General features: G+C 70.6%; 101 protein-coding genes and 1 pseudogene (2 of these 102 running past the window's edge). 67 read left to right on the top strand and 35 right to left on the bottom strand.

Annotation, left to right across the window (positions count from 1 at the left end; translation table 11 throughout):
• Both ABZZ74_RS03105 and ABZZ74_RS03100 read left to right on the top strand, forming a co-directional pair.
• Positions 1–376 carry the 3' portion of an NAD(P)/FAD-dependent oxidoreductase gene (locus ABZZ74_RS03105; RefSeq protein WP_356761706.1) on the top strand. 641 nt of this gene lie to the left of the window's left edge, so the window shows 376 of its 1,017 coding nt (coding positions 642–1,017); its start codon lies beyond the left edge, outside the window; the stop codon is at positions 374–376.
• Positions 377–470: 94 nt separating this feature from the next.
• Positions 471–2,102: an MFS transporter gene (locus ABZZ74_RS03100; RefSeq protein WP_356761402.1), complete on the top strand. Its 1,632-nt coding sequence runs from the start codon at positions 471–473 to the stop codon at positions 2,100–2,102.
• Positions 2,103–2,657: 555 nt separating this feature from the next.
• Here ABZZ74_RS03100 and ABZZ74_RS03095 read toward each other — a convergent pair.
• Both ABZZ74_RS03095 and ABZZ74_RS03090 read right to left on the bottom strand, forming a co-directional pair.
• Complete coding sequence (locus ABZZ74_RS03095; protein WP_356761401.1) at positions 2,658–3,311, bottom strand: MBL fold metallo-hydrolase; 654 nt, start codon at positions 3,309–3,311, stop codon at positions 2,658–2,660.
• Between the two features lie 90 nt (positions 3,312–3,401).
• Complete coding sequence (locus tag ABZZ74_RS03090) at positions 3,402–4,088, bottom strand: maleylpyruvate isomerase family mycothiol-dependent enzyme (protein ID WP_356761399.1); 687 nt, start codon at positions 4,086–4,088, stop codon at positions 3,402–3,404.
• 223 nt (positions 4,089–4,311) lie between these two features.
• Here ABZZ74_RS03090 and uvrA point away from each other — a divergent pair, with 223 nt between their 5' ends.
• The gene (gene uvrA / locus ABZZ74_RS03085; RefSeq protein ID WP_356761398.1) at positions 4,312–7,341 is read left to right on the top strand and encodes an excinuclease ABC subunit UvrA; all 3,030 of its coding nucleotides are present in this window, start codon (positions 4,312–4,314) and stop codon (positions 7,339–7,341) included.
• A 178-nt stretch (positions 7,342–7,519) separates the two neighbouring features.
• Here uvrA and ABZZ74_RS03080 read toward each other — a convergent pair whose 3' ends face one another.
• Both ABZZ74_RS03080 and ABZZ74_RS03075 read right to left on the bottom strand, forming a co-directional pair.
• Positions 7,520–8,431, bottom strand: a complete 912-nt coding sequence (locus ABZZ74_RS03080; protein ID WP_356761396.1) for a carbohydrate kinase — start codon at positions 8,429–8,431, stop codon at positions 7,520–7,522.
• A gap of 48 nt (positions 8,432–8,479) precedes the next feature.
• Complete coding sequence (locus tag ABZZ74_RS03075) at positions 8,480–9,538, bottom strand: LacI family DNA-binding transcriptional regulator (protein WP_356761395.1); 1,059 nt, start codon at positions 9,536–9,538, stop codon at positions 8,480–8,482.
• A 199-nt stretch (positions 9,539–9,737) separates the two neighbouring features.
• Here ABZZ74_RS03075 and ABZZ74_RS03070 point away from each other — a divergent pair, with 199 nt between their 5' ends.
• The gene (locus tag ABZZ74_RS03070) at positions 9,738–10,163 is read left to right on the top strand and encodes a Rieske 2Fe-2S domain-containing protein (RefSeq protein ID WP_356761393.1); all 426 of its coding nucleotides are present in this window, start codon (positions 9,738–9,740) and stop codon (positions 10,161–10,163) included.
• A 138-nt stretch (positions 10,164–10,301) separates the two neighbouring features.
• Here the strand turns inward: ABZZ74_RS03070 and ABZZ74_RS03065 are convergent, their stop codons facing one another.
• Together ABZZ74_RS03065 and ABZZ74_RS03060 are read right to left on the bottom strand one after the other, a co-directional pair.
• A complete protein-coding gene (locus ABZZ74_RS03065) occupies positions 10,302–11,255 on the bottom strand; it encodes a hypothetical protein (RefSeq protein ID WP_356761392.1) in 954 nt (317 codons plus the stop codon).
• A 211-nt stretch (positions 11,256–11,466) separates the two neighbouring features.
• On the bottom strand, positions 11,467–11,841 hold the full coding sequence (locus ABZZ74_RS03060) for a response regulator (protein WP_356761391.1): 375 nt from the start codon (positions 11,839–11,841) through the stop codon (positions 11,467–11,469).
• A 205-nt stretch (positions 11,842–12,046) separates the two neighbouring features.
• Between ABZZ74_RS03060 and ABZZ74_RS03055 the strand changes: the two genes are divergently transcribed.
• The 15 genes from ABZZ74_RS03055 to pgi all read left to right on the top strand — a co-directional run bounded on the left by ABZZ74_RS03055 (position 12,047) and on the right by pgi (position 33,081).
• On the top strand, positions 12,047–13,405 hold the full coding sequence (locus ABZZ74_RS03055) for an extracellular solute-binding protein (protein ID WP_356761390.1): 1,359 nt from the start codon (positions 12,047–12,049) through the stop codon (positions 13,403–13,405).
• Between the two features lie 209 nt (positions 13,406–13,614).
• Positions 13,615–16,338, top strand: coding sequence for a nitrate- and nitrite sensing domain-containing protein (locus ABZZ74_RS03050; protein ID WP_356761388.1), 2,724 nt, complete (start codon positions 13,615–13,617; stop codon positions 16,336–16,338).
• Between the two features lie 477 nt (positions 16,339–16,815).
• Entirely contained in the window at positions 16,816–17,490 is a 675-nt protein-coding gene (locus ABZZ74_RS03045; protein WP_356761386.1) for a response regulator transcription factor, read from the top strand.
• A gap of 53 nt (positions 17,491–17,543) precedes the next feature.
• Positions 17,544–19,604 (top strand): excinuclease ABC subunit UvrC, encoded by a 2,061-nt coding sequence (uvrC, locus tag ABZZ74_RS03040; RefSeq protein ID WP_356761384.1) that lies wholly within the window; start codon positions 17,544–17,546, stop codon positions 19,602–19,604.
• Entirely contained in the window at positions 19,601–20,578 is a 978-nt protein-coding gene (gene rapZ, locus ABZZ74_RS03035) for an RNase adapter RapZ (protein WP_356761382.1), read from the top strand. Before uvrC ends, rapZ begins: the two co-directional genes overlap by 4 nt.
• A complete protein-coding gene (yvcK, locus tag ABZZ74_RS03030) occupies positions 20,575–21,642 on the top strand; it encodes a uridine diphosphate-N-acetylglucosamine-binding protein YvcK (RefSeq protein ID WP_356761380.1) in 1,068 nt (355 codons plus the stop codon). Before rapZ ends, yvcK begins: the two co-directional genes overlap by 4 nt.
• Complete coding sequence (gene whiA, locus ABZZ74_RS03025; RefSeq protein WP_208778962.1) at positions 21,633–22,622, top strand: DNA-binding protein WhiA; 990 nt, start codon at positions 21,633–21,635, stop codon at positions 22,620–22,622. Before yvcK ends, whiA begins: the two co-directional genes overlap by 10 nt.
• A gap of 146 nt (positions 22,623–22,768) precedes the next feature.
• Positions 22,769–25,723, top strand: a complete 2,955-nt coding sequence (locus ABZZ74_RS03020) for a M14 family zinc carboxypeptidase (RefSeq protein ID WP_356761377.1) — start codon at positions 22,769–22,771, stop codon at positions 25,721–25,723.
• Between the two features lie 227 nt (positions 25,724–25,950).
• The gene (gap, locus tag ABZZ74_RS03015) at positions 25,951–26,958 is read left to right on the top strand and encodes a type I glyceraldehyde-3-phosphate dehydrogenase (protein ID WP_133042677.1); all 1,008 of its coding nucleotides are present in this window, start codon (positions 25,951–25,953) and stop codon (positions 26,956–26,958) included.
• Positions 26,959–27,083: 125 nt separating this feature from the next.
• A complete protein-coding gene (locus tag ABZZ74_RS03010; protein ID WP_356761375.1) occupies positions 27,084–28,295 on the top strand; it encodes a phosphoglycerate kinase in 1,212 nt (403 codons plus the stop codon).
• A gap of 7 nt (positions 28,296–28,302) precedes the next feature.
• A complete protein-coding gene (gene tpiA / locus ABZZ74_RS03005; RefSeq protein ID WP_208778959.1) occupies positions 28,303–29,079 on the top strand; it encodes a triose-phosphate isomerase in 777 nt (258 codons plus the stop codon).
• A 94-nt stretch (positions 29,080–29,173) separates the two neighbouring features.
• A complete protein-coding gene (gene secG, locus ABZZ74_RS03000; RefSeq protein WP_133042674.1) occupies positions 29,174–29,407 on the top strand; it encodes a preprotein translocase subunit SecG in 234 nt (77 codons plus the stop codon).
• A gap of 227 nt (positions 29,408–29,634) precedes the next feature.
• The gene (locus ABZZ74_RS02995; protein ID WP_003976875.1) at positions 29,635–29,970 is read left to right on the top strand and encodes an RNA polymerase-binding protein RbpA; all 336 of its coding nucleotides are present in this window, start codon (positions 29,635–29,637) and stop codon (positions 29,968–29,970) included.
• A gap of 134 nt (positions 29,971–30,104) precedes the next feature.
• Entirely contained in the window at positions 30,105–31,373 is a 1,269-nt protein-coding gene (locus tag ABZZ74_RS02990) for an MFS transporter (protein WP_356761372.1), read from the top strand.
• Positions 31,374–31,425: 52 nt separating this feature from the next.
• Entirely contained in the window at positions 31,426–33,081 is a 1,656-nt protein-coding gene (gene pgi, locus ABZZ74_RS02985) for a glucose-6-phosphate isomerase (protein WP_356761370.1), read from the top strand.
• Between the two features lie 321 nt (positions 33,082–33,402).
• On the opposite strand, the gene ABZZ74_RS02980 is transcribed toward pgi, so the two are convergent.
• Genes ABZZ74_RS02980 through ABZZ74_RS02965 form a run of 4 tightly spaced genes read right to left on the bottom strand, consistent with a single transcriptional unit; the run spans position 33,403 to position 37,400 of the window.
• Positions 33,403–35,685 carry an FtsX-like permease family protein gene (locus ABZZ74_RS02980; RefSeq protein WP_356761368.1) on the bottom strand — a complete coding sequence of 761 codons (2,283 nt, stop codon included), beginning with the start codon at positions 35,683–35,685 and terminating at the stop codon, positions 33,403–33,405.
• A 5-nt stretch (positions 35,686–35,690) separates the two neighbouring features.
• The gene (locus tag ABZZ74_RS02975) at positions 35,691–36,137 is read right to left on the bottom strand and encodes a hypothetical protein (protein ID WP_356761366.1); all 447 of its coding nucleotides are present in this window, start codon (positions 36,135–36,137) and stop codon (positions 35,691–35,693) included.
• Position 36,138: 1 nt separating this feature from the next.
• A complete protein-coding gene (locus ABZZ74_RS02970; protein WP_356761364.1) occupies positions 36,139–36,888 on the bottom strand; it encodes an ABC transporter ATP-binding protein in 750 nt (249 codons plus the stop codon).
• Positions 36,885–37,400, bottom strand: coding sequence for a PadR family transcriptional regulator (locus tag ABZZ74_RS02965; RefSeq protein ID WP_133042668.1), 516 nt, complete (start codon positions 37,398–37,400; stop codon positions 36,885–36,887). The genes ABZZ74_RS02970 and ABZZ74_RS02965 overlap by 4 nt, the downstream gene beginning before the upstream one ends.
• A gap of 122 nt (positions 37,401–37,522) precedes the next feature.
• On the opposite strand from ABZZ74_RS02965, the gene ABZZ74_RS02960 reads away from it, so the two are divergent.
• The 5 genes from ABZZ74_RS02960 to ABZZ74_RS02940 all read left to right on the top strand — a co-directional run bounded on the left by ABZZ74_RS02960 (position 37,523) and on the right by ABZZ74_RS02940 (position 44,152).
• Positions 37,523–38,791, top strand: a complete 1,269-nt coding sequence (locus ABZZ74_RS02960) for an ABC transporter substrate-binding protein (protein WP_356761362.1) — start codon at positions 37,523–37,525, stop codon at positions 38,789–38,791.
• A 142-nt stretch (positions 38,792–38,933) separates the two neighbouring features.
• Positions 38,934–40,544 (top strand): alpha-amylase family glycosyl hydrolase, encoded by a 1,611-nt coding sequence (locus ABZZ74_RS02955; protein ID WP_356761360.1) that lies wholly within the window; start codon positions 38,934–38,936, stop codon positions 40,542–40,544.
• A gap of 78 nt (positions 40,545–40,622) precedes the next feature.
• Complete coding sequence (locus ABZZ74_RS02950) at positions 40,623–41,951, top strand: ABC transporter substrate-binding protein (RefSeq protein WP_356761705.1); 1,329 nt, start codon at positions 40,623–40,625, stop codon at positions 41,949–41,951.
• Positions 41,952–41,957: 6 nt separating this feature from the next.
• A complete protein-coding gene (locus ABZZ74_RS02945) occupies positions 41,958–43,316 on the top strand; it encodes an ABC transporter permease subunit (protein ID WP_356761358.1) in 1,359 nt (452 codons plus the stop codon).
• Entirely contained in the window at positions 43,313–44,152 is an 840-nt protein-coding gene (locus ABZZ74_RS02940) for a carbohydrate ABC transporter permease (protein ID WP_356761356.1), read from the top strand. The genes ABZZ74_RS02945 and ABZZ74_RS02940 overlap by 4 nt, the downstream gene beginning before the upstream one ends.
• 38 nt (positions 44,153–44,190) lie before the next feature.
• Here the strand turns inward: ABZZ74_RS02940 and pgl are convergent, their stop codons facing one another.
• The 5 genes from pgl to tkt are packed head-to-tail and all read right to left on the bottom strand — an operon-like array spanning position 44,191 to position 50,852.
• Positions 44,191–44,973, bottom strand: a complete 783-nt coding sequence (gene pgl, locus ABZZ74_RS02935; RefSeq protein WP_208778951.1) for a 6-phosphogluconolactonase — start codon at positions 44,971–44,973, stop codon at positions 44,191–44,193.
• The gene (gene opcA / locus ABZZ74_RS02930; protein ID WP_356761355.1) at positions 44,970–46,088 is read right to left on the bottom strand and encodes a glucose-6-phosphate dehydrogenase assembly protein OpcA; all 1,119 of its coding nucleotides are present in this window, start codon (positions 46,086–46,088) and stop codon (positions 44,970–44,972) included. Before opcA ends, pgl begins: the two co-directional genes overlap by 4 nt.
• Positions 46,085–47,608 carry a glucose-6-phosphate dehydrogenase gene (gene zwf / locus ABZZ74_RS02925; protein ID WP_356761354.1) on the bottom strand — a complete coding sequence of 508 codons (1,524 nt, stop codon included), beginning with the start codon at positions 47,606–47,608 and terminating at the stop codon, positions 46,085–46,087. The genes opcA and zwf overlap by 4 nt, the downstream gene beginning before the upstream one ends.
• 4 nt (positions 47,609–47,612) lie before the next feature.
• The gene (gene tal, locus ABZZ74_RS02920) at positions 47,613–48,731 is read right to left on the bottom strand and encodes a transaldolase (protein ID WP_356761352.1); all 1,119 of its coding nucleotides are present in this window, start codon (positions 48,729–48,731) and stop codon (positions 47,613–47,615) included.
• Positions 48,732–48,764: 33 nt separating this feature from the next.
• Positions 48,765–50,852: a transketolase gene (gene tkt, locus ABZZ74_RS02915; protein ID WP_356761350.1), complete on the bottom strand. Its 2,088-nt coding sequence runs from the start codon at positions 50,850–50,852 to the stop codon at positions 48,765–48,767.
• A gap of 348 nt (positions 50,853–51,200) precedes the next feature.
• Between tkt and ABZZ74_RS02910 the strand changes: the two genes are divergently transcribed.
• The 3 genes from ABZZ74_RS02910 (at position 51,201) to ABZZ74_RS02900 (ending at position 53,855) form a co-directional block, all read left to right on the top strand.
• Entirely contained in the window at positions 51,201–52,154 is a 954-nt protein-coding gene (locus tag ABZZ74_RS02910; protein ID WP_356761349.1) for a heme o synthase, read from the top strand.
• Positions 52,155–52,349: 195 nt separating this feature from the next.
• Positions 52,350–52,670 carry a hypothetical protein gene (locus tag ABZZ74_RS02905; RefSeq protein ID WP_356761347.1) on the top strand — a complete coding sequence of 107 codons (321 nt, stop codon included), beginning with the start codon at positions 52,350–52,352 and terminating at the stop codon, positions 52,668–52,670.
• A gap of 78 nt (positions 52,671–52,748) precedes the next feature.
• Complete coding sequence (locus ABZZ74_RS02900; protein WP_356761345.1) at positions 52,749–53,855, top strand: amidohydrolase family protein; 1,107 nt, start codon at positions 52,749–52,751, stop codon at positions 53,853–53,855.
• A 298-nt stretch (positions 53,856–54,153) separates the two neighbouring features.
• Here ABZZ74_RS02900 and ABZZ74_RS02895 read toward each other — a convergent pair whose 3' ends face one another.
• Positions 54,154–55,719: a hypothetical protein gene (locus ABZZ74_RS02895; protein ID WP_356761343.1), complete on the bottom strand. Its 1,566-nt coding sequence runs from the start codon at positions 55,717–55,719 to the stop codon at positions 54,154–54,156.
• A gap of 177 nt (positions 55,720–55,896) precedes the next feature.
• Here ABZZ74_RS02895 and ABZZ74_RS02890 point away from each other — a divergent pair, with 177 nt between their 5' ends.
• Together ABZZ74_RS02890 and ABZZ74_RS02885 are read left to right on the top strand one after the other, a co-directional pair.
• Entirely contained in the window at positions 55,897–56,460 is a 564-nt protein-coding gene (locus ABZZ74_RS02890) for a hypothetical protein (RefSeq protein ID WP_356761341.1), read from the top strand.
• Positions 56,461–56,529: 69 nt separating this feature from the next.
• On the top strand, positions 56,530–57,105 hold the full coding sequence (locus tag ABZZ74_RS02885; RefSeq protein ID WP_356761340.1) for a hypothetical protein: 576 nt from the start codon (positions 56,530–56,532) through the stop codon (positions 57,103–57,105).
• Here the strand turns inward: ABZZ74_RS02885 and ABZZ74_RS02880 are convergent.
• Genes ABZZ74_RS02880 through ABZZ74_RS02865 form a run of 4 tightly spaced genes read right to left on the bottom strand, consistent with a single transcriptional unit; the run spans position 57,082 to position 60,694 of the window.
• Positions 57,082–58,095, bottom strand: coding sequence for a COX15/CtaA family protein (locus ABZZ74_RS02880; RefSeq protein WP_356761338.1), 1,014 nt, complete (start codon positions 58,093–58,095; stop codon positions 57,082–57,084). The genes ABZZ74_RS02885 and ABZZ74_RS02880 overlap by 24 nt on opposite strands.
• 46 nt (positions 58,096–58,141) lie before the next feature.
• Complete coding sequence (locus tag ABZZ74_RS02875) at positions 58,142–58,858, bottom strand: ABC transporter permease (RefSeq protein WP_356761703.1); 717 nt, start codon at positions 58,856–58,858, stop codon at positions 58,142–58,144.
• Positions 58,859–58,911: 53 nt separating this feature from the next.
• The gene (locus tag ABZZ74_RS02870) at positions 58,912–59,835 is read right to left on the bottom strand and encodes an ABC transporter ATP-binding protein (RefSeq protein WP_356761336.1); all 924 of its coding nucleotides are present in this window, start codon (positions 59,833–59,835) and stop codon (positions 58,912–58,914) included.
• Between the two features lie 10 nt (positions 59,836–59,845).
• Complete coding sequence (locus ABZZ74_RS02865) at positions 59,846–60,694, bottom strand: AAC(3) family N-acetyltransferase (protein ID WP_356761335.1); 849 nt, start codon at positions 60,692–60,694, stop codon at positions 59,846–59,848.
• A gap of 161 nt (positions 60,695–60,855) precedes the next feature.
• On the opposite strand from ABZZ74_RS02865, the gene ABZZ74_RS02860 reads away from it, so the two are divergent.
• The 8 genes from ABZZ74_RS02860 to ABZZ74_RS02825 are packed head-to-tail and all read left to right on the top strand — an operon-like array spanning position 60,856 to position 67,385.
• Positions 60,856–61,566 carry a metalloregulator ArsR/SmtB family transcription factor gene (locus ABZZ74_RS02860; RefSeq protein ID WP_356761333.1) on the top strand — a complete coding sequence of 237 codons (711 nt, stop codon included), beginning with the start codon at positions 60,856–60,858 and terminating at the stop codon, positions 61,564–61,566.
• The gene (gene sufB / locus ABZZ74_RS02855) at positions 61,563–62,987 is read left to right on the top strand and encodes a Fe-S cluster assembly protein SufB (protein ID WP_356761331.1); all 1,425 of its coding nucleotides are present in this window, start codon (positions 61,563–61,565) and stop codon (positions 62,985–62,987) included. The genes ABZZ74_RS02860 and sufB overlap by 4 nt, the downstream gene beginning before the upstream one ends.
• 58 nt (positions 62,988–63,045) lie before the next feature.
• Positions 63,046–64,227 carry a Fe-S cluster assembly protein SufD gene (gene sufD, locus ABZZ74_RS02850; RefSeq protein ID WP_356761329.1) on the top strand — a complete coding sequence of 394 codons (1,182 nt, stop codon included), beginning with the start codon at positions 63,046–63,048 and terminating at the stop codon, positions 64,225–64,227.
• Positions 64,227–64,547 carry a non-heme iron oxygenase ferredoxin subunit gene (locus ABZZ74_RS02845; RefSeq protein WP_356761327.1) on the top strand — a complete coding sequence of 107 codons (321 nt, stop codon included), beginning with the start codon at positions 64,227–64,229 and terminating at the stop codon, positions 64,545–64,547. Before sufD ends, ABZZ74_RS02845 begins: the two co-directional genes overlap by 1 nt.
• A 7-nt stretch (positions 64,548–64,554) precedes the next feature.
• A complete protein-coding gene (gene sufC / locus ABZZ74_RS02840; RefSeq protein ID WP_356761325.1) occupies positions 64,555–65,319 on the top strand; it encodes a Fe-S cluster assembly ATPase SufC in 765 nt (254 codons plus the stop codon).
• Positions 65,316–66,572, top strand: a complete 1,257-nt coding sequence (locus ABZZ74_RS02835; protein ID WP_356761324.1) for a cysteine desulfurase — start codon at positions 65,316–65,318, stop codon at positions 66,570–66,572. The genes sufC and ABZZ74_RS02835 overlap by 4 nt, the downstream gene beginning before the upstream one ends.
• Before the next feature lie 16 nt (positions 66,573–66,588).
• Positions 66,589–67,056 carry a Fe-S cluster assembly sulfur transfer protein SufU gene (gene sufU / locus ABZZ74_RS02830; RefSeq protein WP_356761322.1) on the top strand — a complete coding sequence of 156 codons (468 nt, stop codon included), beginning with the start codon at positions 66,589–66,591 and terminating at the stop codon, positions 67,054–67,056.
• Positions 67,053–67,385 (top strand): metal-sulfur cluster assembly factor, encoded by a 333-nt coding sequence (locus ABZZ74_RS02825; RefSeq protein WP_356761320.1) that lies wholly within the window; start codon positions 67,053–67,055, stop codon positions 67,383–67,385. The genes sufU and ABZZ74_RS02825 overlap by 4 nt, the downstream gene beginning before the upstream one ends.
• Before the next feature lie 64 nt (positions 67,386–67,449).
• On the opposite strand, the gene ABZZ74_RS02820 is transcribed toward ABZZ74_RS02825, so the two are convergent.
• Complete coding sequence (locus ABZZ74_RS02820) at positions 67,450–68,286, bottom strand: AbfB domain-containing protein (protein ID WP_356761319.1); 837 nt, start codon at positions 68,284–68,286, stop codon at positions 67,450–67,452.
• A 258-nt stretch (positions 68,287–68,544) separates the two neighbouring features.
• On the opposite strand from ABZZ74_RS02820, the gene ABZZ74_RS02815 reads away from it, so the two are divergent.
• The 3 genes from ABZZ74_RS02815 (at position 68,545) to dapD (ending at position 70,596) form a co-directional block, all read left to right on the top strand.
• Positions 68,545–68,865 carry a multidrug efflux SMR transporter gene (locus tag ABZZ74_RS02815; protein ID WP_133048151.1) on the top strand — a complete coding sequence of 107 codons (321 nt, stop codon included), beginning with the start codon at positions 68,545–68,547 and terminating at the stop codon, positions 68,863–68,865.
• Positions 68,865–69,413, top strand: coding sequence for a TetR family transcriptional regulator (locus tag ABZZ74_RS02810; protein WP_356761318.1), 549 nt, complete (start codon positions 68,865–68,867; stop codon positions 69,411–69,413). The genes ABZZ74_RS02815 and ABZZ74_RS02810 overlap by 1 nt, the downstream gene beginning before the upstream one ends.
• Positions 69,414–69,606: 193 nt before the next feature.
• Positions 69,607–70,596: a 2,3,4,5-tetrahydropyridine-2,6-dicarboxylate N-succinyltransferase gene (dapD, locus tag ABZZ74_RS02805; protein ID WP_356761317.1), complete on the top strand. Its 990-nt coding sequence runs from the start codon at positions 69,607–69,609 to the stop codon at positions 70,594–70,596.
• A 52-nt stretch (positions 70,597–70,648) separates the two neighbouring features.
• On the opposite strand, the gene ABZZ74_RS02800 is transcribed toward dapD, so the two are convergent.
• On the bottom strand, positions 70,649–71,152 hold the full coding sequence (locus ABZZ74_RS02800) for a hypothetical protein (protein WP_356761316.1): 504 nt from the start codon (positions 71,150–71,152) through the stop codon (positions 70,649–70,651).
• A gap of 68 nt (positions 71,153–71,220) precedes the next feature.
• Positions 71,221–72,111 (bottom strand): 4-hydroxy-tetrahydrodipicolinate synthase, encoded by an 891-nt coding sequence (dapA, locus tag ABZZ74_RS02795; RefSeq protein ID WP_356761315.1) that lies wholly within the window; start codon positions 72,109–72,111, stop codon positions 71,221–71,223.
• A 170-nt stretch (positions 72,112–72,281) separates the two neighbouring features.
• Here dapA and ABZZ74_RS02790 point away from each other — a divergent pair, with 170 nt between their 5' ends.
• From ABZZ74_RS02790 to ABZZ74_RS02775, 4 genes are all read left to right on the top strand, one after another.
• Positions 72,282–72,422, top strand: coding sequence for a hypothetical protein (locus tag ABZZ74_RS02790; protein WP_356761314.1), 141 nt, complete (start codon positions 72,282–72,284; stop codon positions 72,420–72,422).
• The gene (locus ABZZ74_RS02785; protein WP_356761312.1) at positions 72,419–73,111 is read left to right on the top strand and encodes a hypothetical protein; all 693 of its coding nucleotides are present in this window, start codon (positions 72,419–72,421) and stop codon (positions 73,109–73,111) included. The genes ABZZ74_RS02790 and ABZZ74_RS02785 overlap by 4 nt, the downstream gene beginning before the upstream one ends.
• A gap of 70 nt (positions 73,112–73,181) precedes the next feature.
• Positions 73,182–73,601, top strand: a complete 420-nt coding sequence (locus ABZZ74_RS02780) for a phage holin family protein (protein ID WP_356761311.1) — start codon at positions 73,182–73,184, stop codon at positions 73,599–73,601.
• The gene (locus tag ABZZ74_RS02775; protein ID WP_356761309.1) at positions 73,598–74,113 is read left to right on the top strand and encodes a DUF3618 domain-containing protein; all 516 of its coding nucleotides are present in this window, start codon (positions 73,598–73,600) and stop codon (positions 74,111–74,113) included. The genes ABZZ74_RS02780 and ABZZ74_RS02775 overlap by 4 nt, the downstream gene beginning before the upstream one ends.
• Positions 74,114–74,230: 117 nt before the next feature.
• Here ABZZ74_RS02775 and ABZZ74_RS02770 read toward each other — a convergent pair whose 3' ends face one another.
• A complete protein-coding gene (locus tag ABZZ74_RS02770) occupies positions 74,231–75,229 on the bottom strand; it encodes a YihY/virulence factor BrkB family protein (RefSeq protein ID WP_356761308.1) in 999 nt (332 codons plus the stop codon).
• Positions 75,230–75,346: 117 nt separating this feature from the next.
• Here ABZZ74_RS02770 and ABZZ74_RS02765 point away from each other — a divergent pair, with 117 nt between their 5' ends.
• Both ABZZ74_RS02765 and ABZZ74_RS02760 read left to right on the top strand, forming a co-directional pair.
• Positions 75,347–75,943, top strand: a complete 597-nt coding sequence (locus tag ABZZ74_RS02765; RefSeq protein WP_356761306.1) for a helix-turn-helix domain-containing protein — start codon at positions 75,347–75,349, stop codon at positions 75,941–75,943.
• 13 nt (positions 75,944–75,956) lie between these two features.
• Positions 75,957–76,688, top strand: coding sequence for an SRPBCC domain-containing protein (locus ABZZ74_RS02760; protein ID WP_356761304.1), 732 nt, complete (start codon positions 75,957–75,959; stop codon positions 76,686–76,688).
• A 33-nt stretch (positions 76,689–76,721) separates the two neighbouring features.
• Here ABZZ74_RS02760 and ABZZ74_RS02755 read toward each other — a convergent pair whose 3' ends face one another.
• Complete coding sequence (locus ABZZ74_RS02755; protein ID WP_356761302.1) at positions 76,722–78,548, bottom strand: endonuclease/exonuclease/phosphatase family protein; 1,827 nt, start codon at positions 78,546–78,548, stop codon at positions 76,722–76,724.
• Between the two features lie 276 nt (positions 78,549–78,824).
• On the opposite strand from ABZZ74_RS02755, the gene ABZZ74_RS02750 reads away from it, so the two are divergent.
• From ABZZ74_RS02750 to ABZZ74_RS02730, 5 genes are all read left to right on the top strand, one after another.
• A complete protein-coding gene (locus tag ABZZ74_RS02750; RefSeq protein WP_356761300.1) occupies positions 78,825–80,252 on the top strand; it encodes a hypothetical protein in 1,428 nt (475 codons plus the stop codon).
• Positions 80,253–81,083: 831 nt separating this feature from the next.
• Entirely contained in the window at positions 81,084–82,532 is a 1,449-nt protein-coding gene (locus ABZZ74_RS02745) for an alkaline phosphatase PhoX (protein WP_356761299.1), read from the top strand.
• Between the two features lie 753 nt (positions 82,533–83,285).
• Positions 83,286–84,866 (top strand): TROVE domain-containing protein, encoded by a 1,581-nt coding sequence (locus ABZZ74_RS02740; protein WP_356761297.1) that lies wholly within the window; start codon positions 83,286–83,288, stop codon positions 84,864–84,866.
• A gap of 84 nt (positions 84,867–84,950) precedes the next feature.
• On the top strand, positions 84,951–85,658 hold the full coding sequence (locus ABZZ74_RS02735; protein WP_356761295.1) for a GntR family transcriptional regulator: 708 nt from the start codon (positions 84,951–84,953) through the stop codon (positions 85,656–85,658).
• Positions 85,659–85,676: 18 nt separating this feature from the next.
• On the top strand, positions 85,677–86,693 hold the full coding sequence (locus ABZZ74_RS02730) for a 1-aminocyclopropane-1-carboxylate deaminase (protein ID WP_356761293.1): 1,017 nt from the start codon (positions 85,677–85,679) through the stop codon (positions 86,691–86,693).
• Between the two features lie 120 nt (positions 86,694–86,813).
• Here the strand turns inward: ABZZ74_RS02730 and ABZZ74_RS02725 are convergent, their stop codons facing one another.
• Positions 86,814–88,244, bottom strand: a complete 1,431-nt coding sequence (locus ABZZ74_RS02725) for an MFS transporter (RefSeq protein WP_356761292.1) — start codon at positions 88,242–88,244, stop codon at positions 86,814–86,816.
• Between the two features lie 160 nt (positions 88,245–88,404).
• Between ABZZ74_RS02725 and ABZZ74_RS02720 the strand changes: the two genes are divergently transcribed.
• A complete protein-coding gene (locus ABZZ74_RS02720; RefSeq protein WP_356761290.1) occupies positions 88,405–88,989 on the top strand; it encodes a helix-turn-helix domain-containing protein in 585 nt (194 codons plus the stop codon).
• Between the two features lie 51 nt (positions 88,990–89,040).
• On the opposite strand, the pseudogene ABZZ74_RS02715 reads toward ABZZ74_RS02720, so the two are convergent.
• The 8 genes and pseudogenes from ABZZ74_RS02715 to ABZZ74_RS02680 form a co-directional block, all read right to left on the bottom strand.
• A pseudogene (locus tag ABZZ74_RS02715) lies at positions 89,041–90,251 on the bottom strand (TerD family protein).
• A gap of 73 nt (positions 90,252–90,324) precedes the next feature.
• Positions 90,325–90,558: a hypothetical protein gene (locus ABZZ74_RS02710; RefSeq protein WP_356761289.1), complete on the bottom strand. Its 234-nt coding sequence runs from the start codon at positions 90,556–90,558 to the stop codon at positions 90,325–90,327.
• 65 nt (positions 90,559–90,623) lie between these two features.
• Positions 90,624–91,622 (bottom strand): zinc-dependent alcohol dehydrogenase family protein, encoded by a 999-nt coding sequence (locus ABZZ74_RS02705; protein ID WP_356761287.1) that lies wholly within the window; start codon positions 91,620–91,622, stop codon positions 90,624–90,626.
• A complete protein-coding gene (locus ABZZ74_RS02700; protein WP_356761285.1) occupies positions 91,619–92,470 on the bottom strand; it encodes a carbohydrate ABC transporter permease in 852 nt (283 codons plus the stop codon). Before ABZZ74_RS02700 ends, ABZZ74_RS02705 begins: the two co-directional genes overlap by 4 nt.
• Positions 92,467–93,405, bottom strand: a complete 939-nt coding sequence (locus ABZZ74_RS02695) for a sugar ABC transporter permease (RefSeq protein WP_356761283.1) — start codon at positions 93,403–93,405, stop codon at positions 92,467–92,469. Before ABZZ74_RS02695 ends, ABZZ74_RS02700 begins: the two co-directional genes overlap by 4 nt.
• Complete coding sequence (locus ABZZ74_RS02690; protein ID WP_356761281.1) at positions 93,402–94,775, bottom strand: sugar ABC transporter substrate-binding protein; 1,374 nt, start codon at positions 94,773–94,775, stop codon at positions 93,402–93,404. The genes ABZZ74_RS02695 and ABZZ74_RS02690 overlap by 4 nt, the downstream gene beginning before the upstream one ends.
• Positions 94,776–94,867: 92 nt before the next feature.
• On the bottom strand, positions 94,868–95,635 hold the full coding sequence (locus ABZZ74_RS02685) for a DeoR/GlpR family DNA-binding transcription regulator (RefSeq protein WP_133048174.1): 768 nt from the start codon (positions 95,633–95,635) through the stop codon (positions 94,868–94,870).
• A 300-nt stretch (positions 95,636–95,935) separates the two neighbouring features.
• A complete protein-coding gene (locus ABZZ74_RS02680; RefSeq protein WP_356761278.1) occupies positions 95,936–96,745 on the bottom strand; it encodes an NAD(P)-dependent oxidoreductase in 810 nt (269 codons plus the stop codon).
• Between the two features lie 220 nt (positions 96,746–96,965).
• Between ABZZ74_RS02680 and ABZZ74_RS02675 the strand changes: the two genes are divergently transcribed.
• Both ABZZ74_RS02675 and ABZZ74_RS02670 read left to right on the top strand, forming a co-directional pair.
• Entirely contained in the window at positions 96,966–97,907 is a 942-nt protein-coding gene (locus tag ABZZ74_RS02675; protein WP_356761276.1) for a 5-dehydro-4-deoxyglucarate dehydratase, read from the top strand.
• The gene (locus tag ABZZ74_RS02670; protein WP_356761274.1) at positions 97,904–99,067 is read left to right on the top strand and encodes a hypothetical protein; all 1,164 of its coding nucleotides are present in this window, start codon (positions 97,904–97,906) and stop codon (positions 99,065–99,067) included. Before ABZZ74_RS02675 ends, ABZZ74_RS02670 begins: the two co-directional genes overlap by 4 nt.
• Before the next feature lie 469 nt (positions 99,068–99,536).
• Here the strand turns inward: ABZZ74_RS02670 and ABZZ74_RS02665 are convergent, their stop codons facing one another.
• Positions 99,537–100,772 carry an MFS transporter gene (locus tag ABZZ74_RS02665; protein ID WP_356761272.1) on the bottom strand — a complete coding sequence of 412 codons (1,236 nt, stop codon included), beginning with the start codon at positions 100,770–100,772 and terminating at the stop codon, positions 99,537–99,539.
• 134 nt (positions 100,773–100,906) lie between these two features.
• On the opposite strand from ABZZ74_RS02665, the gene ABZZ74_RS02660 reads away from it, so the two are divergent.
• The 13 genes from ABZZ74_RS02660 to ABZZ74_RS02600 form a co-directional block, all read left to right on the top strand.
• Entirely contained in the window at positions 100,907–101,314 is a 408-nt protein-coding gene (locus ABZZ74_RS02660; RefSeq protein WP_356761271.1) for a DUF6010 family protein, read from the top strand.
• 58 nt (positions 101,315–101,372) lie between these two features.
• A complete protein-coding gene (locus ABZZ74_RS02655; protein WP_356761269.1) occupies positions 101,373–101,960 on the top strand; it encodes a TIGR03086 family metal-binding protein in 588 nt (195 codons plus the stop codon).
• A 153-nt stretch (positions 101,961–102,113) separates the two neighbouring features.
• Positions 102,114–102,770 (top strand): GntR family transcriptional regulator, encoded by a 657-nt coding sequence (locus tag ABZZ74_RS02650; protein WP_356761267.1) that lies wholly within the window; start codon positions 102,114–102,116, stop codon positions 102,768–102,770.
• Positions 102,767–103,678, top strand: coding sequence for a dihydrodipicolinate synthase family protein (locus ABZZ74_RS02645; RefSeq protein WP_356761265.1), 912 nt, complete (start codon positions 102,767–102,769; stop codon positions 103,676–103,678). The genes ABZZ74_RS02650 and ABZZ74_RS02645 overlap by 4 nt, the downstream gene beginning before the upstream one ends.
• A complete protein-coding gene (gene araD / locus ABZZ74_RS02640) occupies positions 103,675–105,411 on the top strand; it encodes an L-arabinonate dehydratase (protein ID WP_356761263.1) in 1,737 nt (578 codons plus the stop codon). The genes ABZZ74_RS02645 and araD overlap by 4 nt, the downstream gene beginning before the upstream one ends.
• 199 nt (positions 105,412–105,610) lie before the next feature.
• On the top strand, positions 105,611–106,546 hold the full coding sequence (locus tag ABZZ74_RS02635) for a sugar ABC transporter permease (protein ID WP_356761262.1): 936 nt from the start codon (positions 105,611–105,613) through the stop codon (positions 106,544–106,546).
• Between the two features lie 8 nt (positions 106,547–106,554).
• On the top strand, positions 106,555–107,427 hold the full coding sequence (locus ABZZ74_RS02630) for a carbohydrate ABC transporter permease (protein ID WP_356761701.1): 873 nt from the start codon (positions 106,555–106,557) through the stop codon (positions 107,425–107,427).
• A gap of 43 nt (positions 107,428–107,470) precedes the next feature.
• Positions 107,471–108,628: a Gfo/Idh/MocA family oxidoreductase gene (locus ABZZ74_RS02625; RefSeq protein ID WP_356761260.1), complete on the top strand. Its 1,158-nt coding sequence runs from the start codon at positions 107,471–107,473 to the stop codon at positions 108,626–108,628.
• Positions 108,625–109,470, top strand: a complete 846-nt coding sequence (locus ABZZ74_RS02620) for a PmoA family protein (RefSeq protein ID WP_356761259.1) — start codon at positions 108,625–108,627, stop codon at positions 109,468–109,470. The genes ABZZ74_RS02625 and ABZZ74_RS02620 overlap by 4 nt, the downstream gene beginning before the upstream one ends.
• Positions 109,467–109,598 carry a hypothetical protein gene (locus ABZZ74_RS02615; RefSeq protein WP_356761722.1) on the top strand — a complete coding sequence of 44 codons (132 nt, stop codon included), beginning with the start codon at positions 109,467–109,469 and terminating at the stop codon, positions 109,596–109,598. The genes ABZZ74_RS02620 and ABZZ74_RS02615 overlap by 4 nt, the downstream gene beginning before the upstream one ends.
• 122 nt (positions 109,599–109,720) lie before the next feature.
• Complete coding sequence (locus tag ABZZ74_RS02610) at positions 109,721–111,064, top strand: sugar ABC transporter substrate-binding protein (RefSeq protein WP_356761258.1); 1,344 nt, start codon at positions 109,721–109,723, stop codon at positions 111,062–111,064.
• A 201-nt stretch (positions 111,065–111,265) separates the two neighbouring features.
• The gene (locus tag ABZZ74_RS02605) at positions 111,266–112,537 is read left to right on the top strand and encodes a pectate lyase (RefSeq protein WP_356761257.1); all 1,272 of its coding nucleotides are present in this window, start codon (positions 111,266–111,268) and stop codon (positions 112,535–112,537) included.
• A gap of 70 nt (positions 112,538–112,607) precedes the next feature.
• A protein-coding gene (locus ABZZ74_RS02600) for a pectinesterase family protein (RefSeq protein ID WP_356761256.1) crosses the window boundary here: on the top strand, positions 112,608–112,612 show its start. It continues 1,141 nt past the right edge of the window; only the first 5 of its 1,146 coding nucleotides appear in the window; its start codon is at positions 112,608–112,610; its stop codon lies off the right edge, out of view.

Raw genomic sequence — 112,612 nt, 5'->3', positions numbered from 1 at the left:
CCCGGTCACCGAGGTCGTCGACGACGAGGACGCCGCCCTCGCCGGGGTGCGCCTGGCCGACGGCCAGGTCGTGGCCCGCCGCGTCCTCGCGGTCGCCCCGCAGATGCAGGCCCGCACTCATGGCCTGGAAGGTCTGGGCCTGCCGGTGCAGGACCTGCCGACGGGCCGCACTTTCGCCTCCGGTATCGACGGCACCACCGAGGTACCGGGTGTGTGGGTGGCCGGCAACGTCACCGATCCGGTTGCCCAGGTCGGGGCCTCTGCAGCGGCCGGTGCGCTGGCCGGCATCGACATCAACAAGGTGCTGGCCATCGCGGACACCGACGCGGCCCTCCAGGGGATCGCCGAGGGTAGCCCACACGGGGCCACAGGATGATCTCGAAGCCCTGAGATCTCAGCCCGTCGCCCGCTCCCCTCACGGGCAATTAAGTGATTCCGCTCGTCCGCCCCGTCCCTCTCAGGAGCTACTGATGCCCTTCCTTGCAAATACCCCCGTGGAGAAGATGACCGGGCCGTACGCGCGGCGCTGGTGGGCGCTGCTCGTGCTGTGCCTGAGCCTGCTGATCACGGTGATGGCGAACACGTCGCTGATCGTCGCCGCCCCCGACATGACCACCGACCTGGGCCTGAGCAGCAGTGATCTGCAGTGGGTCGTCGACTCCTACACCGTTCCGTACGCGGCGCTGATGCTGGTACTGGGCGCGATCGGCGACAAGTACAGCCGGCGCGGCGCGCTGGTGCTGGGGCTGCTGATCTTCGCCGGCGGTTCGGTGATGGGGAGCATGGTCGACGAGACCTCACTCGTCATCGTGGCCCGCGCGATCATGGGTGTCGGTGCCGCGGTCGTGATGCCGGCCACGCTGTCCCTGGTGGTCGCGACCTTCCCTCGGAGTGAGCGGGCCAAGGCCATCACCGCCTGGGCCGCGACCTCCGGGGTGGCGGTAGCCGTCGGCCCACTGGTCTCCGGCTGGCTGCTCGAGGACCACGCCTGGGGCTCGACCTTCCTGATCAACGTGCCGATCGCCGTCCTCGCCGTCTTCGGCGCGCTCGCCCTGGTGCCGCCGTCCAAGGCGGAGGGCATGGGCCGGATCGACTACGTTGGTGGTCTGCTGTCGATCGTCACGGTCGGCTCCCTGATCTACGCCGCCATCGAGGGCCCGCACTTCGGCTGGGGCGCCGGCCCCGTCACCGCCGCCGTGGTCGCCGGCGTCGGTCTGGTCACCTTCGTGGCCTGGGAGCTGCGGCACCCGCACCCGATGCTCAACGTCCGAAAGTTCGCGCTGCGGCCCTTCACCGGCTCGATGCTCGCGGTGATGTTCTTCTTCTTCGGCATGTTCGCCGTGCTCTACTACTCGACGCAGTTCCTGCAGTTCGTCCTCGGCTACGGCGCCCTGGACACGGGCCTACGGCTGCTGCCGCTGGGCGGTGCGGTGTTCCTCGGGTCCGCGGTGACCGGGGTCCTCGCCCCGAAGCTGGGGGTGAAGGTGATGGTCGTGACCGGCATGGCCATCGGCACGGCGGGCATGTTCCTGCTCACCCAGATCGACAAGGGGTCGACGTACGGGGACTTCCTGGCGCCGCTGATGATGCTGGGCCTCGCGCTCGGACTGGCCATCTCCCCGGCGACCGACACGATCATGGGCTCCTTCCCCGAGTCCGAGCTGGGCGTCGGCGGCGGCGTCAACGACACCGCGCTCGAGCTGGGCGGGGCGCTGGGCATCGCGGTGCTGGGCTCGCTGCTGGGCACGGCCTACCGGGACGAGCTGACCGACCTGGTGGGCAACCGGCTCCCGGCGGAGGCGATGGAGACCGCCAAGGACTCGGTCGGCGCCGGCCTGGCCGTCGCGGAGCGGGTCGCGCAGGATCCCTCCGCCGGGCCCCAGCAGGCCCAGGCCGCTGTGGACGCCGTCCACCAGGCTTTCGCCCACGGAGTCGCCCAGACCAGCCTCATCGGCGGGATCATCATGGCCGCCGGAACACTGATCGTCCTCGCGGTCCTGCCGGGCCGGCGCGGGTTCGCGAAGCAGAGCGCCGAGCCGGGGGCCGGGACGACGGCGAGCGAGGCGGCCACTGTGCGGGAGCACACCGGGTCCACCCGCTAGATCGCCGACGGGGCGTCCACTGGATCGCCGGGACGCGTCCGCCGGGTCGGGGTATCGCCTCCGCCGGATCGCCCGACAGGCGCGTCGGGCAGGAGCCCGGCCGGCGCGAGACGCGCAGGGCGCGGGCGTCGTCCACGGTCCACAGCCACGCGGATCCTTTGCCGGAACACCTCACCGTCCTTGGCCTCCGGGCCGGCCCGGGGCTCTCCTCCGGAGCGGCCCGGAGGCCAAGGGCCGTGAGGTGACAGCGGCGGTCGCAGCCCGCTTGAGCGCGGCCTCCAGCTGCGTGTGGGTGTTTCGGGCCCGTAGTACGGCTGGGAGCCGAAGGGATGGATTGCAAGAGGTGGGAGGTTCCGCTGCCTGCCAGGTGAACCCGGCCCGGCAGACCGCAGCCCATGCAGCAGTCCCCCTGATCATGGCGGTCACCGCTGCCGGCGTCGGTGACGGTGCTGGAGGCCACAGTCCGTGGGGCATGACCCTCCCGAGCGCGGAACGGGCCTGGATGGGCGACCGCCCCCGCTTCGGTTTCGAAACAGGGGCGGTCGGCGTGGACGGTTACCAGCCTCGTGCGCGCCACTCCGCGAGGTGGGGCCGCTCCGTGCCGATGGTGGTGTCGTTGCCGTGGCCGGGATAAATCCAGGTCTCGTCCGGAAGGACGTCGAACAGCTTGGTCTCCAGGCCGTCCATCAGGGAGTTGAACTCTTCCGGACGTGTTGTCCGACCAGGACCCCCCGGGAAGAGGCAGTCGCCCGTGAAGACATGGGGATGCCCGTGCGGGTCGTCGTACACGAGAGCGATGGAGCCCGGGGTGTGCCCCACCAGGTGGCGCGCGGTGAGCGCCACCTGTCCCACCCGGATGGTGTCGCCGTCGTCGACGAGGACGTCGGTCGGGACGGGGATGCCGGTGGCGTCGTCCCGGCCCGCGTACGTCCGGGCGCCGGTGGCCGACACGACCCGGGCGAGGGCCTGCCAGTGGTCGCCGTGCTGGTGTGTGGTGACAACGGAGGCGATGCCGTCGTCACCGATCATGCCGAGCAGGGTGTCCGCGTCGTTGGCCGCGTCGATCAGCAACTGCTCGTCCGTGGCCCGGCAGCGCAGCAGATAGGCGTTGTTGTCCATCGGGCCGACCGCGATCTTGGTGATCATCAGGTCCTTGAGCTCGTGCACGTCCGCCGGGCCGCCGACCTTCACCTGTCCGCTGTACGTCATGGCGGTCAGCCTATAGCGGCGGAGCGCACCCGGGTCCCCGCCGAGGCTCCGTCGCTCACGGCACGGCCTCGGCGGGGACCTGCCGCCGCGCTACAGCGGGGGGAGCTTCGGCAGCTCGCCGCCCTCGGTGGTCAGCCCCGAGCCGTCGCGGCGCCCGGCGAGCCAGCCCAGCAGGTCCGGTGCCGGACCGGTGACCGTGACCTCCGGGCCATCGGCCTCCCGGCCAGTCCGCCACGCGCGTGTGCCGTCCGTCAGGTGGGTGGCCGCCACGTCAGGGTGGCCGGAGAAGCGCTCGGCGAGGAAGTCGATCTCCCGCTCCACGAACTCTCCGGGAAGGTCCTCCAGTTCGTACCCGATGCCGAGGTCGACGTGGTGCAGCTCCACCTCGGCCCAGCGCCGGAACGGCACCCGGGCCGCCGAGTCGGTGACCCCGTTGCGCAGCTCCACCGTGCGCGACCAGTCCGCGGGCACGGTCCCCGCGGCCTGGAAGAGGGCGGCGCTCTCCCGCAGGTCGGCGAGGTGCGCGTCGAGGGGTCGCGGGGCGTCCCGCTCGATGTCGGCGTCGCGGGCGTCCGCGGAGGGGTACATGGGCCGGCCCTCCAGGACGTTCACGAGGGCGTCCGCGTTGCGGGCGAGATGGGCGAGGACGTGGCCGCGGCTCCAGCCGGGAAGCCGTGACGGCTCGGCCGCCGACGCGTTGTCCATTCCGGCGGCTGCGGTGAGCAGCCGGTCCGTCGCGTCACGTACAGATGCCAGGTCATGACCGTGATCAATCATGGTGCTGACCCTAGCCCCGCCACACCTTTGGGTGAAGGTGGTGAAGCCGTGCCGTAAATCGAATGCGCGTGCTATATGGTCGGGAGTGGCGTCGGGCATGCTGGAGTGCCGGGGATTGTTATGCATCCGGGAATCCGACCGGCGTTGTCAGTGGCTCCCCCTAGTCTGAAGAAGCACGGGGGCCTCGCCCCTGTCACTTCTCTCAAGAAAGGTGCGGACCGGCGTGGCCGACCGTCTCATCGTCCGTGGCGCGCGCGAGCACAACCTGAAGAATGTCTCGCTCGACCTGCCGCGCGACTCGCTCATCGTCTTCACGGGCCTGTCGGGGTCGGGCAAGTCCTCGCTGGCCTTCGACACCATCTTCGCCGAGGGGCAGCGGCGCTATGTGGAGTCGCTCTCCTCGTACGCCCGCCAGTTCCTCGGGCAGATGGACAAGCCGGACGTCGACTTCATCGAGGGCCTGTCGCCGGCGGTCTCCATCGACCAGAAGTCGACCTCGCGCAACCCGCGCTCGACGGTCGGCACCATCACCGAGGTCTACGACTACCTGCGTCTGCTCTTCGCGCGCATCGGCAAGCCGCACTGTCCCGAGTGCGGCCGCCCGATCTCCCGCCAGTCGCCGCAGGCCATCGTGGACAGGGTCCTGGAGCTGCCGGAGGGCAGCCGTTTCCAGGTGCTCTCCCCGCTGGTGCGGGAGCGCAAGGGTGAGTTCGTCGACCTCTTCGCCGACCTGCAGACCAAGGGCTACTCCCGCGCGCGGGTCGACGGCGAGACCATCCAGCTCTCCAGCCCGCCCACGCTCAAGAAGCAGGAGAAGCACACCATCGAGGTGGTCGTCGACCGCCTCACGGTGAAGGACTCCGCCAAGCGCCGCCTCACCGACTCCGTGGAGACGGCCCTGGGCCTGTCCGGCGGCATGGTCGTGCTCGACTTCGTCGACCTCCCCGAGGACGACCCCGAGCGCGAGCGCATGTACTCGGAGCACCTGTACTGCCCGTACGACGACCTGTCCTTCGAGGAGCTGGAGCCCCGCTCCTTCTCCTTCAACTCGCCCTTCGGCGCCTGCCCCGAGTGCACCGGCATCGGCACGCGCATGGAGGTCGACCCCGAGCTGATCGTCCCGGACGAGGACAAGTCCCTCGACGAGGGCGCCATCCACCCCTGGTCGCACGGGCACACCAAGGACTACTTCGGCCGTCTGATCGGCGCCCTCGCGGACGCGCTCGGCTTCCGGACCGACATCCCCTTCGCGGGCCTGCCCCAGCGGGCCAAGAAGGCGCTGCTCTACGGCCACAAGACACAGATCGAGGTCCGCTACCGCAACAGGTACGGCCGCGAGCGCGTGTACACCACGCCCTTCGAGGGCGCCGTCCCCTTCGTGAAGCGCCGGCATAGCGAGGCCGAGAGCGACGCCAGCCGTGAGCGCTTCGAGGGCTACATGCGCGAGGTGCCCTGCCCCAGCTGTGAGGGCACGCGTCTGAAGCCGATCGTCCTCGCGGTCACCATCATGGAGAAGTCGATCGCCGAGGTCTCCGCGATGTCCATCAGCGACTGCGCGGACTTCCTGGGCGAGCTCAAGCTCAGCGCACGCGACAAGAAGATCGCCGAGCGGGTGCTGAAGGAGGTCAACGAGCGGCTGCGCTTCCTGGTCGACGTCGGCCTGGACTACCTCTCGCTGAACCGCGCGGCCGGCACCCTCTCCGGCGGCGAGGCCCAGCGCATCCGTCTGGCCACCCAGATCGGGTCCGGTCTGGTCGGTGTGCTGTACGTGCTGGACGAGCCGTCCATCGGCCTGCACCAGCGCGACAACCACCGGCTGATCGAGACCCTGGTCCGGCTGCGTGACATGGGCAACACGCTCATCGTCGTCGAGCACGACGAGGACACCATCAAGGTCGCCGACTGGGTCGTCGACATCGGCCCCGGCGCGGGCGAGCACGGCGGCAAGGTCGTGCACAGCGGCTCCCTGAAGGAGCTGCTCGCCAACGCCGAGTCGCAGACCGGCCAGTACCTGTCTGGCAAGAAGGCGATCCCGGTCCCGGACATCCGGCGCCCGCAGGACCCGTCCCGTCGGCTCACCGTGCACGGTGCCCGCGAGAACAACTTGCAGGACATCGACGTGTCGTTCCCGCTGGGCGTCTTCACGGCCGTCACCGGCGTGTCCGGCTCCGGCAAGTCGACGCTGGTCAACGACATCCTGTACACGCACCTGGCCCGCGAGCTCAACGGCGCGCGCAGCGTCCCGGGACGGCACACGCGCGTGGACGGCGACGACCTCGTCGACAAGGTCGTGCACGTCGACCAGTCGCCCATCGGCCGCACCCCGCGGTCCAACCCGGCGACGTACACCGGTGTCTTCGACCACATCCGCAAGCTGTTCGCCGAGACCACCGAGGCGAAGGTCCGCGGCTACCAGCCGGGCCGCTTCTCCTTCAACGTCAAGGGCGGCCGCTGCGAGAACTGTGCGGGCGACGGCACGATCAAGATCGAGATGAACTTCCTCCCGGACGTCTACGTCCCCTGCGAGGTCTGCCACGGCGCCCGGTACAACCGGGAGACGCTGGAGGTCCACTACAAGGGCAAGTCCATCTCCGAGGTCCTGAACATGCCGATCGAGGAGGCGATGAACTTCTTCGAGGCGGTTCCGGCGATCAACCGTCACCTCACGACGCTGAACGACGTCGGTCTCGGTTATGTCCGGCTCGGCCAGTCCGCGACCACGCTGTCCGGCGGTGAGGCGCAGCGCGTCAAGCTCGCCAGCGAGCTGCAGAAGCGCTCCACCGGCCGCACGGTCTACGTCCTCGACGAGCCGACCACCGGTCTGCACTTCGAGGACATCAGCAAGCTGCTGAAGGTCCTGGCCGGCCTGGTCGACAAGGGCAACACGGTCATCGTCATCGAGCACAACCTCGATGTGATCAAGACCGCCGACTGGGTCGTCGACATGGGCCCGGAGGGCGGCGCCGGCGGCGGACTCGTCGTCGCGGAGGGCACGCCCGAGGAGGTCGCCGGCGTTCCGGCCAGCCACACCGGCAAGTTCCTGCGCGAGATCCTCGGCGCCGACCGGATCAGCGACGCGGCCTCGGTACCGGCCCCGCGCAGGGCGGCGGCACGGAAGACGGTCGCGGCGAAATCACCGGCGAAGAAGACGGCGACAGCCAAGGCAGCCAACGACACGGCCGCGAGGAAGGCGGCCGGGGCGACGAAGAAGGCAGCCCCCGCGAAGAAGACGACCCGGGCGCGGAAGGCCTGAGCCCGGCCGCCCGACACGGCGGAGAAAATCCTGAAAAGTACGGCGCCCCGCGGGAACTCCCGGCGGGGCGCCGCTCGTTGCAAGAGCAGCCGCGGGATTTCCGCGGCCACGAGGAACCTTGACTCCTGAACAGCGGAAATCAGCGCGGAAACTCGGTGAAGAGAAGGCCGTACGCCCCTCACCAGTCCCCGAGTTCGGAGGCGTACGGAGGCTCGGCGCCCGCGCGGGAGCAGGTGACGGCGGCCGCGCGCGCCGCGAACCGCAGCAGCCGGGTCCAGCCCTCCCGGCCCAGCTCCGTGAGCCCCTCCGAGGACAGGGCGTCCTGGGTGGCGAGACCGTGCAGCAGAGCCGCGTTCACGGTGTCGCCGGCGCCGATCGTGTCCACGACCTCGACTTTCTCGCCCGGCACCGGGTACACGGCGCCGTCCCGGGTGAAGGCGGTGAGGCCGTCCCCACCATGGGTGATCACGACGGCCGCGGGCCCGGCGGCCAGCCACTCGCGCGGGGTGCCGCCCAGCCACCGGGCGTCCTCCTCGGACAGCTTCAGCAGGGACACCGAGGGCAGCCAGCTCTTGAAACGTGCCCGATAGGCGTCCGCGTCGGGGATCAGGACCGTCCGGATGTTGGGGTCGAGCGCGGTGAACACCCCCTGGTCCGCCGAGGCCCGCAGCAGGGTCTCGTAGGCGGTCGCGCCGGGCTCCAGGACGAGCGAGCAGGTGCCGAAGGAGACGGCCCGGGTCCCGGCGGGCAGCGTCTCGGGGGCCGTGAACAGCCGGTCGGCGGTCCCGTCGACGTAGAAGGAGTACGCGGCCGATCCGGTCTCGTCGATCGTGGCGACGGCGAGCGTGGTCGGCTCCGCGCCGCGCTGCACGGCGGAGACGTCCACGTTCGCCCGCCGGAGCCCGTCCAGCAGGGCCTCGCCGAAGGCGTCGTACGAGGTCCGGGAGCAGAAGGCGGTGGGGGAGCCGAGGCGGCCGAGGGCCACGGCGGTGTTGTAGGGGCCGCCGCCGAGCGCCGGCTGCAGTCCCGCCAGGGCACCCGTGCCCTGCGGTACCAGATCGATCAGGGCCTCACCGGCGACGACGATCACGAGACGCTTCCTTTCTCGAACTTCCGGGGTGCTGGGGCTGTGTGGGGACTACGACGGTGCGGGCGGTTCCGGGCGTCGGGCACTCCCGGGTTCCTCCGGGCACCCGCACGAGCCGCGGTGGACGAAGACGCACGGCAGCCGCACGGTGCGCGCCGGGCGGTCCGGGGAGGCGAGGCGGTCCAGGAGGAGGCGTACGGCCCGGGCGCCGATCTCCCTGCTGGGCTGGGCGATCGCGGTCAGCCGGGGTGAGAAGAGATCGGCCCAGGCGAAGTCGTCGAAGCAGCACAGCGCGATGTCCTCGGGCACGGACAGGCCGCGGTCGCCCAGGGCGCGCAGGGCGCCGATGGTCATCGCGTTGTTGGCGGTGACGAGTGCGGTGGGCGGGGCGGTGAGGGAGAGGAGGGCCGCGGTGGCGCGTTCCGCCCCGGGTGACTCGGAGTCGCCGTGCGCGACGAGGCGTTCGTCGTAGGGGAGTCCGGAGGCGGCGAGGCCGTGGCGGTAGCCGGTGATGCGCTCGCGGGTGGTGCTGAACCCGGGCAGACCGGCGACAAGGGCGATGCGGCGGTGGCCGAGTTCGGCGAGGTGGGTGACGAGCCGGGCGGTCGGTTCGGCGTTCTCGGCGCAGATCTGGTCGTGGCGGGGCGCGCCGTCGGCCGGGGTGTCGACGAGCCGGTCGAGGAAGACGGCCGGGACCTGGTGGCGTCCGAGGTAGGCGACGAGCTCCCGTGGGTTGGCGGACGGGGCGACGATCATGCCGTCCACGCGGCGCTCGTGCAGCAGCTGGACGACCTTGCGCTCGTGCGCCGGGTCGTCGTGCGGGTCGGCGATGAGGAGGCTGTAGCCGTGTTCCAGGGCGCGGGCCTCGACGCCCTGGAGGATCTCCGTGAAGTACGGGTTGCTGATCGCCGACACCGCGAGCCCGATGGACCGGGTGCGCGAGGTCACCAGGGAGCGGGCGAGGGTGTTGGGGGTGTAGCCGAGTCGGTCGATCGCGTCCAGGACCGCCTGGCGGGTGTGGGGCAGGACCGGCCGGGTGTCGTTGAGAACGTGCGAGACGGTCGCCACGGACACACCGGCGCTGCGCGCGACATCGGCCATGGTCGGCATGGCGTCCCCTCTCGTCGGTTTCCGGGGCCGGCGAAGGACCCAGGCCGGGAAGCTATCCCATCCGACGGCGGACGTAAACGCTTACGCAAACGTTTACGTCCAGCCAGCCCTCCCCCAGCGACAGCCAACCCGCTCGAACCCGGAGGAACCGCCCCGGCTATCGTGCCGCGTGCACCACCCCCGACCAGTGGAGATCCGCATGCCCGGCCGTCCCTCCCCGAGCCGCCGTACCGTCCTGCGAGGAGCGGCCCTCACCCCGGTGGCCGGGCTCGGCCTCACGGCCTGCTCCGCCGCAGGCGGTGTCACCGCACCGGCGACCCCGACCGCGCCGGTCGAACTCGCCGACGAGAGCAGGATCGCCAAGGGGACCGCCGAGCTGTACCGGGATCACAACGTCGTGGTCAGCCGGGGTGAGAACGGCTCGCTGAAGGCGTACAGCACGATCTGCACGCACGCGGGGTGCCCGATCAACAAGCTGGAGGGGACCACGCTCGTCTGCCCGTGCCACGGCAGCGAGTTCGACGCCAGGACCGGCAAGGTGCTGCGCTCCCCGGCCACCGAACCACTGCACGCGCTGCCGGTGGCAACCAGGAACGGCAAGATCGTCGCCGGGCCGGGGGCCTGACGAGGGGCTGCTCGGAGGACGGCGCGCGCTGATCAGATCAGGAGAACAACAAGGTCAGGACGGTCCGCGCGTCCCCCACGGCATCGCGGTGGCCGACCCGGCGACGCCGACCGCCCCGGACCCTCGGTCCCCGCCGGCTCACTCCCAGTCCCACCCGATCCCCACGATCCCCGTGCGCACCCGCGGTTCGACGAGGTGGACCGAGTGGTGGCCGCTGAGGGGGAGTTCCTGGCGGCCGCTGCGGGGGGCCGCGGGTGAGTGCTGGGCGAAGCGGTGGCAGCGCACCGGCAGGGCGCGCTCGTCGAAGCGGACCTGGAGCGCGTACTGGCCGCCGGCTGGTCCGAACCCCCGGACGTACTCGCGGGAGACGCCGGCCGTGCCGTCCTCGACGCCGTAGCGGAAGAGGTAGGTGTCCCCGGCCCGCAGACGGGTGTCGAAGTGGAGTTCGGCGACGAGCACGCCGGTGTCCTGGTGCACGCGCACGCGTCCCGTGCGGCAGTTCTCCAGCGCGTGGACCCGCACCCGCTCCGGCACGCAACCCGGGTCGCCGTGGTGGACGGCCACGAAGCGGTCGACGCCGTCCATGTGGGCGCGCACGATGTGGTGCGACTCGCGCCCCGCCAGCTCGCGGCGCGCCCCGATGTGGACCCGCTCATGGTGTCCGAGGGTGTGCAGACCGCCGTCCGGCGGCAGGCTCAGCTCGGTCAGCAGCCGCTCCAGCACGCCCGACGCCTCCACCAGGGAGCGGTAGGAACGGCCCGCGGGCCGTTGTCCCGGCGAGGTCTCGTCGGTCTCGGCGAGCAGCCGGATCAGGGACTCCTCCGGCAGCTGGAGTATCTCCTCCAGGGCTCGTACGGCTCGCAGGGACTCGGGGCGCTGCGGGCGCCGGGCGCCCTGCTGCCAGTAACTCAGGCTGGTGACACCGACCTTGACCCCGTGGCGCGAGAGATGGTGCTGCACGCGCTGCAGCGGCAGGCCACGGGCGGCGATGGCGGCGCGCAGCGCGACATGGAAGGGGCCGCCTCGCAGAGCCGAGTCCAGTTCCGCGGTGGCGACGGCGGCGACGTCCGCGTGCTGTGTGGCGTGCGGCATGCAGGGGCCTTTCTGTGAAATCTCGCTACGGCTGGTCGGGCCGGGTTCGTGCTGGTTGTCGGGGCCACCCCATCGGCGTCGGGGCGTCTTCACATCCGTACGCCGTCGTTCACGGCCCCGAGTTCCCACGCATTGAAGCGTGTTGACCAAGTCCCGACAACACCTGAAGCCCAACAGTCCCGCCCTCCTGGCCGAGACCCGCCAGGTCCCCTCAACCCGGTGCGGCCCCGCCGCCGTTGCCGAGCACCTCCCGGATCGCCCGTGCGGACAGGTCGGACTTGTGCAGGAAACCGCGGGCCGGGCTGGCGGCGATGAGTTCCTCGAAGTCCTCCAGGGCGTGGGTCGAGATCAGGATGATGACGCACGAGACGCGATCGGCCAGCTCCACCGCGAGATCGAAACCGCTCTCGCCGTCGAGGTCGAGGTCCACCAGGACGATGTCCGGGACCAGCTCCGCCGCCCGCGCGAGCGCCTCCGCACCCGTCGAGGCCAGGCCGACGACGGGAATCCCGTCGCGTTCGAGCAGGGTGCGTGCGGCCTCCAGGAACCGGATGCTGTCATCGACGAGAAGACAGCGCAGGGACATGCGGACAGGGTGCCAAGCGTGGGTTGATTGCGCTTTCCCGCTACCCGGAAAGAGCCGGGAGCGGCGTTACCCGTCAGCTGGAACGTGCTGAAGTCCCGTTCCCCGCACGCGGGTTCGTGCTCACCCTGCGCAGCCGGGTGTCACCGGCGGTAGCATGGATCCGCCCTGGAAAGACCGTGATCGTCCGGTCGAGTGGGGGTGCGCGATGCGGGCTTCGCTCGGGAGCAAGCTGGTCTCGGGACTGCTGGGGGCCGCCCTGCTCCTGGCTGGATGCGATGGTGGCGGGGGCGGTGACGACGAAACGCGGAGGATCCCGGGCGACACCACCTGTGACGGCCGGATCGAGGGCACCGCGAACATCACCGTCTGGTTCCACTCCGAGCAGCCCGGCGAGATCGGCACCCTGCGCAGCCAGGTCGCGGACTTCAACAGGGCCCAGCACCAGGTCCGCGTCGAGCTGGTGCCCCTGCCGGGACGGCGGTCCTACGGCGAGCTGGTGGACTCCGCCGCGGCCAGCGGCGACCTTCCCGACCTGCTCGACTTCGACGGGCCGAACCTCTACAGCTACGCGTGGTCCGGCAGGCTGAGGCCGATCGACTCCTGTGTGCCGCGCTCCGTCCGGGACGACCTGCTGCCCTCGATCCGCCGGCAGGGCACCTACGCGGGCCGGCTGTGGGGGGTGGGCACGTTCGACTCCGGTCTGGGGCTCTACGTCCGCAAGTCCGTGCTGCGCAAGGCCGGCATCCGTATCCCCACGGGACCGGCGGACGCCTGGAGCGCCGCGGAGTTCACCGGGATCCTGCACCGGCTCCGGGGGATGGGCTACCGGACGCCGCTCGACCTGTATCTCGAGTCCACGAAGCCGGGCGACGAGTGGCCCACGTACGGCTTCGCGCCCGCCGTCTGGTCGGCGGGCGGTGATCTCGTCGACCCGCTGAACCACCGGACGGCCGAGGGGTATCTCAACAGCGCCGCGTCCGTCAGGGCGCTCACGATCATCCAGAGCTGGGTCGAGGAGGGACTCGTCGACCCGGGCAGGGACGATCAGGCCTTCGTCCAGGGCCGCAGTGTCCTGTCCTGGCTCGGGCACTGGGTGTTCGGTGAGAACACGAGGGCGTTCCCGGGCGATGTCGCCATCGTGCCGCTGCCCGACTTCGGCAAGGGCACCGTCACCGGCATGGGCTCCTGGCAGTGGGGCGTCCCGGCCGGTACCGCCGACGGCGACGCGGTCTGGCGATTCCTGGCCTATCTGCTCGAACCGCGGGAGGTCCACCGGATGAGCGTGGCCAACGGGGCCGTTCCGGCCACGAAGAGCGCCGTGCGGCTCTCACCGCGGTTCGGCCCGAACGGCGCCGAGCACCTCTACATCGACCAACTGCGCGGCGGGGTCGCCCGGCCGCGTCCGCAGACGCCTGCCTATCCGGCGATCACTGCGGCCTTCTCCTGGGCCTTCAGGAGGATCGTCCTCGAGCACGCCCCGGTCAGGGCCACGCTCGATCAGGCGGCCCACCGGATCGACGAGGACATCGCGGCCCACGACGGCTATCCGCAGAAGGGCCCCTGACCCGGCCTGGACCGCCGCCGGTCGCACGGGCATGCTGGGGAAACCCCGCGAGGTGGAAACCCCGCGAGGCGGGACACCGAGGACACGTACGACCTCACGCCCGCGGTGGGGTCGGCGGGAGGTGTGGTGCGCATGACGGACGCCAACAGAGCGGCTCCGGCGGATTCCTCGACGATCACCGGCGCCCGTTCCCGGTACTAGGTCCGGTCGTGCGCCACCTCCGGGACGGGAACGGTCCGCCTCTGCTCGCCCGACTCCGCGTCGGCAGCAAGCTGATGCTGCTCGTGCTGCTGCCGGTGGCCGGCATGCTCGCCTTCACCGCGTTCAGCGCCGTCGCCCAGTGGCAGCAGGCGCGGGAACTGGACCGTTTCCACAGGGCGACCCGGGTGTCGTTCGAGACCACCGGGGTCTCCGACGCGGTCGCCCGAGAGCGGATCGCCGCCGTGCTGGCCCGTCTGCGGCCCGCCCGGGACACCCTCGGCGAGCGGGCCGCCGCCGAGCGGTCCACCGACCGGGCGCTGGCCAGGGCCACCGAGCGGGCCGACGCCTGGTCCGGTGCCGACGTCGCCGGCGAACTCGGCGCCTTCGGCCGCCAACTGCACGCCATCCGGGCACAGACGGACACCGGCTCGCTCTCCGCGAGCGGGGTCGTGCAGCAGTACCAGACGGTCCAGGACGAGCTGCTCGACACCGTCGCCGACCTGGAGTCGGGAGGCCCGACCAGGGCGGCGGGGCGTGCGGCCGACGCGCACATCGCGCTCCTGCAGGCCATCGAGGCCGGGGAACGGGAGCGCGCCGAGGTGGCCATTCTGCTCAGCACCCCCCTCGCCCACCGGCCCACCGCGGCCGGGCGCTGGCCCGCGCTGGAGGAGGCACAGCTGCGGGAGTTCCGCCGCGACACCTCCGCCCCGCTGCGGGCCGAGCTGTACGCGACGCGGTTCGGGGAGCCCGGACGCGCCGTCCGCAGTCTGCGCGACATGCTCGCCGCGGCCGACCCGCGGACCGCGCACTGGCCGTCGTACGACAGCTGGCTGGCCGACTCCCGGGCCCGTATCGACTCCCTGCGCGGTATCCAGGGCCAGGCGGCGCGCGAACTCGCCGGGACGGCCGCCCACGACCTGCACACCGCGAAGGTCCGCGCGCTGCGTGACCTCGCCCTCTCCCTCGCCGTCCTGGTCGTGGTCACGGTCCTCGCCCTGGCCCTGCGGCGCTCCATCACCCGGCCGCTGCGCGAGGTCGCCGCGGGCGCCCGGGCCCTGTCGGAGGGCGATCTGTCGTACGACATCCGGTACGCGGGACGCGACGAACTCGGGGACGTCGCCGACACATTCCGCGAACTGCGGGTGACCACGGAACGGCTGGCGGCCGCGATCCGCTCCCTGAACACGGCGATCGACGACAACCGGCTCGCCCACCGGGCGGACGTCGGGGCCTTCGCGGGGACCTGGGCGCAGCTGCTGGGCGGCATGAACGCCACCATGGCGTCCTTCGCGGCGGCGCACGGACGACGTGAGCGGGCCGAGGAGGAGCTGGAGAGCATCTTCAACCTCTCCCTCGACCTGCTGTGCATCACCGGGGTCGACGGCTACTTCAAGCGGGTCAACCCCGCCTTCGAACGCACCCTCGGCCACCCGGCGGACACGCTGCTGTCCAGGCCGTTCATCGAGTTCGTGCACGAGGAGGACCGGGCAGCCACCCGGGCGGCCCTCGACCGGCTGGCGAGCGGCGTCGAAGTGGCCGAGTTCGAGAACCGCTATCTGCGTGCGGACGGCACCGAACGCTGGCTGCAGTGGAGCGCGCGGCCTGTTCCCGAGCAGGGCCTCGTCTACGCCGCCGCCCGGGACGTCACCGAGAGCCGCAGGCACGCCCGAGAACAGGCCGCGCTGCGCCGGGTCGCCACCCTCGTGGCCCGTGGCGCCCCGCCCGAGGAGGTGTTCACGCAGGTGGCGGAGGAGGTGGGCGAGCTGCTGGACACGACAGCGGCCGTCCTGCGCCATCAGCCCGACGGCAGCCGTACGGTCCTCGGGACCGCGCACGATCCGGAGGTGTTCGAACCGGCCTCACGTGATGCCCGCCGTGACGCCGCACGCCGGGCGATCCACGAGGTGACCCGGAACGGACGCGCCGCCCGGGTCGGCAGGGCTGTCGCCGCGCCCATCGTCGTCGACGACCGGCTGTGGGGATTCGTGGTCGCGGCGTCCCCGCGGGAGGAGCTGGACCGTGGCACGGAGGATCGGCTGGCCGACTTCACCGAGCTCATCGCCACCGCCATCGCCAACGCCGACAGCCGTGCCCAGCTGACCGCCTCACGCGCGCGCGTGGTGGCCGCCGGAGACGCCTCCCGGCGCCGTATCGAGCGAGATCTGCACGACGGTGTCCAGCAGCGCCTCGTCGCCCTCCAACTCGATCTGCGGCTGGCCGAGTCCCTGGTCACCGACCCCACGTCCGAGCTGTCCGAACAGCTCGCCCATGTCAGCAAGGGGCTCGACGACGCCTTCCAGGACCTGCTCCAGATCGCCCGCGGCATCCACCCGGCGATCCTGTCCAAGGGCGGCCTCGGCCCCGCACTGCGTTCCCTGGCCCGTCGGTCGGCCGTCCCCGTGGAGCTCGACCTCGCCCTGCCCGCCGCCCGTCTGCCGGAGCAACTGGAGGTGGCCGCGTACTACGTGATCTCCGAGTGCCTCACCAACGCCGCCAAGCACGCGCACGCACGCGTGGTGCGCATCGAAGCGACGGTCCGTGACGACGTCCTGGAGCTGACCGTCGCCGATGACGGGGCCGGAGGGGCCGAGCCCGGCCGGGGCTCCGGTCTCATCGGTCTGATCGACCGGGTGGAGGCGATCGGCGGCAAGCTGGATGTCCGCAGCCCGCCCGGCGAGGGCACGACGGTGCGGGTGCGGCTGCCGCTGGCCGTGCCCCCGACGGACGTGTGACCGCCCGGGGCGCACGCCGGGGGAGTCGCCCAGGCGGGGGAGTCCTGGACTGGTGACGTCGCGTACGCTCCGGGCGGTCCTGTCGGACGGAGAGGCGTCCGTCCGGCTCTAGGTGCGGCCCGTGCCGCCGTGATCAGTGCTCCGCGGGCGCTTGGCCCGCACGATCTCGTGGTCCCGCGGATCCAGCAGCTCACTCCACGCGTGCGTGTCGTCCTGGTATCGGCGGGCGCGGACCGGCCGCCGTGGCTTCTCCATCCGCGTCCGACGCATTTCCGCAGCCCTTCGACCCGTGGCCGGCCGGCGACTCGCCCGGACCGGCCGGTCCGCCTTGCTCTGCACTGCGTCGAGAATCGCCCCGTGACCGGTCCGTTGTCGTCACCGCGAGCCTCCAATCCCGCTTCCGGCTAGCCGGAACCCCGTGGGTGGGGCAGGCTGTTGGGGCGCGCACCGATCGGCCGGGCAAGGGGAGCCGGGACCATGGACGACGCATCGCAGCGGCCGGCACGGGGACGGGTCGTCCTCGCCGACGACGACGTGCTGCTCCGCGAGGGGCTCGCCAGCCTGTGCGAGCGGGTCGGGTACGACGTGGTGGGGCAGGCGGGAGACGCCGTGGGCCTCCTGGAACTGGTCGCCGGGCACCGCCCCGACGTCGCGATCGTCGACATCAGGATGCCGCCGGACCACTCCACCGAAGGACTCAAGGCGGCCCGCACCATCCGGGAGCGCCACCCCGACACCGGCATCCTGGTCCTGTCGGCGTTCGTCGAGGTCGAGGAGGCGCTGGAGCTGTTGGCGAGCGGCCGCAAGGTCGGCTATCTGCTCAAGAGCCGGGTCACGGCCGTCGACGAGTTCATCGAGGCCCTGGAGCGCGTCCGGCGGGGCGGTTCGGTCGTCGACCCCTCCCTGGTGCAGGAGCTGTTCTCGGCCCAGCGCCGCGACGACCCCCTCGCCCAGCTCAGCGCCCGGGAGCGCGAGGTCCTCGCCCTCATGGCCGAGGGCCGCTCGAACGCGGGCATCGGCCGCCGTCTGTGGGTCACCGAGGGCACGGTCGAGAAACACGTCCGCAGCATCCTCGGCAAGCTCCGCCTCACCGAGGACACCGACGACCACCGCCGGGTCCTGGCCGTCCTGACCTTCCTGGAGTCCCGCTAGGCGTTGTCCACAGGCCCGACGCGGTGTCAGTCCTCGCCAGTAGGGTGTGAGACATGGCCGACCCCTCCAGCTACCGCCCCCAGCCGGGTCAGATCCCGGACTCTCCCGGGGTGTACAGGTTCCGTGACGAGCACCGCCGGGTGATCTACGTCGGAAAGGCGAAAAGCCTGCGCCAGCGCCTGGCGAACTACTTCCAGGACCTGGCGAACCTGCACCCGCGCACCCGGACGATGGTCACCACCGCCGCGTCCGTGGAGTGGACCGTGGTGTCCACGGAGGTCGAGGCCCTGCAGCTGGAGTATTCCTGGATCAAGGAGTTCGACCCCCGGTTCAACGTCAAGTACCGCGACGACAAGAGCTATCCGTACCTCGCGGTGACGATGAACGAGGAGTTCCCGCGCGTGCAGGTGATGCGCGGCCACAAGCGCAAGGGCGTTCGGTACTTCGGGCCCTACGGACACGCGTGGGCCATCCGGGACACGGTCGACCTGCTGCTGCGGGTCTTCCCCGTACGCACCTGCTCGGCGGGCGTCTTCAAGAACGCCGCCCGCACCGGCCGCCCCTGTCTGCTCGGTTACATCGGCAAGTGCTCGGCGCCCTGCGTCGGCCGCGTCGACCCGGAGGAGCACCGCGAACTGGCCGAGGAGTTCTGCGACTTCATGGCCGGCCGCACGGGCACGTACATCCGCCGCCTGGAAAAGCGGATGACCGAGGCGGCCGAGGAGATGGAGTACGAGCGCGCCGCCCGCCTGCGCGACGACATCGAGGCCCTGAAGAAGGCCATGGAGAAGAACGCGGTCGTGCTCGCCGACGCGACCGACGCGGACCTGATCGCCGTCGCCGAGGACGAGCTGGAGGCGGCCGTGCAGATCTTCCACGTGCGCGGCGGACGCGTGCGCGGCCAGCGCGGCTGGGTCACCGACAAGGTCGAGGAGATCACCACCGGCGCCCTCGTCGAGCACGCCTTGCAGCAGCTCTACGGTGAGGAGAAGGGCGATTCCGTCCCCAAGGAGGTCCTGGTCCCCGCCCTGCCCGACCCGGTCGAGCCCGTCCAGGAGTGGCTCGCCGACCGCCGCGGCTCGGGCGTCTCGCTGCGCATCCCGCAGCGCGGCGACAAGAAGGCCCTGATGGAGACCGTGCAGCGCAACGCCCTGCAGGCCCTCGCGCTGCACAAGACCAAGCGCGCCTCCGACCTCACCACGCGCTCGCGTGCCCTGGAGGAGATCGCCGAGGCCCTCGACCTCGACAGCGCTCCCCTGCGTATCGAGTGCTACGACATCTCGCACCTCCAGGGCGACGACGTCGTGGCCTCCATGGTGGTCTTCGAGGACGGTCTGCAGCGCAAGAGCGAGTACCGCCGCTTCCAGATCAGGGGCTTCGCCGGACAGGACGACGTCCGCTCCATGCACGAGGTGATCACCCGCCGCTTCCGGCGCTACCTCGCGGAGAAGGAGAAGACCGGTGAGTGGGTCGAGGACGGTCATGAGGACGGCCTCGCGGGTGACCTCGGCACCGGCCTCAAGGACGAGGACGGCCGCCCGAAGAAGTTCGCCTACCCGCCCCAGCTGGTCGTGGTCGACGGCGGTCAGCCGCAGGTCGCAGCGGCCAAGAAGGCCCTCGACGAGCTCGGCATCGACGACATCGCTGTCTGCGGCCTCGCCAAGCGACTGGAGGAGGTCTGGCTGCCGGACGAGGACGACCCGGTCGTCCTGCCCCGCACCAGCGAGGGCCTCTACCTGCTGCAGCGCGTTCGCGACGAGGCCCACCGCTTCGCGATCACCTACCAGCGCACCAAGCGGGCCAAGCGCTTCAAGGCCAGCCCCCTGGACGAGGTGCCCGGCCTCGGTGAGACCCGCAAGCAGGCACTGCTGAAGCACTTCGGCTCGCTCAGGAAACTGCGGTCCGCCACCATCGACCAGATCTGCGAGGTCCCCGGCATAGGCCGCAAGACGGCCGAGACGATCGCCGTGGCCCTCGCCCAGGCGGCTCCCGCCGCACCCGCCGTCAACATGACGACTGGAGAGATCATGGAGGAGGAACCCGGCACCATGGGTTCCGGTGGGGAGCCCGTGACGACGGGCGCCCCGGACGAGCGACGGGGGCAGGAGACATGAATGTGAACGAGCACGACGAGCACGACGAGCAACACGGGCAGACGGACCAGGGCGGAGACGAAGCACAGGTGAGTACGGGCACGACCGGCGACCAGGGCGGGCTCCCCGAGGCGGCCATCCCCGAGCTGGTGATCATCTCCGGAATGTCAGGCGCGGGCAGGTCGACGGCCGCCAAGTGCCTGGAGGACCTCGGCTGGTTCGTCGTCGACAACCTCCCGCCCGCGCTGATCCCCACCATGGTGGAGCTCGGCGCCCGGTCGCAGGGCAACGTGGCACGGATCGCGGTCGTCGTGGACGTCCGAGGCCGTCGCTTCTTCGACAACCTCCGCGAGTCCCTCGCCGACCTGGAGGCCAAGAACGTCACCCGGCGGATCGTCTTCCTGGAGTCCTCCGACGAGGCCCTGGTGCGCCGCTTCGAGTCGGTGCGCCGCCCGCACCCCCTGCAGGGCGACGGCCGGATCGTCGACGGCATCGCCGCCGAGCGCGAGCTGCTGCGCGAGCTGCGCGGCGACGCCGACCTGGTCATCGACACCTCCAGCCTCAACGTGCACGAGCTGCGCGCCAAGATGGACGCCCAGTTCGCAGGCGAGGAGGAGCCCGAGCTGCGGGCCACCGTGATGTCCTTCGGCTTCAAGTACGGCCTTCCCGTGGACGCCGACCTGGTCGCCGACATGCGCTTCCTGCCCAACCCGCACTGGGTCCCGGAGCTGCGCCCCTTCACCGGCCTCAACGAGGAGGTGTCGGCGTACGTCTTCAACCAGCCCGGCGCCAAGGAGTTCCTCGACCGCTACGCCGAGCTGCTCCGGCTGATCGCCGCGGGCTACCGCCGCGAGGGCAAGCGGTATGTGACGATCGCGATCGGCTGCACCGGCGGCAAGCACCGCTCGGTGGCCATGTCGGAGAAGCTCGCCGCGCGGCTCGCGGCCGAGGGCGTGGAGACGGTGGTCGTGCACCGGGACATGGGACGCGAATGACGGAGCGCTCTGTGCGGCTGAGCAGGCTGCGCCGGACGGTTCCCGAGTCGCGTGCCGGCCGGCCCGTGGAGGCCCGCGGTGCCCGGCCGCGCCGGCGCGGTGCCCAGCCCAAGGTCGTCGCGCTCGGCGGCGGTATGGGCCTGTCCGCCTCGCTCGCCGCCCTGCGCCGGATCACCGGCGACCTCACCGCCGTCGTCACCGTGGCCGACGACGGCGGCTCCAGCGGGCGCCTGCGCGACGAGCTGGGCGTGCTGCCGCCCGGCGACCTGCGCAAGGCGCTGGCCGCGCTGTGCGGCGATGACGACTGGGGCCAGACCTGGGCCCGGGTCATCCAGCACCGCTTCCACTCCCAGGGCGACCTGCACGACCACGCGGTCGGCAACCTCCTGATCGTCGCGCTGTGGGAGCAGCTCGGCGACCACGTCCAGGCGCTGGACCTGGTGGGCAAGCTCCTCGGCGCACACGGGCGCGTGCTGCCCATGTCCGCCGTACCGCTGGAGCTGCAGGCCCTGGTCAAGGGGCATGATCCGGCGCGGCCGGAGGACGTGGACACCGTCCGCGGGCAGGCGACCGTGGCGCTCACGCCCGGCGAGGTGCAGTCCGTGCACGTCGTGCCGAACGACCCGCCCGCCGTCCCGGAAGCCGTCGAGGCCGTGCTGGACGCGGACTGGGTGGTGCTCGGTCCCGGCTCCTGGTTCTCCTCGGTCATCCCGCACCTGCTCGTGCCGGAACTGCTGGACGCGCTCACCGAGACCAAGGCGCGCCGGGTACTCTCGCTGAACCTCGCCCCGCAGCCCGGAGAAACCGAGGGCTTCTCCCCGCAGCGTCATTTGGAGGTTTTGGGACGACACGCCCCTAAACTCGCCCTGGACGTGGTGCTGGCCGACGAGGCCGCCGTGCCCGACCGCGACGTGCTCACCGAAGCCGCAGGGCGGCTCGGAGCAGCGGTCGAGCTGGCCCCGGTGGCCCGGAGGGACGGAACTCCGCGGCACGACCCGGAGCTGCTGGCCGCCGCGTACGACCGTATTTTTCGGATGCATGGAAGGATCGGCCCATGGCGATGACGGCAGCGGTGAAGGACGAGATCTCCCGGCTCCCCGTCACCCGGACCTGCTGCAGAAAGGCGGAGGTCTCCGCCATCCTGCGGTTCGCCGGCGGCCTCCATCTGGTCAGCGGGCGCATCGTGATCGAGGCGGAGCTGGACACCGCGATGGCGGCCCGGCGCCTGAAGCGGGACATTCTGGAGATCTTCGGCCACTCCTCCGAGCTGATCGTGATGGCGCCCGGCGGACTGCGCCGCGGCTCGCGTTACGTCGTCCGGGTCGTCGCCGGCGGTGACCAGCTGGCCCGGCAGACCGGTCTGGTGGACGGGCGGGGCCGCCCGATCCGCGGCCTGCCCCCGCAGGTGGTCTCGGGGGCCACCTGCGACGCGGAGGCCGCCTGGCGCGGCGCCTTTCTGGCGCACGGCTCGCTCACCGAACCCGGCCGCTCCTCCTCCCTGGAGGTGACCTGCCCCGGCCCCGAGGCCGCCCTCGCCCTGGTCGGCGCCGCCCGCCGCCTGTCGATCGCCGCCAAGGCCCGCGAGGTGCGCGGCGTGGACCGCGTGGTCGTCCGGGACGGGGACGCGATCGGCGCCCTGCTCACCCGCCTCGGCGCGCACGAGTCGGTGCTGGCCTGGGAGGAGCGCCGGATGCGCCGCGAGGTACGGGCCACGGCGAACCGTCTCGCCAACTTCGACGACGCCAACCTCCGCCGCTCCGCGCGTGCGGCGGTCGCCGCCGGCGCCCGCGTCCAGCGCGCGCTGGAGATCCTCGGCGAGGAGGTCCCCGAGCACCTCGCGGCCGCCGGCCGGCTGCGCATGGAGCACAAGCAGGCCTCGCTGGAGGAGCTGGGCGCACTCGCCGACCCGCCGCTGACCAAGGACGCCGTCGCCGGCCGTATCCGCCGCCTGCTGGCGATGGCCGACAAGCGCGCCTCCGACCTCGGTATCCCGGGCACGGAGTCGACTCTCACCGAGGAGATGGCCGACAACCTCGTCGGCTGACCAGGGTCCAACCCGTCGGTGCCGACGCCCACTTGGGCCGTCGGCACCGACGTTTGACTGTCTTTGAGGCACCCTTGACTCGGCTGTGAAGTGGCATGAGCCTGGCAACACTTCGTCGCCGTGACGAAGGATGGCTAGGGGGGTTCATGAGACACAGAGCGAGATCGATCCTCGCTGTCGGCGCGCTCCTGATCGGCGGAGCGAGCCTCGCACCCATCGCCCAGGCGCAGAACGGACCGTCACAGGGTTCGGATCCCAATGAGGTCAACGTCTACCGCGCGGACGTCACCGCCAGGCAGGTACCCCTGCTGCTGGCGGCCGGACAGGACGGCCAGGAACTCGCCGAGCAGGTCCCCGCCAAGGGCACGGCCTCGGTCGAGCTCTATCTCACCGGTCGGCAGGCCCACCAGCTCGAGAAGCAGGGCGTCGACCTCACCGAGCACACACTTTCGGCCAAGGCCGAGAAGCGGGTCGACAACGCCGCCCAGGGCGTGTTCCGCCCGTACAGCGGAAGCGGCGGCATCAAGGAGGAGATCGTCCGCACCGGGCAGCAGAACCCCGGTCTGACCAAGGTCGTCTCCATCGGCAAGACGATCAACGGCCAGGACATCCTCGCGCTCAAACTGACCAAGGACGCGAAGAAGTCCAAGGACGGCTCGAAGCCCTCCGTGCTGTACCTGTCCAACCAGCACGCGCGTGAGTGGATCACGCCGGAGATGACCCGCCGGCTGATGCACTACTACCTGGACCACTACAAGACCGACAAGCACATCAGGAAGATCGTCGACTCCACCGAGCTATGGTTCGTGATCTCGGCCAACCCCGACGGCTACGACTACACCTTCAAGAACTCCGACACCCGTCTGTGGCGCAAGAACCTGCGGGACGTCAACGGCGACGGCGTCATCTCCACCGGCGACGGCGTCGACCTCAACCGCAACTTCGCCTACAAGTGGGGCTACGACGACGAGGGTTCGTCCCCCAACCCCACCAGCGAGACCTACCGCGGCGCGAGCCCGGGCTCCGAGCCCGAGACCAAGGCGCTCGACGCCTTCGAGAAGCGCATCGGCTTCTCCTACGGCGTCAACTACCACTCCGCCGCCGAACTCCTCCTCTACGGCGTCGGCTGGCAGGTGGCCACCCCGACCCCCGACGACGTCGTCTACAAGGCGCTCGCCGGCACCCCGGACAACTCCGCGATCCCCGGCTACCGTCCGCAGGTCTCCTCGGAGCTGTACACCACCAACGGCGAGGCGGACGGCCACGCGGCGAACGTCAACGGCATGTCGATGTTCACCCCCGAGATGTCGACCTGCCAGACGGCCTCCAACCTCGACCCGAACGACCAGTGGAACGCGGCCGACTGCCAGTCCGTGTTCAACTTCCCGGACGACGAGAAGCTGATCCAGCAGGAGTTCGTCAAGAACATCCCCTTCGCGCTCTCGGTCGCCGAGACCGCCCAGCACCCGGACACCCCCTCCTCCTCGCTCGGCCTGAAGGCCGCCGACTTCACCCCGGCGACGTTCTCCACGTCCTACTCCCGCGGCGCCGACCAGGAGGTCTCCGTCGTCGTCCGCAAGGCGATCCGCGGCAAGGAGCTCAACTACCGCGTCAACGGCGGCCGTACGAAGGACGAGCCGCTGAAGGCGTGGAAGGGCGGCGAGACCTACGGCGGCGATGACAACCTGCACTTCGACGAGTACCGGGCCAAGGTCCGGGACGGCGACCCGGGCGACAAGGTCGAGGTGTGGTTCACCGGCCGCGGCAGGAGCGGCAAGAAGGTCTCCAGTGAGCACTTCACCTACACCGTGGCCCAGCGCGCCAAGGCCGACACCCTCGTCGTCGCGGAGGAGGGCGCGACCGCCACGCAGGCGCAGACCTATGTGGACGCGCTGAAGGCGAACGGCCGCAAGGCCCTCGTCTGGGACGTCGCCACCCAGGGCGCGCCCGACGCGCTCGGCGTGCTGAAGCACTTCAGGACCGTGGTCCACTACACGGGAGCGAGCGTCCCCGGCAACGCCACCCAGCTCCAGCTGCGTGCCTACCTCAACGAGGGCGGCAAGCTGATCGAGGCGGGTGAGCAGGCCGGCGGCAACGTCGATCTCGGCGGCGGCACCCTGTCCAACGACTTCAGCCAGTACTACCTGGGCGCGTACTCCCGTACGTCGACCCCCGGCGCCACCGGCTTCACAGGCTCCGGCGAACTCGGCGGCTTCAGCGGGGCCCTCGGCGCGGCGCCCGGCAACCCCCTCGACAAGGCCGGCACCTACAGCGTCACCTCCGACTCGCTGCCCGCCGACAAGCACCCGCAGTTCGCCAGCGCCGGCGCGGGCCAGTTCGCCGGGACCGTCAACCCGTACGGGCCCTACGCGGGTTCCTACATGGCGGCCGCCGTGCACACCGACGACGCGTACAAGCGCCTCACCCGCACCATCGACCTCACCGGTGTGGCGGCGGCCCAGCAGCCGACCCTGCGCAGCCAGTTGCTGTGGGACACCGAGCCCGGCTACGACCATGTGATCGTCGAGGCCCACACCGTCGGCGCCGACGACTGGACGACCCTCCCGGAGAAGGGCGGCGCGAGCAGCCAGACCGTGCCCTCGGAGTGCGGGGCGGGCTTCCTGATCAACGAACACCCGTGGCTCAAGCACTACCTGACCATCGGCAACAACGCGTGCACCGCCACCGGCACCAGCGGCGCCTGGAACAGCCTCACCGGCGCCTCCAGCGGCTGGCAGCAGGTCAACTACGACCTGAGCGCCTACGCCGGCAAGTCCGTCCAGGTCTCCATCAGCTACGTCACCGACCCGGGCACCGGCGGTCACGGCGTCCTCGCCGACGACGCCTCGCTCGTCCTCGGCGGCACGGCGACGCAGACCGAAGGCTTCGAGACCTCGCTCGGCGCCTGGAGCGTGACCGGACCGCCCGCGGGCAGCCCGGCCGTGCTCAGGGACTGGGAGCGCACGGGTGCCCTGTTCAAGACGTACGGCGCCGTCACCACCGACCGGACCGTGCTGCTGGGCTTCGGCCTGGAGCACGTCACCGCGGCGGCGGACCGTGCGGCACTCGTCAAGAAGGCGCTCGCCGCCCTGGGAGGGTGAACAGGCTGGTCAACGATGACTAGCACGTCGTAGTCAAAAAGAGTGACCGGATGTTTGAGCCGGGCGGTCCGTACCCCTACTGGCGGGTACGGACCGCCTGCCCGTGTATGCGGCAATCCGATGTCACTCCGGAGCCCTCAGGGAGGTAGGGTCGGGGGTGGTCGGGGACATCCCAAACAGAGCTCGCCGGCACCGCATGGCCGGCGTACCAACGAGGAGATCGGTTCGTGACGATCCGCGTAGGCATCAACGGCTTCGGTCGTATCGGTCGCAACTACTTCCGCGCGCTGCTGGAGCAGGGTGCTGACATCGAGATCGTGGCTGTCAACGACCTGGGTGACACCGCGACCACCGCTCACCTGCTGAAGTACGACACCATCCTGGGCCGTCTCAAGGCCGAGGTCTCGCACACCGCCGACACCATCACCGTCGACGGCAAGACCATCAAGGTCCTCTCCGAGCGCAACCCCGCCGACATCCCGTGGGGCGAGCTGGGCGCCGACATCGTCATCGAGTCCACCGGCATCTTCACCAAGAAGGAAGACGCCGCGAAGCACATCGCCGGCGGCGCCAAGAAGGTCATCATCTCGGCTCCGGCCAAGGATGAGGACATCACCATCGTGATGGGCGTCAACCAGGACAAGTACGACCCGGCGAACCACCACGTCATCTCCAACGCCTCCTGCACCACCAACTGTGTGGCGCCGATGGCGAAGGTCCTCGACGAGAACTTCGGCATCGTCAAGGGCCTGATGACGACGGTGCACGCGTACACCAACGACCAGCGCATCCTGGACTTCCCGCACAAGGACCTGCGTCGCGCGCGTGCCGCCGCCGAGAACATCATCCCGACCACCACGGGTGCCGCTAAGGCCACCGCGCTGGTCCTCCCGCAGCTCAAGGGCAAGCTGGACGGCATCGCCATGCGCGTCCCGGTCCCGACCGGCTCGGCCACCGACCTCGTCGTGGAGCTGTCCCGCGAGGTCACCAAGGACGAGGTCAACGCCGCGTTCAAGAAGGCCGCCGAGGGCGAGCTGCAGGGCTACCTGACCTACACCGAGGACGAGATCGTCTCCTCGGACATCGTCAGCGACCCGTCGTCCTGCACCTTCGACTCCTCCCTGACCATGGTCCAGGAGGGCACGTCGGTGAAGATCCTCGGCTGGTACGACAACGAGTGGGGCTACTCCAACCGCCTCGTCGACCTCACGGTCTTCGTCGGCAACCAGCTCTGATCCACAGAGCAGGCACTTTGCTGTGAGAGCAGGGCTCGGGCGGCGCAGGGACGCGCCGCCCGGGCCCTGACTCACGTACAGAACAGCTCTCGTACGATCAGAGCAGCCCTCACCAGGAGTCCCTCATGAAGACGATCGACGAACTTCTCGCCGAAGGCGTGGACAACAAGCGGGTCTTCGTCCGCGCCGACCTCAACGTGCCGCTCGCCGACGGCCTCATCACCGACGACGGCCGCATCCGTGCCGTACTGCCCACCGTCAAGGCCCTCGTCGAGGCAGGCGCCAAGGTGGTCGTCGCCTCACACCTGGGCCGCCCCAAGGGTGCCCCGGACCCCGCCTTCTCGCTGCTGCCCGCCGCCGAGCGCCTCGCCGAACTGCTCGGCGCCCCCGTCGCGTTCGCCCAGGACACCGTCGGCCCCGCCGCCCACGACGCGGTGAACGGCCTCCAGCCCGGCCAGGTCGCGGTCATCGAGAACCTGCGCTTCAACGCCGGCGAGACCTCCAAGGACGACACCGAGCGCGGCGAGTTCGCCGACCAGCTCGCGGCCCTCGCGGACGTCTACGTGGGTGACGGTTTCGGCGCGGTGCACCGCAAGCACGCCTCGGTCTTCGACCTTCCGGCCCGGCTGCCGCACTACGCCGGCTACCTCATCGCCACCGAGGTCGGCGTCCTGAAGAAGCTCACCGAGGACGTCAAGCGCCCCTACGTCGTCGCGCTCGGCGGCGCCAAGGTCTCCGACAAGCTCGCGGTCATCGACCAGCTGCTCGGCAAGGCCGACCGGCTGCTCATCGGCGGTGGCATGGCGTACACCTTCCTCAAGGCCAAGGGCTACGAGATCGGCAAGTCCCTGCTCCAGGAGGACCAGATCCCCGCGGTCCTGGAGTACATCGAGCGCGCCGAGAAGACCGGCGTCGAGCTGGTCCTGCCCGTCGACGTCGTGGTCGCCCAGGAGTTCCCCGACCTGGCGGGCAAGACTCCGGCCAACCCCACCACCGTCGCCGCCGACTCCGTCCCCGGTGACCAGATGGGCCTGGACATCGGTCCCGAGTCCCGCAAGCTGTACGCCTCGAAGATCACCGACGCCGCCACCGTCTTCTGGAACGGCCCGATGGGCGTCTTCGAGCACCCCGATTTCGCCGAGGGCACCAAGGCGGTCGCCCAGGCCCTCCTCGACTCCCCGGCCTTCACGGTCGTCGGCGGCGGCGACTCCGCCGCGGCCGTCCGCCTCCTGGGCTTCGACGAGACCGCGTTCGGACACATCTCGACCGGTGGCGGCGCCTCCCTCGAATACCTCGAGGGCAAGACGCTCCCCGGCCTCGCCGCACTGGAGGACTGACCCCGCTATGACCACTCGCACGCCGATCATGGCGGGCAACTGGAAGATGAACCTCAACCACCTCGAGGCCATCGCGCACGTCCAGAAGCTCGCCTTCGCCCTCGCGGACAAGGACTACGAGGCCGTCGAGGTCGCCGTCCTGCCGCCCTTCACCGACCTGCGCTCCGTGCAGACCCTGGTCGACGGCGACAAGCTCAAGATCAAGTACGGTGCCCAGGACATCTCGCGGCACGACTCCGGCGCCTACACCGGCGAGATCTCCGGCCCGATGCTGGCCAAGCTGAAGTGCACCTACGTGGTGATCGGCCACTCCGAGCGCCGCCAGTACCACGCCGAGACCGACGAGATCGTCAACGCCAAGGTCAAGGCCGCGTACAAGCACGGTCTGACCCCGATCCTGTGCGTCGGCGAGGAGCTGGACGTGCGCGAGGCGGGTAACCACGTCACGCACACGCTCACCCAGGTCGAGGGCGGTCTCAAGGACCTCCCCGCCGAGCAGGCCGAGTCCGTCGTGATCGCCTACGAGCCGGTGTGGGCCATCGGCACCGGCAAGGTCTGCGGCGCCGAGGACGCCCAGGAGGTCTGCGCCGCCATCCGCGCCAAGGTCGCCGAGCTGTACACCCAGGAGCTGGCCGACCAGGTCCGCATCCAGTACGGCGGCTCCGTCAAGGCGGGCAACGTCGCCGAGATCATGGCGCAGGCCGACATCGACGGCGCCCTCGTGGGCGGCGCGTCTCTCGACGCCGACGAGTTCGTCAAGATCGTGCGCTTCCGCGACCAGTGAGTATGCGCTAGGCCCGATCCGTCGTACCCTTGCGGGGTCCAGCACTGTGCCGGACCCCGCGTGTACATCCGAATCCGAGGAAGTTGGTCCAGCCGTGGTTTTGGGGTTCTCGATCGCCCTGATCGTCTTCAGCCTGCTGATGATGCTGCTGGTGCTGATGCACAAGGGCAAGGGCGGCGGTCTCTCCGACATGTTCGGTGGCGGCATGCAGTCCTCCGTCGGCGGCTCCTCGGTCGCCGAGCGCAACCTCGACCGCATCACCGTGGTGATCGGTCTGCTGTGGCTGGCGTGCATCGTCGTGCTCGGCCTCCTCATGAAGTCGTCCTGACCACGAACAGCTGAGCGGCAACCCGCACACAGCACCTCCATTCCGCACGTAAGGCTCCATGTTCGGTACGCGCAGCTGAGCGCGGCCTATCATGGGGCTTGCGTCCGGGTGTGGGGCTTGTAACTCCAACCACTGGACGTGCGTTGGGCCTTACGTAGACTGAGGCGCTCGCAACGAAGCGACACGCCGACTCGCTTCGCGGCACCATCACGCAGGGAGTTACGACCGTGGCAAGTGGCAACGCGATCCGAGGAAGCCGGGTCGGGGCGGGGCCGATGGGCGAGGCCGAGCGCGGCGAGTCCGCGCCGCGTCTGCGCATCTCCTTCTGGTGCTCCAACGGGCACGAGACGCAGCCCAGCTTCGCCAGCGACGCGCAGGTTCCCGAGACCTGGGACTGCCCGCGCTGTGGCTTCCCCGCCGGACAGGACCGGGACAACCCGCCGGACCCGCCGCGCACCGAGCCCTACAAGACGCACCTCGCGTACGTCCGGGAGCGGCGCAGCGACGCGGACGGCGAGGCGATCCTCGCCGAGGCGCTCGCCAAACTGCGGGGCGAGATCTAGGAATTGACGGCCGGCCGGGCACCCCAGCGGGTGCCTGGCCGGACCTGTCTTCGTCGCCGGGGCCGACCGCCTCCGGACCGATTGTCAGTGGTGCCCTCTACGGTTTGTGCAGACGCGAATCGTGAGGGGGAGACGTGACGACGGTCGAGTCCGCGGGCGGGTGTGCGCCCACGTGGCGCGGGGGGTTCGGGCGGCTGTGGACGGCCGCGGTGGTCTCCCGCTTCGGAGACGCGCTGCGCGGTGCCGCCCTGCCCCTGCTCGCCGCCTCGCTGACGGACCGGCCCCTGCTCATCGCGTCCGTCACCGCGTGCGGCTATCTGCCCTGGATCGTCTTCGGGCTGCTCGGCGGCGCGGTCGCGGACCGGGTGGACCAGCGGCGCGCGATGTGGACGGTGGACGCGCTACGAGGGCTGTTCGTCGCCGCGTTCGCCGTGGCCGTCGCACTCGGTCACGCTTCCATCGCGCTGATCATCGCCCTCGCCTTCGCCCTGACCACCCTCCAGACCCTGTTCGACAACGCCTCGACCGCCCTGCTGCCCGTCCTGGTCGACCGCGCGGCGCTCGGCAGCGCCAACGCCCGGCTGATGACCGGACAGCAGATCGCGGGTGGTCTGATGGGCGCGCCAGTGGTGCCCCTGCTGATCGCCGCGGGGGCCGCCGTCCCCTTCGTGGCCGACGCGGGGACCTTCCTGGTGGCCGCCGCGCTGGTCGCCTCGCTGCGGACCGAGGTGCCCCAGCGGCCACCGGCACCGGCGGGCAGCACCCTGCGCCGGGAGATCGCCGACGGTCTGCGCACCCTGTGGCACGACCGGGCCCTGCGCGGACTGTGCGCCGCCACGGCCCTGTGCAACATCGGCATGGGCGCGCTGATCGCCACGCTGGTCATCCTGGTCACGGGTTGGCTCGACGCCGGCACCGCCGGTTACGCTGCGGCGACCACCGCGTACACCGTCGGCGGGCTCGCCGGGGGAGCGGTCAACCGGCGCGTCACCGCCCGGCTCGGGGCACCGCGCGCCGTACTGCTCGCCGGCCTCGTGCAGATCGCCGCCCTCGTGGTGATGGGCGCTGTGCGGAGCCTGACGGTGCTGGTGGCGGCCCTGGCCGTGTTCGGGTTCATGGGCATGGTGTGGAACGTCAACACCACCACGCTCACGCAGCAGCGCGCGCCCGCGGAGATGCTGGGCAGGGTCAGCTCCGCCTTCCGCACCCTCGCCGTCGCCGGAGCACCGCTGGGCGCGCTGCTCGGGGGTGCCGCCGCCACTGCCTGGGGGCCGGGCGCCCCGCCCCTGCTGACCGCCGCCTTCTTCGTCCTCGCCGTCATCGCGCTGATACCTGTCCGCAAGCCGGACGTACCTGTTGTTGCGCCGGGCGACGACGCCATGACGGCTCGCGCACCGCGCTGATCAACTAGGTTGGAACAGCTGGGACAGGCACGAAAGAAGGCTGAAGTCGGACATGAACGCAGATGGCCGTACCAGGCTCAACCAGACGCCCGAGTGGACCGCGCTGGCCAAGCACCGCGAGGAACTCGCCGACACGGGCCTGCGGGAGCTCTTTTCCGCCGACCCGGGCCGCGGCACCGGCTACACGCTGCAGGTGGGCGACCTGTACGTCGACTACTCCAAGCACCTGGTCACCGACGAGACCCTGCGGCTGCTGCGCGAACTGGCCGCAGCCACCGACGTGTTCGGGCTGCGGGACGCCATGTTCCGCGGCGAGAGGATCAACACCACGGAGAACCGCGCCGTGCTGCACACCGCCCTGCGTGCCTCGCGCGACGCGGTGGTCGAGGTCGACGGCGAGAACGTGGTGCCCGGGGTGCACGCGGTCCTCGACAAGATGGCCGACTTCGCCGACCGGGTGCGCTCCGGCGCGTGGACCGGACACACCGGCAAGCGCATCAAGAACATCGTCAACGTCGGCATCGGCGGCTCCGACCTCGGGCCCGCGATGGCCTACGAGGTGCTGCGCAGCTACACCGACCGGGATCTCACGGTCCGTTTCGTGTCGAACGTCGACGGCGCCGACCTGCACGAGGCCACCCGCGACCTGGACGCGGCGGAGACGCTGTTCGTCATCGCCTCCAAGACCTTCACCACCATCGAGACGATCACCAACGCGACCTCGGCGCGCGCCTGGCTGCTGGAGGAGCTGAAGGCCGGTCAGGAAGCCGTCGCCCAGCACTTCGTGGCCCTGTCGACCAACGCCGGCAAGGTCTCCGACTTCGGTATCGACACGGCCAACATGTTCGAGTTCTGGGACTGGGTCGGCGGACGGTACTCGTACGACTCGGCGATCGGCCTGTCCCTGATGATCGCGATCGGCCCGGACCGTTTCCGCGAGATGCTCGACGGCTTCCGGCTGGTCGACGAGCACTTCAGGACCGCGCCCGCCGAGTCCAACGTGCCGCTGCTGCTGGGGCTGTTGGGCATCTGGTACGGCAACTTCCACGGCGCCCAGTCGCACGCGGTGCTGCCGTACAGCCACTACCTCTCCAAGTTCACGGCGTATCTGCAGCAGCTGGACATGGAGTCCAACGGCAAGTACGTGGGCCGGGACGGGCAGGAGGTCGACTGGCAGACCGGGCCGGTGGTGTGGGGCACCCCGGGGACCAACGGGCAGCACGCGTACTACCAGTTGATCCACCAGGGCACGAAGCTGATCCCGGCGGACTTCATCGGGTTCGCCGAGCCCGTGGCCGAGCTGAGCGAGGGGCTGAAGGCGCAGCACGACCTGCTGATGGCCAACTTCTTCGCCCAGACACAGGCGTTGGCCTTCGGCAAGACCCCGGACGAGGTGCGGGCGGAGGGGGTGCCCGAGGAGCTGGTGGCGCACAAGACCTTCAAGGGCGACCACCCGACGACCACGATCCTCGCGCGCGAGCTGACGCCGTCCGTGCTCGGCCAGCTGATCGCGCTGTACGAGCACAAGGTGTTCGTGCAGGGTGCCGTGTGGAACATCGACTCCTTCGACCAGTGGGGCGTCGAGCTGGGCAAGGTGCTCGCCAAGCGGGTGGAGCCGGCGCTGACGGAGGGCGCCGAGGTGCCGGGCCTGGACGAGTCCAGCAAGGCGCTGGTGGCCAAGTACCGGGAGCTGCGCGGCCGGCAGTGAGGTGAGCGGTGGCGCACACTCGCCTGTTGGTGACGGCGGCATACCGCTCGCCTGTTGGTGAGTGGTGGCGCGCTGCCTGCCTGTTGGTGTCCGGTGGGGCGCCCGTCTGCTGGTGACTGGTGGCGTGCCCCGCCTGTTGGTGTTCGGTGGCGCCCTGGGCTCACCTGTTGGGGACTGCTGGCGCGCCGCCTGCCTGTCGGTGTCCGGTGGTGCGCCGCCCGCACGCTGGTGACCGGTGGCCTACCGCCTGCCCGTTGAGGCGGTGCGTCCTGTCCGTTGCGGCGTCGGGGCGGCCGCTCGGGCTGGGCGCGCTGCCCGCGTTCAGGCCACCGCCGTCAGGGTGTCCGCCAGCCGGCGTCGGGCCGCGCGTGCCGCCGGCAGGGCTGCGAGCGCGGTCGCGCCCAGGACCGCTGCCGTGCCGAACAGCGCCAGCAGCAGTGGCGGCGGGTTCTGGGCGATGCCCGAGCCGATGCCGCTCGATCTGCCCTGGGCGTCGATCAGCCAGCGCGCGAGGGGGGCGCCCAGGGTCGTGCCGACGAGGACGGCGGCCAGGGCGGTGCAGCCGGTGGCCGTGACGGTGATCGCGGTGATCTGGCGCGGGGACAGGCCGATGGCCTTGAGGGCGAGCAGATCGCGTTCGCTCTCGCGGACCATGCCGCCGATCGCGGTGAGCAGTTCGACGATCCCGATCAGGGCGAGGACGCCGATCAGTCCGACGACGACCGAGCGCAGCGGGGAGAGCCCCTCGGCCGGGTTGGTGACGGCGTGCACCTCCAGCTGTCCGTGCCCGGCGCCGGTCAGCCGGGCGGCGACCGTGTGCGGGTCGGCGCCGGGGCGCAGGCGCAGCTGGTAGACGCTCGGGGTCAGCCGCGGGTCGTTCTCACGGAGGGTGTCGAGGGACGTGGAGATGACCCGGCCGGCGTTCTCCGGCTCGATGCTGCGGCCCACGATGTGCAGGATCTGCGGCTGGTCGCCGACGGTCATGCGCACCCAGTCGCCGACCCGGGTGTGCGTCAGGTCGAGCAGGCCCTGCCCGGCCACGGCCTCTTCACTGCCGCGCGGCAGGCGGCCCTCGGCGAGGGTGTAGGGGTACGGGTCCTGCCGGGTGCCGAGGCCGCGCAGGGCGATCGTCGCGGTCTGGTTGGCGACGAGCGCGGCCACCTCCACGCTCGGGTAGACGGCGGCGACCTGCGGATCCCGTGCCAGCAGCGCACGGGCGTCGCGCTCGCCGAGCCCCGCGTCCGTGTGCACGGACAGCGCGGCGGGCAGCCCGATCCGCTCAGGCCGGCTCTGGGCCCGGTCGATGGTGGTCCACGCACTCATCGCCACGACCATCAGCAGCAGCGGCAGGGCCAGCCGGACGATGGTCGCCAGTGAGCGGACCCGGCGGGTGAACGCCGTGTGCCACCCCAGGACCAGCGCGGGGGGCAGCCGTACGCCGAGCGCCCGCCGCGCCACCCCGGACAGACGTCCGCCGCGCGCCACCGCGGGGCGGGGTACCGGTACGGGCGGGACCCGTCCCGCGCGCCAGGCCGCGAGACCCGTCGTCGCGCCGATGAACAGGACCGCGCCGGCCGGGATCGCGAACAGAGCCAGTGTGTGGCCGGGCAGGCCCTGCCAGACGCCGACCGCGTCGCCGAGGCGGCCCGGGATGCGGCTGCCCAGGGACTGCGTCAGCGCCGCCGCGCCCACGGCGCCGAGAAGGGCGTAGACGATGTGCTGGAAGAGGAACACCCGGACGACCTGGGCCGGGGTGAAGCCGATCGCCTTGAGGACCGAGATGTCGCGGAGGTGGCCGCGGATACGGGTGGCGATCGCGCCGTGCACCGCGAGTCCGGCCGCGATCAGGGCGCCCAGGCCGAACAGGCCCAGTACCTGGCCGAGCAGCCGGTTGTCGCCCTGGGCCTCGGCGCGGGCCTGTTTCCAGGTGGAGATCTCGCCGATGGTGCCGGGGCCGAGTTCGGCGGCGGCGCGCAGGAGGATGTAGACCGTGTCCTCGGGGTTGGTCAGGCGCAGGCCGATGACCTGGCCGGTGGGGTGCGGTACGGCGGAGGGCAGGGCCCAGACCAGGCCGGGCTGCTCACCGGGGCTGTAGCGGGGCTCCGCGCTGTCGGCCACGCCCAGGACCGTCACGGTCCGTGCCGTACCGGGCAGGGTCAGCCGGTCGCCGGGCGCGGCGAGCAGGGCGCGGGCCAGGTGGCTCTCCAGGACGACGCCGTCGGGGGTGCCGGGGTCGAGCCAGCGGCCGGCGGTGACCAGCGGGTTGCCGACCGTGGGGCGTTCGGATGTCACGCGGAGCTCGACGGCGGCGCGGGTGCCGCGGGAGACGAGGGTGGTGGAGGCGGTGGGGTAGGGGCCGGCGACGGACTCGACGCCGTCCAGTCGCGCCAGCTCGCGCACGTCGGCGGTGGGATTCGTGTGGATCCACACGTGCGCGCCGCGTGCCTGGGTGAAGACCCGCTGCCAGGGATTGGTGGCGTACCCGAACAGGGCGGTCGCCAGCAACAGGGACACGACGATCCCGGCGGTGGCGAGCACGAGGAACAACGCCTCACCCCGATGCGCCCGCAGATCGGAGTGCGCCCAGCGCAAAGTCGCCCACATGCGGATCAGCCCCTCACCCTGCACGGGGCGGCCCACCGGCCGAGACCGCAGCCGACCCGCGGGAACCGTGGGGCAGGGGCGCCGGTCGCGGACCCGTAGGTCACCGTTCTTGTCGCCGCGCGGCCGTCGGGTATCGGGGACCGTGGGACCCAGGCGCCGGTGGCGTTCGGGGACCACTGGGTAGGGGCACCGCTCGCGGGACCGACAGCCGAGGTTCCCGTCGCCCCGTAGCCGTAGCCGTAGCCGTAGCCGTAGCCGTAGCCCGAGGCCGACCGCCGGGCGCGGCCGCGGTGGGCTTGTCGGATCCGCCGGGGACGGGGATCGCTCGGGGGATCGGCGGTCGCCGCCGGTTCAGGCGCACCGCAGCAGTCACGCGTCGGCAGCAGCAGACATGTGCCGGTGTCGATCGCCGGCGTGAACGACCACTTCAAGGTGTCGTCGTGCGTCCGCATGTCAGTCCTTGAACTCCAGTACCCCGGAGATGCCGGCCCGGCTGGACAGGGTGTCGTCCAGGTTCGCGTCGTCGGCTATGCGGCCGTCGAAGAAGCTGATCACCCGGTCCGCGGCGCTCGCCAGCCGGGCGTCATGGGTGACCAGCACGATCGTCTGGCCCCGGCCGTGGAAGCGGGACAGCAGCCGCATCACCTCGCGCGTGCCCTTGCTGTCGAGGCTGCCGGCGGGCTCGTCCGCGAGCAGCAGCGGAGGGTGGTTGACCAGTGCCCGGGCCAGCGCGACCCGCTGCTGCTCGCCACCGGACAGCTCACCCGGCAGGCTCCGCTCCTTGCCGGCCAGACCCAGCTCGCCCAGCAGCTCCTCGCGCTCCGCGCGGGCCCGCTTCGGCGACACCCCGGCGAGCAGCGCCGGCAGCTCCACGTTGTCGGCGACGGACAGGTTCGAGACCAGGTTGAAGAACTGGAAGACGATCCCGATCCGCTTCCTGCGCTCCACCGCCCAACGCGCCTCGCTCCACCCGTCCGCGCACTCGCCGTCCAGCCACACGCTGCCGGAGTCCGGACGCTGCAGTCCGCCCAGCAGATGCAGCAGCGTCGACTTGCCGGCCCCGGACGGCCCGGTGACGGCCACGAACTCGCCCCGGCGCACCCGCAGGCCGACCCCGCGCACCGCGTGCGCCGGGGCACCCTCGCCGTGATGCGTCTTGACCAGGCCCTCGGCACGCAGCACGGGAGCGGGATGCTCGCTCATTCCAGCTCCTCCAGCTCTTCCTGGCACCGCTCCAGCCAGTCGAGGTCGGCCTGCAGGTGCAGCATCGCGCCCTCGATCAGCAACTGGGCGATGCGGTTGTCCCGGTCTTCGGCGGCGGCCAGCTTCGACAGCTGCCGCATGGTGTTCAGATACTGTCGCCGCTGCTTGTTGATCAGCGCGATCTGATCGGCGAGACCCGTCTGCGGGGCGAGCGCCAGTTTCATGAAGAACTCGTCCCGTACCCGGGGCTCGTCCTCGGGCTCCTCGAACCAGGCACGCAGCGCGGCCCGCCCGGTGTCGGTGAGGTGGTAGACCTTCTTGTTGGGCCGGCTGGACTGCTCGACGTCCTCGCCCTCGATCAGTCCCTGCTTCTCGAGGCGGCCGAGGGTCACGTAGACCTGGCCGACGTTCGGCTGAGGGTACGCGGAGCCCAGCAGTTGCTCAAGGTCCTGCTTCAGCTCGTAGCCATGGGCCGGACCGCGCGCGAGAAGCGCCAGGAGGGGCAGGCGCACGGGTGCTGTCCTCCTGTTCGCCTAATGTGGGCCAGACCCTAGTATCGCCCATACCTAACAGGTATACATGGCCTCTGACTCCGGGCAAGGGTGCCCGGTGCCGGGTGTGCAAGGAGGAACCTATGCGGTGGATACATGCCGCCGGTAGGGGCCTTCTCGTTCTCGTCGTGATCCTGACGGGGTACGTCACCTCGGGCGCCCGTGCCCAGGACGGCGCCGGTGGCGGTCGCGGGCCTCTCACCCTCGCCACCGCCGGCGACCTCACCCACTATCTCGGCCCCCTCCTCCAGGGGTGGAACCGCACTCACCCCGGCGAGAAGGTCACCCTCGTCGAACTCCCGGACTCCGCCGACGAGACCCACGCGCAGATGGCGACCGACCTGCGCGACGGCGACCGCAGCCGCTTCGACGTCCTCAACATCGACGTGAACTGGACCTCGGAGTTCGCGGCCGCGGGCTGGATACGCCCCCTGCCCCGCGACCGCTTCCCCCTCGACGCCTTCCTCGATCCGGTCACCGACACCGCGACCTACGACGGACGCCTGTACGCCGTCCCGTACGTCACCAACGCCGGCCTGCTCCTCTACCGCAAGGACGTCCTCGCCAAGGAGGGCGTCCCGCCCCCGCGCACCTGGGCCGAGCTGGAGCACGACGCGAGGACGATCGCGCCGAAGTACGGACTCGGCGGCTACGCCGGGCAGTTCCTGCCGTACGAGGGCCTCACCGTCAACGCGGCCGAGGCCGTCTACTCGGCGGGCGGCACCATCCTCGGCGACGAGGGAGCCCGCGTCACCGTCGACTCGGCGGCGACGGAGGGCATCGGGTTCCTGGCGCGCGGGGTGCGCGAGGGCTGGATACCGAAGGCGGCGCTGACGTACAAGGAGGAGGAGTCCAAGCAGGCGTTCCAGGACGGCAAGCTGCTCTTCCTGCGCAACTGGCCCTATGCCTACGTCCTCGCCTCGGCCAAGGGCTCCCCGGTCGCCGGGAAGATCGGCGCCGTGCCGCTGCCCGGACCGGACGGTCCCGGTACCAGCGTCCTCGGTGGTTCCAACCTCGCCGTCAACGCCCATGCCCGGCACCCCGATTCGGCCGCGCGCCTGATCGCGTACCTCACAAGTGCGCCGGTCCAGCGCCAGGTCCTCACGCGCGGCGCGCTGCCGCCCGTCCGTGCCGCGCTGTACGAGGATCCCGGTCTGATCCGGCGCTTCCCGTACCTCCCCACCCTGCGCGAGAGCGTGATCAACGCGAAGCCGCGTCCCGAGAGCCCGCGGTACGACCAGGTCAGCCTGGTCGTCCAGGCGGTCGTGCACGACGCGATGACCGGGCACGAGACGCCCGCGGCGGCGGCACGCCGTCTGGCCCGGGAGCTGTCCGCGATCCCCGGTCGCTAGTTTCTAGTTACTTGTTAGGTAACGCGAGGGTCTCTCTTCAGTTCGTCTTGGCCGGTTAAGTCCGGATTTGGAGCGCCAATCAGCCGGTAGCTTCTGCTCCTTTCATTGACACCCTCTCGACACATCTACTTAACATGCATGCATGCTGAGTAAGTACCGCTGGTGGCGGGACGCGGTGATCTATCAGGTGTACGTCCGCAGCTTCCTGGACAGCACCGGCGACGGCGTCGGCGATCTCGCCGGGGTCAGGGCGGGGCTGCCGTACCTGAAGAAGCTGGGTGTCGACGGGATCTGGCTGAGCCCCTTCTATCCGTCCCCGCAGCACGACCACGGCTACGACGTGGCCGACTACTGCGACGTCGACCCGCTCTTCGGCGACCTCGCCGAGTTCGACCTGCTGATGGCGGCCGCCCGGCGGCTCGGGGTCAAGGTGCTCCTCGACATCGTGCCCAATCACTGCTCCAGCGAGCACCCGTGGTTCCAGGAGGCGCTGGCGGCCGAGCCCGGCAGCCCGGCCCGCGCCCGCTTCCACTTCGCCGACGGACGCGGCCCCGCAGGCGGCGAGCCGCCCAACAACTGGCACTCCATGTTCGGCGGCCCCGCCTGGACCAGGGTCGGCGACGGCCAGTGGTACCTGCACATGTTCGCGCCCGAGCAGCCCGACTGGAACTGGCGCAACCCCGAGGTCGGCGCCGAGTTCGACCGAGTGCTGCGCTTCTGGCTGGACCGGGGCATCGACGGCTTCCGCATCGACGTGGCCGCCGGTCTCTACAAGCACCCCGACCTGCCCGACTCCGACGACCCCGAGGCCGACGCCCGCACCCGCGACTCCGTCAACCCGCTGGCCTGGAACCAGCCCGAGGTGCACGACGTGTGGCGGCGCTGGCGGGCCACCTGCGAGGAGTACACCGCCCGCGACGGCCGGGAGCGGCTGCTGGTCGGCGAGGTGTCCGTCCCGACCGCCCGCGAACACGCCCGGTACGTCCGCCCCGACGAGCTCCACCAGGCCTTCTTCTTCGACCTGCTGAGCGCCCCGTGGAACGCCGACGCCTTCCGCAAGGTCATCTCGGAGGCCATGCAGGACATCGCCGGCACCGGTTCCACGGTCACCTGGGTCCTCAACAACCACGACCAGGTCCGCACGGTGACGCGGTACGGCGAACCAGCCACCGAGGGCAGCGGCCTCGGCGCCGCCCGCGCCCGCGCCGCCGCGCTGCTGATGCTGGCGCTGCCCGGGGCCGCGTACATCTACCAGGGCGAGGAGCTCGGCCTGCCCGAGGTCGTGGACCTGCCCGACGACGTCCTCACCGACCCGATCTTCCGGCGCACGGGAAGCCGCGCCCGGATCCGCGACGGCTGCCGGGTCCCGCTTCCCTGGTCCGGACAGGCCTCGCCCTTCGGCTTCACCTCCGGCGCCGAGAGCGCGCGGCCCTGGCTGCCGCAGCCGGAGTACTTCGCCGAGTACGCCACCGACCGCGCCCTCGCCGACACCCGCTCCTTCTGGCACCTGTACCGCGACGGCCTCCAACTGCGGAGCGCTCTGCCCCAGTTGGGCGAGGGCACTCTCCGCTGGCTGGACACCCCGCCCGGCGTCCTCGGCTTCGTCCGCGGCGACGGCCTGGTCTGCGCCGTCAACTTCGGTACGGCGCCCACCCCTTCGCCCGTCTCCGGTACCCCCCTGCTGTCCAGCGGCCCGTGCCCCGCCGGGGTGCTCCCCGGCTCGACGGCCGCCTGGTGGATCAGCGACCTCTGATTTCCCGTCACTTCCCCATCCCCCCGCGCCATTTCCCCATCTCCCGTCATTTCCCCATCCCTGAAAGGGACATCGATGATGATGCGACGACGCACGACCCTGCTCACCAGCTGCACCGCCCTCACCCTCGCCCTGGGCGCGACCGCCTGTGGCGGCGGCGGACCGGTCACCGCGGGCGGCGGTGACAAGGCGCTCGGCGGGCAGACGGTCACCGTGGCCGGTGTCTGGACCGGCAGCGAGCAGAAGAACTTCCAGAAGGTGCTGGACGCGTTCAGCGCGAAGACCGGCGCCAAGACCGAGTTCGTCTCCACCGGGGACAACGTCTCCACGGTCGTCGGCAGCAAGATCGAGGGCGGCAACGCCCCTGACGTGGTGATGGTCCCCCAGGTCGGCGTGTTGCAGCAGTTCGCGAAGAAGGGCTGGCTCACCCCGCTGTCGGCCACCACCGAGAAGGCGGTGGACGCCGGTTACGCACCCGTCTGGAAGAAGTACGGCAGCGTCGACGGCCGCCTCTACGGCCTCTACTTCAAGGCCGCCCACAAGTCGACGGTCTGGTACAGCCCCGGCGCCCTCGACCAGGCCGGCGTCAAGCCGCCGAAGACGTACGACGAGATGCTGAAGGCCGGCCACACCGTCTCCGACTCCGGGCTCGCCGCCTTCTCCGTCGCCGGTGAGGACGGCTGGACCCTCACCGACTGGTTCGAGAACATCTACCTCTCCCAGGCGGGCCCCGAGAAGTACGACGCCCTCGCCGCCCACAAGCTGAAGTGGACCGACGCCTCGGTGGTCAGGGCGCTCGGCACGCTCGGCAAGCTGTTCAAGGACCGGCAGTTGATCGCGGGTGGCCCGAAGGCGGCCCTCAACACCGACTTCCCGGGCTCGGTGGAGAAGGTGTTCGGCCCCAAGCCCGAGGCGGGCATGGTCTACGAGGGCGACTTCGTCGCCGGGGTGGCCCACGACCAGTTCGGCAAGACCATCGGCCAGGACGCCGACTTCTTCCCCTTCCCGGCGGTCGACGGCGGTGCGGCACCCGTCGTCAGCGGCGGGGACGCGGCGGTGGTCCTGAAGGACGGCAAGAACGCCAAGGCCGGGATGAAGCTCCTCGAGTACCTGGCGACCCCGGAGGCGGCCGCCGTATGGGCGAAGGCGGGCGGCTTCCTGTCCGCGAACAAGAAGCTCGGCCTCAGCGCCTACGGCGACGACGTCACCCGGGCGACCGCCAAGTCCCTCGTCGACGCCGGTGACTCGGTCCGCTTCGACATGTCCGACCAGGCACCGGCCGCGTTCGGCGGCACCAAGGGCGTCGGCGAGTGGAAGCTGCTCCAGGACTTCCTGCGCGACCCGTCCGACCCGAAGGGCACCGCGGCGAAGCTGGAGACCGCTGCGGCCAAGGCGTACCAGGGCTGACGCGCGATGACAGCGACCTTGGTGAAAGAGACAAGTCCGCCCGGAACAGGGCTCGTCGAGCGAGCCCGGCGCTCCCGGCGGCGGGCCCGGATCGTCGCCCTGCTGTTCGTCTTCCCGGCGCTGCTCCTGCTGGGCGCGCTGGTGGTCTACCCGGTGCTGTTCTCGATCGGCCGCAGCTTCTTCGACGCGTCCGGCACCCGTTTCGTGGGCGGCGAGAACTACACCGAGATGTTCCGCGACCCGGCGACCCTCAAGGCCATCCGCAACACGGCGATCTGGGTCGTGGTCGCGCCGGCGCTGCTGACCGGCCTCGGTCTGATCCTCGCCGTGCTGGTGGAGAAGGTGCGCTGGGCGACGGCCTTCAAGCTGCTGCTGTTCATGCCGATGGCGGTGTCCTTCCTGGCCGCCGGGATCATCTTCCGGCTCGCCTACGACGAGGACCCGCACAAGGGCGTGCTGAACGCGGCCGTGGTCGGAGTGCACGACGCCTTCAAGGGAACGTCGCAGTACCCGACCGCGCGGGCCCGGGACGGGTTCGGTCTGGCGAAGGAAGGGGACGGCTCGTACCGCACCGACGCCGGTGTCCGGCCGGGTAGTTCGGTGGCCCTGGGCCTGGTCGGTGTCGCGCCGAAGGACCTGCCGAAGGGGGCCCGGCCCGCCTACCCGGCCGCACAGCGCAAGGCGGCGGCCGAAGAGGTGCGCGGAGTCGTCTACCTGGACTTCACGCCCGGCGGGGGAGGAGCGCAGGGGAAGGTCGACCGGCGGGAGAGCGGGCTGCCCGAGATGCGGGTCGAGGCGGTGCGGGACGGCAGGACGGTCGCCGATGCGACGACCGCGGCGGACGGCTCCTTCCGCTTCACCGGACTCGAGCCGGGCTCGTACACGGTGAAGTTGCCGGCCTCGAACTTCGCGCCGCCCTACCAGGGCGTCTCCTGGCTCGGCCCCGCGCTCGTCACGCCGGCGATCATCGGGGCGTACGTGTGGATCTGGACCGGCTTCGCGATGGTGCTGATCGGGGCGGGGCTCTCCACCCTTCCCCGGGACGCGCTGGAGGCGGCGCGGATGGACGGGGCCAACGAGTGGCAGATCTTCCGCCGCATCACGGTTCCGCTCCTCGCGCCCGTGCTGACCGTGGTCTTCGTGACGCTCCTGATCAACGTGATGAAGGTCTTCGACCTCGTCTACATCATCGCGCCCGGGGACGTGCAGGAGGACGCGACCGTGCTTGCCACGCAGATGTGGCTGGTGTCCTTCGGCGGCGGCAACAACCAGGGCCTGGGCAGCGCGCTGGGCGTCCTGCTCCTCCTGCTGGTCGTCCCCGCCATGGTCTTCAACGTCCGCCGTTTCCGAGGGAGTCAGCGATGAAGGCGATACGACGGGGCCTGAGCAGTGGTCTGGTGCAGGCCTTCCTCGTCCTGATCGGCCTGGTGTGGCTGACACCGCTCGCGGGACTGTTCATGTCCTCGCTGCGGTCGTCCGAGGACTCCGCGAGCACCGGCTGGTGGACCGCGTTCACCAGCCCCGGCCAGCTGTCCTTCGACAACTACTCGGCGCTGCTGAAGAACGCGGGCATCACACAGGCCTTCTGGAACACGGTGCTGATCTCGGTGCCGGCGACGACCCTGGTCGTCGTCCTCGCCGCGCTGGCCGGATACGCCTTCGCCTGGCTGGACTTCCCCGGACGCGAGGCAGTCTTCCTGCTCGTGGTGGCCCTGTTGGTGGTGCCGGTGCAGATCGGCCTGCTGCCCGTCGCCAAACTCTTCGGAGAACTGGGCCTGTTCGGCACCATCCCCGGTGTCGTCCTCTTCCACGTGGCGTACGGACTGCCCTTCGCCGTCTTCCTCCTGCGCAACTACTTCGCCGAGATGCCGAAGGAGATGCTGGAGGCGGCACGGATGGACGGCGGCAGCGAATGGCGCATCTTCACCCGGCTGGTGCTGCCCGTCGGGCGCCCCGCGATCGCCTCGCTGGCCATCTTCCAGTTCCTGTGGGTGTGGAACGACATGCTGGTCGCCCTGCTGTTCGCGGACCCCTCGTCACAACCGCTGACCGTGGAACTCCAGTCCCAGATACGGCAGTTCGGAAGCAACATCGACGTCCTGGCACCGGGCGCGTTCGTGTCCCTGGTGGTCCCGCTGGTGGTGTTCTTCGCCTTCCAGCGGCACTTCGTGCAGGGCGTGATGGCCGGGTCGGTGAAATGAGACGGTGGGGGCTCCCGAAGGGAACCCCCACCGCACGCTCACGGCGAGGCCGGTGGGTACAGGGAGCGGGGCAGCTGGGAGGCCGCCGCCGCGTCCAGCAGCCACAGGGTGCGCCGACGGCCCTGGGCGCCCGCCGCCGGGGCCTGGATCTCGCCCGCGCCGGAGAGAGCGATCGCCGCCGCCTCCGCCTTGTCCTCACCCGCCGCCAGCAGCCACACCTCGGCGGCCGCGCGGATGGCGGGGAGGGTCAGCGTGACCCGGGTCGGCGGCGGCTTCGGGGCGCCGTGGACACCGACCACCGTGCGCTCCGTCTCCCGGACCGCGGGCAGCTCCGGGAAGAGCGACGCCACATGGGTGTCCGGGCCCACGCCCAGCATCAGGACGTCGAAGGTGGGGACCGACCCATGGTTCTCGGGGCCGGCCGCACGCGCCAGTTCCTCCGCGTACCCCTCCGCCGCCGCCTCCACGTCCGCTCCGTACGGACCGTCCGACGCGGGCATGGCGTGCACGCGCTTGGGGTCCAGCGGGACGGCGTCGAGCAGGGCCTCGCGGGCCTGGGTGACGTTGCGCTCCGGGTCGCCCTCGGGCAGGAAGCGCTCGTCTCCCCACCACAGGTCCAGCCGGCCCCAGTCGATCGCGTCCCGGGCCGGAGCCGCGGCCAGCGCCGCCAGCAGGCCGTTGCCGTTGCGGCCGCCCGTGAGGACCACGGACGCGAAGCCCCGGGAGGCCTGCGCGTCCACGATCTTCGTGATCAGACGGGCCGCCGCGGCCTGCGCCATCAGTTCCTTGTCGCGGTGCACGACCAGCTGCGGAGTGCTCACTTCGCCGCCGCCTTCTTGGACTCCTGCATCACCGGTTCCCGCGCCGCCGCTTCCTTCGCGGGAGCTTTCGCAGCGTCCTCGACAGGCGTTTCGACGGCGACGGGCTCGTCACCGGAGGGCTGTCCTGAAGTGACCGGATCTCCTTTGGCGACCGGTTCTCCTTTGGGAGCGGGTACCTGGAAGGAGGCGCTGTCGTTCAGCTTCTCGACGCCGAACCGCAGCGCCGAGGCGTATGTGTCGTCCGGGTCCAGCCGCCGCAGCTCCTCCGCGATCAGCTCGGCCGTCTCACGCCGCTTCAGCGCCACCGCACGGTCCGGCTGGCCCTCGATGGAGAGGGTCGCCAGGGAACCGTCCGCGCGGTCCAGGGTGATCGGGCCGCAGTCCGTGTGCATCCGGACCGCCGTCAGACCGGGGCCCGACGACAGCGACCGCTTCACCGGCACGTCCAGCCGGTCCGCCAGCCACATCGCCAGCAGCTCGCAGCTGGGGTTGAACTCCTCGCCCTCCACCTCGACGGCCTCCACCTGGCAGGTGACCTGGTCGAGAGCGGCCGCCAGCATCGAACGCCAGGGCGTGATGCGGGTCCAGGAGAGGTCGGTGTCGCCGGGGGTGTAAGTGTCGGCGCGGGCTGTGAGCTCCCGTACCGGCTGCTCGGCGGCGTAGGTGTCGGTGACCCGGCGCTGGGCGAGGGCGCCCAGCGGGTCGTTCGCCGGGTCGAGCGGGGCGTTGACCGGCCACCAGACGACGACGGGCGCGTCCGGCAGCAGCAGCGGCAGGACGACCGACTGCGCGTGGTCCACGATCTCGCCGTACAGACGCAGCACCACCGTCTCGCCCGTCCCCGCGTCCGCGCCCACCCGGACCTCCGCGTCCAGGCGGGACGACGTACGGTCGCGGGGCGAGCGGGAGACCCGCTTGATGACGACGAGCGTGCGCGAGGGGTGCTCGCGCGAGGCGTCGTTCGCCGCCTTCAGAGCGTCGTACGCGTTCTCCTCGTCCGTCACGATGACCAGCGTGAGCACCATGCCGACGGCCGGCGTGCCGATGGCCCGCCGGCCCTGCACCAGCGCCTTGTTGATCTTGCTGGCCGTGGTGTCCGTGAGGTCTATCTTCATGGCCGGCGCCAGCTCCGTCCCTCTCGTGCGAGCATTTCGTCCGCCTCGACGGGCCCCCAGGTACCGGACGGGTACTGGGCGGGCTTGCCGTTGGCGTCCCAGTACTCCTCGATCGGGTCGAGGATCTTCCAGGACAGCTCGACCTCCTCGGTGCGCGGGAAGAGGTTCGAGTCGCCCAGCAGGACGTCCAGGATCAGACGCTCGTACGCCTCGGGGGAGGACTCGGTGAAGGACTCGCCATAGGCGAAGTCCATCGACACGTCCCGGATCTCCATCGACGTGCCGGGCACCTTGGAGCCGAAGCGGACCGTCACGCCCTCGTCCGGCTGGACGCGGATGACGATCGCGTTCTTGCCCAGCTCCTCCGTCGCCGTGTGGTCGAAGGGGGAGTGCGGGGCCCGCTGGAAGACGACCGCGATCTCGGTGACGCGCCGGCCCAGACGCTTGCCGGTGCGCAGATAGAACGGGACCCCCGCCCAGCGGCGGTTGTCCACCTCCACCTTGATGGCCGCGTAGGTGTCGGTCTTGGAGTTTGGGTCGATGCCCTCCTCCTGGAGGTACCCGACCGCCTTCTCGCCGCCCTGCCAGCCCGCCGCGTACTGACCGCGCACGGTGTCCCGGCCCAGGTCCCTCGGCAGCCGGACGGCCCCGAGCACCTTGGTCTTCTCCGCGGCCAGCGCGTCCGCGTCGAAGGAGGCGGGCTCCTCCATGGCCGTCAGGGCCATGAGCTGCAGGAGGTGGTTCTGGATGACGTCACGGGCGGCGCCGATGCCGTCGTAGTAGCCGGCGCGGCCGCCGATGCCGATGTCCTCGGCCATGGTGATCTGCACATGGTCCACGAAGGACCGGTTCCAGATCGGCTCGAACATCGTGTTGGCGAAGCGCAGCGCCAGGATGTTCTGGACGGTCTCCTTGCCCAGGTAGTGGTCGATGCGGAAGACCTGGTCCGGGGCGAAGACCTCGTGGACGACCTTGTTGAGCTCCTCGGCCGACTTCAGGTCGTGGCCGAAGGGCTTCTCGATGACCGCGCGGCGCCAGGAACCGCCGGTCTGGTCCGCCAGCCCGTGCTTCTTCAGCTGCTGGATGACCACGGGGAAGGAGCGCGGCGGCACCGACAGGTAGAAGGCGAAGTTGCCGCCCGTGCCCTGGGCCTTGTCCAGCTCCTCGATGGTGCCGCGCAGCCGCTCGAAGGCCTCGTCGTCGTCGAAGGTGCCCTGGACGAAGCGCATCCCCTGGATGAGCTGCTGCCAGACCTCCTCACGGAACGGCGTACGGGCGTGCTCCTTGACGGCGTCGTGGACCTCCTGGGCGAAGTCCTCGTTCTTCCATTCGCGGCGGGCGAAGCCCACCAGCGAGAAACCCGGCGGCAGCAGACCCCGGTTGGCGAGGTCGTACACGGCGGGCATCAGCTTCTTGCGGGAGAGGTCGCCGGTGACGCCGAAGATGACCAGGCCCGACGGCCCCGCGATACGCGGGAGCCGTCGGTCGGCGGGGTCACGCAGCGGGTTGCTGCTTGACAAGGTCTCAGCCCTCCGCGGGGGCGAGGCGCTCCAGCTCCGCCTCGGTCGACTTGAGCAGGTCGTTCCAGGAGGCCTCGAACTTCTCGACGCCCTCGTCCTCCAGCAGCTGCACCACCTCGTCGTACGAGATCCCGAGCTTCTCGATCGCGTCGAGGTCGGCGCGGGCCTGCTCGTAGGTGCCGGCGATCGTGTTGCCGGTGATGGAGCCGCTCTCCTCGGTGGCGTGCAGGGTGGCCTCCGGCATGGTGTTCACCGTGTTCGGCGCCACCAGGTCGTCGACATAGAGGGTCGGCTTGTACGCCGGGTCCTTCACGCCGGTGGAGGCCCACAGCGGACGCTGCTTGCGGGCGCCCGCGTTCTCCAGCTTGCTCCAGCGCTCCGAGGAGAACACCTCCTCGTACGCCTGGTAGGCGAGCCGGGCGTTGGCGACGGCGGCCTTGCCGCGCAGCGCCTTGGCCTCGTCGGTGCCGATCCCGTCGAGCCGCTTGTCGATCTCGGTGTCCACGCGGGAGACGAAGAAGGACGCCACGGAGTGGATCTTCGACAGGTCCAGGCCGCGCTCCTTGGCCTTCTCCAGGCCGGTGAGGTAGGCGTCCATGACCTTGCGGTAGCGCTCCAGCGAGAAGATCAGCGTGACGTTGACGCTGATGCCGCGACCGATGGTCTCGGAGATCGCCGGCAGACCCGCCTCGGTGGCCGGGATCTTGATGAGGGTGTTGGGCCGGTCGACGAGCCAGGCGAGCTGCTTGGCCTCGGCGACGGTGGCCTTGGTGTTGTGGGCCAGGCGCGGGTCGACCTCGATCGACACGCGGCCGTCCTGGCCCTCGGTGGCGTCGAAGACCGGGCGCAGGATGTCGGCGGCGTCGCGGACGTCCGCCGTGGTGATCATGCGGATGGCCTCTTCGACGGTGACCTTGCGGGCGGCGAGGTCCGACAGCTGCTGGTCGTAGCCGTCGCCCTCGGAGATCGCCTTCTGGAAGATCGTCGGGTTGGTGGTGACGCCCACGACGTGCTGCTGGTCGATCAGCTCGGCGAGATTGCCGGACGTGATCCGCTTGCGCGACAGGTCGTCCAGCCAGATCGCGACGCCCTCCTCGGAGAGGCGCTTGAGTGCGTCTGTCATGGAATTACATCTCCTACGTGTCGTATAAGGGCGTCAGCGCTGGGCGGCCGCGAGGGATTCCCGGGCCTTGGCGGCCACGTTCTCGGCAGTGAAGCCGAACTCGCGGAAGAGGACCTTGCCGTCCGCCGAAGCACCGAAGTGCTCCAGGGAAACGATGCGGCCGGCGTCCCCGACGTACTTGTGCCAGGTGAGTCCGATACCGGCCTCGACCGAGACCCGCGCCTTCACCTGCGGCGGCAGGACGCTGTCCCGGTACCCCTGGTCCTGCTCCTCGAACCACTCCACGGACGGCATGGACACGACCCGAGTCGGCACCCCGTCCGCCTGCAGCTGCTCGCGCGCCTCGACGGCGACGTGCACCTCGGAACCGGTGGCGATGAGGATGACCTGAGCGTCGCCGCCCTCGGCCTCGAACAGGACGTAACCGCCCTTCGCCGCGTCGTCGTTGGGCTCGTACGTCGGCACGCCCTGACGGGTCAGCGCGAGACCGTGCGGGGCGCCCTTGCCGTAGACCTTGGTGTAGCGGCGCAGGATCTCGCGCCAGGCGATGGCGGTCTCGTTGGCGTCGGCCGGGCGGACCACGTTCAGACCCGGGATGGCGCGCAGCGAGGCGAGGTGCTCGATCGGCTGGTGGGTGGGGCCGTCCTCGCCCAGGCCGATGGAGTCGTGCGTCCACACGTACGTCACCGGCAGGTGCATCAGCGCCGACAGGCGTACGGCGTTGCGCATGTAGTCGGAGAAGACGAGGAACGTACCGCCGTAGACACGGGTGTTGCCGTGCAGGGTGATGCCGTTCAGCTCCGCGGCCATGGAGTGCTCGCGGATGCCGAAGTGGATGGTGCGGCCGTACGGGTTCGCCTCCGGCAGCGGGTTGTCCGCCGGGAGGAAGGACGACGTCTTGTCGATCGTCGTGTTGTTGGAGCCGGCCAGGTCGGCGGAGCCGCCCCACAGTTCGGGGATGACGGCGCCGAGCGCCTGCAGCACCTTGCCGGAGGCCGCGCGCGTGGCGACGCCCTTGCCCGACTCGAAGACCGGGATCTTCTCCTCCCAGCCGGCGGGCAGTTCACCCTTGCTGATGCGGTCGAACTCGGCCGCGCGCTCGGGGTTGTTCTCCCGCCACTGCTGGAAGGACTTCTCCCACTCGGCCTTCGCCTCGCGGCCGCGGTCCAGTGCCTGACGGGTGTGCTTGAGGACCTCGTCGGAGACGTCGAAGCTCTTCTCCGGGTCGAAGCCGAGGACGCGCTTGGTGGCGGCCACCTCGTCGTCGCCGAGCGCCGAGCCGTGGGCGGCCTCGGTGTTCTGAGCGTTCGGGGCGGGCCAGGCGATGATCGAGCGCATCGCGATGAAGGACGGCTTGTCCGTCACCTTCTTCGCGGCCTCGATCGCGTTGTAGATCGCGTGCGGATCGATGTCGCCGTCCGGCTTGGGGGCCACCCGCTGCACGTGCCAGCCGTAGGCCTCGTAGCGCTTGACGGTGTCCTCGGAGACGGCCGTCTCGGTGTCGCCCTCGATCGAGATGTGGTTGTCGTCCCACAGCAGGATCAGGTTGCCGAGCTTCTGGTGGCCGGCCAGCGACGAGGCCTCGGCGGAGATGCCCTCCTGGAGGCAGCCGTCACCGGCGATCGCGAAGATGAAGTGGTCGAACGGGGACTCGCCCTGCGGGGCCTCGGGGTCGAACAGACCGCGCTCGTACCGGGCGGCCATGGCCATGCCCACGGCGTTGGCGACACCCTGGCCCAGCGGGCCGGTCGTCGTCTCGACGCCCTTGGTGTGGCCGTACTCGGGGTGGCCGGGGGTCTTCGAGCCCCAGGTGCGGAATGCCTTGAGGTCGTCCAGCTCCAGGCCGAAGCCGGCCAGGTAGAGCTGTGTGTAGAGGGTCAGGGACGAGTGGCCGGCGGACAGCACGAAGCGGTCGCGGGCCACCCAGTCCGGGTCGGCCGGGTCATGCCGCATCACCTTCTGGAAGAGGGTGTAGGCGGCGGGCGCCAGACTCATGGCCGTACCCGGATGGCCGTTGCCGACCTTCTGTACGGCGTCGGCGGCCAGGACACGGGCGGTGTCGACGGCCCGCTGGTCCAACTCGGTCCACTCGAGGTCTGTGGTGGTCGGCTTGGTGCTCACCCTGGGTCAGGGCTCCTCTCCACATGTTCGAACGCCGGTGCACTGGACGCCCACCGGCCGCTGTCGAGCCTACCCCCGGAACAAGCGCGTTTTTTCGAGTCATTCCAGACTGCCCGGCCCGTGGGGGATCCGCCTCCCGACTGCGGTGATGCGTGTTCGGCAAGTGAATACGCAGCCGCTCATCTGACTGCTCAATCGAGCTTCCGTCGCCGCTGCCGGAGGGCCCCCGCCAACACGACCCCACCCCCGCGAAGGTCGGGGTATGGGCAACGTCTACAGTGGCGTGGTACGCGCGAGCCTTTACCGGGACTTCACACGGCTGAGGCTCGCTGGGATGTCTCTGTAGGGGTGTGCGTGACGGCCGTCGAATCCCGTCCAGCGGGTGTACTCGGTGCGAGCGAGAGCCCGCGTCACCGGCCGTTCGGGGCCCGTGTCAAGGCGTTCGTGGCGCTGACCAAGCCGCGGATCATCGAGCTCCTGCTCATCACCACCGTGCCGGTGATGTTCCTGGCCCAGCGGGGGGTGCCGGACCTGAAGCTGGTCCTGCTCACCTGCGTCGGCGGCTACCTCTCCGCGGGCGGCGCGAACGCGCTCAACATGTACATTGACCGCGACATCGACGCGCTGATGGACCGCACCTCGCAGCGTCCGCTGGTCACCGGCATGGTGAGCCCGCGCGAGTGCCTCGCCTTCGGCATCTCCCTGGCGGTCGTCTCCACCCTGCTCTTCGGCCTCACCGTCAACTGGCTGAGCGCCTGGCTCTCCCTCGGCGCGCTCCTCTTCTACGTCGTCGTCTACACGATGATCCTCAAGCGCCGTACCTCGCAGAACATCGTGTGGGGTGGCATCGCGGGCTGTATGCCGGTGCTGATCGGCTGGTCCGCCGTGACCGACTCCCTGTCCTGGGCCCCGCTCATCCTCTTCCTGGTGATCTTCTTCTGGACGCCGCCGCACTACTGGCCGCTGTCGATGAAGGTCAAGGAGGACTATGCGCGCGTGGGCGTGCCGATGCTGCCGGTCATCGCCTCCAACAAGGTGGTCGCCAAGCAGATCGTGATCTACAGCTGGGTCATGGTCGCCGTTTCTCTCCTACTGACCCCGCTCGGCTACACGGGCTGGTTCTACACCGCGGTCGCGCTGGTCGCGGGCGGCTGGTGGCTGTGGGAGGCGCACGGGCTGCAGAGCCGCGCGAAGGCGGAGGTGACGGGCGCGAAGCTCAAGGAGATGCGCCTGTTCCACTGGTCGATCACCTATGTGTCGCTGCTGTTCGTGGCGATCGCGGTGGACCCCTTCCTGCGCTGAGCGCTCCGCTGGAAGTGCCGGATGCGTCGTCGGTCGTCCGAGGCGCCGTCGTGGCCGGTCGCCCAGTTCTCCGCGCCCCTTCGGGGCGCTACCGAACCGCAGCGGACTTCACCAGGTCCGCTTGACCGCCGGTGAGGCGGGGGTCACTCACCCCAGCCGTCGCCAGTCGATCTACTCGTGGGTAGCATCCTGGCCATGGCAGACACGCAGCAGGTTGACGCGAAGGCGGAGCGCAAGGCGGCGAAGCTCGCCCAGCGGATCCAGGCCTTCTCCAAGGCGCACGGCGGTGCCGAGGGTCAGGTGGCCTACATCGGCGAACGCGGCGCCCGCATCGTCCTCGTCGGCGAGGACGGCGCCTGGGGCGACCTGGTCGCCCCCACCTACGAGATCGCCGGCAAGGCGGTCGAGCAGTCCGGCATCACCGCCCACGATTCCTTCGACGGCGAGTTCGCGGCGAAGGTGCGCACCAGCGCCTACGAGTGGAAGCGCATGGCCGGCATCCAGGTGGGCGGCTGAGCGACGCCTCTCAGGCCGCGACCTCACACCCGGTTCACCCGTTAGGACGTGTAAGACCACGTCCCACGGGGAGTCCGGATGATCGAAACGCCGTCCCTGGTGGACCAGTACTGCCACGGCGTGCTGAGAACGGAGCTGGGTCTCGGGACCTTCGAGACCCAGCTGGCCCGGACCGAGGGCCCGCCCGCCCCGGGCACCACCCTCTTCGACACCCAGACCGGTTTCGCCGTACGACGCTGGTGTCCTCCCTTACTCGGTCTGGAACCGCACTGTCCCCCCGCGCGTTATCTCGCCCGCCGCCGGGAGCTCGGCGTCCTGGAATCGGGCCGCAGGCTGCTGCGGGGCAGCGGCATCACGACGTACCTGGTCGACACGGGGCTGCCCGGCGACCTCACCGGACCGTCCGAGATGGCGTCCACGGGCGACGCCGACGCCCATGAGATCGTGCGGCTGGAACTGCTCGCGGAGCAGGTCGCCGACACCTCCGGAACCGTCGAGTCCTTCCTCGCCAACCTCGCCGAGTCGGTGCACGGCGCCGCCGGGAACGCCGTCGCCTTCACCTCGGTCGCGGGCGTACGGCACGGTCTGGCGCTGGCGCCCGAGCCGCCCGGTCCGGGGGAGGTGCGGGGCGCGGCGGGGCGGTGGCTGGCAGGCCGCGGGGTGGGCGGTGAGCTGACCGACCCGGTCCTGCTGCGTCACCTCCTGTGGATCGCCGTGGCCTCCGGCCGCCCCCTCCAGCTCCACGCGGGCCTCGGCGAACCGGGCACCCGCATCGACCGCACGGACCCCGTGCTCCTCACGGACTTCGTGCGCGCCACGGCCGGCCTCGGCACGGACCTGGTCCTGCTGCACGGCTACCCGTACCACCGCCACGCCGCCCACCTCGCGGGCGTCTTCCCGCACGTCTACGCCGACTCCGGCGCCGCACTCATCCGCACCGGCGCGCGCTCCGCCGGCGTCCTCGCCGAGATCCTGGAGCTGGCCCCCTTCGGCAAGATCCTCTTTTCCAGCGGCGCGCACGGCCTGCCGGAACTGCATGTCGTGGGCGCCCGCCTGTTCCGCGAGTCCCTCGCCCGGGTCCTCGGCGCCTGGGTCACCGAGGGCGCCTGGTCCCTCACGGACGCCCAGCGGGTGGCGGGGATGGTGGCGGCGGAGAACGCGCGGAGGGTATACGGCCTGGAGTGACGCTCGCGTGGCTGCCGGACGCACAGCCGTCCTGCCCTCCATGCAACGTCTCGAAGCAACGCGGGACCGTTAGAGCGGTTCGCCCACGGCCTGCAGTTGCTGCGGGAAGGCACCGGGGCATTGGACTATCGGCCGATGGCACGTCGAGCCGGGTGCGCTCCCAGCACGCTGTCCAACGCCGCAGCCGGGGGACGGCTTCCGACCCTGGAGACCACGCTGGCCTTCGTGCGAGCGGCGCGCGCGGGCCGTCCCACCGCCTCGGCGCGGTGGGGCGGCCCTCGCGGGTTGTGGCACGGCGCTAGCCGGCCTCCTGCTCCGGCTCGTCGTCCGGCTCCGTCCAGACCGGGTCCACCTCGGCCCAGCCCGGTCGCAGGACGGGAAGCGGGAGCAGGCCGTCCTCGGGGGTCACCTCGGTGTCGTCGCGGTAGATCACCCGGGACAGGTCGACGGCGCTGTCGGCGCGGCAGAACTGGGTGTCGTACTCGCCGTACGTCGTCGCCCGGTGGGAGCGCGGCCCGGTCACGACGCAGTTGAAGCCGTCCCCCGGCTCGACGTACGGCGGTGTGTGCATCTCCGCGCCGACGGCGAGGCTGTTGGCCAGGACGACCGAGGCGCCGAACTCCTCGATGCAGCGCTGGGCCGCCTGGCGTTCCCACTGGGCCCTGGCGCGCATGATCGGAGCGGCGAACAGCGGGACGAAGATGTGGGAGACCCCGAACGCCTGCAGCTTGGCCGCCCAGCGGACGGACTGCTTGACGTCCTCGCAGATGAACACCGCGATGCGCCCCAGGGTGCTCTCCAGCACGGTGATCTCCAGACCCCGGGTGATGTCCTCGCGGGCGAGCCCCTGGTGCGGTTCCCCGGGCAGCCGCCACTGGGCGGCGAGGTCGGCGGTCAGCGTGAAGCCGGCCATCTTGTCCTGCTCCAGGATCACCTGGCCGGTACGGCAGTCCATCAGCACGGCCCGGTTGGGCGGCGGGACGTCGGCGCTGGGTTCCTCGTTCGTGTCGTCGATCGGTCCGGTGCCCAGCAGCACCCACTCCAGGGCGCTGTCCTCGGGCAGTTCCCTGAGCAGGTTGCTCCAGTGCCGCAGCAGGGGAGTGGACAGCGTGCTCTCCGGAAGGACGCCGATCCGGGCGTCCGACTCCCAGAGATTGCGGACCGCCTGACGGACGCGCTCGGTGAGACGGGCCTCGGACGGTGTGATCCGGTATCGCCGGCCCGGGCCTTTGGGGCGCCATTCGAACTCCAGATCGGAGTACTTTTCCAGGAGGGGAACCGAGCCGAGGGAAATCGGCTGCTCGGTGCTGAATGCCGGGTCGTTCCGGCTCGGTATCCGGCCCAGGCGGATTTGCCGGCAGTCGTCCGGGGTGACCCGGTGCACGTTGAAGAAATCCGCTTTGTTCTCCCACTCCGCCATGACCTTGCCGGGGCGGGTGCACCGGGGGAGCAGCAGGCCGGTCGTCTCGTGCGGGTTGTTCAGCCGGTTGTGGCGGATGTAGCGGACGCTCAGCCAGGACATGGCAGGCTCGTCGAAGCCGGGGCTGAACGGATTCGCGGCCGCCAGGGCCCAGTCGAGACCGACCAGGACGGCGAACATGCCGAGGTGGCCGTGGGTGTCGACCTCGCGGACGATGTCCCCCGCCAGTCGTCCGGTGACGCGGCCGCTGCCCAGGACCTGCTTGCACACATGGTCCGCGATTCCCAGGACGGTCGAATCCCGTAACCAATCGATCGCTTCGTCGGCGCGGAAGCGCTCTTCCGGAAGCAGATCGTAAAGAATCACGAACAGATCGGCCGGATCGGTCGATAATTCAACCCCGTTGATCGAATGCGAGGCGGCGCGCGGCATTTCCTCGTCCATGGTTCATCCCCCCGATGCGTGAGCGCGTAGCGAGAATATTAACGGCAGCTCGCGCATATGCGTCCTGAACGTTTCGACAAGTACGCAAAAAAATCATGGCGGTCTCGCTTGACACTCACTTGACATCGCCGCATGGTGGAGGAGGACCACAGCCGAGAAGTGGATCGGGGGACGACCATGAGCGAGCAGGAGAGCGCTCGGCGCGACAGGGCGACCGAGGTGCGCGATCTGATCGACGACATGCAGGTCGACTACGGCATGTCGGACGAGTGCTTCAGTTCGCTGGGCATGCTCATCACCGACGCGTCCCTGGCGGCGGACGAGCCGGCCCTGCGCACGGCCCACGACGGGCTGCGACGGTTGTACGGACAGCTCGTACCGGAGGGCGACAACCCCAAGGTCGTCGAGCAGCGCGGCAGGCTGCTCGGACTGATCGACGTGACGTTCTGGGCGCTGCGCCGGCTGCCCTCGGGACTGCGGCTGAAGCTGGATCCGCAGGGCCACGCGGCCCGCTTCCTGACCGAGATCGCCCGGGAACCCGGCCTGAGCAACGAGCAGCTCGCCGAGCGGCTGGACGTGGACATCACCGAGGTCAGCCGGGTCGGCCGCAAACTGCTGGCGTCGGGCGTGGCGTGGAAGGGCCGCCAGTGGCGGCACAACGTGTGGACGATCACCCCGCGCGGCGCCGTCTGTCTGGAGCAGGCAGGCCTCGTCGACGCGCAGGACTCCGGCAGGGACTAGGCGACGGCGGTGAGTGAGGGGGAGAGCGGAAGACCGCGGTCTTCGGACGAGGCCGCGTCCGAGGAGGGCATGACCGCTGGCGTCCAGTTCGCGACGGGGTGGGACGTCGTCGTGTTGGTCGGTGTGCTGCTCGTGCTCACCGTCGCCCTCGCCACCGTGCTGATCCAGGCCTGGCCCACCACCGCCGTGCCGGGCGGCGGCGCCGCGAAGGCCGAGCGGGTGCGGATCCTGCTCTGGACACCCCTTCTGCCGCGCGACACCCTGCTGTTCCTGGTCGTCACGGCGGCGGGCGGGCTGGGCGCGCTCATCCATGTGCTGCGCTCGGTCTACGAGTACGTCGGCGACCGGAGACTCAGGCGCAGCTGGCTGCCGATGTACCTTCTGGAGCCCTTCGTCGGGGCCGTGCTGGCGCTGGTCGTGTACTGCGTCCTGCGGGGAGGGCTGACGACCAGCATGGCCTCGTCCGGCGACATCAATCCCTACGGTGTCACCGCTGTGGCCGCACTCGTCGGGATGTTCTCCCGGCAGACGGTCGACAAGCTGCACGCCGTCTTCAACACACTGCTCACACCGCCTCGGGACAGCCCCGAGGAGGGCCTGACCCGCACCGGGGGCTCGCCCTCAGACCCCCGCCCCGACAGCTGACCCCGACTGCGCGGGCCCCGGAATCCCCAGATCCGCCCCGGGCCGCTCCCGCAGTGCCAGCAGCACGCGCAGGACCCAGATCCAGATCAGGCCGGAGCCGAGCATGTGCAGGCCGACCAGGAACTCGGGAAGGTGCGTGACGTACTGGACGTAGCCGATGACGCCCTGGGCGAGCAGGACCAGGAACAGTTCACGGGTGCGGACCAGCGGGCCCCTGGGGGCGTCGACCGCCTTCAGGATGAACCACAGGGCGAAGGTCAGCGTCACCACGATCCAGGCGAGCACCGCGTGCAGCTTGGCGACGGTCTCCCAGTCGATCGGGATCCGCTCGACCTCCTTGGAGTCACCCGCGTGCGGCCCGGCACCGGTCACGACCGTGCCCACCGCGATCAGCAGGACGGACGCGGTCACCAGGAACCACACCAGCTGCTGCACCGGCTTGCCGACCAGCGGGCGCGGGGCCCCGTCGCCCTCGCGGGTGCGCTGCCACATCACCGTGGCGACCGCGATCAGGCCGGAGGACAACAGGAAGTGCGCCGCGACCGTGTAGGGGTTGAGGCCGACCAGCACCACGATGCCGCCGAGGACCGCGTTGCTCATCACGATCCAGAACTGGGCCCAGCCGAGCCGGGTCAGAGAGCGCCGGTACGGCTTCTCGGAGCGCGCCGCGATGATCGCCCAGCCGACGGCCGCGCACAGCACGTACGTCAGCATGCGGTTGCTGAACTCGATCACGCCGTGCACGCCCATGGCGCTGGTCGTGGTGAGCGAGTCGGCCGTGCACGTGGGCCAGGTCGGGCAGCCGAGCCCGGACCCGGTCAGCCGCACCGCACCGCCGGTGACGACGATGACCACCGACATGACGAGCGCGGAGAGGGCCGCCCGCTGAACCGTCCGGGGTGTCGGGGTCCAGCGTGCGGCGATGAAGGCGAGCGGGTTGCGCACGGCCGCGAGGGCGTCGGCGCGGGTCACGTTTGGCACGCGCCCCATCGTAGGCCGCCGCTTGTGCACGCTTTCACGAGGGTCCATGCCGCCCCTACTCCCAGCGGAAGAACTTCCCGGCGGCCGCCAGCCCCAGGACCGCCCACACGGCCAGGATCCCCAGGTCGCCCCAGGGCATGCCGGCGCCGTGCTGCAGTACGTCCCGCAGCCCGTCGGACAGGGCCGAGATCGGCAGCAGGCCCAGGACGTCCTGGGCGCCCTGCGGGAACTTGTCCAGCGGGACGATGACACCGCCGCCGACGAGCAGCAGCAGGAAGACCAGGTTGGCGGCGGCCAGGGTCGCCTCCGCCTTCAGGGTGCCCGCCATCAGCAGACCCAGACCCGAGAAGGCCGCCGTGCCGAGGACCAGCAGGAGCAGGACGGCCAAGGGGTTGCCGTGCGGGTTCCAGCCGAGCGCGAAGGCGATCACCGTCAGCAGGACGACCTGCAGGATCTCGGTGACCAGGACCGACGCCGTCTTCGCCGTCATCAGGCCCCAACGGGGCAGCGGCGAGGAGGCGAGGCGCTTGAGGACGCCGTAGCGGCGTTCGAAGCCGGTGGCGATCGCCTGGCCGGTGAAGGCGGTCGACATCACCGCGAGGGCCAGGATGCCGGGGGTGAGGAAGTCGACCGCCTCGCCCGCGCCCGTGTCGACGATGTCCACCGAGCTGAACAGCACGAGCAGGAGGGTCGGGATCACGACGGTGAGCAGGAGCTGCTCGCCGTTGCGCAGCAGCATCTTCGTCTCGAGCGCGGCCTGGGCCGCGATCATGCGGGGCAGGGGGGCCGCGCCGGGCTTCGGCGCGTACGTACCGGTCGCCGTGGTCACGAGCGCAGCTCCTTGCCGGTCAGTTCCAGGAAGACGTCTTCGAGGGTGTGGCGTTCCACCGAGATCCTGTCCGGCATCACACCGTGCTGGGCGCACCAGGAAGCGACCGTCGCGAGCAGCTGGGGATCGACCTTGCCGACGACCCGGTACGAGCCCGGCGTCAGCTCGGCGGCGCTGCAGTCGGCGGGGAGCGCCTTCAGCAGGGAACCCACGTCGAGACCGGGGCGGCCGACGAAACGCAGGGTGTTCTCGGCGCCGCCCCGGCACAGGTCCTCGGGCGAGCCCTGTGCGATGACCCGGCCGGCGTCGATGATCGCGACGTCGTCGGCGAGCTGCTCGGCCTCCTCCATGTAGTGCGTGGTGAGGATGACCGAGACGCCGTCGGCACGCAGATCGCGGACCAGGTCCCAGGTGGCGTGGCGGGCCTGCGGGTCGAGGCCGGCGGTCGGCTCGTCCAGGAAGACCAGCTCCGGGCGGCCGACGACCGCCATGGCGAGGGCCAGGCGCTGCTGCTGGCCGCCGGAGAGCCGGCGGTAGGTCGTACGGCCGCAGCCGCCGAGGCCCAGGCGCTCGATCAGCGCGTCCACGTCCAGGGGATGGGCGTGCAGCTTCGCCACGTGCCGCAGCATCTCGTCCGCCCGCGCGCCGGAGTAGACACCGCCGGACTGGAGCATCACGCCGATGCGGGGGTGCAGCTCGCGCGCCTGCCGTACCGGGTCGAGGCCGAGCACGCGGACCGTGCCGGAGTCCGGTCTGCGGTAGCCCTCGCAGGTCTCCACGGTGGTGGTCTTGCCCGCGCCGTTCGGGCCGAGTACGGCGGTCACGCCCGCCCTGGCCACCAGGTCGAGGCCGTCGACGGCGGTTTTGGTGCCGTACCGCTTCACCAGGGCCTGAACCTGGACCACGGGCTCACTTCGCATGGGCCCGAGTCTAGGTACGCGGTCCGCGGCCCCGACGGGCGGGTGCGGGATCTCCACCCGTCGACACCTCGTCCTCCCGGGACCGGTGCAGCGTCAGCCACCGCTCCGCGTAGCCCACCGCGTCCGCCACGGGGAACAGCCGTACGTCGGCCGCGCCCACCGTGCCCCGTACGACGGGACGGTCCCGCTCGAAGTCGTACCCCAGCTCGTCGAAGCGGTCCGAGGTGATCGACACCTCGGTCACCGTTTCCCAGCCGTCCGCCCCCGGGCGGCCGACCCGCACGAGCGGGGACGGTATCCGGTACTCGGCGAGATGGAAGCAGGTGCAGGTGTCGTAGCCGGCGCCGAGGAGCAGTACGCGCGCGTGCAGCCGCTCCAGGCGGGCCAGCGGGCTGCGCTCGCCGAGCCGGCAGTCGGGCGCGTGGCCGTCGAGAATCTCCGCCGCGCGCGGACCGAGGGCCGCGAAGGACGTCTGCGGATGCGCGCTGCGCAGGGCGCCCGGCCAGGTGCGCAGCGTCTCCGGGATCACGCCCACCCCACGCGAGGGCGTCAGCCGCGGGTCGTACGCCGGCATGGTCGCCCGGATCCGGTCCCACCACTCCTCGGGGACGGGCGGCCTCTCCCACAGGGCCGGGTCCGAGAGGTCGCCGGTCTGGGTCGGGACGACGATCGTGCCGTCCGGACCCACCGCGTCCAGCAGGGCCTGGACGACCGCCACGGCTCCTCCGCAGACCCAGCCGAGACTGCTGAGGGAGGAGTGCACGAGAAGGATCTCGCCGGGTTCGACACCGAGCGCGCGCAGCTCTGCGGTGACGGTGTCGCGAGTGACAAGTGGGCCGGTCGGAAGGGGTGTCGGCATGGTTCGGGAGTCTGCTCGACCCGGATCCCGAACGCCACCGATTTGATCGATCAAAGATCGTTTCCCCAGGTCACCTTAGGTGAGCCTAAGTGATGCAGCGCACCGCCCGTCGGAGCGGACGTGGGTTGCCCGGTCCTGAGGAATTACGCAACAATGGTGTTGTGAAATACGTCGGCGAGGCTCAGGAGGAACTCGCGACCGGTGAGCGCTCCACGCGCAACCGGGTCGCGCGGTCCATCCTGGACCACGGCCCGTCGACCGTCGCGGAGCTGGCCGGCCGGCTGGGCCTGACCCAGGCCGCCGTCCGCAGGCATCTGGACGCACTGGTCGCGGACGACGTCGTGGAGCCCCGTGAGCAGCGGGTGTACGGCACGCGCACCCGTGGGCGCCCCGCCAAGGTCTTCGCGCTCACCGACTGCGGCCGCGACGCCTTCGACCAGTCCTACGACAAGCTCGCCGCGGACGCCCTGCGCTGGATCCAGGAGCGCTTCGGCGGGGACGAGGCGGTCGTCGCCTTCGCGCGTGCCAGGATCGCCGAACAGGCCGACGCCTACCGCAGGGCGATCGAGGCCGCCGCCCCCGAGGAGCGCACGGAAGCCCTGGCCAAGGCGCTGAGCGCGGACGGGTACGCTGCTACGGCGCGCAGCGCACCGGTCGGCGAGCAGCTGTGCCAGCACCACTGCCCCGTCGCCCATGTCGCGGAAAAGTTTCCCCAGCTCTGCGAGGCGGAGACCGAGATCTTCTCCCAGCTGCTGGGAACCCATGTCCAGCGACTGGCGACCATCGCGCACGGTGACGGCGTCTGCACGACGTTCATCCCCAAGATTTCCCACAACGCATCTGCAAGCACGGCCGGGAGGAACCCCGCATGACTCTCCCCATCGAGGAGACCGCCCACCCTGAGCTCGAAGGTCTGGGCAAGTACGAGTACGGCTGGGCGGACTCCGACGAGGCCGGCGCCTCTGCCAAGCGCGGTCTGAGCGAGGAGGTCGTCCGCGACATCTCCGCGAAGAAGAACGAGCCGGAGTGGATGACCAAGCTCCGCCTCAAGGGCCTGCGCCTGTTCGACAAGAAGCCCATGCCGAACTGGGGCTCGGACCTGTCGGGCATCGACTTCGACAACATCAAGTACTTCGTACGCTCCACGGAGAAGCAGGCGGAGTCCTGGGAGGACCTGCCCGAGGACATCAGGAACACGTACGACAAGCTCGGCATCCCCGAGGCGGAGAAGCAGCGCCTGGTCGCCGGTGTCGCGGCCCAGTACGAGTCCGAGGTCGTCTACCACCAGATCCGCGAGGACCTGGAGGAGCAGGGCGTCATCTTCCTGGACACCGACACCGCTCTGAAGGAGCACCCGGAGCTCTTCAAGGAGTACTTCGGCACGGTCATCCCGGTCGGCGACAACAAGTTCGCGTCGCTGAACACCGCGGTGTGGTCCGGCGGCTCCTTCATCTACGTGCCGAAGGGCGTGCACGTGGAGATCCCGCTCCAGGCCTACTTCCGTATCAACACGGAGAACATGGGCCAGTTCGAGCGGACCCTGATCATCGTCGACGAGGGCGCCTACGTGCACTACGTCGAGGGCTGCACCGCGCCGATCTACAAGTCGGACTCGCTGCACTCCGCGGTCGTCGAGATCATCGTCAAGAAGAACGCCCGCTGCCGCTACACGACCATCCAGAACTGGTCGAACAACGTCTACAACCTGGTCACCAAGCGCGCCGTCGCCTACGAGGGCGCGACCATGGAGTGGATCGACGGCAACATCGGTTCCAAGGTGACGATGAAGTACCCGGCCGTCTACCTGATGGGCGAGCACGCCAAGGGCGAGACCCTGTCCATCGCCTTCGCGGGCGAGGGCCAGCACCAGGACGCCGGCTCCAAGATGGTCCACATGGCGCCGAACACCTCCTCCAACATCGTCTCCAAGTCGGTGGCGCGCGGCGGTGGCCGTACCTCCTACCGCGGTCTCGTCGAGATCGGCGAGGGCGCCCACGGCTCCAAGTCGAACGTGCTGTGCGACGCGCTGCTCGTCGACACCATCTCCCGCTCCGACACGTACCCGTACGTCGACGTCCGCGAGGACGACGTGTCCATGGGCCATGAGGCGACCGTCTCCAAGGTCTCCGAGGACCAGCTCTTCTACCTGATGAGCCGTGGTCTCTCCGAGTTCGAGGCGATGGCGATGATCGTGCGCGGCTTCGTCGAGCCCATCGCCAAGGAGCTGCCCATGGAGTACGCCCTCGAGCTCAACCGGCTGATCGAGCTCCAGATGGAAGGCGCGGTCGGCTAAGCACCCACCGCCGTCCCCATCACGTCACTTACGCAGGAAAGAGAGCACACCGACAGCCATGGCTGAGGCCCAGAACATCCCGGTGGGTTCCACCACCGCCGGCTCGATCGCGGTCGCCGCCGAGTCGACCGTCGCCACGCGCATGAGCGCGCCCCCCTCCTTCGACGTGGCGGACTTCCCGGTCCCACACGGCCGCGAGGAGGAGTGGCGGTTCACCCCGCTGGAGCGCCTGCGCGGCCTGCACGACGGCACCGCGGTCGCCACCGGCGAGGGCGTGAAGGTCGCCGTCGAGGCCCCCGAGGGCGTCACCGTCGAACTCGTGGACCGTGACGACCCGCGCCTCGGCAAGGCCGGCACCCCCGTGGACCGCGTCGCCGCCCAGGCGTACTCGGCGTTCGAGAAGGCAGGCGTGGTCACCGTCCCCAAGGAGACGGTCCTCACCGAGCCGATCCGCATCGCCGTGCACGGCGAGGGCGGGGTCGCCTACGGCCACCAGGTCGTGGAGCTCGGAGCCTTCGCCGAGGCCGTCGTCGTCATCGACCACACCGGTGACGCCGTGCTCGCCGCCAACGTCGACTACATCCTGGGCGACGGCGCCAAGCTGACCGTCGTCTCCGTGCAGGACTGGGACGACAAGGCCGTGCACGTGGCCCAGCACAACGCCCTCATCGGCCGGGACGCCACCTTCAAGTCGTTCGTGGTCACCTTCGGCGGCGACCTCGTACGCCTGCACCCGCGTGTCGCCTACTCCGGCACCGGCGGCGAGGCCGAGCTCTTCGGCCTGTACTTCACGGACGCCGGCCAGCACCAGGAGCACCGCCTCCTGGTCGACCACAACACCCCGCACTGCAAGTCGAACGTCGCCTACAAGGGCGCGCTCCAGGGCGAGGACGCCCACGCGGTGTGGATCGGCGACGTCCTCATCGAGGCCAAGGCCGAGGGCACGGACACGTACGAGATGAACCGCAACCTCGTCCTGACGGACGGCGCGCGGGTCGACTCGGTCCCCAACCTGGAGATCGAGACCGGCGAGATCGTCGGCGCCGGCCACGCCTCCGCGACCGGCCGCTTCGACGACGAGCAGCTCTTCTACCTGATGGCCCGCGGCATCCCGGCCGACGAGGCCCGCCGTCTGGTGGTGCGCGGCTTCTTCGCCGAGCTGGTCCAGCAGATCGGCGTCGACGACATCCAGGAGCGCCTGCTCGTGAAGATCGACGAGGAGCTGGAGGCGTCGGTCTGATGTCGGCTTTCGTACGCGCCTGCGGGCTGGGCGAGCTGGAGGAGGACACCCCCAAACGGGTGGAACTCGACGGCACGCCGGTCTCGGTCGTCCGTACCGAGGGCGAGGTCTTCGCGATCCACGACATCTGCTCGCACGCGAACGTCTCGCTCTCCGAGGGCGAGGTGGAGGACTGCCAGATCGAGTGCTGGCTGCACGGCTCCAGCTTCGACCTCCGCACCGGTAAGCCGTCCGGCCTACCCGCGACGCGCCCCGTCCCCGTATACCCCGTAAAGATCGAAGGGGACGACGTTCTCGTCTCCCTCAACCAGGAGTCCTGAGGCACCCATGGCAACGCTTGAAATCCGAGACCTGCGCGTCACCGTCGAGGCCGACAACGCCACGAAGGAGATCCTCAAGGGCGTCGACCTGACCGTGAAGCAGGGCGAGACGCACGCCATCATGGGCCCCAACGGCTCCGGCAAGTCGACGCTCGCCTACTCCCTCGCGGGCCACCCGAAGTACACGATCACCGGCGGCACCGTGCTGCTCGACGGCGAGGACGTCCTGGAGATGTCCGTCGACGAGCGCGCCCGCGCGGGCCTGTTCCTGGCGATGCAGTACCCGGTCGAGGTCCCCGGCGTCTCGGTCTCCAACTTCCTCCGTACGTCCGCCACGGCCATCCGCGGCGAGGCCCCCAAGCTGCGCACCTGGGTGAAGGAGGTCAAGGAGGCCATGGAGCGCCTCAACATGGACCCCTCCTTCGCCGAGCGCAACGTCAACGAGGGCTTCTCCGGCGGTGAGAAGAAGCGCCACGAGATCCTCCAGCTCGAACTGCTCAAGCCGAAGATCGCGATCCTCGACGAGACCGACTCCGGTCTCGACGTCGACGCGCTGCGGATCGTCTCCGAGGGCGTCAACCGCGTCCGTGAGACCGGCGAGGTCGGCACCCTGCTGATCACGCACTACACGCGCATCCTGCGCTACATCAAGCCCGACTACGTGCACGTGTTCGCCGGCGGCAAGATCGTGGAGTCCGGCGGTGCCGAACTCGCCGACAAGCTGGAGAACGAGGGCTACGAGGCTTACACGAAGGGTGGCGCATCCGAGTGACACAGCTGCCGGGCCTCCTCGACGCCGAGGCGATCCGCAAGGACTTCCCGATCCTGGACCGACTGGTCCACGACGACCGGAAGCTCGTCTACCTGGACAACGCGGCGACCTCGCAGAAGCCGCGCCAGGTGCTGGACGCCCTCGCCGAGTACTACGAGCGCTACAACGCCAACGTCCACCGCGGTGTGCATGTGCTCGCCGAGGAGGCCACGGCGCTGTACGAGGGCGCGCGCGACAAGGTCGCCTCCTTCATCAACGCGCCCTCGCGGGACGAGGTGATCTTCACCAAGAACGCCTCCGAGTCGCTCAACCTCGTGGCCAACATGCTCGGCTGGGCCGACGAGCCCTACCGCGTGGACCACGAGACCGAGATCGTCATCACGGAGATGGAGCACCACTCCAACATCGTGCCGTGGCAGCTGCTCTCGCAGCGCACGGGCGCGAAGCTGAAGTGGTTCGGCCTCACTGACGACGGCCGGCTCGACCTGTCCAACATCGACGAGATCATCACCGAGAAGACGAAGATCGTCTCCTTCGTGCTGGTCTCCAACATCCTGGGCACGGTCAACCCGGTCGAGACGATCATCCGGCGCGCCCAGGAGGTCGGCGCCCTCGTCTGCATCGACGCCTCCCAGGCCGCCCCGCACATGCCGCTGGACGTACAGGCCCTGCAGGCCGACTTCGTGGCCTTCACCGGGCACAAGATGTGCGGCCCGACCGGCATAGGCGTCCTCTGGGGCCGTCAGGAGTTGCTGGAGGACCTGCCTCCGTTCCTCGGCGGCGGCGAGATGATCGAGACCGTGTCGATGCACTCGTCGACCTACGCCCCCGCTCCGCACAAGTTCGAGGCGGGCACCCCGCCGATCGCTCAGGCGGTCGGTCTCGGTGCGGCCATCGACTACCTGAACGCCATCGGCATGGACAAGATCCTCGCCCATGAGCACGCGCTGACGGAGTACGCGGTGGGGCGTCTGGCGGAGGTCCCCGACCTGCGGATCATCGGCCCGACCACGGCCGAGGAGCGGGGCGCGGCGATCTCCTTCACGCTCGGCGACATCCACCCGCACGACGTGGGCCAGGTCCTCGACGAGCAGGGCATCGCGGTCCGCGTCGGCCACCACTGCGCTCGCCCCGTGTGCCTGCGCTACGGAATTCCTGCGACCACGCGAGCGTCGTTCTATCTGTACTCCACGCCGGCCGAGATCGATGCTCTGGTCGACGGGCTGGAACACGTACGGAACTTCTTCGGCTGATGGGACGAGCGATCGCATGAAGCTGGACTCGATGTACCAGGAAGTCATCCTGGACCACTACAAGAACCCTCATGGGCGTGGTCTTCGTGATGGCGACGCCGAGGTGCACCACGTGAATCCGACCTGCGGCGACGAGATCACCCTCCGCGTGAGGTACGAGGGCACGAGGATCGAGGACGTCTCGTACGAAGGCCAGGGCTGCTCGATCAGCCAGGCCTCCGCCTCCGTGCTGAACGAACTGCTGGTCGGCAAGGAGCTGGCCGACGCGCGGAAGATCCAGGAGACCTTCCTGGAGCTGATGCAGTCCAAGGGCAGGCTGGAGCCCGACGACGCGATGGAGGAGGTGCTGGAGGACGCGGTCGCGTTCTCCGGTGTCTCCAAGTACCCGGCCCGGGTGAAGTGCGCCCTCCTCAGCTGGATGGCGTGGAAGGACGCGACGGCCCAGGCGCTGGGTGGCGCCGAAGCCGAAAGGAAGACGGCATGACCGACACCGTGGAGATGAAGCCGGCCTCGGAGGAAGAGCTCCGCGAGGCCCTCATGGACGTAGTCGACCCCGAGCTGGGCATCGACGTCGTCAACCTCGGCCTGATCTACGGCATCCACATCGACGACGCCAACATCGCGACCGTCGACATGACCCTGACCTCCGCGGCCTGTCCGCTGACGGACGTCATCGAGGACCAGGCCCAGTCCGCCACCGACGGCCTCGTCAACGAGCTGCGGATCAACTGGGTCTGGATGCCGCCGTGGGGCCCGGACAAGATCACCGACGACGGACGCGAGCAGCTCCGGGCGCTGGGGTTCAACGTCTGAGACACCCCCGGGCACGCGAACACGAGAAGCGGCGACACCTCACGGGTGTCGCCGCTTCGTGCTGTCAGGCCACGCCGCCCACCAGCCGGAACGCCGAGTCCGCCAGGTACACGGAGCTGTTCTGGAACGGGTCGAGCTTCAGCTGGAAGTTCTGGTGGCGCAGGAAGCGGCCCGGGTAGTTGATCGACTCCAGCATGACCGCGCCCGGGTAGGCGGAGCCGCGCGGGCAGAAGGTCGCGTCCTGCCGGAAGAGGGGCGAGCCGTCGTTCGGTTCGTCGCGCAGCAGGAAGTTGCGGTGGCGCAGGTACTTGCCGTCATGCGTGACGAACGAGTAACAGGAGCTGTTGGCAAGCCCCTTGACCTGCTTGAAGGTCGAGTCCTGGCGGGACTCGGAGCCGCGGAGCGGGTCGAGTTTCACGAAGTCGCCGCTCACGTGCCAGTAGCGGTCCGGATAGTTGACCGAGCGCAGGGACCGGTAGGTGGCCGACGGCTTCGGTTTGCCCGGTGAACTCGCATGGGAGGCAGGCGACTTGGTGGGCTTCGGGGTGTGGGCCGCGGACGGCGAGCCGTTCCCCAGCGGGGTGGGGGAGGTGTCCTCCCCCGAGGAGAGTCCGCTCTTGCCCGAGGGCGGGTCCGTGGCCCCGTTCGTGGGGGGCGTGGCGTAGGAGATCAGGCCCGGGACGGTGGAGCCGGCGGTCGGGGACGGGTTCTTCGCCGCGTCCGTCGAGGCGTTGGGGCTGTTGTCCATCACGGCTATCCAGGTCACGCACGTGATGATCGTGGCCACGGCCATTCCGCCGGCCAGCCAGAGTCTTCGGGTGCCGGGTGCGCGGGACGTGTCGGGGGTCCAGCCGTTCTCCCATGGTTCGTTCCGCGGAGGCTGGGGGGTGGTTTCTGGCATGCGCTGTTTCTCCAGCGGCGCCCGAGGCGGCGGGCGGGGGTGTGGGGATGGGGTGGGTGAGCGGTGAAACACTAGTGGAGACAGGGGCGTTGGGGGGAGATGTTACAGCGAGCGGTTTCCATGAATAGTGAACCTCCCTGCCGAATTCCTCCTCCGGGATAGCGCGGGCCCTCGCCGGTCGTCCGCGGCTTCACATCTCTTCCTCAAGTGTGTGTCGATGTGTACGCGAGTACGCAAACGTTGTGTACGCTCGTACACATGGGATATCTCTTTCTCGGCACGGCCATCGCCGCCGAGGTGGGCGCCACCACCGCCATGAAGTACAGCGAGGGCTTCAGCCGGCTGGTGCCGTCCGTGCTGACCGTCCTCGGCTACATCGTCTCCTTCGTCCTGCTCGCGCAGACGCTGAAGACACTCTCCGTCGGGACGGCCTACGCCATCTGGTCCGGCGTCGGCACCGCGGCGATCGCCACGATCGGGCTGCTCTTCTTCGGGGAGGGCATGACCGTGACCAAGGCCGCGGGAATGGCCCTGATCATCGTCGGAGTGGTGGTGCTCAACCTCGGGGGCGCGCACTGATGGCCCGCCGCTACGACCCCGACCGGCGGCAGCGGATCATCGACGCGGCGATCCGGGTGGTCGGCGACAAGGGGCTCGCCGGGCTGACCCACCGCACGGTCGCGGCCGAGGCCGATGTGCCGCTCGGCTCGACGACGTACCACTTCAGCACCCTCGACGAGCTGATGGTCGCCGCGCTGCGGCAGGCGAACGAGGGCTTCGCCAAGGTGATCGCCTCGCGCGGCGGACTGACCGACCCGGACGCCGATCTGGCCGCCGAACTCGCCGGCTGGATGGGCGAGTGGCTCGCCGGCGAGCGGACCGGCGTCGAGCTGGAGTACGAGCTGTATCTCGCCGCCCTGCGCCGCCCCGCGCTGCGCCCGGTGGCCGCCGAGTGGACCGACGACCTCGTCCGCCGCATCTCCCGCCACACCGACCCGACCACGGCACGGGCGCTGTGTGCGCTGATGGACGGCATCTGTCTGCAGGTCCTGCTGACGGGTACGCCGTACGACGAGGGCTACGCGCGGGAGATGCTGACCCGGGTGATCCCCACGGATCCGGCGTAGCGGACGGTTGCCGGTTCTTGGAAGGGGGACGGATGCCCGGTGGGTGGCGGGTGCGTCGAGTGGGTGTCCCCGGCGCTGTTGCCGGTCGGCGTTCCCTGTCGGCCACCGTGCGGTCACGCGGCCACCGCCCGGCACCTGAGACGGGTGCGGGGCTGGTTGGCCTGGGTGGGGGTCGGGCGGTTAGGTTGCCCTCATGACCGACACGACTGCTCCTCGTTCCACCGGTGCCGTGGCCACCGGGCTTGCCACCATCGCCGCCGACGGCACCGTCCTCGACACCTGGTTCCCCGCGCCCGCACTGACCGAGGAGCCCGGTCCCGCCGGCAGCGAGCGGCTGGACGCCGAGCGGACCCGGGAGCTGCTCGGGGAGCACGGCGTGGCCGCCCTCGGCAAGGACGAGGTGCGTGGCGTGGAGATCGTCGCGGTGCGCACGGTCATCTCCTCGCTCGACGACAAGCCGCTCGACGCGCACGACGTCTGGCTGCGTCTGCACCTGCTCTCGCACCGTCTGGTCAGGCCCAACGAGCAGAACCTCGACGGTATCTTCGGCTTCCTCGCCAATGTCGCCTGGACCTCCCTCGGCCCGGTCGCCGTGGACACCCTGGAGACGGTCCGGCTCGCCGCCCGCGCCCGCGGCCTGCACGTCAGCGTCTTCGGCGTCGACAAGTTCCCGCGGATGACCGACTACGTCGCCCCGGCCGGTGTGCGCATCGCCGACGCCGACCGCGTCCGCCTCGGCGCCCACCTCGCGGCCGGCACCACGGTCATGCACGAGGGCTTCGTCAACTTCAACGCCGGCACCCTCGGCACCTCCATGGTCGAGGGCCGTATCTCCCAGGGCGTCGTCGTCGGCGACGGCTCCGACATCGGCGGCGGCGCCTCCACCATGGGCACCCTCTCCGGCGGCGGCAAGGAGCGGGTCCGCATCGGCGAGCGCTCCCTGGTCGGCGCCGAGGCCGGCGTCGGCATCGCGCTCGGCGACGACTGCGTGGTGGAGGCGGGCCTCTACCTCACCGCCGGCACCAAGGTCACCCTCCCCGACGGCCAGATCGTCAAGGCCCGCGAGCTGTCCGGCGCGGACAACATCCTCTTCCGCCGCAACTCGGTCACCGGCACCGTCCAGGCCGTGCCGAACAACGCCGAGTGGGGCGGTCTGAACGACATCCTGCACAGCCACAACTGAGCCATGGCGCGGTGACGGGCGCCCTTCCGCCGGCCGGCGGAAGGGCGCCCGCTCATGTGCACAGCGTCCGGGCGAACTCCGCCAGCGTCCGGAAGTCGTCGTCGCGCAGACCCACCCTGGGGCTGACATGGTGCAGCAGGGCCGGAGCCGGATGGGCCGCGGACACATAGTGCTCGTCCGCCGGGGTCTGTTCGTCGTCCACCCAGGCGAACGGCCGGCCGTCGGCGTACGCCACGATCGCCTCCGTCTTCCAGTGGACGCCGTCCGGGCGCAGCGCGAACAGGCCCTCGCCGAAGTCGACGTACGGCAGCTCCGGCAGTCCGACGGTCGGGCCGATCCAGCGGTTCGCCGCGTCCATCCAGGTCGTCGCCCAGCACAGCTCGTAGCCGAGTCCCAGCAGCGCCGGTCCGTGCGAGGGGTTCAGCCACACCCGCAGCGCCTGGCCCGGCCGCAGGGCGACCTTGATCGTCGTATAGCCCTCGGGGCGCCGCTCCGGCTGCGTCGCCCAGGGATTGAGGGGGCCGTCGACGTCGAGGAAGAGCAGCGGAGGGCGCACAGGGACAACGTACGGCCAGAGGTCCGCTCGCGGGCAGAGACGGGCGTACGGGGTGTCGCGGGCGGTGGTCAGCCGGCCGTGAGGTCCTCGTAGGCCGCCAGCAGCCCGTCGACCGTCTCGCGGCTCGCAGGACGCAGCGGGGCGCGGACGGGACCCGCGGGCAGACCGAGTTCGTTCAGCAGGGCCTTCGCCGTGACCGTGCCGGGCAGCCCCGCCGCCATCATCGACTCGATCAGGGGAGTGGCCCGTTGCTGCGCGCCGGCCGCCGTCGCCGTGTCGCCCGAGTCGAACGCGTCGAGGACGAACCGGAGTTGAGCGGGCACGACGTTGGCGACGGTGCTGACATAACCCGCGCCGCCCACCGCGTACAGCGCGAGATTGTGCTCGTCGCAGCCCGCGTAGTACGCCAACTCCGTGCGGGCCAGCACCTTTTGGGCGCCGAGGAAGTCGTAGGAGCAGTCCTTGACCGCCACGATCCGGGGATGCTCGGCGAGCCGCAGCATCGTCCCGGGCTCGATACGGGTGCCGGTGCGGCCCGGGATGTCGTACAGCACGACCGGCAGGCCCGAGGCGTCGGCGACCGTGCGGAAGTGTTCCTCCAGCGCGTCCTGCGGGGGTCGGCTGTAGTACGGGCTGACCACCAACACCCCGTCCGCGCCCGCCTTTTCGGCCTCCAGCGCCAGCTTCACGGTGTGCCGGGTGTCGGAGGTGCCGACCCCCGTCACGATCGACGCCCGGTCGCCCACGGCCTCCCGCACCGCCTCGACGAGCGCCGCCTTCTCGGCGTCCGAGGTGGTCGGCGACTCACCGGTCGTACCGGACAGCACCAGGCCGTCGCAGCCCCGGGAGACGAGGTGGTCGGCGAGCCGCTGGGCCCCGTCCAGGTCGAGCGCGCCGTCCGCCGAGAAGGGCGTGATCATGGCGCAGAGGGCACGGCCGAAGGGCGCGGTGGTTGTCATGCCGTACAGTCTCGGCAGAGTGATGGTGAAGCTCCACTTAATTCTTCTACGAGATATTGCTAAGCATTGCTTCAAAATATGCCATGGGTCGACCATGCCCTATGTCCTTTCCGGCCCCTGATGAGTCACCATGAACAGGACGGTCATCGGCATCGGCCCATGGAGGCGTCATGAAGCTCGGCAAGGCACTGGCCACCGGAGTCGCGCGGGAAGAGCAGCCGCGGGCTGAGGTCCTGGAACCCGAGGAGCTCGAAGTGCCCGAGGAGATCAAGGACCTGAAGGCCCCCGAAGAGGTTCCGGCGGCCCGATGAGACTGCGGCTTCCGGAGGAACGCCCGACGGAGCCGCCGACCGGATACAAGATCGCCCACCCGGTGCTGTCCCAGGACGGCACCCGGGCCGGGTTCACCGGTGTGTCGCTCGGCGGCGCGCTGCCGTACGGGGTCCTCGCGGACGCGTTCTGCGTCTACGGCCTGCGGCACCGGTCGCCGCACCGCCGCTGCGACTGCGGCTTCCACTGCGTGCACGACCGGGCGGCGGCCGAGGCGCTGCTGTGCACGGCCGAGCACCGGGCGGCCGTACTGCTCGAGGTGTCCGTCCTCGGGCGCTACATCCGCTTCGAGCGAGGCTTCCGCTACGCCCGCCAGCGGGTGCGCACCGCCACGGTCGGCCCCTGTACCTGCGGCACCGTGGCCGCCGGCCTGGCCGACGCGGGCTGGGGCCGTCCGGGGTGGCGCGCCCTGGCACCCTCCTGCGCGGGATGCGTCCGCGGTCGTACGTCCGTCTCGCTCGCCGCCTTCGCCCGGCTGGCCGGCGACGGGCTGCGGGTGATCGCCGGTGTGCAGGACGCCCGTCAGGTGGCCGGCCGCACCGCCACCGACGATCTCGGAGTGCCCGAACTGGCTGCGGAGGCCGCGCTGTTGCAGGCCCGTCTCGACTGGTTCCAGACCCAGCTGGCCCGGCTGCGCGAGCCCGGGCGGGGCGGCGGGCCCGAGGGGTAGTGGGGGCCGGTCCGGGTACCCGGGGTGTTCCGAACGTTTTCGAACCAGAGGAACACGAGAGGAGGCGACCGTGACCGGGACCACCCACTCCGGGCCGGTGCGCGACGGGCACCAGTCGGTGGGCGACCTCGTCGGCCAGGCCACCGAACAGCTCTCCCGGCTCGTACGACAGGAAGTGGCCCTCGCCAAGGAGGAGTTGGCCGAGAAGGGTCGGCGCGCCGGGCGCGGCGGCGGACTGCTCGGCGCGGCGGGCGCGTTCGGGTACGCCGGGCTGCTCGCGGCGGCGGGCACGGCCATCGCCGCCCTCTCACTGACGCTGTCCGTCTGGGCCGCGGCGCTCATCGTGACGGCGGTGCTGTTCGTGATCGCCGCCGTACTCGGCGCGACCGGCCGCGCCCAGCTGCGCAAGGCCACGCCCCCCACTCCCGAGGAGGCCCTCGGCAGTGTCAAGGCCGATGTCGAGGAGATCAAGGAGAGGGCACACCGATGACGGACAAGGCGGCGGGGGAGACGGGCGTGAAGGGCCCCGACGAGCTGCGCCGGCAGATCGAACGGACGCGCAGCGAACTCGGCGACACCGTGGAGCGGTTGGCGGGCAAGATGGATGTGAAGGGACGGGCGCAGGCCCGGGCGGCGGACCTCAGGGACAAGGCCGGCGCGATGACCGTGCAGCTGCGCAGCACGGTGGCGCTGGCCGGACACACCGTGCAGGAACGGGCCGCCCAGGCCGGACACACCGTGCAGGAGCGTGCCACGCAGGCCGGCCACAAGGTCCAGGACCGGGCGACGAACACCGGGCGGCAGATGATCCGGGCGGGCCACACCGCCCAGGACAAGGCGGCGGAGACGGGCCGCACCCTGGAGCACCGGGCGGAACGTGACATGCCGTGGCCGGCCCGCCCCGTGGTCAGGGCAGCGGTGCGGCACCCCCGCCCCGCCCTGATCATCGGCGCGACGCTTGCGGTGGTCGTGGTGGTGGGGTGGAGGTATCCCAAGAAGTGACGCGGACCCAGACGTGACGACGACCCAGACGTGACGCGGACCAAGAAGTGAGGCGAACCCCGAAACGCCGGACGGGCACTCCCAGCCCGTCCGGCGTTTGACTGAGGACGAGGCCTGTCAGGGCCGAACCGGGGGTTTGGGGGCGGCTGCCCCCAAGGCGGCCCGCCATTTCGCCGGCCACTTCCGCGTGTCCCGAGGCTCCACATACGGCTCGGTCGGCGACAGCCCCCGGCAGGCGACCCGCTCACGCGCCAGTTCCGCGTCGAACTCCAGCCCCACCAGGATCGCCAGATTCGACAGCCACAGCCACACCAGGAACACGATGGCGCCCGAGAGCGTCCCGTAAGTCTTGTTGTACGAGGCGAAATTGGCCGCGTAGACGGCGAACCCGGCGGAAGCCGCCAGCCAGATCAGCGTCGCCAGGAAGCTGCCGGGACTGACCCAACGGAAGCCGCGCCCACGGACGTTGGGGGCCGCCCAGTACAACAGCCCGATCATCATCACCACCAGCATCAGCAGCACCGGCCACTTCACCACGCCCCAGACCGCGATCGCCGCGCCCCCGAAGCCGAACGCCGTCCCGGCGCGCTCCGCCAACGGCCCCGTGAAGACCACGATCACCGCGCTCGCCGCGAGCAGCAGCATCAGCGCCACGGTCAGCGCCAGCCTGAGCGGCGTCAGCTTCCACACCGGCCGGCCCTCCGGAAGGTCGTACACCGCGTTGGACGCGCGGATGAACGCGGCCACGTACCCGGAGGCCGACCACAGCGCTGCCAGCAGGCCCACCACGGCCAGCACACTGCCCGTACCACCGCTGTCGCCCAGCTGTCTCACCGCGTCCCGCAGGATGTCCCTGGCCGGACCCGGCGCCAGGGCCCGGATGTTGTCGAGGATCTTGTCGGTGGCGCTGCGGCCCACCACCCCGAGCAGCGACACCAGCAACAGCAGCGCCGGGAACAGGGACAGGACTGCGTAGTACGTCAACGCGGCGGCACGGTCGCCGAGTTCGTCGTCCAGTAACTCCTTCGCCGTGCGCCGGGCCACCGCCCGCCAGGACCGCGCCGGCAGCCGGGTCGGACTCTCGATCTCACCCTCGTCCTTCGTCTCCTCGTCCATGACCGGTGGGTCTCCCGAATCCCCGGCCCGAATCGCGCCGGGGCTCGTCCCTGAGCGGGACTGGCCGAAAACTCGGATCGTCTGGACAATAAAAGTTTTCGGTGAGACGGTGGACGCATGCTGGACGTCACCGTGATCGAGGACCCCGAGGCCGCCGCCGTCTCCCTGGACCCCATACGGGCCCGTCTGCTCGCCGAGCTGGCCGCGGGGCCGACATCGGCGGCGATGCTGGCCGGGAAGGTGGGGCTGCCGCGCCAGAAGGTGAACTACCACCTGAAGGCGCTGGAGCGGCACGGCCTCGTCGAGCTCGCCGGGGAGCGCCGCAAGGGCAATGTCACCGAGCGGCTGATGCGGGCGACCGCCGCGTCGTACGTCATCTCACCGCTCGCGCTCGCCTCCGTGCAGCCGGACCCGGACCGCTTCCGCGACCAGCTCTCCGCGCGCTGGCTGCTCGCCCTCGGCGCCCGTCTGGTGCGGGACGTCGGCTCGCTGATCACCGGCGCGGCCAAGGCCCGTCAGCGGCTGGCCACGTACGCGCTGGACGGCGAGGTCCGCTTCGCCTCCGCCGCCGAACGGGCCGCGTTCATCGAGGAGTTGACCGCAGGGGTCAGCGCGCTGATCCGTAAGTACGACGCCCCGGACACCGAAGGTGGTCGTGACCACCGGATCGTCGTGGCCGTCCATCCCACCCTCAAGCAGACCGAGTTGGAATAGTCAGGAGCTTGCCATGTCCAAGGAGTTCGAGATCGTCCGCGAGTTCGAGGTCGACGCGTCGCCGGAGGAGGTGTGGGAGGCCATCACCAACGCCAGCGGCGCCTATCTGTGGCCGATGGACCCGCCCGAGCCCCGCGTCGGCGGCCGGGCCGCCTTCGGCTCCACCGTCACCGCCTACGACCCGCCGCACCGCCTCACCGTCCGCAGCGAGGACGTCGGCTTCTCCGTCCAGAGCGTCAACCAGCTCGACCACACCATCGAGGCGCGGGACGAGGGCCGCCGCGCCTGGGTGCGCTATGTGCACAGCGGCATCTTCACCGACGACTGGGACAACCAGTACGACGGCGCGTCGAAGCACACCGACTTCTATCTGCACACCCTGCGCGAGTACCTCACCCACTTCGCGCCGCGCCCGGTGACCTTCGCCCAGCTGCAGGGCCCCGAGGCCTCGCAGACCGCCGACGCCTTCACCGCCGTCGGACGGGCGCTCGGGCTGGCCGAGGACGCGGCAGCGGGCGCGCGGGTGCGGGCGCACGGCCCGGAGGGCCGAACCCTCGACGCCGTGCTGGACTTCCGCGACCCCTACTTCATCGGGCTGCGCACCGAGGACGCCCTGATCCGCTTCTTCGGCCGCAACCACTGGGGCGCCCCGGTCGGCATCAGCGTCCACGACTTCGCCCCGGACGCCGACGCCAAGGCGACCGAAGCCGCCTGGCAGCACTGGCTGGACGGGGTCTACGCCTGACCACGTCGACCCCGCCCAGCCGACCTGTGGCTGTTACGGGCGGAACCGCAGCACCTGGGGGTCGTGGTCGCTGATCTGGTCGTTGAACTCCGAGTTGATGTGCACGCTGTCGTACTCGAAGTCGCAGTCGCGGCGGATCGACGGGCTGATCAGGATCTGGTCCAGGACCTGCTCGTTGCCCTGGTAGTCGTAGGTGTAACGCTCGCTCTTCGGCAGCGACTTGATCGCCGACCACAGCTCGCCGTCGCCCTCGAGGATCTTCGCGGTGTCGGAGAACTCGAAGTCGTTCATGTCGCCGAGCGCGACGACGTCGGCGTTCTTCTGGACGTCCAGGATGCTCTTGACGAACGCGTTGACCAGCGTCGCCTGCGCGTGGCGCTGGGTCTCCGAGCTGCGCACCGGCGGCTGGTACTGCGCGGTCAGCCCCTGGTCGCCGCCCTTGGAGTTGAGGTGGTTGGCGATCACGAAGACCGTGCGGCCACGGAAGACGAACTCGCCGGCCAGCGGCTTGCGGCTGGACTTCCAGGCGTCGTTGGCCGGGTCGATGCGGCCCGGGGACGCCGTCAGCTGCGCCTTGCCGTGCACCTTGGTGACGCCGACGGCGGTGGTGGAGTCGCCGCCCGCACGGTCCACGAAGGACACCCGCTCGGGGTTGAAGAGGAACACCTGACGGATGTTGCCGCCGGGCTCGCCGCCGTCCTGGTCGTTGACCGGGTTGATCGAACGCCAGTCGTACTTCGGGCCGCCCGCCGCGACGATCGCGTCGATCAGCTTGTTCACCGTCGTGCTCGCGTCGACGACCCCGTCGTCCGTCGCGCCGTCGTTGTCCTGGATCTCCTCCAGGGACACGACGTCGGGCGACTGCAGGTTGTTCACGATCGCGGCGGCGTGCGCGGCGAACGTGGTGTCGGACGGGTCGAGGTTCTCGACGTTGTAGGTGGCGACCGCCAGCTCTCCGCGCGACTGCTTCTTCGTCGTCTCGCGCTGCAGCCCGCCGCTCTTCAGCGTGCCCAGCTGACCGGCGACCAGTGTGTAACCGCCGAACTGGTTGAAGTCCAGCGGGCCGGTGGTGGTGCCGGTGAGGGTGTCGCCGACGTTCGCCTTCGGGAAGTCGGCGACCGCGCCCAGCGACTGGATCTGCAGTCGGCCGGTGTTCTGCGAGGTGTAGGAGCCGTACAGCGTGCCGCCGCGACGGGTCGGGTGCTCGTGCGGCTTCACGGTGACCCACAGCTCGGCGTACGGGTCGGTCGCGGTGACCACCCGGGCATTGGCGACCTGGACGTTCATGCCCTCCAGGGACTCGTAGTAGTCCAGGGCGTACGTCGCCGGTTGCAGCGGAAGGCCGTTGACCGAACCGTTCGCGGCGGTGTCGCCGGCCGGGGCGTACAGGTCCGGCACCGACTTCGCGTTGATCACGACCGGCGCGGGGACCGCGTTGCCCGTCGACACCGTGGTGACGGTCGGCTTGGTGATCTCGGTCAGCGACTGGTTGCCGGTCGAGGCGCCGCCCGGGACGTACTCCGAGACCGTGCCGGTGACCGTGACGGAGTCACCGACGGCGACCTTCGGGGTGGAGCTGGTGAAGACGAAGACGCCCTCACTGGTGGCCGGGTTGTCGTCCGGGTTCGGATCCTGGAGCCAGAAACCTCTGGACGAGCCGTACGTGCGCGTGGCGGTGACGATTCCGGGCACGTCCGCCACCTTCTGGCCGGCGTACGGCGATATTCGGGTCGTGCCCTGGATGTCGTGGATGCGTACGGTGTCGGCGTGCGCGGGCGCCGTCAGGGCGACCGTGGAGGCCGCGGAGCACACGGCGGCGACGGTGAGCGCGGCGAGACGCGCGGAAGACTTGCTCGGCAACGGAATCCCTCCGGGGACGTACAGAAGCGCCGGGACGAGGGTGGTGCGTGGAGCGTCTGGTGACGCGCGTAGAGATGAGTGAACAGTTGTCCCCCCGTTTCTACGCGCGTCAATCTCCTGCCTGCTCCGGCCAGTTGTCAAGGTTTCGGCCATGTACGGACCCTGACCAGGAGATGAACCGGGCGGCATGGGTCGAAATCCGTCTAGGCTGAGCGATTGAGCCGTACGTCGTCCAGGTGGTCGTACGGCCGACCTGGCCCCTAGGAGAACCAGCCGATGTCAGACAGCTCCCCCCTGCCGCCGGTACGGCTGCACCCCGAAGCGGAGCTGGCGCGGGACGCGCTGTCCACACCCCTGCTGTCCCGGGCCGCCCGGCTCGCCCGCTGGGCCGGCCCCGACACCCGCGTCGACGCCGGGGGCGGGCTCGTGGACGAGCAGTTGCCGGCCGCCGCCGAGGTGCTGGGACTGACCGGGGACGACGCCGCGGCCGACGCGGGCGAGGCATGGCGGGTGGCCCTGGACACCGGGCTCGTCGAGATCGCCGACGAGGACGAGGGCACCGTGCGGGCCGGTGCGGAGCTGGCGCTGCTCACCGGCGGCTCGCCGCACGACGTGCTCGCCGTGTGGCAGGGGGCCCTGGAGACGGTGCTCGCCGACGCGAGCGTGCCCGACATCGAGGGCCTGGAGGAGGCCCTGGACGAGGGCGGCGAGATCGACTTCGACCGGCTGCAGTGGGACCCGGAGGCGGAGGCCGAGTTCCTCGACGGCGTCCTCGGCAACCTGTACCTGCTCTCCGTCACCGAGGAGGGGCCGGGCGACTCCCCGGTCCCGCTGCCCGCGCTCGCCGCGTCCATGATCGTGCCCTCCGACATGGGCGAGCCCACCAACGACGTCCTGGAGCAGGTCTCCGACGCGATGATGAAGCTGGACGACCAGTTCCGGCTGCTGGAGCCGGTCGGACTCGTCGAGTACCAGCCGGTCGACGAGGCGCTGATGGCGGACACCGACGAGGAACCCGCCGCGCCGGTCGACGACACGGACGTCTCCCGCTACGGCATGGTGCGGCTGACCCCGCTCGGCCTGTACGGCCTGCGCGCGCGGCTGCTGGAGGCCGGGTTCACCGCGCCGGCCGTCGGTGACCTCGCCGACAAGGGCGCGGACGCGCTGCTCGACGGGACGGCGACGTTCCCTCCGCAGGCCGCGCGCGCCGAGACCGAGCAGTGGCTGGCACGGCGGCAACCGCTGGAGGGCGCCCGGGAGTTGCTCGCCGCGAGCCGCGGCTCGGACGCGGGCGCGCCGCTGCGCCGACTGCGCTGCCAGCAGGCGCTGGCCCTGGTGGGGGCGGAGGCCGAGCCGGCGCTGCGGGAGGTGCTGGACGACCCCGAACTCGGCGGGCTGGCCCGGGTCTGGCTGAGCGAGCACGGGGCGGCGGACGTGCCCGCACCCTCGGAAGCGATGATCTTCTGGCTCACCATCGACACCGTCGCCGCGCAGCTCGCCGCCGAGGGGAACTCCGAGGAACTGCGCTCGCTGGTCCAGGGGTTGGCGGCCCAGCACGGCGGCTTCTTCGCTGCGGCCTGGCGCGTCGACCATCCGGCCACGGCCGACGTACTGGAGGCGATGGGCCGCCTGCACCCGGACAAGCGGATCGCGAAGGAGGCCCGGAAGGCGGCGTTCAAGGCGCGTTCGCAGCAGGGGGGTTGAGGCGGGCGGGGCCGCTTCGTTCCGAGTGCCCCACGCGCGTACGGGCCGCGGTGGCCGGGCGTGCGGCGCGCGGCGGCGGGTCCCCGATCCGGACGGCGCCGCGGCAGCGGGTACGGACGCTTCTTCGCGGCGCGGCGCTGTCGCGGGCGGGGGCGGGTATGGATGCTCCTTCGCTGCGAGGCGCTGTCGCTGCGAGGCGCTGTCGGGGCGGGCGTGGGGCGTTGGCGTCTTGGCGGACGCGGGCCTTCGCTTGGGCGTGTCGTTGTGGCAGGCGTGGGGCGTTGGCGTTGTGACGGGTGCGGGCCTTCGCCTGGGGGTGGGTGCCGTTGCGGCGGGCGCGGGGGTTGGCGTCATGGCGGGCGAGGGCGTTCGCTTCGGGTGTCGCGGGTGCTGCGCGGAATGCCGTGCGGTTCCGGGTGTCGTTGCGGGTGTCGCGGGTCTGCCCTTCGGTTCGGGATGCCGTGGCGGGTGGTGAAAAGTCCTTCGCTTCCGGGTGCCGTCGGGTTCGGTGTGGAAGCCCTTCTCCTCACGAGCCGTTGTGGTCGGCGTGGGAGCCCGTCCCCTTGCGTGTGTCGCGGCTGGCGCGAAAGCCCTTGTCCCCGCGTGCCGTTGCGGCGGATGCGAGTCTCTTTGCCCTGGGTGCCGTCCTCGTAGGGGCTTTAGCGGGAGCCGAAAGTCTTTGGCTTTCCATGGGGTGTGGTGTACGGATTCATGGAAGTGGGTCATCAGTGGTCGCCCGGTGTTCAACTCACGTTCAGGCGTGGGCGAAACCGTGACGCCGACCCGAGGTCCGCCACCCTCCACGGCACGCCCACCGTCACAGGAGACACCATGTCGCTCACCCGCAGGGACTTCGCCAGAAAATCCGCGATCACCGGTGCCGGGGTCGCGCTGGCCGGCAGCGTCGGCGCCCTCGCCACCGCCCCGAACGCCCTCGCGTCCACGGAGACCGACGAGACCGACGGCGCCGAGGAGTTGGCGCACGGACACCACGGCGTCGGCTACGGACCGCTCGTCCCCGACCCGGACGGCATCCTGGCCCTCCCCGCCGGCTTCAAGTACCGGATCATCACCTACAGCGGCAGGACCAAGCTGGAGTCCGGCGAGTTCACCCCGTCCAACCACGACGGCACGTCCACCTTCGACGGCCCCCGCGGCGCGACCCTGCTGGTCAACAACCACGAGCTCAAGGGCCCGCGTTCGAACTGGAAGTACCCCGTCCCGCTCACCGAGGGCCTGGTCTACGACCCCGCCGCGTCCGGCGGCTGCACGGTCGTCGAGGTGCGCCGCGACCATGTCGCCGAGTGGGTCGGCATCGCCGGTACCTCCACCAACTGCGCGGGCGGCAACACCCCTTGGGGCACCTGGCTGACCTGTGAGGAGACCGAGGACAAGGCCGGCCAGAACGGCATGACCAAGGACCACGGCTACGTCTTCGAGGTCGACCCCGAGGACCGCCGGGCCAACCGGAACCCCAAGCCCATCAAGGCGCTGGGCCGTTACGCCCACGAGGCTGTCGTCGTCGACCCCAAGCGCGGCCACCTCTACCTCACCGAGGACGCGTCCGGCCCCAACGGCCTGCTGTACCGCTGGACCCCGCCGGCCGGCTTCCACCACGGGCGCGGCAGGCTGCGCACGCTCGCCGACGACGCGGGTGTCCTGCAGGCCTTCAAGTGCTTCGACTCCGGCGGCAAGTTCGTCGACGACCTCTCCCGCGCCACGAAGATCGGCACCGTCTACGGCGTGGACTGGGTGGACGTCCCGGACCGGGACGCGAAGACGGTCTCGACGCGCAAGCAGTTCACCGACGGCCAGATCACCCGCGCCCGCAAGCTGGAGGGCATGTGGTGGGGTGACGGAGGCGCCTACATCGTCTCCTCGTACGCCCGTGCCGAGAGCCCCGTCCAGCACGACGGCGCCGTGTGGTTCTACGACCCCAAGCGCCGCACCCTGACCCTGAAGGTCCTGATCGGCGTCAACCCCGACCCGTCCGTCGAGGGCAACTTCGACGGCCCCGACAACATCACCGTCTCGCCGTACGGCGGCCTCGTCATCGCCGAGGACGGCGAGGGCCTGCAGCACCTGTTCGGCGCGACCGACAGCGGCCGTACCTACCCGATCGCCCGCAACGAACTGAACCTCGGCACCGAGGAGGACCCCGAGTACAGCGAGTTCACCGGCGTCACCTTCTCCCCGGACGGCAGGACCCTGTACGCCAACATCCAGGAGCCGGGGATCATGCTGGCGATCACGGGGCCGTGGAAGCGCCAGAAGCGATAAAGCCCGCGGAGCGCAGGCGCACTGCAGTAATCGGTGCAGTCGATACCTGTGCCAATCTGACCCGTCGGCAAAAAGCAGAGGCACGGCGTGGACACCCTGCGCCGTGTCTCCGCTGCCCGAACTGCCATGCGCTGACACCGAACTACCGGCAACTGAATAATCCTCGCGGGGAGCCGATCCGACAGTTGCGGAGTCGGAGATACCAGGAAGTCTGGCTCACCAGACGTGAGTGAAGCCCACCCCCTGAGCGCCCGCGCTTAATTCGCTCGCCAGCTCCACCGGTTGCCTTCTACAGTGATGAACGTCCAGGTGCGAAGGCAGGACCTACTTCCACTGATAATGGGGCGGTCGCGGGTTCGAGTCCCGCCGCCGGTACAACGCGCCGGTGTAGCTCAGGGGTTAGAGCACCTTTGTCGGTTCCGCCGACCTTGTTCTCTGGACACCACAACTTCATGCACCTCCCGGTGCGCAGGCTGCGGTTACTTCCCTTTCTCAGAGAATCAGTGCCGCCGCCGACCTTGATCTCGGGAGGCGCAGTTCATGGTGGGTGCCCGGTGCGCAGGCAGCGGATACTTCAGGGACTTGGTGCTCCAGGTGAGCGTGCGGGTTCGAATCCCGTCGCCGGCCGAAGGGCCGGTGTGGCGGAAATGGAAGACGCGCCAGGTGATAAGGCCGTCGCCGACCCCTGATCTCGGGCCCCTCCTTCTGCCGCGCCTCCCTCCGAAACCCATTCAGAATTCGGGGGAATTCACCATGGCGCGATTCAACACCAAGGGCGCGAAGGCGCAGCCCACTTCTCGCGTCACCTCCACGGGCCGTGTGCTCCGCACATACGAGGGCGGACGCGGCCGGGAGCGGGACGCGCGCTCCGAGCTCTTCCTGCTCGCGGTCGCCAACTTCGTGTCGCAGAAGACCTTTTACGAGAGCGGCGCCGACCGCGACGACCGCTTCGCGCGGCTCGTGCGGCAGCTCGCCGTCGAGGATCCGGCGTGGACGGCCGGTCTGCTCGGCTGGCTGCGCGGCGAGGGAAACCTCCGTACCGCTTCCCTCGTCGGCGCCGCCGAGTACGTGAAGGCGCGCCTCGACGCGGGCGCCACCGACGGCCCGGCCAACCGGCAGGTCGTCGCCTCCGTACTGCGGCGCCCGGACGAGCCCGGCGAACTGCTCGCGTACTGGACGGCGACGTACGGCCGTAACGTCCCCAAGCCGGTCAAGCGCGGGATCGCCGACGCCGTACGCCGTCTCTACAGCGGCAAGTCGCTGCTGAAGTACGACACAGCGTCCAAGGGCTACCGGTTCGGCGACATCCTCAACCTGGTGCATGCGACGCCGGACCCGGACAAGCCGTGGCAGGGTGAGTTGTTCCGGTACGCCCTCGACCGCCGGCACCACCCGGACGCCGCGGTACCGCCCGTCGCGGACGGCGTCCTGACCGCGCACCGTGAGCTGATGGCGCTGCCGGTGCGGGAGCGCCGTGCGGTGGTGACCTCCGCGGGCGGTGCCGAGCGGCTCGCGGCGGCCGGGATCACCTGGGAGGCGCTGGCCGGCTGGCTCCAGGGCCCCATGGACAAGGCGGCCTGGGAGGCCGTGATCCCGTCCATGGGGGCGATGGCGCTCGTCCGTAACCTGCGCAATTTCGATCAGGCGGGGGTCTCGGACGAGGTCGCGGCCCGGGTGGCGGCGAAGATCAGTGACGCGGCCGAGGTCGCGCGCTCGCGGCAGTTCCCCTTCCGGTATCTCGCCGCGTACCGGCACGCGCCCTCGCTGCGCTGGTCGTACCCGCTGGAGCAGGCGCTCGGGCACTCGCTGGCCAACGTGCCCGCGCTGCCGGGCCGCACGCTGATCCTGGTCGACCGCTCCGGCTCGATGTGGGCGCGGCTGTCGGACCGCTCCGAGCTCAACCGGGCCGACGCGGCGGCGATCTTCGGCACGGCGCTCGCGCTGCGGGCGGCCGACGCGGATCTCGTCGAGTTCGGCACCACGAGCCGGCGCCTGGCGTTCCGCAGCGGCGAGTCGGTGCTGGGGATCCTGGACCGCTTCGGCGACCTGGGCGGCACCGACACCACCAGCGCGGTGCGCGCGCACTACCGGGGTCAGGACCGGGTGCTGATCGTCACCGACGAGCAGTACGCCTTCAACCACCACGGCGACCCGACGGAGCAGGTCCCGGCCCATGTGCCGGTCTACACCTGGAACCTCGCCGGGTACCGCGCGGGCCACGGCCCCTCGGGCAAGGCGAACCGGCACACCTTCGGCGGTCTGAGCGACGCGGCTTTCCGGATGGTCCCGCTGCTCGAGGCCACCCGGGACGCCGACTGGCCCTGGGTTGCCTGAGCCCATGATCGTGGCCCGCACTTCTACGGGGGGTGCGGGCCACACCCTTGCCCGCGCTGCTGGCTGACATCTAACATTTCAGTCGTGGAGGCCATACGACCCATCCGGCGCACCCTTCTCCGGGACCGCGCCTACACATCCATCCGGGACGCCATCGTGGCCGGGGAACTGGAGCCCGGTGCGGTGGTGCGGGACGCCGAGCTCGCCGAGCGGATGGGGCTGTCCCGGGCGCCGGTGCGGGAGGCCTTCGCGCGGCTCGTGGACGAGGGGCTGCTGGAGAGCAAGCCGCAGAGCTACACCCGGGTGACCCCGGTGGTCGCCGCCGATGTGCGGGACGCGGCCGCCGTGGTCGGTGCCATGCACGAGCTGGCGACCCGGGTCGCCGTACCGCGTCTCTTCGCCGCCGACGTGCAGACCATGCGCGCGGCCAACGAGCGGTTCGCGGCGGCCGTCGGCGCGGGTGACGTGGACGGTGCGCTGCGGGCCGACGACGCCCTGCACGACGTCCTCGTCCGCGTCGCCGGCAACCACGCGGCCGCCGCCACCATCGCCCGCTACACCCCGCTCATCCGCCGCCTGGAGCGCCGTCGCTTCGGCGAGGGCGGCACCTGCCGTTCCGCGGGCCTGCACGAGCGGCTGATCGAGGCGTGCGCGGCCGGTGACGCCGAGACGGCGGTGCGGGTCACCGCGGAGATCTGGCGCAGCCTCGCCGACCTGGTCGAGCTGACCGACACCGACCCCGCCGACACCGACACCGACCCCACCGGCGGCGACCGGGCCGACGGCGACTGATCCCGACCGGGAGGACCCATGTCTCTTGCCTCGTACGAGCGTTACCCCCTCCTCTTCGGCCCGTCCCCGGTGCACCCCCTGGAGCGGCTGACCGCCGAGCTCGGTGGCGCCTCCCTCTGGGCCAAGCGGGAGGACTGCAACTCCGGCGTCGCCTACGGCGGGAACAAGACGCGCAAGCTGGAGTACCTGGTCGCCGACGCGCTGGCCCAGGGCTGCGACACGCTGGTCTCGATCGGCGGGGTGCAGTCCAACCACACCCGTCAGGTCGCCGCCGTGGCCGCGCGTGCCGGGCTCAAGTGCGTGCTGGTGCAGGAGAGTTGGGTGGACTGGCCGGACTCCGTGTACGACAAGGTCGGCAACATCCTGCTCAGCCGACTCGCCGGAGCCGACGTACGGCTGGTGAAGGCCGGGTTCGGTATCGGGTTCAAGGAGAGCTGGGAGCAGGCCCTCCGGGAGGTCGAGGAGCGGGGCGGGAAGCCGTACGCCATTCCGGCGGGCGCCTCCGACCATCCGCTCGGCGGCCTCGGGTTCGCCGGCTGGGCCTATGAAGTCGCCGAGCAGGAGCGGGAGTTGGGCGTTTTCTTCGACACCGTCGTCGTGTGTTCGGTGACCGGCTCGACCCAGGCCGGCATGGTCGCCGGGTTCGCCGCGCTGGAGGAGGCGGGCGGACGGCGGCGCCGGGTGCTCGGCGTCGACGCCTCGGCCAAGCCCGCCGCGACCAGGGAGCAGATCGCCCGGATCGCCGCGCATACCGGTCGGCTGATCGGCGTGCGGCGCGAGTTGACCGAGGACGACGTCGAACTGGACGAGCGGTACCACGCGGGGACGTACGGCGTCCCCGACGAGACGACCCTGGAGGCGATGCGCCTCGCCGCCCGCACGGAGGGGATGATCACCGACCCCGTCTACGAGGGCAAGTCGATGGCCGGCATGATCGATCTCGTGCGGCGCGGGGAGATCGGCGCCGAGTCGACGGTGCTCTACGCCCACCTCGGCGGACAGCCCGCACTGAACGCCTACAGCGCGTTGTTCTAGGGCTGTTGCGAAAGTCCCGTCGTCCGGCCGGAGGGCGGGCCCTGAGGCGTCATGGGGGAGCGTGCCGGGCGTCGCGGGGCAGGCGGGGCTTTCGCAACAGGCCTTGGTCGTACGCCCCGATCACGTCCTTCCCGGGCGGTCGGCCCTGATCACCGTCGCGCAGACCGCCAGGGCCGTGGCGGCGATCAGGGCGGCCGCGCCGAACGCGCGTGCCGAGCCCGCCGTGAGGATCTCGGCCGGGGTGCCGGACGCGTGCCGGGTCGCCGTGCCGAACACCGTGACCAGGACCGACAGTCCGAGGGTGCCGCCGAGCCACTGAAGGGTCTGGAGCAGTCCGGAGGCAGCGCCCGCCTCGTGCGGCTGGACGCGGGCGAGGATGGTCGCGTTGAGCGGCATGAAGCTGAGGCCCACGCCGACGCCGATGAGCAGCAGCGGGCCGAGCAGGCCGGCCGCGTAGCCCTCGCCGGGCCGCAGCCGCCACAGCCATCCGGCGGCGGTGGTCAGCAGGGCCATGCCGGTGAGCAGGATCGGCCTGGCGCCGAGCCGGCCGACCAGCCGCGGCACGAAGCGGACGGTCGTGAACATCGCCAGCGTCATCGGCAGGAACGCGAACCCGGCGCGCAACGGGCTGTAGTTCAGCACCTGTTGGCTGATCAGCGTCAGGAAGTAGAAGGCGCCGAACATGCCTGCCGGAAGCAGCAGAACGCCCGCGTAGCCGCCCGCGCGGTTGCGGTCCGAGAACAGCCGCAGCGGCATGATCGGCTGAGCGGCCCGGGACTCCACCAGGGTGAAACCGGCGAGCAGGGCGGCCGCCGTGGTGAACGCGAGCAGGGCGAGGGTGTCGCTCCACCCCGACGCCGAGACCCGGATGAAGGCGTACACCAGCGAGGTCATGCCCGCCGTGCCGGTCAGGGCGCCCGCCGCGTCGAACCGGCCCGCGTGGCGCGGGGTCTCGGCGACGAAGCGGGGCAGGGCGAGGGCCACGCCGAGCCCGATCGGCACGTTGATCAGCAGGGCCCAGCGCCAGGAGGCCCAGGAGGTGAGCATCCCGCCGACCACCAGGCCGATGGAGGCGCCGATGCCGGCCATGGAGGCGTAGACGCCGAGCGCGTGGTGGCGGCGCGGGCCTTCGGGGAAGTTGGTGGTGATCAGGGCGAGGGTGCTCGGCGCGATGAGGGCGGCGCCGACGCCCTGCAGCGCTCGGGCCGCGAGCAGCCAGACGCTGTCGGTCGCGAGGCCGCCGAGCAGGGAGGAGCCGGCGAAGAGCAGGACACCGGTGGCGAGGGTGCGGCGGCGGCCGACGATGTCGCCGACGCGGCCGCCGAGCAGCAGCAGCCCGCCGAAGGCGAGGGTGTAGGCGTTGAGGACCCAGGACAGGCCGGTGCGGCTGAAGTGGAGGTCCTGTTGGATGTCGGGCAGCGCGACGTTGACGACCGTGGAGTCGACGCCGACCATCAGGTAGGCGGTGACGATGACGAAGAGGACGGTGCCGAGGCGGGCGGGGTGCTGGAGTGCGGGGCGTGTTTCGGTGGTCGTGGACGGGCCGGACATGGGGTTCTCCCGTTTCGAATGTCCTCGGTGGATGCGCGCGGGCAGCACGAAGCAACGGAGTGTGGGCAGGTGGAAGGGCCCGCGGAGATAACCGGGGACTGTCTCCGTTTAACTCTCGCTAAGATACGGAGAGGGTCCCCGGTTCGCAAGGAGTATCTGGATGGCGCAGGTCAAACCCATGCGGGCGGACGCCCGGCGGAACTATGAGCGGCTGCTGAAGAGCGCGGCGGACGCCTTCGCCGAGCACGGGGAGAACGCGTCCCTCGACGACATCGCCAAGCGGGCGGGGGTGGGTTCCGGGACGCTGTACCGGCACTTCCCGACGCGGCAGGCGCTGCTGGAGGCGGTGTACGTCGACGCCATCGAGGCGCTCGGCAACCGTGCCGACGACATCGCGAAGGAACTGCCGCCCGGCGAGGCCCTTCAGGAGTGGCTCTACGAGGTCTGCGTCCGCACGATCGAAGTGCGGGGTCTGAAGGCGCTGCTGGGGTCGGCCGTCACCGACGGCAGCAACGCGGCCCTCACCGCCTGCGGCACGCACATGAAGGGCGCGGCCGCGCGGCTGGTCGAGGCGGCCCAGAGGGAGGGGACGCTGCGGCGGGACCTCGAGCCGATCGACGTGCTGCGGCTGGCCCACGGGGTGTCCTCCGCCGCGGAGTTGGCGAACGGCGGGCGGCCGCGCATCCGCCGCTATCTGTCCCTGCTGACCGAAGGGCTGCGGTCGGCGGAGACCGCGGAGACCTGAGACGTCGGGTGCCCCCGCCCGAGGGGGCACCCGTGGACGTCGTACGACCGCCTACAGCGCTTGGGCGGCCGGCTTCACCATGTTCCGGACCGTGCGGGCCTTCACGAACTGGCCCATCGCCGTCATGTCCCACTCGCCGGAGAACTGGCGGATCAGCTTGGCCATCATGACGCCCGTCTGTGCCTCTGCGTTGGTCAGGTCGAAGCGGACCAACTCCTCGCCGGTCGCGGCGTCCAGGAGGCGGCAGTAGGCCTTGGCCACGTCGGTGAACTTCTGGCCGGAGAAGGAGTTGACCGTGAAGACCAGGCCGGTCACCTCCTGCGGGATGCGGCCGAGGTCGACCACGATGACCTCGTCGTCGCCCGCGCCCTCGCCCGTGAGGTTGTCGCCGGAGTGCTTGATCGCGCCGTTGAGGATGGACAGCTTGCCGAAGTAGCAGCTGTCGATGTGGTTGCGCTGCGGGCCGTAGGCGATGACCGACGCGTCCAGGTCGATGTCGGAGCCCCGGTAGGCCGGCTCCCAGCCGAGGCCCATCTTGACCTGGGCGAGCAGCGGACGGCCGCCCTTGACCAGGGAGACGGTCTGGTTCTTCTGCAGGCTCACCCGGCCCTTGTCGAGGTTGATCTTCCCGGCACCGGGAGCGGGCGCGGCGGGAGCCGGAGCGGCGGGCGGGGGAGGCGGCGTGGTGGACAGCGGCGGTGCGGGCGGCGCCACCGGGGGCTGCGCCGCGGGCTGGGGCGGGGCGACGGGCGCCGAGGCGGGCTCCTCGACCGTCACCCCGAAGTCGGTCGCGATGCCCGCCAGCCCGTTGGCGTACCCCTGGCCGACCGCGCGTGCCTTCCAGGCGCCGTTGCGCAGGTAGATCTCGACGATCACCAGCGCCGTCTCCGTCCCCAGCTGCGGGGGTGTGAACGTGGCGAGGACGCTGTTGTCGTCCGCGCCGCGGATCGTGGCCGTCGGCTCGATGCCCTGGAAGGTCTGCCCGGCCGCGTCCGGACTCGCCGTGACGACGACCTTCTCGATGCCGGGGGGCAGGGCGGCGGTGTCGACGGTGATCGCGTCGGGCGCCGTACCGCCGCCGGAGCGGTACGTGACGCCCGGCCCCGCCGGCTGGTTGTAGAAGATGAAGTCGTCGTCGGAGCGCACCTTGCCGTCGCCCGTGAGCAGCAGGCCCGCAGGCCCGATACGTCGAGCCGCACCGGGGCGGCGACGTCCACCGTCACGCGGGTGACGGGGAGAGGGATGTTCGAGCCAGGGGTCATAGCTGTCATGCAGGGACAACGAACGAGACCACTTTGCCGTTCCCTTACCCGGCGGCCGATCGAGTGGATCGGTTCAGCGGCGGCCGCGGGCGCCGTTGCGCGGGTGGTCTCGGGCGGTCCGCTCGTTGCCGCGCTTGTAGTTCCCGGTCCAGCGGGCCATGACGAGCTGCGGGTCGCCGGCCGCCACCTCCGCGAGAAACCGGGTGGAGCGCGGTGCGCGCAGCGTGGTCGCGGGACGGCCGTGGTGGGTGATGCGCACGGTGCCGTCGGCGTGTTCCTCGTACGAGAATCCCTGGGGGTGCGGCATGACGGGATGGTACGGCTCCGGTCCGCCGCGCCCCCACCGGATTTTCCCGCGGTCCGGGCGACGGGCTAGGCGCTCTGGGGGAGCACCACGATCTTCCGTCCCACCCCCGCGGCGAACTGCTCCAGTGCCTGCGGGTAGCGCTCCAGCGGGATCCGGTCGCTGATGAATACCTCCGGGTCGAGGACGCCGTTCGCGAACAGCTCGGCCGCGCGTTCGAAGCTGTGCAGCACCGCCATCGACCCCGTAACGGTGATCTCCTGGTTGTAGATCCGGTACGGGTCGATCGTCACCCGCGTCGCGTAGTCCGCCACCCCGAACTGCAGGAACGTCCCCGCCTTGGCCACGCGCCCCAGGCCGTCCTGGATGGCCGCCGCGTTGCCGGTCGCGTCGATCACGACGTCCCAGCCCTGCGGGCGCTCCAGTTCGTCTGCGTTCGGCGCGGAGGACGAGACGCCGAGGCGTACGGCCGTCTCCAGGCGGGCCGGGTTCAGATCCACGACGTCCACGCTCGCCGCCCCGGTCCGCTTGGCCAGCTCCAGCATCATCAGGCCCATCGTCCCGGAGCCGTAGATCAGCACGTTCGCGCCGAGGCGGGAGCGCAGCACGTCGTAGCCGCGCACGGCGCAGGACAGGGGCTCCACCAGGGCCGCGTCCTGGGTGCGGACGTGCTCGGGGAGCTTCACGCAGTTGGCCACCGGAGCGACGGCGAACTGTGCCGCGCCGCCCGCCGTGGTCACGCCGATCGCGGCCCACCGCTCGCAGAGGTTGTTGTGGCCGTCACGGCAGTAGCGGCACTCGTAGCAGTACAGGGACGGGTCGACCGCCACCCGGTCGCCGACCGCGACCTCGGTGACCTGGGTGCCGACCCCGACCACCTCGCCCGCGAACTCGTGACCCGGCACGATCGGCAGCTTCGGCGCGAACTCGCCCTGCAGGATGTGCAGATCGGTGCCGCACAGGCCGCAGGCGGCGACCTCGACGACGACCTCGCGGGGGCCCGGCGCCGGGTCGGGGACCTCGGCGACGACGGCACGGCCCACGGACTCGATGACGGCGGCCTTCATTTCACGGCTCCCAGCGACAGGCCCTGGACCAGCTTGTCCTGGGCGGCGAACCCCGCGGCGAGCACCGGCAGGGAGATGACGAGCGACGCGGCGCACACCTTCGCCAGGAACAGGCCCTGGCTGGTGATGAAGCCGGTCAGGAAGACGGGGGCGGTCTCCGCGACCACGCCGGTCAGCACCCGGGCGAACAGCAGCTCGTTCCAGCTGAAGATGAAGCAGATCAGGGCGGTGGCGGCGATGCCGGGCAGGGCGATCGGGGCCACCACACGGGCGAGGATCGTCGGCAGCCGGGCGCCGTCGATCTGGGCCGCCTCGATCACCGCGACCGGCACCTCGGCCAGGAAGGACTGCATCATCCACACGGCGATCGGCAGGTTCATCGAGGTGTAGAGGATGACCAGCAGCCAGATGTTGTCCAGCATGTCCGTGTTCTTGGCGAACAGGTAGATGGGCAGGAGACCCGCGACCACCGGGAGCATCTTGGTGGACAGGAAGAAGAACAGGACGTCCGTCCACTTCTTCACCGGGCGCACCGACAGCGCGTACGCCGCCGGCAGAGCCAGCAGCAGCACCAGCAGCGTCGACGCCACCGACGCCACGGCCGAGTTGATGAGGGCCGGCCAGGGGCTCGCCCCGCCGCCCGTACCGAAGAACTCGCGGTAGCCGTCCAGGGTGAGGGCGGCCCCGAAGGAGGGCGGGTTGGTGGCGGCGTCCGCCTCCGAGTGGAAGGACGTCAGGGCCATCCAGGCGATGGGCAGGAAGAACACGATCCCCAACAGCCAGGCCACCAGGCCGAGTCCGGCGCCCTTGCGGCGGCCGCCTCGCAGTCGTACGGCGACGGTGCTCATCCTCGAGCCACCTCCTCGCGGAACAGGGACGACACCACGCGCAGGGCGAAGGTCGCGATGACGATCGAGCCGATGACCACCAGGACGCCCGCGGCCGAGGCGAGGCCGTTCTCATGGGCCTGGTAGAAGCTCTGGTAGACGGTGTACGGGAGGTTGGCGGTGCCCAGCCCGCCGGACGTGATGGTGAAGACGGCGTCGAAGTTCTGGACGATGTAGATCGAGCCCAGCAGGGCGCCGAGTTCGAGGTAGCGGCGCAGGTGCGGGAGCGTGAGGTGGCGGAAGATCTGCCAGTCGCTCGCGCCGTCCACCCGCGCGGCCTCGATCTGCTGGTGGTCACGGCTCTGCAGGCCCGCCAGCAGGATCAGCATCATGAACGGCGTCCACTGCCACACCAGGGAGGCCTCGACCGCCAGCAGCGGGGTGTTCGAGATCCAGTCCGGCTGCGGACCGCCCACATAGTGCAACAGACCGTTCAGCAGGCCGTATTCGGGGTTGTAGAGGACGTGCTTCCACAGCAGGGCGGCCGCCACGGGGACCACCAGGAAGGGCGCGATCAGCAGTGTGCGGACCACGCCCCGGCCGCGGAACCTCCGGTCCAGGAGCAGCGCGAGCGCCAGGCCCAGGACCAGGCTGACCACGACCACGGCGGCCGTGAGCAGGATCGTCGTCCACACCGAGTGGCGCAGGTCGGCGTCGGTGAGGACCTGTCGGTAGTTGTCGAGTCCGGTGAAGTGACGGGCCTTCGGGTAGAGGGCGTTCCAGTCGAAGAACGAGATCACCAGCGTGGCCACGAACGGCAGCTGGGTCACCACGATCATGAAGACCAGGGCGGGCAGCAGCGGCGCGCGGGTCGCCCAGGCCTTCAGCCGGGCGGAGGGAACGCCCTTGGTGCGTGCGGGAGTCGCGGCTATCGGAGCCGTCGTTGTCGCGGTCATCGTCCCTCGTACTCCTTGGAGATCTTCTCGGCGAGTTTCTGGGACTTCCTCAGGGCCGAATCGACGGACTGGCGTCCGGCGATGGCCGCGCTGATCTCCTGGGAGACCTTGGTGCCGAGATCGGTGAACTCGGGGATGCCGACGAACTGGATGCCGGGCGCGGGGCGCGGCTGCACCCCCGGGTCATTGGGCCTCGCGCCTTCGATGGCGGCCTTGGTCATCTCCTGGAAGGAGGCCGCGGATTTGACGTACTCGGCGTTGGTGTAGGTCGAAGCGCGTTTGCCCGCCGGTACGTTGGGCCAGCCACTGGTCTCGCCGACCAGCTGCTCGTACTGCTTGCTGGACGCCCAGGAGACGAACTTCCAGGCCTTGTCGGGGTTGCGGGAGGCCTTCTGGATGCCCCACGCCCAGGTGTAGAGCCAGCCGGAGTTGTCGGTCTTCTCCACGGGGGCCGGCGCGTAGCCGAGCTTGCCCTTGACCGGGGAGCCCGCGGCCTCCAGGGAACCGGCGGCCGATGTGGCGTCGTACCACATGGCGACCTTGCCCTGGGTCATGTTGTTGAGGCACTCGGCGAAGCCGGACTGGGCGGCGCCGGACTCACCGTGCCTGCGGACGAGGTCGACGTAGAACTTCGTCGCCTTCTCGAAGGCGGGGGAGTCCAGTCGGGCCTTCCAGTCCTTGGTGAACCAGGTGCCGCCGAAGGTGTTCACGACCGTGGTCAGGGGCGCCATCAGCTCGCCCCAGCCGGGCAGTCCGCGCAGGCAGATGCCCCGCATGCCGGACTCGGCGCCGTCCACCTTCGCGGCGAGGTCGGCCACCTGGTCCCAGGTCGGGTGCGCGGGCATGGTGAGGTGCTTCGCCGCGAACACGTCCTTGCGGTACATCAGGAAGGACGACTCGCCGTAGAAGGGCTGCCCGTAGAGCCTGCCGTCGTCGGCGGTCAGGGACTGCCGCATCGGCTTCAGCACGTCCTGTTCGTCGTACGCCGGGTCCTTGGCCACGTACGAGTTCATCTCGTGCAGCCAGCCGTTCTTGGCGTAGATCGGTATCTCGTAGTTGGACAACGTCGCCACGTCGTACTGGCCGGCCTGGTTGGCGAAGTCCTGGCTGATCTTGTCGCGGACGTCGTTCTCCGGCAGGACGGTGAAGTTCACCTTGATGCCGGTCTCCTTGGTGAAGTGGGCCTTGGTCAGCTTCTGCAGCTCCACCATCTGCGGGTTGTTGACCATCAGGACGTTGACGGAGTCGCCGCCGGAACCGGACCCGCCCGCCCCGACCCAACAGCCGGAGAGCAGCGGGGTGAGCAGCGTCCCTGCGGCGGCCAGCGCGAGCGTGGCTCGCGACGGCCGTCGTCGGCTCTGGGTGCGCATGGATCGCTCCTGGACATAGTTGGATATAAAGGGCACCGTTCCGTGCGGAGAACCCCTGTGGTGCTTGGCGGTTCGCAAGCCGGCCCGCTGAATCAGACCCGCACGACCTGTGGTCCCAGCAGCGAGTACCGATGGGCCTCCGCCGACGGCAGCAGCGTGCTGGTGACGATGGCCTCCAGTGCGCCGATCTCCGCGAACCGGCAGAAGCTGACCGCCCCGAACTTGGTGTGCACACCCGCGAACACGGTGCGCCGCGCGGCCCGGATCGCCTGTGCCTTGACCTCGCTGACGGCGGGGTCGGGCGTGGTCAGACCGTGCTCGCGGGAGATGCCGTTGGCGCCGATGTAGGCGAGGTCGAGGACGAAACCGGCCAGCATCTTCGTCGTCCAGTGGTCGACGGTGGCCAGGGTGCCGGGACGGACGCGGCCGCCGAGCAGCAGCACGGAGATGTTGTCCGCCTCGGCGAGGGTGCCCGCGACGGGCAGGGACGCGGTGACCACGGTCAGCGGTCGGTCCCCGGGCAGGGCCTCGGCGATGAGCTGCGGGGTGAAGCCCTCGTCGACGAACACTGTCTCGGCGTCCCCGAGCAACTCGGCCGCTGCGGTGGCGATGCGGCGCTTCTCCGGGACGTGGCTGGTGGCGCGGAAGGCGAGGGTCGTCTCGAAGCCGGCGCTCTCCACGGGGTAGGCGCCGCCGTGGGTGCGGCGGACCAGGCCGTGGTCCTCCAGGGCGCGGAGGTCTCGGCGGACGGTCTCCTTGGCCACGCCCAGCGCGGCGGCGAGTTCGGTGACGTCCACCGAGCCTTTGGCTCGCGCTGTTTTCACGATGTGCCGCTGGCGGTCCTCCGCGGTGCCGGTCATTTGTCACCCGCCTTTGCTGCGCCGTTGCCCGTTCGGGCCGATGGGGGAAGTTCTACAGCGGGTGGGCGGGGGTGACCAGGTCTGTTACTGGAGGGATCGTGCCTGTGTGTGCCCGTTCGGGCGGCCGTCGCCTACGAACTCGGGTGCGGCGGTGGTGTGCGGGTGCGGGCTCGTTGTGGCTGGTCGCGCAGTTCCCCGCGCCCTGGGGGTGGGCGCTCGCGCGTCACCCCCAGGGGTCACCGCATGCCCGAATATGGCGGCGGGCGGGCCCGTTCGGTGCCCGCCCGGTGTGCAAGTCGGTCAGTACGGCCAGATCGGTGGGTCGCTGACGAAGGCGCCGCCCAGGTAGTCGTGCGCGATGTTGCCCGGTTCCAGTTCGCCCTGTTCGGCGATCAGCTTCTCCGCGTACTGCTCGGAGTCGTCCTGCGGTTCGTAGCCGAGGGCCCGGGCGGTGGACAGGTCCCACCACAGGCGGGTGTTGGCGGAGGAGCCGTAGACGACCGTGTGGCCCACGTTCTCGGCGGTGAGGGCCGCGTGGAAGAGGCGGGCGCCGTCCGGCGGGCTCATCCAGACCGACAGCATGCGCACGCTGGTCGGCTCCGGGAAGCAGGAGCCGATGCGCACCGACACGGTCTCCAGGCCGTGCCTGTCCCAGTAGAGCTGGGCGAGGTCCTCGCCGAAGGACTTGGACAGGCCGTAGAAGGTGTCGGGACGGCGCGGCGTGTCGATCGGGATCAGGGGGTCGTCGCCCTGGGGCCGCGGAGTGAAGCCGACCGCGTGGTTGGAGGAGGCGAAGACGATCCGGCCCACTCCCTCCTCGCGCGCGGCCTCGTACAGGTTGTACGTGCCCTCGATGTTCGCCTTGAGGATCTTCTCGAAGGGGGCTTCCAGCGAGATGCCCGCGAGGTGGAGGATCGCGTCGACGCCCCGTACGGCCTCACGCAGGGCCTTCCGGTCGGCGAGGTCGGCGGTGATCGCGTCCGGGTCGCCCTCGATCGGACGGATGTCGAGGAGGCGCAGCTCGTAGTCGAAGGCGGGCAGCAGGTTCCGCATCAGGGTGCCGAGCCCGCCGGCGGCGCCGGTGAGCAGAACGGTGCGGGGGGCTGGCATCCTCGCTTCTCCTTCGGTCGGCGGGGTCGCGTGTATGCACGATATTCACATGCGTGGACACGCTAGGGATCCGGGGCAGGACCCGTCAAGTGTCCCACGGAGGCCGGAAATCTGCTGGTACGAGGCCGTAGGCGCGCTTGACCGGCCAGGATGGGGCACTTTAGCGTGGTGTCGTTCAGAGATGTAGACGCCGATCATAAACATGTAACCGGGAGAGTCCGTGACGCCTGCCCCCCTCGCCGCTCGGCTCAGTAACCCCAGCGGGCCGCTGTTCTTCCCCGTCACCGCCTACGGACCGGACGGCTCGGTCGACCTCGAGGTCTACCGAGCCCATGTCCGCCGCGGGGTGGAGAACGGGGCCGCCGCGGTCTTCGCGTGCTGCGGCACCGGCGAGTTCCACGCGCTCACCCCCGAGGAGTTCGAGGCGTGCGTCCGGGCGGCCGTCGAGGCGACCGGGGGACGGGTGCCGGTCGTCGCCGGCGCGGGCTATGGCACCGCGCTCGCCGTGCGGTACGCGCGCGTGGCCGAGGCCGCCGGCGCGGACGGGCTGCTCGCCATGCCGCCCTACCTCGTGGTCGCCGGGCAGGAGGGGCTGCTGCGGCACTACCGGGAGGTGGCCGCCGCGACCGCGCTGCCCGTGATCGTCTACCAGCGCGACAACGCCGTGTTCACCCCGGAGACCGTCGTCGCGCTCGCCCGTACGGACGGGATCATCGGCTTCAAGGACGGCCTCGGCGACCTCGACCTCATGCAGCGCATCGTCAGCGCCGTCCGCACCGAGGTCCCCGGCGACTTCCTCTACTTCAACGGCCTGCCCACCGCCGAGCAGACCCAGCTCGCCTACCGCGCCATCGGCGTCCCGCTCTACTCCTCGGCCGTCTTCTGCTTCGTCCCGGAGATCGCCCTCGCCTTCCACGAGGCGCTCAGGACCGGCGACGAGAGCACCGCGAACCGTCTCCTGGACGGCTTCTACCGGCCGTTCGTCGAACTCCGGGCCCAGGGCCGCGGCTACGCCGTCTCCCTGGTCAAGGCGGGCGTACGGCTGCGCGGGCTGGACGTGGGGGAGGTCCGCTCCCCGCTGCACGAACCCACCGAGGACCATGTGAAGCAGCTCGCCGAGCTGATCGACCGCGGGTACGCGCTGCTGGAGGACGGCAAGTGAAGGCGTCGACATTCGTCTACCCCTGGGACGTCAACGGGGACCCGGAGGCCGCCGGCCGAATCGCCGCGCTCGGCGTGGAACAGGTGACGCTGGCCGCCGCCTACCACTCCACGCGCGCGCTCACCCCCCGCCACCCGCGCCACCGCATCGTCACCGCCGGGCACGCGGCGGTGCTGTACCCGGCCGGCGACCGCTGGGAGGGGCGGGAGCTGCGCCCGTACGCGGCCGGCGACTGGGCGCCCGGTGACGCCTACGGCGAGGCCGCGAAGTCCCTCGCGGAGGCCGGCCTGGAGGTGCACACCTGGGTCGTCCTCGCGCACAACTCCCGCCTGGGCGCCGAGCATCCGGACACCTCCGTCGTCAACGCCTACGGCGACCGCTACCCCTGGGCCCCGTGCATCGCCCAGCCCGCCACGCGCGCGTACCTCGTGGACCTCGCCGCCGAGGCGGCCGCCCGGCCCGGCGCGCGCGGCACCGAGCTGGAGTCGCTGGGCTGGTACGGCCTGCAGCACCTGCACGCCCACGACAAGACCGGCGGCGTCGGCCTCGGGGACGCCGGCCACTACCTGATGGCGCTCTGCTTCTGTCCCGTCTGCCGGGAGGGGTACGGCGAACAGGGCCTGGACGCCGACGAGTTGGCGGCCGCCGTACGGGACGTGCTGGAGCCGCTGTGGCAGGGGGCGCCCGACGACGGAGGCTGGGCCGGGGTCGAGAAGCTGCTCGGCGAGACGAAGGCGGCCGCCACGCGCGCGTGGCGCGACGACACCGCCCGCACCCTCCAGGAGACGGCGGTCCGCGCGGTGCGCGAGGCGGCCCCCGACGGCTTCCAGGTGCTGCTGCACGCCGACCCGGTCACCTATCACGTGGGCGCCAACGCGGGCGTGGACCCCGAGCACATCCTGTCCGTCGCCGACGGCGTGGTCGTACCCTGCGCGGGCGGTACGGCCCTGCTCGCGCCGTTCGCCGAGCAGGGCCGGGAGGGAGCCGTGGTCGCGGCCAACTTCCCCGTGGTCGCCGGGATGGGCGGCAGCCCCGGCACCCTGGCCGCCGACATGGCGAAGGCCCGTGACCGGGGAGCCACCGAAGTACGGCTGTACCACGCCGGATTGGCGTCGGACGGTGACCTGGAGACGATGCGGTCGGCGCTGGCACGGCGCTGAGGGGGGCGGTGCCGTCGGCGGCGTGAACGGGCGCTGCAGCCGGGCTCTCGCAGCGGTCGAGCCGGCTCACGGACGCGGCACGCCGGTGTGACCAGCCTGACTTTCAACTGGCCCTGTATCGATTCGGGTTGCTCTCGGACGGGGGCTCGGCGGTGGTGCGGTCGGCGTTTGCCGGAGGGCGCTGGAGGGGGTGGGGCCGCCGGGTCGTGAGTGGCGTTGTAGCCGGGTGGTGTGGCGGCGCGGTGGCCGTGCTGCCGGGCGGGTTCGGCGCGTCGGTGTGGGTGACCGGCCTGACTGACAAGGGGCCCGAGTCCAACCGGGTTGGCGTCGGACGGGGGCGCTGAGGGGGTGGGGCCGCCGGACCGTTATTGGCGTTGTCGCCGCGTGGTGTGGCCGCGCGGTGGCCGAGCTGCCGGGCGGATTCGGCGCGTCGGTGTGGGTGACCGGCCTGACTGACAACGGGCCTGCATCAGACCGGGTTGGCGTCGGACTGGGACTCGGCGATGGTGCGGTCGGTGCTCGTCGGGTGCTGGAGCAGCGGGGCCGCCGTCAGCAGCAGAGCGGCGCCGAGGGCGGCCGACACCAGTCGGTAGTCGGCGAGTTCCACCAGCGCCGCGCCGAGGGCCAGGCCGAGCACGTTCGGCGTGAACATCAGCGTGCCCGCCGTGGCGGCCGTACGGCCGAGCAGTGCGTCCGGCGTCTCGCGCTGCACGGCGGTCGTCGCGGCGATCAGTACACAGGGCAGGCCCGCGCCGATCCCCGCGCCGCACACCAGGGTCAGCGGGTCCGAGGGCAGGGCCCGCAGCGCCACGGCGACCGCCGTGAGGCCGATGCCGCACGCCGCGAACCGGCGGCCGCCGAGCAGCCGCAGCCCGGTGCCCGACAGCAGCCCTACCGCCACCGAGCCGGTGCCCTGGACGGCGTACAGGACACCGGCGTAGGCGGGGGAGTGGCCGAGGCCGGCGATCACGGCGTAGATCAGCGCTCCGTTGAGTCCCGCGAAGAGCATCGTGGTGCCGCCGGCGACGACCAGGGGGCGCAGCCGCGGGTGCCCCCACAGGAAACGGGTGCCCTCCGCGGCCCGCGCCCACCAGCCGTGCGTGGGCGGGCCGGGTTTCTCCTCGCGGACGCGCAGCAATGCGTAGACCCCCGCGGCCAGCACGAACGTCCCTGCGTCCAACAGGGCCACGCTCGCGCCGCCGTACGCCGCGTACAGACCGGCGCCCGCGAGCGGCGCCACCAGCTTCATGCCCTCGGTGGCGGTCATGCGCAGTCCGTTGAAGTCGCCGAGCAGGGCGGGGTCGACGGCGGCGGCGACCAGGGCGGACTCGGCCGCGTCATGGACGACGCCGGCGGCGCCGTACACGAACAGGACCGCGTACACCGGCCAGGGTCCGCTCGTGGAGTCGACGGTGAGCAGGACCGGCAACAGGGCCGCCATCAGCAGGTTCACGCCGATCAGCAGGGGTTTGCGGCGGACGCGGTCGGCGAGTGTGCCGAGCGCCGGGCCGGCCAGGGTCGGCGCCCACATGGCGAGCAGGCACAGCGCGGCCAGCCCGTCCGATCCGGTGAGATCCCTGACCCACACCCCGGCCGCCAGCCACAGCGCCGAGGTCCCGAACCCGGAGACCACGACCCCGGTCAGATACAGCCGCGCGTCATGGTCGCCGAGGACCCGTGTCACCGCCCATGTCGATGTCGTCATGACTGGCCATCGTGGGTCTAAGGCCCCGGGAGAGGCATGGGGCAAGTGCCTTATCGCGCGGCGGCGGAAACCCGTCGGAACCTGTCGGCAATGCCCATGGGACCCGTCTCGCTCCGCCCCTACCGTCGAGGTCCATGAGTTATGTCGCCCCGATCTTCATCGGCATCGTCTACGTCCTGTTGATGTGCCTGGTCCGCGAACCGCACCGGCGCCGGCTCAACGCGCTCATGGTCGCCGGGGCGGGTGCCGCCTATCTCAGCGGCGGAGGGCTCGGTGGCTGGGAGTTCGCGTTCACGGCGCTCAGCACCTCTGTCGCCTACCGCGGACTCGACTCCTGGACGTTCGTCGGCGTCGGCTGGCTGCTGCACACCGTCTGGGACGTCGTGCACCACCTCAAGGGCCACCCGATCATCCCGTTCGCCCACAGCTCCTCGCTGGGCTGCGCGATCTGCGATCCCGTGATCGCTGTGTGGTGCCTGGGCGGGGGCCGGACGCCCGCCGAGTGGATCCGTACGACGAAGACGGCGCCCGGCGTGCGATGAGTTTCCGCGGGACGGGCGGTCCACCCCTCAGGACCCGGAAACCGTGAGGAGCAGGTGGATGACTGACACGACCCTCGACCTCGGACCGCAGACGCGGGTGATCGGGCGGCTGGCGGACGGTGTGCGCGAGGAGCAGCTGGCGGCGCGGACGCCCTGTCCCGACTGCTCGGTACGCACCCTGCTGGGCCATGTGCTCGGCCTGTCCGTGGCCTTCCGGGACGCCGCCCGCAAGGACCTGGGCGCCCTGACCGACAGCGCCCCGGACGTCACCGCCTCGGACCCGGGCCCCGACTGGCGCGGGGAGCTGCCGAAGGCCCTCGACGAACTCGCCGAGGCCTGGCGCGACCCGGCCGCCTGGACCGGCATGACCCGGGCCGGCGGCGTGGACCTCCCCGGAGCGGTCGCCGCCGCCGTCGCCGTCGACGAACTGGTCATCCACGGCTGGGACCTGGCCCGTGCCACCGGCCTGCCCTACGCCCCGGACCCCGCCGCGCTCCAGGTCTCCCACGACTTCCTGTACGCGGCGGCCGCCGACCCCAGCCGGGGCGGCGGCATCTTCGGCCCCGTCGTGCCCGTCCCGGACGACGCGCCGCTGCTCGACCGGGCGGTGGGGCTCAGCGGACGGAACCCGGGCTGGACGCCGTAGCCCGCCCTCTGTCAGAGGCATTTCTGTCCGAAGCATTGACGAACCCGGCGCCTCCTCCTACCTTCAACGCGTCGTACTTCGTACGTCATATATGAGACGCGATACGCGAGATCAGATACCCGAGATCTGATACGCGACTTCCGAGAGGCGCGCATGACCTCTGTGCCCACGCCGATCCCCTCCCGCACGCAGTTCGTGCTGGAGGAGATCAAACGCCGCATCCTCACCGGGCGTCTGACGCCGGGTCAGGCCCTGGTGGAGACCGAACTCGCCGCACAGTTCGGGGTGTCCAAGACCCCGGTGCGGGAGGCGCTCAAGACTCTGGCCGGGACCGGACTGGTCGTGATGAGCCAGTACAAGGGCGTCACGGTGCGCATGGTGGACGCGGACATGGCGCGCGAGGTCTACGACGTACGACTGCTCCTCGAACCCGAGGCGCTCAAACGGGCCGTGCGCCGGGGAGCCTCCCTCGACGCCGCGCGGGACGCGCTGACACGCGCCGACGACGCCACCGACACCGCCGAACGGTCCCTGGCCAACCGGGAGTTCCACCGCGCCCTGTATCTGCCGTGCGGCAACCCGCTGCTCGGCCGGATGCTCGACGAGGTCCGCGACCAGGCCGCCCTCGTCTCGGCCGTGGCCTGGGCCGCCTCGCCCTCCTGGGAGCGGGAGGCCGGCGAGCACCGGGAGATCCTTCGGCTCGCCCTCGCCGGTGACGCGGACGGTGCCGCGCGGGCCCTCCACGAGCACATCGCGTCCTTCGTGCGGCGAGCGTTCCCCCAGGCGACGGAAGAGGAAGGGCAGGCATGAGCAGCGTGACGTTCGAGACCGAGCGGGCGGCCCTGGCCGACGTGGTGGCGATCCCGGTGACCCCGTTCGCCGAGGACGACTCCGTCGACCAGGAGGCCCACCGGGCCCTGCTGCGTCGGCTGCTGGAGGGCGGGGTGCGGATCCTCACCCCGAACGGCAACACCGGCGAGTTCTACACCCTCACCCCCGAAGAGCGCCGCCTGGTCACCGAGTTGACCGTCGAGGAGGGCGGTGACCGGGCCGCGATCCTCGTCGGCGTCGGCCACGACGTCCCCACCGCCGTCGCCTCCGCCCGCCACGCCCGGGAGCTGGGCGCCCGGATGGTCATGGTCCACCAGCCCGTCCACCCGTACGTCTCCCAGGCCGGCTGGGTCGACTACCACCGCGCCATCGCCGCGGCCGTCCCCGAGCTGGGCGTCGTCCCCTACATCCGCAACGCGCAGCTGTCCGGCTTCCGCCTCGCCGAGCTCGCCGACGACTGCCCGAACGTCATCGGCGTCAAGTACGCCGTGCCGGACGCCGCCAGGTTCGCCGCCTTCGCGCGGGACGCGGGGCTCGACCGGTTCGTGTGGGTGGCGGGGCTCGCGGAGCCGTACGCGCCCTCGTACTTCTCGGCGGGCGCCACCGGCTTCACCTCCGGCCTGGTGAACGTCGCCCCGTCCGTTTCGCTGAACATGATTGAAGCGCTTCGATCCGGTGACTACCCGGCCGCCATGAAGGTCTGGGAGCAGATCCGCCGCTTCGAGGAACTGCGCGCGGCCCACGGTTCCGCCAACAACGTCACCGTCGTCAAGGAGGCCCTGGCCGCCCTCGGTCTGTGCCGTCGGAACGTCCGCCCGCCGAGCCGCACGCTCCCGGAGGACGAGCGCGCCGAGGTCGCCGCGATCGCCGCGGGGTGGTCGATATGACCGGCAGAGCGCGCCTGAGCCCGGAGGACCTGCGCAGCCACCAGTGGTACGGAACCGAGGGCCAGTTGCGCACCTGGTCGCACAACGCCCGAATGCGCCAGCTCGGTTACGAGGCGGAGGAGTACCGGGGCCGCCCGGTGATCGCCGTCCTCAACACCTGGTCGGACATCAACCCCTGCCATGTCCATCTGCGCGAGCGGGCCGAGGCGGTCAAGCGGGGCGTGTGGCAGGCCGGCGGGTTCCCGCTGGAGTTCCCGGTGGCCACGCTCTCCGAGACGTACCAGAAGCCGACGCCGATGCTCTACCGCAACCTGCTCGCGATGGAGACGGAGGAGCTGCTCCGCTCCTACCCGATCGACGCGGCGGTCCTGCTCGGCGGCTGCGACAAGTCGACACCCGCGCTGCTCATGGGCGCCGCCTCCGCCGACGTGCCGTCGCTCTTCGTGCCCGCGGGTCCGATGCTGCCCGGGCACTGGCGCGGCGAGACCCTCGGCTCCGGCACCGACATGTGGAAGTACTGGGACGAGCACCGCGCCGGCAATCTGAGCGACTGCGAACTGCGGGAGCTGCAGGGCGGGTTGGCGCGTTCGCCCGGTCACTGCATGACCATGGGGACCGCGTCGACGATGACCGCGGCGGCGGAGGCCCTCGGCATGACGCTGCCGGGCGCCTCCTCCATCCCGGCCGTCGACTCCGGGCACGAGCGGATGGCCGCAGCGTCCGGACGCCGGGCCGTGGAGCTCGCCTGGACGGGGCTGAAGCCGTCGGAGATCCTCACCCGCGACGCCTTCGAGGACGCCGTCACCACGGTGCTCGGACTCGGCGGCTCCACCAACGCCGTCATCCACCTGATCGCGATGGCCGGACGCTGCCAAGTGCCGCTCACCCTGGACGACTTCGACCGCATCGCCCGGACCGTGCCGGTGCTGGCGAACGTCCGGCCCGGCGGACGGACATACCTCATGGAGGACTTCTACTTCGCCGGCGGTCTGCCCGCCTTCCTCTCCCGGATCACCGACCTGCTGCACCTGGACCGGCCGACGGTCAACGGCACCCTGGGGGAGCAGATCGAGGGCGCCGCCGTCCACGACGACGACGTCATCCGCCCCCGCGAGAACCCGGTCGCCGCCGAGGGCGGGGTCGCCGTCCTGCGCGGCAACCTCTGCCCCGACGGCGCCGTCATCAAGCACATCGCCGCCGAGCCGCACCTGCTCAAGCACACCGGCCCCGCGGTCGTCTTCGACGACTACAAGGCCATGCAACGCACCATCAACGACCCCGGGCTGCACATCACCGCCGACAGCGTGCTGGTGCTGCGGGGCGCCGGACCCAAGGGCGGCCCCGGCATGCCCGAGTACGGCATGCTGCCGATCCCGGACCACCTGCTGAAGCAGGGCGTGCGGGACATGGTCCGGATCTCCGACGCCCGGATGAGCGGCACGAGTTACGGCGCGTGCGCCCTGCACATCGCCCCCGAGTCGTACGTCGGCGGACCGCTGGCCCTGGTCCGCACCGGCGACTCGATCACCCTCGACGTCGAGGCACGTACCCTCCAGCTCAACGTGGACGACGAGGAGCTGGAGCGCCGGAGGGCGGAGTGGACGCCGCCGCCCACCCGGTACGAGCGCGGCTACGGCGCGCTCTACAACGACCAGATCACCCAGGCGAACACGGGCTGCGACTTCGAGTTCCTGGCAAGGCCGGGCAAGGCGCCGGATCCCTACGCCGGTTGACGTCCCCACCCAAGGGGCGCGGGGCCGATCGATGTGCGGCTCCGCCGCGTGGGCGCGACGAGCCCCGTCACACCCGCACCCGCCGTACAACCCCACGAGGCACCCCGAACCGCGAACAGGGGCAGACCTCCGCCTATCGAGAAAGCGCTTCCTACGTCACGCCGCAATAGCAAACCCGCACCGAGAACGGAGACCTGTCATGGCCCAAGCCGCAGCCGTGGCGAAACCGCCCGCGCCACCCCGGCGGCGCCGTGCCTCCGCCACTCCGCGCAGGCTCCCGTACCTGCTGATCGCTCCGGCCGCCCTGCTGATGCTGGGCTTCATCGCCTACCCGGTCCTCAGCGTCTTCTACTACAGCCTGCAGAACTACAACCCCACCAAGCCATGGCGGAACGGCTACGCGGGCTTCGACAACTTCGTCCAGATCTTCACCAAGGACACCCAGTTCTGGGACACGCTGACCTTCAGCGCCAAGTGGGTCGTCGTCGAGGTCGGCCTGCAGCTGCTGTTCGGTCTCGCGCTCGCGCTGATCGTCAACCAGACCTTCGTCGGGCGGGCGTTGGGCCGCGCGCTGGTCTTCTCCCCGTGGGCCGTCTCCGGCGTGCTGACCTCCGCGATCTGGGTGCTGCTCTACAACTCCCAGACCGGCATCACCCGTTACCTCGCCGACGCCGGCATCGGCTCCTACGGCACGAGCTGGCTCTCCGACACCTCGACCGTCTTCCCCGCGGCGGTGGTCGCCGACCTCTGGCGAGGCGTCCCCTTCTTCGCGATCCTCATCCTCGCCGACCTCCAGTCCGTCTCCAAGGACCTCTACGAGGCCGCCGAGGTCGACGGCGCCGGCCGCCTCAAGCAGTTCTGGCACATCACCCTGCCCCACCTGAAGGACGCCATCGTCCTGTCGACGCTGCTGCGCGCGGTGTGGGAGTTCAACAACGTCGACCTGCTCTACACCCTCACCGGCGGCGGGCCGGCGGGCGAGACGACCACCCTCCCGCTCTACATCGCCAACACCAGCGTGGACGCCCACAACTTCGGCTACGCGTCGGCACTGACCACGGTCGCGTTCGTGATTCTGCTCTTCTGCTCGATCGTCTATCTGCGGCTGAGCAAGTTCGGAGGTGGAGAGAAGTGATCACCGAGATCGCGCCCGCGCCCGAGCGGGTCGAGGCCCGGCCGACCCGTCCCCGCGGCAGGCGCCGCGCCTGGGACGAGGTGCCCCGCCGGCACATCTACCTGCCCCTGTCGATCTACCTCCTCTTCACGCTGATCCCCTTCTACTGGATCCTCCTCTTCGCCCTCCGCCCGGCCGGCTCGACCTCTCTCGTGCCCTGGCCCATGACCTTCGACCACTTCGGCAAGGTCTGGAACGAACGGGCGTTCGGCACCTACTTCCAGAACAGCGTCCTCGTCGGCATCTCGACCCTCGTGATGACCACGCTGGTCGCCCTGGCCGGCGGCTACGCACTCGCGCGGTTCGACTTCCGGATCAAGAAGGCGTTCATGCTGGCCCTGCTCTGCACCCAGTTCGTGCCGGGTGCCCTGCTGCTGGTCCCGCTCTTCGAGATCTTCGCCAACCTGCGGATGATCAACTCCCTCGGCAGCGTCATCATCGCCGAGACCGTCTTCCAGCTGCCCCTGTCGATGATCCTCATCAGCGGCTTCATCCGGAACGTGCCCTACTCCCTGGAGGAGGCCGCCTGGGTCGACGGCTGCAACCGCTTCACCGCGTTCCGGATCGTCGTCCTCCCGCTGCTGCGGCCCGGGTTGATCGCCGTCGGCTCCTTCGCCTTCGTGCACGCCTGGAACCACTTCCTGTTCGCCCTGATGTTCCTCTCCGACCAGAGCAAGCAGACCATCCCGGTCGGCCTCAACACCCTGATGAGCGCGGACAGCGTCGACCTCGGCGCGCTCGCCGCCGGCGGCATCATCGCCGCCGTGCCCGTGGTGATCGTCTTCGCGTTCATCCAGAAGTGGCTGATCACGGGGTTCAGTGCCGGGGCGGTGAAGGGATGAGGTCCCGTCCGGCGCCCCCTACCTCCGGCATGGGGAGGCTTCCATGAGCACGGACATCGTCCTCGTGGGCGCGCGCGGCCACGGCCGCCGGCACCTGGACAACATCCGCCGGCTCCAGGACAAGGGGATCGTCCGGCTCGCGGGCATCTGCGAGCTGACCCCGCTGGCCGCCGACGAGATCCCCGAGGGCCTCGGCACGCCCGAGCAGTCGTCGGACCTCGGCGCCCTCCTGGACTCGACCGGCCTGGACTCGACCGGCGCCCGGATCGCGGTGATCTGCACGCCCATCCCCACCCACACCGACCTGGCGCTGACGGCCGCGCGCCGGGGCGTGCACCTGCTCCTCGAGAAGCCGCCCGCGCCCTCGTACGCCGAGTTCCGGCGGATGGCGGACGGGATCGCCGAGGCCGGGGTCGTCTGTCAGATCGGGTTCCAGTCGCTGGGCTCGCACGCCGTGCCGGCGATCCGGGAGATGGTCGCCGAGGGGAGGATCGGCGAACTGGTCGGGGTCGGCGGAGCCGGGGCGTGGGCGCGGGCGGAGGCGTACTACCGGCGGGCGCCCTGGGCCGGCAGGCGGCGCCTGAACGGCGTGGACGTCGTCGACGGCGTGCTGACCAACCCCCTCGCCCACGTGGTCGCCACCGCCCTCGCCCTGAGCGGTTCCTCCCGCGCCGGGGACGTCACCGACATCGAGCTCGAACTGCTGCGCGCCAACGACATCGAGTCCGACGACACCTCCTGCGTCCGGATCGGCACGGCCCAGGGCCGCCCGGTCACCGTCGCCGCGACCCTGTGCGCCGAGCACCCCGACGAGCCGTACGTCCTGGTGCACGGCACCAGCGGGCGGATCACCTTCTGGTACAAGCAGGACCGCGTCCTGCTCCAGCGCGCCGACCACGGCCCCGAGGAGTACGAGTACGGCCGCACCGACCTGCTGGAGAACCTGGTCGACCATCTCACCGACGGCGTCGAGCTGCTGGTCACTCCCGAGTCGACGGGCGCTTTCATGCGGGTCGTTGAAGCGATTCGACAGTCTCCGGACCCGGCCCCGCTGCCGCCGGAGGCCTGGTACCGGATCCCCGACGAGGACCGCAGGGCCGTGACCGGCGTCGACGGCCTGGTCGCCGCGTGCGCCGACACCCTTGCCCTCTACTCCGAGCTCGGCGCCGCCTGGGCGCCGGCGAAAGAGGTGAGCAGATGACGACCAACGACTCCCTGGTCCTGAGCGTCGCGGGCCGCCCGGTCGGCCGGTACGTCACCCGGCCCGAACTGCCCGCCCGGCTCTCCCCGCGCCCCTGTCTGCACCCCGTCACCACCCTGGCCGGCACGGCCGTCACGGAGCTGAGCCCGGCCGACCACACACACCACCTCGGCGTCGGTGTCGCCGTTCCCGACGTCGAGGGGCACAACTTCTGGGGCGGGCGGACGTACGTCCGCGACCGGGGGCCGACCGAGCTGGACAACCACGGCGCCCAGCGCCACACCTCCTTCCAGCTCCGCGACCCCGACGGCTTCGTCGAGGAACTGCGCTGGGTGGCCTCCGGCAGCGAACTGCTGCGTGAGCGCCGGACCGTCGCCGCCAACGTACTCACGGACTCGGCCTGGGCGTTGGACTTCACCTTCTCCCTCACCAACGTGACCTCCGGCCTGCTCTCCATCGGCAGCCCCGCCACCAACGGCCGCCCCGGCGCCGCGTACGGCGGCTTCTTCTGGCGCGCCCGCAAGGAGCGGGACGCCCCGCACGTCTTCACCCCCGACCGCGAGGGAGAGCCGGAGGTCCACGGCACCCGCGCCGACTGGCTGGCCCTCCGCGGCACCGGCTGGACGCTGGTCTTCGCCGGCGCCACGGACGCCGCTCGCCGTGACCCGTGGTTCGTGCGCACCGCCGAATACCCGGGCGTGGGCTCGTCGTTGGCGTCCGAGAAGCGGCTGCCGATCGAGCCGGGTGACACGGTCGTACGGCGGGTGGTGACCGTCGTCGCCGACGGCCGCCTGGGCCGGGGCGAGGCTGCGGCGCTGGTCAGCAAGGCGGTGAGCCAGTGACGACGTACACCATCGGGCCGCAGTGGGGTGCCGACGGGACGGTCCATCTCGTGCACCGGTTCGCCGAGGCGGTCGCCGAGCACGAACGGGACACCGATCACCACAACGTCAGGATCGACCCTCTGTAGCCCACTCCCGCACGCCTGTTGGAGGCCCGATGACGCACCTCCGTAGCAAGCGCTTACTCGCATCGAGGACGACCCCCCGCAACGTCACAACTCCGTTGGATCCAGAAGAAGAGAGCCGACCGATGAAGAGCAGCATCCGCAACCGCAGAAGCAGGCGCGCCGCCGTCGCCGTCGCCCTGGGCTCCGTGCTCGCGCTGACCGCCACCGCCTGCGGCGACAACGGCAGCGGCAGCGCGGGGGACAAGGGCAACGAGGGCTCCGGCAAGGGCGAGATCACCTTCTGGGACAACAACGGCGGTGTCCGCACCGACATCTGGAAGCAGATCATCGCCGACTTCGAGAAAAAGAACCCGGATATCAAGGTCAACTACGTCGGCATTCCCGCCGCCAGCGCCCAGTCCAAGTACGACACCGCCATCCAGGGCGGCGGACTGCCCGACGTCGGAGGTGTGGGCACCGCGATGCTCGCCGAGGTCGCGGCCCAGGGCGCGCTGGAACCGCTGGACAGTCGGCTGGCGAAGAGCTCGCTGCACGGCAAGCTGAGCGAGAAGCTGCTGGACAGCAGCCGGGCCGCCGGGGGCGGCAAGGCGCTCTACCAGATCCCGACCTCCTCCAACAACGGCGTGCTCTGGTACCGCACCGACCTGTTCCAGAAGGCCGGGCTGGACGCGCCGACGACCTGGTCGAAGTTCTACGCGGCCGCCGACAAGCTCACGAACAAGGGCAAGAACCAGTTCGGGTTCACCATCCGGGGCGGCGAGGGGTCCATCGCGCCGGCCCTGGACGCGGCGTACAGCCAGAGCGGTGTCACCTCGTTCTGGAACGGCGACAGGACCACGGTCAACGACCCGAAGGTCGTGGCCGCGCTGGAGAAGTACATCGCGCTGTACAAGAAGGACACACCGTCCGCCGACGTCAACAACGACTTCACCAAGATGGTCGCGCAGTGGGACAGCGGCACGATCGGGATGCTGAGCCACAACCTCGGCTCGTACCAGGACCATCTCAAGGCGCTGGGGGCGGACAAGTTCCGGGGGCTGCCGAACCCGACGCTGGACGACGGCAAGCGGGTGCAGATCTCCAATCCCGTCGACGGGATGAGCGTCTTCAAGTCCAGCAAGAACAAGGCGGCCGCGTGGAAGTTCGTGGAGTTCGCCGTCTCGCACGAGGAGAACTCGAAGTTCAACCAGTCGGCCGGGCAGATTCCGGCGAACACGGAGGCCGCGCAGGACGCGTGGATCCAGAAGGCCGAGCCGACGAAGCTGGCGGCGGAGGCGTTGAACGGCAGTGACACGACGATCGTGCAGTTGCCGTACTACCTGCCGGACTGGAACACCATTTCCAAGGCCGACAACGAGCCGAACTTCCAGAAGGTGCTGCTGGGGAAGATGACGGCGAAGGCGTTTCTGGACTCCTTGGCCGATCAGTTGAACAAGGCTCAGGCGGACTGGAAGAAGAACCACTGAGCTCGGGTGATTTCGGTTGTGGGGGGCTGCGGGTCCGTTGTGGCTGGTCGCGCAGTTCCCCGCGCCCCTGAAGGACGACGCCGACGCCGCCCCGGAGACGGGGTGGGGACCCGGCGATCCCCATCACTTGGCCAACCGCAAGCTGAGGAGAGCCGCACAGTGCGTACACGGATATGTCATGGACGCGTCATTGCGTCGGTCGTGGGCTGCACCGCCCTGGTCCTCGGGGTCACCGGGACCGCCGCCGCCCAGCCCCAGGGACGGGACCTCGGGCGGCAGACGCTCGCCGCCAAGGACGGCTGGGCCTCCTACGGGACCGGCACCACCGGCGGTTCGGCGGCCGACGCCGCACAGGTCCACACCGTCACCGACTGGGCCGGCTTCAAGGCCGCGCTCGCGGCCGGTGGCAGCGCGCCGAAGATCATCAAGGTGAAGGGCACCATCGACGCCGACGGGCCGGGCTGTGCCTCGTTCGAGGCGCCGGGCTACGACTTCGCCACCTATCTGAAGACCTACGACCCGGCCGTCTGGGGCCGCGACAAGAACCTGGACGGCGAGCCCGACGACAGCCCCGAGGGTCTGCGCCGGGCCTCGCAGGCCAACCAGACCGCCTACGTCGAGGCGTTCGTCCCGGCCAACACCACGATCATCGGCATCGGCAAGGACGCCGGCTTCAAGGGCGCCAGCCTGCAGATCAAGGGCGTCGACAACGTGATCATGCGTAATCTGCACCTGGAGAGCCCGCTCGACTGCTTTCCGCAGTGGGACCCCACCGACACCGCCGACGGCAACTGGAACTCCGAGTACGACAGCGCGGTGATCTACGGCTCCACGCATGTCTGGATGGACCACGACACGTTCACCGACGGCGACCACCCGGACAGCACGCTGCCGTACTACTACGGGCGCATCTACGAGCAGCACGACGGCGAACTCGACATCGTCAAGGGCGCCGACTACGTCACCGCCTCCTGGAACGTCTTCGAGGACCACGACAAGACGATCCTGATCGGCAACAGCGACAGCGCGGCGACGGCCGCCGTGGACCGGGGGCACCTGAAGGTCACCTTCCACCACAACCTGTTCGCCGACCTGGTGGAGCGGGCTCCGCGGGTGCGCTTCGGGCAGGTCGACTCGTACAACAACCACTTCGTCGCGGGCGACGGCTACGGCTACAGCTACGGCATCGGCATGGAGTCCCAACTCGTCGCCGAGCACAACGCGTTCTCGCTGCCGGAGGGCGTGCGGGCCGGCTCGATCCTGAAGAAGTGGAAGGAGGCGCCGCTCACCGCCGACGACAACTACGTCAACGGGCGGCCGACCGACCTGATCGCCGTGCACAACGCCCAGGTGCCCGGCGAGATCCTCCAGTCGGGCGCGGGCTGGACGCCGACCCTGCGCACCGAGGTCGATCCGGCCAGGGCGATCCCGGCGATCGTCGACCACTGCGCGGGCGCGGGCGAACTGCGCTGACGCACCCGGCCGGGGTGCCTCGGCGCCCCGGCCACCCCTCCCCAGAGCCGCACAGCGAAGGAGCACCCGCATGCC

This window comes from Streptomyces sp. NPDC006476, assembly GCF_040612015.1.
Classification (GTDB): domain Bacteria; phylum Actinomycetota; class Actinomycetes; order Streptomycetales; family Streptomycetaceae; genus Streptomyces; species Streptomyces griseorubiginosus_B.
The sequence above is the reverse complement of the archived record's forward strand: the minus strand, read 5'-3'. Positions and strand labels throughout refer to the sequence as shown.

What these genes read in the sequence shown, in the direction of transcription:
- ABZZ74_RS02785 (WP_356761312.1), top strand. Translation starts at nt 72,419, where the DNA reads ATGAGACTGCGGCTTCCGGAGGAACGCCCGACGGAGCCGCCGACCGGA.
- ABZZ74_RS02725 (WP_356761292.1), bottom strand. Translation starts at nt 88,244, where the DNA reads ATGTCCGGCCCGTCCACGACCACCGAAACACGCCCCGCACTCCAGCAC.
- ABZZ74_RS02825 (WP_356761320.1), top strand. Translation starts at nt 67,053, where the DNA reads ATGACCGACACCGTGGAGATGAAGCCGGCCTCGGAGGAAGAGCTCCGC.
- ABZZ74_RS02775 (WP_356761309.1), top strand. Translation starts at nt 73,598, where the DNA reads ATGACGGACAAGGCGGCGGGGGAGACGGGCGTGAAGGGCCCCGACGAG.
- ABZZ74_RS03100 (WP_356761402.1), top strand. Translation starts at nt 471, where the DNA reads ATGCCCTTCCTTGCAAATACCCCCGTGGAGAAGATGACCGGGCCGTAC.
- ABZZ74_RS02810 (WP_356761318.1), top strand. Translation starts at nt 68,865, where the DNA reads ATGGCCCGCCGCTACGACCCCGACCGGCGGCAGCGGATCATCGACGCG.
- tpiA (WP_208778959.1), top strand. Translation starts at nt 28,303, where the DNA reads ATGACCACTCGCACGCCGATCATGGCGGGCAACTGGAAGATGAACCTC.
- ABZZ74_RS03010 (WP_356761375.1), top strand. Translation starts at nt 27,084, where the DNA reads ATGAAGACGATCGACGAACTTCTCGCCGAAGGCGTGGACAACAAGCGG.
- ABZZ74_RS02970 (WP_356761364.1), bottom strand. Translation starts at nt 36,888, where the DNA reads ATGAGCGAGCATCCCGCTCCCGTGCTGCGTGCCGAGGGCCTGGTCAAG.
- ABZZ74_RS02765 (WP_356761306.1), top strand. Translation starts at nt 75,347, where the DNA reads ATGCTGGACGTCACCGTGATCGAGGACCCCGAGGCCGCCGCCGTCTCC.
- ABZZ74_RS02665 (WP_356761272.1), bottom strand. Translation starts at nt 100,772, where the DNA reads ATGACGACATCGACATGGGCGGTGACACGGGTCCTCGGCGACCATGAC.
- ABZZ74_RS02625 (WP_356761260.1), top strand. Translation starts at nt 107,471, where the DNA reads ATGAGCACGGACATCGTCCTCGTGGGCGCGCGCGGCCACGGCCGCCGG.
- ABZZ74_RS02815 (WP_133048151.1), top strand. Translation starts at nt 68,545, where the DNA reads ATGGGATATCTCTTTCTCGGCACGGCCATCGCCGCCGAGGTGGGCGCC.
- ABZZ74_RS03020 (WP_356761377.1), top strand. Translation starts at nt 22,769, where the DNA reads ATGAGACACAGAGCGAGATCGATCCTCGCTGTCGGCGCGCTCCTGATC.
- ABZZ74_RS02895 (WP_356761343.1), bottom strand. Translation starts at nt 55,719, where the DNA reads ATGGACGAGGAAATGCCGCGCGCCGCCTCGCATTCGATCAACGGGGTT.
- ABZZ74_RS03070 (WP_356761393.1), top strand. Translation starts at nt 9,738, where the DNA reads ATGCCCGGCCGTCCCTCCCCGAGCCGCCGTACCGTCCTGCGAGGAGCG.
- ABZZ74_RS02740 (WP_356761297.1), top strand. Translation starts at nt 83,286, where the DNA reads ATGGCGCGATTCAACACCAAGGGCGCGAAGGCGCAGCCCACTTCTCGC.
- tal (WP_356761352.1), bottom strand. Translation starts at nt 48,731, where the DNA reads ATGACAGACGCACTCAAGCGCCTCTCCGAGGAGGGCGTCGCGATCTGG.
- ABZZ74_RS02710 (WP_356761289.1), bottom strand. Translation starts at nt 90,558, where the DNA reads ATGCCGCACCCCCAGGGATTCTCGTACGAGGAACACGCCGACGGCACC.
- ABZZ74_RS02870 (WP_356761336.1), bottom strand. Translation starts at nt 59,835, where the DNA reads ATGCGAAGTGAGCCCGTGGTCCAGGTTCAGGCCCTGGTGAAGCGGTAC.
- ABZZ74_RS03065 (WP_356761392.1), bottom strand. Translation starts at nt 11,255, where the DNA reads ATGCCGCACGCCACACAGCACGCGGACGTCGCCGCCGTCGCCACCGCG.
- ABZZ74_RS02750 (WP_356761300.1), top strand. Translation starts at nt 78,825, where the DNA reads ATGTCAGACAGCTCCCCCCTGCCGCCGGTACGGCTGCACCCCGAAGCG.
- ABZZ74_RS02905 (WP_356761347.1), top strand. Translation starts at nt 52,350, where the DNA reads ATGGCAGACACGCAGCAGGTTGACGCGAAGGCGGAGCGCAAGGCGGCG.
- yvcK (WP_356761380.1), top strand. Translation starts at nt 20,575, where the DNA reads ATGACGGAGCGCTCTGTGCGGCTGAGCAGGCTGCGCCGGACGGTTCCC.
- ABZZ74_RS02845 (WP_356761327.1), top strand. Translation starts at nt 64,227, where the DNA reads ATGTCGGCTTTCGTACGCGCCTGCGGGCTGGGCGAGCTGGAGGAGGAC.
- ABZZ74_RS02955 (WP_356761360.1), top strand. Translation starts at nt 38,934, where the DNA reads ATGCTGAGTAAGTACCGCTGGTGGCGGGACGCGGTGATCTATCAGGTG.
- dapA (WP_356761315.1), bottom strand. Translation starts at nt 72,111, where the DNA reads ATGACAACCACCGCGCCCTTCGGCCGTGCCCTCTGCGCCATGATCACG.
- ABZZ74_RS02705 (WP_356761287.1), bottom strand. Translation starts at nt 91,622, where the DNA reads ATGAAGGCCGCCGTCATCGAGTCCGTGGGCCGTGCCGTCGTCGCCGAG.
- sufU (WP_356761322.1), top strand. Translation starts at nt 66,589, where the DNA reads ATGAAGCTGGACTCGATGTACCAGGAAGTCATCCTGGACCACTACAAG.
- ABZZ74_RS03055 (WP_356761390.1), top strand. Translation starts at nt 12,047, where the DNA reads ATGCGGGCTTCGCTCGGGAGCAAGCTGGTCTCGGGACTGCTGGGGGCC.
- ABZZ74_RS02695 (WP_356761283.1), bottom strand. Translation starts at nt 93,405, where the DNA reads ATGACCGCGACAACGACGGCTCCGATAGCCGCGACTCCCGCACGCACC.
- ABZZ74_RS02945 (WP_356761358.1), top strand. Translation starts at nt 41,958, where the DNA reads ATGACAGCGACCTTGGTGAAAGAGACAAGTCCGCCCGGAACAGGGCTC.
- pgi (WP_356761370.1), top strand. Translation starts at nt 31,426, where the DNA reads ATGAACGCAGATGGCCGTACCAGGCTCAACCAGACGCCCGAGTGGACC.
- ABZZ74_RS02655 (WP_356761269.1), top strand. Translation starts at nt 101,373, where the DNA reads ATGACTGACACGACCCTCGACCTCGGACCGCAGACGCGGGTGATCGGG.
- ABZZ74_RS02820 (WP_356761319.1), bottom strand. Translation starts at nt 68,286, where the DNA reads ATGCCAGAAACCACCCCCCAGCCTCCGCGGAACGAACCATGGGAGAAC.
- ABZZ74_RS03060 (WP_356761391.1), bottom strand. Translation starts at nt 11,841, where the DNA reads ATGTCCCTGCGCTGTCTTCTCGTCGATGACAGCATCCGGTTCCTGGAG.
- whiA (WP_208778962.1), top strand. Translation starts at nt 21,633, where the DNA reads ATGGCGATGACGGCAGCGGTGAAGGACGAGATCTCCCGGCTCCCCGTC.
- ABZZ74_RS02790 (WP_356761314.1), top strand. Translation starts at nt 72,282, where the DNA reads ATGAAGCTCGGCAAGGCACTGGCCACCGGAGTCGCGCGGGAAGAGCAG.
- ABZZ74_RS03095 (WP_356761401.1), bottom strand. Translation starts at nt 3,311, where the DNA reads ATGACGTACAGCGGACAGGTGAAGGTCGGCGGCCCGGCGGACGTGCAC.
- ABZZ74_RS02880 (WP_356761338.1), bottom strand. Translation starts at nt 58,095, where the DNA reads ATGGGGCGCGTGCCAAACGTGACCCGCGCCGACGCCCTCGCGGCCGTG.
- ABZZ74_RS02745 (WP_356761299.1), top strand. Translation starts at nt 81,084, where the DNA reads ATGTCGCTCACCCGCAGGGACTTCGCCAGAAAATCCGCGATCACCGGT.
- sufD (WP_356761329.1), top strand. Translation starts at nt 63,046, where the DNA reads ATGGCTGAGGCCCAGAACATCCCGGTGGGTTCCACCACCGCCGGCTCG.
- ABZZ74_RS02950 (WP_356761705.1), top strand. Translation starts at nt 40,623, where the DNA reads ATGATGCGACGACGCACGACCCTGCTCACCAGCTGCACCGCCCTCACC.
- ABZZ74_RS03045 (WP_356761386.1), top strand. Translation starts at nt 16,816, where the DNA reads ATGGACGACGCATCGCAGCGGCCGGCACGGGGACGGGTCGTCCTCGCC.
- ABZZ74_RS02685 (WP_133048174.1), bottom strand. Translation starts at nt 95,635, where the DNA reads ATGACCGGCACCGCGGAGGACCGCCAGCGGCACATCGTGAAAACAGCG.
- ABZZ74_RS02875 (WP_356761703.1), bottom strand. Translation starts at nt 58,858, where the DNA reads ATGATCGCGGCCCAGGCCGCGCTCGAGACGAAGATGCTGCTGCGCAAC.
- ABZZ74_RS02700 (WP_356761285.1), bottom strand. Translation starts at nt 92,470, where the DNA reads ATGAGCACCGTCGCCGTACGACTGCGAGGCGGCCGCCGCAAGGGCGCC.
- ABZZ74_RS02770 (WP_356761308.1), bottom strand. Translation starts at nt 75,229, where the DNA reads ATGGACGAGGAGACGAAGGACGAGGGTGAGATCGAGAGTCCGACCCGG.
- rapZ (WP_356761382.1), top strand. Translation starts at nt 19,601, where the DNA reads ATGAATGTGAACGAGCACGACGAGCACGACGAGCAACACGGGCAGACG.
- ABZZ74_RS02650 (WP_356761267.1), top strand. Translation starts at nt 102,114, where the DNA reads ATGACCTCTGTGCCCACGCCGATCCCCTCCCGCACGCAGTTCGTGCTG.
- ABZZ74_RS02635 (WP_356761262.1), top strand. Translation starts at nt 105,611, where the DNA reads ATGGCCCAAGCCGCAGCCGTGGCGAAACCGCCCGCGCCACCCCGGCGG.
- ABZZ74_RS02890 (WP_356761341.1), top strand. Translation starts at nt 55,897, where the DNA reads ATGAGCGAGCAGGAGAGCGCTCGGCGCGACAGGGCGACCGAGGTGCGC.
- ABZZ74_RS02660 (WP_356761271.1), top strand. Translation starts at nt 100,907, where the DNA reads ATGAGTTATGTCGCCCCGATCTTCATCGGCATCGTCTACGTCCTGTTG.
- dapD (WP_356761317.1), top strand. Translation starts at nt 69,607, where the DNA reads ATGACCGACACGACTGCTCCTCGTTCCACCGGTGCCGTGGCCACCGGG.
- sufB (WP_356761331.1), top strand. Translation starts at nt 61,563, where the DNA reads ATGACTCTCCCCATCGAGGAGACCGCCCACCCTGAGCTCGAAGGTCTG.
- ABZZ74_RS02980 (WP_356761368.1), bottom strand. Translation starts at nt 35,685, where the DNA reads ATGTGGGCGACTTTGCGCTGGGCGCACTCCGATCTGCGGGCGCATCGG.
- ABZZ74_RS02680 (WP_356761278.1), bottom strand. Translation starts at nt 96,745, where the DNA reads ATGCCAGCCCCCCGCACCGTTCTGCTCACCGGCGCCGCCGGCGGGCTC.
- ABZZ74_RS02610 (WP_356761258.1), top strand. Translation starts at nt 109,721, where the DNA reads ATGAAGAGCAGCATCCGCAACCGCAGAAGCAGGCGCGCCGCCGTCGCC.
- opcA (WP_356761355.1), bottom strand. Translation starts at nt 46,088, where the DNA reads ATGAAGATAGACCTCACGGACACCACGGCCAGCAAGATCAACAAGGCG.
- ABZZ74_RS02690 (WP_356761281.1), bottom strand. Translation starts at nt 94,775, where the DNA reads ATGCGCACCCAGAGCCGACGACGGCCGTCGCGAGCCACGCTCGCGCTG.
- ABZZ74_RS03090 (WP_356761399.1), bottom strand. Translation starts at nt 4,088, where the DNA reads ATGATTGATCACGGTCATGACCTGGCATCTGTACGTGACGCGACGGAC.
- uvrC (WP_356761384.1), top strand. Translation starts at nt 17,544, where the DNA reads ATGGCCGACCCCTCCAGCTACCGCCCCCAGCCGGGTCAGATCCCGGAC.
- ABZZ74_RS03075 (WP_356761395.1), bottom strand. Translation starts at nt 9,538, where the DNA reads ATGCCGACCATGGCCGATGTCGCGCGCAGCGCCGGTGTGTCCGTGGCG.
- ABZZ74_RS02865 (WP_356761335.1), bottom strand. Translation starts at nt 60,694, where the DNA reads ATGCCGACACCCCTTCCGACCGGCCCACTTGTCACTCGCGACACCGTC.
- ABZZ74_RS02885 (WP_356761340.1), top strand. Translation starts at nt 56,530, where the DNA reads ATGACCGCTGGCGTCCAGTTCGCGACGGGGTGGGACGTCGTCGTGTTG.
- ABZZ74_RS02730 (WP_356761293.1), top strand. Translation starts at nt 85,677, where the DNA reads ATGTCTCTTGCCTCGTACGAGCGTTACCCCCTCCTCTTCGGCCCGTCC.
- ABZZ74_RS02645 (WP_356761265.1), top strand. Translation starts at nt 102,767, where the DNA reads ATGAGCAGCGTGACGTTCGAGACCGAGCGGGCGGCCCTGGCCGACGTG.
- araD (WP_356761263.1), top strand. Translation starts at nt 103,675, where the DNA reads ATGACCGGCAGAGCGCGCCTGAGCCCGGAGGACCTGCGCAGCCACCAG.
- ABZZ74_RS02900 (WP_356761345.1), top strand. Translation starts at nt 52,749, where the DNA reads ATGATCGAAACGCCGTCCCTGGTGGACCAGTACTGCCACGGCGTGCTG.
- ABZZ74_RS02720 (WP_356761290.1), top strand. Translation starts at nt 88,405, where the DNA reads ATGGCGCAGGTCAAACCCATGCGGGCGGACGCCCGGCGGAACTATGAG.
- ABZZ74_RS02960 (WP_356761362.1), top strand. Translation starts at nt 37,523, where the DNA reads ATGCGGTGGATACATGCCGCCGGTAGGGGCCTTCTCGTTCTCGTCGTG.
- ABZZ74_RS02620 (WP_356761259.1), top strand. Translation starts at nt 108,625, where the DNA reads ATGACGACCAACGACTCCCTGGTCCTGAGCGTCGCGGGCCGCCCGGTC.
- ABZZ74_RS02975 (WP_356761366.1), bottom strand. Translation starts at nt 36,137, where the DNA reads ATGCGGACGCACGACGACACCTTGAAGTGGTCGTTCACGCCGGCGATC.
- ABZZ74_RS02760 (WP_356761304.1), top strand. Translation starts at nt 75,957, where the DNA reads ATGTCCAAGGAGTTCGAGATCGTCCGCGAGTTCGAGGTCGACGCGTCG.
- sufC (WP_356761325.1), top strand. Translation starts at nt 64,555, where the DNA reads ATGGCAACGCTTGAAATCCGAGACCTGCGCGTCACCGTCGAGGCCGAC.
- ABZZ74_RS02940 (WP_356761356.1), top strand. Translation starts at nt 43,313, where the DNA reads ATGAAGGCGATACGACGGGGCCTGAGCAGTGGTCTGGTGCAGGCCTTC.